We start from the raw sequence: 115,343 nt of genomic DNA, 5'->3' as shown, positions 1-115,343 counted from the left end.
TCGTTGTACAACATGGTCTGATGATTACAGTAATTATAACCCCATACCAAGCCGTCCAGAACGATCGGATAGACCGTGCCCACCATGGAATGATCACTTTGAACATGATAAACACTGCCATCCAAGATGCTGTTATGGGGCTACCGGTGCTACAGGCGCCACTGGTGCTACTGGTGCTACCGGCGCCACTGGTGCTACTGGTGCTACTGGCGCCACTGGTGCTACCGGTGCCACTGGTGCTACCGGTGCCACTGGTGCTACTGGTGCCACTGGTGCCACTGGACCAGCCGGAGGCCCTCAGGGACCTCAAGGTGAACAAGGTCCTCAAGGCCCTCAGGGTGATCAAGGTGTCCAGGGTACTGTAGGCCCGCAAGGTCCTCAGGGTAACCAGGGTGATCAGGGTGCAGTAGGCCCGCAAGGTCCTCAGGGTAACCAAGGTGATCAGGGTCCCGTAGGCCCGCAAGGTCCTCAGGGTAACCAGGGTGATCAGGGTGCAGTAGGTGCTCAAGGTCCTCAGGGTAACCAGGGTGATCAAGGTGTCCAGGGTACTGTAGGCCCGCAAGGTCCTCAGGGCAACCAGGGTGATCAGGGTGCAGTAGGTCCCCAAGGTCCCCAGGGCAACCAAGGTGATCAAGGTGTCCAGGGTACTGTAGGCCCGCAAGGTCCTCAGGGTAACCAGGGTGATCAGGGTGCAGTAGGTGCTCAAGGTCCTCAGGGTAACCAAGGCGATCAAGGTGCAGTAGGCCCCCAAGGTCCCCAGGGCAACCAAGGTGATCAGGGTCCCGTAGGCCCGCAAGGCCCTCAGGGTAACCAGGGTGATCAGGGTGCAGTAGGTGCTCAAGGTCCTCAGGGTAACCAAGGCGATCAAGGTGCAGTAGGCCCCCAAGGTCCCCAGGGCAACCAAGGTGATCAGGGTCCCGTAGGCCCGCAAGGCCCTCAGGGTAACCAGGGTGATCAGGGTGCAGTAGGTGCTCAAGGTCCTCAGGGTAACCAAGGCGATCAAGGTGCAGTAGGCCCCCAAGGTCCCCAGGGCAACCAAGGTGATCAAGGTGCAGTAGGTCCCCAAGGTCCCCAGGGTAACCAGGGTGATCAGGGTGCAGTAGGTGCTCAAGGTGCTCAGGGCCTTGCCGTTTCAGCTATATACTTTGCTACAATTGATACCATTACCCTTTCAGAATTCGTTGGTTTGGGTACCGCCTCTAACCTTTTTACAGACAATTGTGTAGTTATCCCCCGAAATGCAACTATTACAAATATAGCCTTAAATACAAAAAATAACACTCTAATGAATGGTCAGGTAGTTACCGCAACTGTCTTTACAAGTAATAATTGTGGTGCTACCGCTACTCCTTCAAATGTTATTGCCACATTAACCTTTGATGCTGCCAATCCAACTTGTTTCGCAACAGGAACCGGTTCAGTTTCCGTATCTCCCGGTGATCTTGTATCAGTACAAGTTAGCACGACAAACATGCTGAATAGTGGTATTGCAGTTACTATTTTTATGGTTTGTTCTTAATTATATAAAAGTTGTTTTGCTTCTATACCACTCAGAGTGCCGGCATATACGGCACTCTATTATGTGGGAGCATATCATCAGAAATTTATGTAGAAATCCCCCAGTATAATGTTGTAAATATTAATTACATTATGCTGAGGGATTTTCTATTAATATTATTTATCACGAGTATAAGAAATATCACTAGCGTTTAATCATTATAAATAATTCCCATTGACTTTTCCAATCTCATGCTACTAACGCAGCAAATTTTACAGAGTAAAATTGTTTCATGAAAAAAAATAGACTACACCAATTTTAAATAAAATACATTGGATATTATGGATAATCATATAATGCACCAGTAGGTTTAAATAGTATCTTCCATGAAAATGTGGCTTTATCATAAGTCTCCAAGAAGTTAGATCTAATTGCTCTTATCATTTAAATAAATCCATAACCCTTAGAAACTAATGGATCTATAATTTTTAACATTACATAAGTCATGATACCTGTAATTATTTGAATCATCACTGCATTCAAGGTATGACCTAGCATATCCTTGAATTTTAGTTTTTCCTTAATCCATTTGAAAAAGAGTTTAATTTCCCAGGTTTTTTTTATAAAGCCATGCTATTTCTTCACTAAGTAAGTCTTCAATATTTGTTATACAAAAACAAGTTCTTTTGGACCTATGTCAATATGGTAGACACAAAAACTCGAATTTTTTATGCTGATTTTTTAGCCCTATCCTCGCATTGCTGAGGGGTAATATACCCTATGCTGGTATGGATTCTCTTTCTGTTATACCATGATTCTATATATTCAAATATTGCCAGCCTTGCAGCATTAAAATCATAGTAGGTTACTAGGTTAACTTCTTCTTTTTTTAGGGCAGCATGAAAAGACTCAATACAGGCATTGTCATAGAAATTTCCCTTGGAACTGAATGAGTGAATGAATTTAATTTCTGATATATATTCTGCAAATTTAGAGCTTGTATACTGTGATCCTAAATCACTGTGTAATATAACCTGTTTACCTGGTTTGTGACATTCATAGGCGTTCTTTACAGCTCTAATTGCCAAATCAGTATCTATAACCTTATGAAAGGCCTAGCCTATAATTTTTCTACTATGAAGGCCCATCACAGAAGCAAGGTAGCACCATCCATCTTACAAAGTATGAATATATGTAATATCAGTAACGCATTTTTCATTTATTGTAGTTGTGGAAAAATCTCTTTTTAAGATGTTTTCCCTTTCTTCTACCTTGGTTTTAGATGGATAGGGTTTGTACTTATTACAAACTATTTACTTTATACCCAAATCATTCATGAACCTTTGAACTCTCTTTAGACTTAAAGATTCCCCTTTATTTATTGATATTTTATGGATCTTGGGAGCTCCATAACGTTTTTTATTATCATTATATATTTTAAGAATTTCTTCTTTTAATCTTTTATTCTGAAAACTTCTTTTACTTTCAACTTGGTTAAGGCCTTTGTAATAAAAGCTTCTTGAAACTTTTAGCAGTTCACACATTAGCTTAACATCATGTTTGTCCTTATTATCATATATGAATTTAAAAATAGAATCTACTTTTTCCCGAATATGGCCATGGCTTTTTTTTTAGTATTTCATTTTCCTCCTTAATTCTATCTATCTCCTGCTTTAATCCTTTATATTCTTTCATAGTTACAATTTCACCTTCATCAATAACAACATGCCTGGAGTTTTTTATCCAACCGTTAATAGTAGATTTTGAAATGCCATATTCGCTGCTTAACTCTGCTAAACTTTTTCCTGAATTATATAGCTCTACTATTATATTTTTAAATTCATCGGTATATTTTCTTTGATTTCTTGCCATTTTGTAGACACATTCTCTCTCTAATTTTATTTTAATTTGTTCGAGTTATTGTGTCTACAAAACTATACTAACACCAAATAGCATATATTAGTTTTTATAGACATACTGATAATACAACCTCTTTCTTCCTGTAAAAAGCACAATACATAGCATATCTTATACAGGTTTCCAGAGAATCATTTAACTCCATCGGCCACCATCTAACTGCCCACATAGGTGCCTTTGCAGCAAAAACTCCACATCCGTGGATATGCAGCAAACGATTACAGCCTCCATGTGCTTAAAGTTTATTTCAATCCCCTTTTGAAGAGTTTCATATAATTTGTTGTGCACTTTTATTGATCAAGAATAGGGAATAGGAATCAATATTGAGGTTCCTGAAATATCTTCATTAACTGTGTAAACAGTCTTTAGAGCCGGATCCACCACACTTCTATTCAATATGCTGCTATAAGCTTTTTGATAGCTTATTCCCAGTTATTTTATTCTGGCATCAATTCTCTAAAGTATATGAAAAGTCCGGAGTAACTACATATCTTGTTCAGAGGAAAGACCGAACCACATATCATAATCACTTGTCCCTTTAGATAAAATTCCATCAAAATAAAATACTGTAACAGTAGAGCAGCACAGTAACATATCCTGTGTATAATTAACACTCTACATAATATTAAATTTATAATTCGACTGCCCATATCATCATCCAACAAATCTGGTACCTATTATCAAATATCTTCATACTATAATATAGCAACTGATTATTTCTACTATAGATTAAATAAAGAGGTGATACTATGCCAAAATATTCTCATAATGACAGAGAAATTGACAGAAGACGTGACCAGTGTACGACATGGTCAGATGATAATAGTAATTGTGATCTTCCTGGAAGACATAGATGTGATGCCCACTGTGATCACGATAAATGCTGCTGTCCTAAGTGTCCAACTGGAGCTACTGGAGCTACTGGTGCCACTGGTGCTACTGGTGCTACCGGCGCTACTGGTGCTACTGGTGCTACAGGCGCCACAGGCGCCACTGGTGCTACCGGTGCCACTGGTGCTACTGGTGCCACTGGTGCCACTGGACCAGCCGGAGGCCCTCAGGGACCTCAAGGTGAACAAGGTCCTCAAGGCCCTCAGGGTAACCAAGGTGACCAAGGTGCTGTAGGTCCTCAAGGTCCTCAGGGTAACCAAGGCGATCAAGGTGCTGTAGGCCCTCAAGGCCCTCAGGGTAACCAGGGCGACCAGGGTGCTCAAGGCCCTCAAGGCCCTCAGGGTAACCAAGGCGACCAGGGTGCTGTAGGTACTCAAGGTCCTCAGGGTAACCAAGGCGACCAGGGTGCTCAAGGCCCTCAAGGCCCTCAGGGTAACCAAGGTGACCAGGGTGCTGTAGGTACTCAAGGTCCTCAGGGTAACCAAGGCGACCAGGGTGCTCAAGGCCCTCAAGGCCCTCAGGGTAACCAGGGTGACCAGGGTGCTGTAGGTCCTCAAGGTCCTCAGGGTAACCAAGGCGACCAGGGTGCTCAAGGCCCTCAGGGTAACCAGGGTGTCCAGGGTTCCGTAGGCCCTCAAGGTCCTCAGGGTAACCAGGGTGTCCAGGGTGCTGTAGGTACTCAAGGCCCTCAGGGCAACCAAGGTGATCAAGGTGCTCAAGGCGTACAGGGCGACCAGGGCGCTCAGGGTAACCAGGGTGTCCAGGGTTCCGTAGGCCCTCAAGGTCCTCAGGGCAACCAAGGTGATCAAGGTGCTCAAGGCGTACAGGGCGACCAGGGTGCTCAGGGTAACCAGGGTGTCCAGGGTTCCGTAGGTCCTCAAGGTCCTCAGGGTAACCAAGGTGACCAGGGTGCTCAAGGCCCTCAAGGAACACCTGGTGGAATATTAAACTTTGCAGATTTCTTTGCATTGATGCCTCCTGATAATGCATCTACAGTTGCTCCCAATACAGACGTAAGCTTTCCCCAGGATGGACCTACTAGCGGAGTTAATATTGCTCGTACTGGTCCTAGCTCATTCAACTTGTCTGCAATTGGAACTTATCAAGTCTTATTTCAGGTAAGTGTGTCTGAAGCAGGCCAACTGATTTTAACTCTCAATGGTAATGATCTAGCCTACACGGTGGCTGGTCGAGCAACAGGTACTTCTCAGATAATAGGAATGGCTCTTGTACAGACTACATCTGTCAATTCAATACTCACAGTAAGAAATCCTGCTGGCAATTCGACTGCCCTAACCATAACACCTTTGGCTGGCGGAACAAGGCCTGTTTCAGCACATCTTGTTATAATGCAAATTGCATAGAGGTAACGCAAACATGAAAACTGAAGCTTTCTAAAATATAGAAAAGAGATTTATGTATCTGAAATGGAAAGAGTATAAAATGTGAATTTACCCCAAAAAAATGCTAACAAAACGTGTTTGTTAGCAACTTTCCCTCAACCCATTATTTTTAGCAAAGGGTTGAGGTTTTTTCAATTCAATAAAAACCATTTTCCACTGAGACAATGGTTTAAGGCATCCTTTTACAAATATATCCCGTTGCAGTTACGTAAATCTAATCAAAATTATTCTTCTAAGGATTCTGGTAATACAACCTCTTTCTTTCTGTAAGAAGCACAGTACTTAGCATATCTTATGCAGGTTTCCAGAGAATCCTTGGGCTCCATTGGCCACCATCTAATTGCTCCCATAGGTGCCTTTGCAGCAAATAGCTCCACATCCGTGGGTATACGGCCAACAATTACTACCTCTATATGCTTAAAGTCTGTTTCAAGTCCCTTTTGAAGAGTCTCATATAATTTCGTGTACTCTTTTGTTGGACAGGAATAGGGGATAGGAAACAATATTGAGGTCCCTGTGGTATCTTCATTGACTATGTGGGCAGTCTTGCGGGCAGGGTCTGCCACACTTCTATCCCATATACGGCTATAAGCCTTTTGATAGCTTACCCCCAGTTCTCTTATCCTGGTATCAATTCTCTTGAAGTAATAATCGTATAGTTCCTTCACCAAGATCTGAATCTGCCTATTCCTGTGAAAGGTGGAATTATCTCCGTTCTGGTTTCTATATTGTATATACAGTAAATGTGGAATTGCTACATATCTGGTGTGAAGGAAAGACCTGACCAGCATATCGTAGTCATCTGCAACCAATAGTTCTTCCCGATGGCCGCCTATCAGATGATAAAAGTCCCTGGTCCATGCTCGGGGATGGTTTGGTAAACCAATCAGGTGCCTTATTGTATTACCATTCATAGTCGTATGTTTTTGAACATTCTGCCACCTGTTCATCTCATGAACCCACACTCTGTAATACAGGCTGTAACCATATCCAACGTCCCGTCCGTACCAATGGTCAGCGTTACTGCCTACATATACCTCCGCACAGTCTCCATAGACAAAACCACAGTCCGGGTTTTCCCGGAAGGCTTTGACGATTTTTTCTAAACAATCAGAAGTAAGTTCATCGTCATGGTCTAGTTCCACCAGGATCTGTCCGGTACATAAACCCGCTGCATATCTCTTGATGGCACCTATATAACCGTTGCAGCCATCCTGCCGGTATCTTCTCACCCTTGGGTCCTCCAGGGGCAGGAGATCCTGCTTATAGGTCATATCATCATCGCCGGAGTCGTCTACTATTACCCATTCCCAATTGGTATAAGTCTGCTTCAATAGTGACTTATAAGGTCGCAGAATCTTGTCCCTGCTCCTGTAGGCTGCAGTGAATACAGACACCAGAGGGGTGTCCGATATAAATCTTGTGTTTTGTATATCTTTATTCTCCGGAAGAGGCTCTGTACAGTGAAGCCAGCAGTAGAACAAGCTGGAGGGATTAATATCCCCTGCCGAATTGTAATGCAGCCACCTTTTCCTCTCATGCAGAGGTAAGGCATACAGGCTTTTGAATTCTTCCATTTGCGGCCCCAAAGAAACATAGATTCGGGGATATTTTGGCCCTGTATTTACCAGCGCATCTTCTGGCCCATACAGCCTTACTGTTATTCCTCCTTCCTCTAAGTTCTTGACAACTTCCTCTAGCCCCTGTCCGGAGCACTTTTTAGAAATAAATAAATGGGCTGTTAATAAGGGAGTAGTATATGCTGACATTTAATTCTCCTTTCAGATATACTTACCACTGATTTATAGTGTCCACCACATAGTTGATCTCTTCCTCGCTCATTCCATACCATATAGGGATACTTAATTCAGTGTTTGCTATCTCTTCTGCTATTGGAAAATCTCCTTGTTTATATCCTAAATCCTCATAGGCCTTTTGAAGATGCATAGGTACAGGATAGTGAATTAAAGTACCTATGCCCTTACTCTTCAGGTAACTCTCAAGTTCGGCCCTGTATTCTGTTCTTACTGCAAATACATGCCATATGGATTCTTCCGCTGAATCTATATAGGGTAGAATTATCTTAGGGTTATTAATCCTATCAAGATATTGTTTAGCAATTCTTCGCCTATCATTATTCCAGCTATCAAGATACTTTAACTTTACTCTCAGGAATTCTGCCTGGACCTCGTCCAGTCTTGAGTTAACTCCTTTGTATTCATGATAGTATTTCTTGGAGGACCCATAGTTTCGGATCATTCTTACCTTTTCTGCCAAGGCACTGTCATCGGTGACAATAGCTCCGCCATCCCCTAGGGCTCCTAGATTTTTACCGGGATAAAAACTAAAGCCTGCAGCCTCTCCCAGGCTTCCGGTCTTTTTATCCTTGTACTGGGCACCATGGGCTTGAGCCCCATCCTCTATGAGCTTTAAATTGTATTTTCTGCATAAGTCCCTTATTTTGTCCACTTCTGCCGGTCTCCCGTACAAATGAACGGCAATAATTGCTTTTGTATCTTTTGTAATTGCAGCTTCAATTTTGTCTGGGTCTATATTAAAAGTTCTAATATCTGGCTCCACAAACACTACCTTTGCCCCTACATAAGATACGGCTAAGGCTGTGGCTATATAGGTATTGGAAGGCACGATTACTTCGTCTCCCTCTCCTATATCGTAGCCTCTTAGAATAAGGCTTAAGGCATCTAGTCCGTTTCCACAGCCTATACAATATTTAACCCCACAATACTCAGCAAATTCCTTCTCAAAAGCCTCTAGGGATTGGCCCAAAATAAACCAATTTTCATCGTAAACCTTCTTAAAAGCCTCAATCATTCGTTCCCTAATAGCCATATGCATAGGGTCAAAATTTAAAAATGCTACTTTCATACAAATCATCACCTAATACCTTTTATCTGCTTCCTGGAGATAAAAGTCCATATTTCTTATATAATCTTTTTCGTCATAATAGTCTGATGCAAGTACTAAAAGTACAGCCCCCTGACTAAAATCGTACATTTCCCGCCAAACATAAGGTCCAAGGTACAAGCCCACAGCTGGATTGTCTAATACAAATTCTGCTTCCTCTTTTGGATTTTTAGTTCTTATTTTTACTGAGCCATTTAGACATATTAGAACTTGATGGATCTTTCTGTGGGCGTGAAAACCTCTTGATATCCCCTGGGGTACTTCCGTAATATAATATACCCGCTTAATATCAAAGGGAATGTCTATCATTTCTTCAATGGGCACCAAACTGCCATATTTATCTTTAATGTTGGTAAATTTAAGCAAGGAACAATTGTACATTTTGACCTCCCGTAAATAATGCTAAAAATAGTTATTTCCTTTATACCGTTAACAAATATACCCCTTCCTCATCAGCAAACACCAAAACAGGTCCTGGTCCTCTACATTATTACTTATTTTCAACCACCTATTTATCCTATGTCTGCCTAAAGCCTTGTATATATTATGAATTTTCTCTTTTGTGTCTGATATATGATTCTTTATAATACTGTCAGTTATATTTTGATACTTCTTCATATTATTTTTGAGTTTATAAAGCTCTTCAATTACTCCATTTATATTGTCAAAGCTGCAGACATAAAATTCCTCATCATACTCAGTAAGGATTGGACAATAGCTATTTCTAAATTTAATTATTGGAAGCCCATACTTGCTGGCATCCAATAGAGAGGTCAAGCTTCCTATCATAAAGCAATCCAAGTAAATATCTGCTATTTGATAATATTCTTCTATCTCCGACAGCCTTCCCAAGGCTTGTATCCTGCCTCCTGTAGCAATATTGACTTCATGCCATCTTCCAGCATTGCCGGGACCTACTACCAATACACGAAGATTGTCTACTTTATCAACAATTTGTTTTACTATATCGAGATAATTATTATCATTTATACTTCTGAACTTAAAGGCACTTGCTATTGTTAACATGACAATTTCATCATCTTTGATTCCGTATTTTTTTCTGACTTCCGCCCTGTCAAAGGCTTTTTTACTTTGTAAAGGTATGGGTAGAATATAAGATTTTATTCCGCCCCGTCGTGCCAGGGTAATCTCCTGTCCCGAAGGCCTTATGTCTATTACCATGTCTGCTATACTTGCCCCAAGCCAGAAGCTATGGTCTGCATGATTCATATAAACTACCGGCGGACCTCCCTCTACTCCAAAGGCCAGTACCGGTATCGGATCATACATGTGCATATGAAGTACTACAACATCTGCCCATTCATAAGCCAACTTCCTCAGCAAGGCTGCTCTCTCAAGGTGCTTATCAGAAGTATTTATAAGTGAAAGCTTCCAGCCGCCGCTTTTTTCAATTTCTTCAATAAGCCACCTGGGGGTACTGTTTATTTGCCAAGTTGTTACTAATGAATGTATGGAGTCCCCATCACTCTTTATGCAGTTCTTTACCAGCCTTGTATGGCCTCCGATGGCATAGCCTTCACTTAAGACATGAAGTACCCTTCTATTTCCATCCTTATTGCTTTTTAAAACATAATCTTTTTGGGGTAAATTTTCAGCACAGGTTAATAGCATGCTTTCTATTTCAGGGGAGACAAAAAAACCAGGATGATGAGTTGAGGCGCTGAGTGCAAAATCAAAAGCGTATCTTGATGTGGTTTCATAGTCACCATTTTTAACGCAGTTCTTCATATTCTCCATAATGTCCTGAAGCTTTATTCTATTACCCATGAGTATTTGCATAGCTTCATACTTGTTAAAGTTAAATAAGTCCTCAGGCAACTGTTGATTCCTGCTCTGTATATGAGGATATTCCCGGATAAATCTTTTTCTGTATATTTCATAGCTGCCATTGACTTCAGATGTCCCTTCATATAAGCACCATGGTTTTTCCTGCCTTGCTACAACTACCTGTAAGCCCTTTTGGAGATACTCCATACAGTGAGAAATATCATAAAAAGCTCTGCCATCAAATATATCATCTCTCCATCTTGTATCCGCCTGGGTTGCCATCAGCAGTCCATCTATTACTTCCACATTTTCGTACTTTTCCATAATATCGTTATATTTAAGTTCTTCCACAAAGCCTTTTTCAGTAACATATAACTTTCCTACTGTACCGGGATCCTGCTGCCACATTCCATTTGCAGGCAATCTCTTGGCTCCCACTACTCCGATTAGGCCTATCTCTTTAGACATAGAAAAGATGTTTAGTATATCCTTGATGAACTTTTTATTTATAATAAAGGTACCGCTGTGCAAGTAAACCTTATACTTGGCGTCAGTCATGTCCAGTCCCTTATTATAGGCTTCTGCCAAGCTTTTTTGGGGTCTCACCACAATAACTTCTGCTTCAAAATTAGAGGGTACATCTAAATTATTGATATATAACCGGCATTCACTGCATTGTCTTTCATCAAACACAGAAATAATAAAGGCAATTTTATTTTCATTCATGAAAATCACCTCAGATAGCTTGATAGTATAGCTTCTACCTCATCCTTATTAATGACATCAGAAGCTATAATCCTGTTTATATCGTCCATACTTATCTTTTCTCTTTCATAAAGTTCTTTTATAAGCCCTAGGCTGCTGAACATATCAATATTGTGTTCTACCCTTCTTAAGGCATATTTAACTTCCACCAATATCTCCTCATGAGATAAATTATTACAATTGCTTTCGTTCTGAAGCTTTACAATAAATTCACGGGGTACAAACCGGTCTTTGCTTCCACTACCCACTAGCTTGCATATATCCTCAATAAAACTCTCATCTTCCCGGGATAACTTTTCAACCTTGTAGGTTATATAGGGCTTAAGAAAACCACACTCAGCCGAAATACTCTCTATATCCTTTATGGTAAAAGTTCTTTTGAAACTTCGGTTAAAGATTGTCTTTTGGCTATAAACATAGCTTCCCCTAAGTAAGTCTTTAAGGGTTTGGTAGTACATGGCATTTGTCACCTTGGCTATTATATAGCCTCCGGGCTTTACATACCTTTTTAGGCTCCTTAGCATTTTCCAAGGGTTTATACTCTTTTGAAGTTTTTCGCCCAAGATTATATAATCAAAAAAATCCTCCATTGCTTCTTTAAATCCCAGTGTATAATTACTTTCAAAGTCTTCAGTACTGATTGAAAAAAATCTTTCACCTATCCTGGCCTCATTTTCATTTTCTTCCAGACCATACAGGTTGGCCTCGGGATAGGTGTATTTTAACTTAAGTAATGTGGCCCCAAGCTTACAATCAAGCTGAAGAATATTCATTTTTTGATTTGACCGTTCCTTAACTTCCTTTACCATATCAGTGTCTATGAGGCTGAGTAGGTCAGGCTTTATACCCCACTTTTCTTCAAAGCTCTGCAGGTTTACCTTCAGGTCATCTTTTGAGTCTACATAGTACTCATTAAGGGTCTCATTTCCGAAATTGTGAACAAAGCTATCGTGGCAATGCATTATTTTATAGCCCTCATTGAAAATCCTCATTGAGAAGTCCCTATTACTAAAATTTGCAAGGGTAAAGCCTTCGTCCAGCAGACCAACCTTGTTAATGACCTCTCTTTTTATCAGAGTGGAAAATCCTGATAAGTAGAGCCTTTGCTCCCATCTGAGGGGATTGGAAATATTATTCTCATAAGCAAAACTGATCATTTCATCAAGGTCACTATAGCTAGCTGCTATTTCTGAATTACTGCTGCCATCATTGGTGATAGAACTTACTGCACCAATTGTTTCATCACTATTCAGGCACTTTTTTAGATTACCTAGCCATCTTGGTGTAACCTTTACGTCACTTCTAAGCAGCAAAATATCATTTTCCTTATCTGCCAGCCCTATACCAAGATTGCAGCATTTTGAGTAATTCATCTTCTCATCAATTAAAAGGTTTTTGATATCCCATTGCTGGTTAAGCCATTCTCTGGTTCCATCCCTAGAGTTATTATCCACCACAATAACTTCATATTCCCCCAGAGGTGTATAATCCCTTATACTCTCAAGACAAATATTGGTGTCTTGAAGATTATTATTGGTTACAATTACTATGGAGGTTCTTCTATTTTCCGGCATAAGTCTGCTCCTTTTGTTTTCAATAGATTCAATTACATCTTATTCATTTAGTACAATAATGTTACTTACCGGATTTGCCTGATCATATGGAGGATTTCCTCATTATCATCATAAATTTGAAAGCCTGACTTTTGGTAAAGCTTGATAGCCCTTTCATTGTATTTACCAACCTTAAGATATAGGAAATTTAGCCCTAAATCCCGGGCTTTCCTAAGAATAAACTCCATCATCTCCCTGCCAATACCCTTGAACCAATAGTCCTTTTCTCCAATATAGCCAAAGTATTCTGCCTCTTTTCCTTCTCTTATATTTTTTATACCCACAGCCCCGATAGGCTTATTGTCGCATTCAATTCCCCATATTTGGTAGTCGGTCCTATCTTTCAGGCTGTGGAACCAGCCTTTTTGACTTTCTCTTGTAAAATAAGGAGTTAAAGTTAACTTTCTCAGCTCTTCATCATTGAGCCAAGCCCAAGACAAATCACAATATTGCTCATCATAATCCACAAACTTAATAACCATAGCTCCACCTCTCATTTTAAAGCAATCCTATCTTAAACCCACACTGCTATAGGTTTTTATAATAAGTCCTATTTATGGAATAACTTGTGCCAAAGCCTTCTTTGAATTCTGCCAGCCTATAGTTTAGGACCTTTCCATGATTCTCTGTGCTAATTCCAAAGGAAAAGCAGGTGAAACCTTGCTCCTTCGCTGTCATTATCAAATTAGTATCTAAAAAGTTCATAGGAAACAGATGCAATTTACTCTGCAATGCCGCTAAATACTGGGTATGAAAAACCTTGTTTTCAAATTTAAAAACCATGCTTCCGGCAATTAAGGTATCTTCCTCGAAAACACCATAAAATTCTGCAATGTCCTTTAATCTGTTCTCTTTAAAATCTATTAATTCCTGAAGAGTATGCACAGGCTTAGAGTTAAATTTCTTCAGGTTTTCGCAGATGATATCATAAAACCTTTGGATTTCTTTCACCGTAGTCAGTTTTCTAAACACCAAATTGTTTTTTAAGGAATATTTATAGTCCCTTCTTCTGCCTGCAGAAAAGTTTGATAATATATCTTCCTTGTAGTTTTTATAATCAACATAAAAACTCAGCTCATCGTAGCTCAGGTAATCATTCTTGAACAAAAAGTAATCTATCAGACTTGTGTTATCTCTTGAAAATAATTGACTTGAATTCTTAAGCACAACTTTCCTGTAGTTATTTTCTTTAAGATACCTATCCAGTTCAGGAATCAATGCATCCACATGCTTAATGTCATTAAAATATTTACTCAATACAATTCCCCCAAAGGTACTTCCCGGATGGGAATAAAGTACCTTTCCTTTCTCCTCATCTACAGTACATGCCGGTATTACCGCCACTATAGAAGTACCTTTGGAGACAATCAGAGAATTATCTATAAACCTATCTTTGGGATGATAGTTTAAAAAGTTTCTCGTTTGTAAGAAGGTACCGTTGATGGATTCTTGCAGAACAAATTTATCCCATTTTTCACTGAATGAATCCTGAAAGACTTCAATTTTAAGCCCTGTCATTTTCATTGCCCCCTGTATACAAATTTTTTAAAATTCCCCCTGCTTCATAGTCTTAAGCCTGAGTATTTTCCGGCGGCACAACAATCTTTTCCTTGCAGGAAGCAATATACATTGCATATTGAGTGCAGGTTTCCAGAGAATCATTTGGCTCCATCGGCCACCATCTAATTGCCCCCATTGGTGCCTTTGAAGCAAACTCTTCCACTTCAGGAGGTACTCGTCCTACAACCACAACTTCCAGGTCCTTAAAGTTTGTTTTCATTCCCTTATCTAGGATTTCAAGGAGCTTTTCATGCTTAATCATTGGACAGGAATAAGGAATTGGAAATATCATTGAAACCTTTGATGGATCTTCATTGATAATATGAGAAGTTTTCCTGCCGGGATCATCTATGCTTCTCTGCCATACCCTGCTGTAGGGTATAAACTCGGGTAGATCCAGTTCTCTAAGTCTAGATCCAATTCTGTGTCTGTAGTAATTATTTAATTCCCTCACCAGAACCTGTATCTGCCAGTTTCTGTGGAAGGTAGAGTTATCTCCGTTTTCATTGCGGTATTGAATATAGAGTAAATCCGGAATGGCCAGATATCTGGTATTAAGGAAAGACCGTACCAGCATATCGTAATCATCAGCTACCAGCAGTTCTTCCCGGTGGCCACCAATCAAGTGATAAAAGTCTCTCCGCCAGGCCCGGGGGTGATTGGGCAGGCCTACTAAGTGGCGGATAGTGCTCCCATTGATGGCTGTGTTTTTGTATACATTTTGCCAGCGGTTCATTTTGTGCACCCATACCCGGTAGTAAACGTAGTAGCCAAAACCGCTATCCCAGCCATACCAGTGGGCATTATTACTGCCAACGTAAACCTCTGTACAATCTCCATAGGCAAATCCACATTCCGGATGCCTTTTAAAGGCATCTACGATTTTCTCCAAGCAGTTGGGCATCAGCTCGTCATCATGATCCAGTTCCACCAGAATTTCTCCTGTACACAGGCCTGCTGCATACCGCTTAGTAGCTCCTATATACCCATTGCCTGAATCTTGGCGGTATCTTCTCACCCTTTTATCTTCCAGGGGCAAGAGGTCATGCTTATAGGTCTCATCCTCATCACCGGAGTCATCTACAATGATCCATTCCCAGTTAGTGTAGGTCTGATTTAATAGGGATTGGTAAGGCCGCAGGATTTTGTCCCTGGACTTATAGGCAGCTGTAAACACCGATACTAAGGGTGTATCAAGGGTATTACCGGTGTAACTTATCTCCTTACCCTTAGGCAGAGGGTCTGTGGCATGAAGCCAACAATAGAATAGGTGACTTGGCTGGATATCAGCGGCAGAATCATAATGAATCCACCTTTTTCTCTGATAAAGCGGTAGGGTATAAAGGGATACATAGTCCTCCTGCCTTCCTCCTATGGAAACATAAACCCGTGGACTTTTCGGATATATCCTCACCAATGGATCACAGGGATTATAGAGCTCTATGGTGATGCCGCCTTCGGAGAGCCTTTTTAGCATCTCATCAAAGCCCTGCTGTGAATTCCTATCTGCTACAAAGATATGTGCTGTCAATAGCGGAGTTTTATTCTGCTCCATTTTTGTCCTCCCTTTCCTTCAGAATCTTATCAAAATATCTTTTGTTGTGAAGCACTGCGGGACTATTGGGCTTATACTCCCCGGCCTTATTGTTATACTTAATGGCCTCTTCCGTCTTGCCAAGCCTGTCATAGCAGACGCAAAGCTGTATGCTGGGTATAAAGTCATAATAGTCATGGGATATAAAGCCCCAACTGTCCGAGGGCTTATCCAGCTTTGTGGCTAACTTATACCAGGATATTGCCCTTTCATAGTCCCCGTTCTCAAAATAATAGTCTCCTAACTGGCAGCATATTTCCGCCCTGGGAGCATCATACTCAAAACTTCTTATTAGGGACTTAAATACCTTGGCCCTCTCCTTTCTCACATCATAGCAATTAGCTAGCAGGTGACAGGCTGATATATTGTCTTCTGCCCATCCTAAGCCCGTGTCTAAAAATTCCTCAAAGTACTTAATGGCTTCATCATACCTCCCGTTGTAAAAAAGCTCTCTGGCATAGTAAAAAAGACCTCTTGGGCTCAGTTTCATTCCCCTGGCAATATTCTTTTCATAGATGGATAGGTTTCTGCCGGAAGATGAAGGGCCATCTTTTCTATGGGTTATGCAAATATCAGAATTTATGATGTTGCCGGACTTCTCTAGGTACTCATGTACAGGCTCTATCCATCTGTAATTATTAGCCCGCTTTGATAGGCGCTCTCTATAGTAGGACAGAGTTACCTTTCCCTCTTCATCAAAACCCACATTATACTTCATCATCACTGTGTCCACTGATGGGTCTAAGTTGGCCTTCAGGTCCTTGAACTTTGCCCGGTCCTCTTCAAGGATGATGTCATCCGCATCCAGCCAAAGTATATAATCCTTAGCTGCCTTGGAATATGAATAGTTTCTCGCTGCAGAGAAATCATCCATCCACTGAAAGTCAAATATCTTGTCCGTATATTTCTTACATATCTCTTTTGTCCTGTCCCTTGAGCCCGTATCAACTATTATTATCTCGTCAACTATATCTTTTACAGAGTCCAGGCATCTTGCTATAACCCTTTCTTCGTTCTTAACAATCATACATAGACTAATGGTTATCATTTAAGCACCCCCAAATAAAATAATTAAGAGAGTTTACCTACTTATTAAACTCTCCTTTGTCTGTGGAATGAAAAATTGTTATTCTATTCTTCCTCATCGTCTTCATGGTAACAGCCACAATCTTCAAAATCCTCATAATCGTCATGGCATTTTTCCTGCTTAGCTAAAATAAGCTTCTTCACCTTTGCCCCCTTATACCATACCTTTAAAGTATAATCTATGTCACTCCTTACTAAACCGAAGTCAAATTCTCCACAGTTATCGGTAAACACCTGGCGTATGAACTCCAGCCCGGGATTAAATTTTCCTTTGTATAGTCTTAGGACTGCATCAGGTGCGGGTTTTCCATTCCAATCCTTTACTCTTCCGCCTATTCTCTTCATTGGTGTACTAGGATATATATCAGGCATTCTGGCTGCTATTTCATCACGTGTTATAGCTGCATACTTCACCATTCGTGCTCCCATTATAGTTCCTCCTGCTAAATAGTTTTTAAAGGTTAAAAATACTCCATACTATAAAATATGCAGTTAACGCACATTAGGTTCAAGAATATGCCGGCTTATAAACTGGCACATTTAGTTTGAAACTTAGCAAAATATACTATATAATAAAAGACCTAAATGCATTTAGCGGATACTGCCAGGGGGAGTTGAACACTGATAAATATATACAAAAAAGAACATGAGAAAAGGGATAAGGCTCTTCAATATCTTATTTCAATACACTCTCATGCCTTGAAAATCAATACTTTAACCTTATCCCTCTAATTATTTTTCTATATAGATTCCAATATTTTGTAAGATAGTCAAAGATTATTTTGGGTGGCCACCTATTCTAATTCATGAATAAACAACCCGCTTCTAAGCTTGGGCTCGAACCAAGTGGACTTGGGAGGCATAACCTCTCCTGCATCGGCTATAGCCATTAGGTCTTCTATGGTTGTAGGATACATGGAGAAAGCCACTTTCATGTCCTTGCTAACCCTTTTTTCCAGTTCCTTTAGGCCTCTGATTCCGCCCACGAAATCAATTCTGTGGCTTCTACGGACGTCTTCTATGCCCAGTATTGGCCTTAGGAGGTTTTCCTGCAATATAGTTACATCTAGTCTGCCAACAGGATCGTTAGGATTATAAGTACCTTCCTTAGCGGTTAGCCTATACCATTTTCCTTCTAAATACATGCCGTAGGTGTGCTTTTGGCAGGGCTTATATGGTCCTTCACCTTCATACAGGCTTATTTCAAAATTCTCCGATACTCTAAGCATATATTCCTCGGTTGAAAGTCCATTTAGATCCTTAACAACCCTGTTGTAATCCATAATTTGAAGTTCCTTGTCCGGGAAGATAACAGACAGGAAGTAGTTGAACTCCTCTTCCCCGGTATAGTCCGTTTTCTGTTCCCGCCTCATCATTCCTACCCTGACCGCAGAAGCAGCTCTATGATGGCCGTCTGCAATATAGAGGCTTTTTACATCTTTGAAAAGCTCAGTGAGCCTCCTAATATCATCCTGGTTATCAATAATCCACACTACATGACCTATACCGTCTTCAGCAACAAAATCATAGATTGGTTCCTTTGTTGTGTATTTGCCTATAATTTCACTAATTTGATCCTGGTGTCTATAGGTCAAAAATATGGGGCCTGTATTTGCATTACAATAATCCACATGATTTATTCTGTCCTGTTCCTTGTCTGCCCTTGTATGCTCATGCTTCTTAATAACATTGTTTCTGTAGTCGTCTATGGAAGTGCAGGCCACAAGTCCAGTCTGGGCTCTTCCATTCATAATCTGCCTGTATATATATATATATGGCTTATCCTCTCTTACTAGTACTCCTTTTTTAATCATTCCATAGAGATTTTCTCTAGCTTTCTCATAAACCCTTTTATCATATATATCTATGGATGACTCCATATCAATCTCTGCCTTATCCACGTGAAGAAATGAATAGGGGTTTCCCTGCACCATCTCACGGGCTTCTTCGGTATTCATAACGTCATAAGGAAGTGCTGCAACCTTTGCCGCTAATTCCGCTACCGGCCTAACTGCTCTGAAAGGTCTAATTATTGCCATTTATAAATTCACCTCTGGTTCTATCATTAGTTACAGCTATCTATACAATTAACCACATTTTTGATTATATAACAGAGTTGCGAAAAAAGTCATCAATTATATTAACTATTTCTTCACCAATTCTGGTTTGAGCTTCTATAGTCTGGGCTCCTATATGTGGAGTTGCGGATACATTTCTATGACTTAATAGAGCTTCATTCTTAGTTGGTTCTTCTACAAATACATCTATACCTGCTCCTGCAAGCTTGCCACTATTCAGTGCTTCAAGAAGTGCCTCTTCGCATACAACTCCACCTCTGGCACAGTTTATGAGGTATGCCCCTTCCTTCATAATTGCTATCTCATCCTTGCCGATAATGGTCCCCTTCTGCTTGTCTAGCGGAATATGAAGGGATAGGAAGTCCGCTCTTTTTAGTACGTCCTCAAAGCTGCAGTATACACAGCAGTCATAACCTTCAATTTTACCCACAATATCGTAATAAACTACCTTCATTCCAAGAGCACTGGCCTTCTTGGCAAGCTCTCTTGCGATTCTTCCAAAGCCTATAAGTCCCAGGGTTTTTCCGGCAAGCTCAATTCCCTCGTACTTTTTCTTTTCCCATTTTCCGTCCCTCATTGTTACATTAGAGATATTAACAAATCTGGCCAGTGCAAACATGTGAGCAAGGGCCAACTCTGCCACAGATGCACTGCTGGCATTTGGAGTGTTTGTAACCTTTATACCTCTCTCCATAGCATAGGCAACATCAATGTTGTCCACTCCTACCCCACCTCTGATAATGAGCTTTAGCCTTGGCTTTTCTAACGCTTTATCAATTATATTCTTTCTAACCTTCGTTGCAGACCTGACAACTAACACGTCAAATTCCTGAAGCACTTCCCCAAGTACTTCAGGCTCATAGTATTGCTCCACAACCTCATAGCCCAAGGATCTAAGTTTCTCTACAGCCTTAGCCTCCATACCATCAGTAATTAATGCCCTATACATATTTTAACCCCCCATATTTAGATAATAAGTAATTGATTGTACTATAAAACAGCTTTGCAGGTACTTGCACCAATTCAATATACAAGTTATAAAATCAAATCCTGCATTTTGTAAAATTTTTATACATATTATACTACACTTTATATTAACTTGTCAAAGCATTATCAAATAATTTCTAAAACTTTTTATAAGCAATATATGCAAAAACTCCTTAAAAATTGCCTTGTCCGCCGGTCACAGACGATTTAACCCTATTGTCTTTCCAAAAATTTATGGTTAACTTTTTATACATAACATTTATCTGTTAAAACACTGTTTTGCAAGTCTTAAATTAAATTCCTTCATTTTTTATAAACCTTACTACCTTGTTGTCTATGACTGCTGAAATATGGATCAAAACTTATCAGTTTCTGCTTAACATATCCATAACTCCATCAAAATAGTCAATTACGCACTTACCTCGCTGCCAGTGCTTGCAATTTTCACAGCTGGCAGTTACTGCTGAACTGCTCAAGAGTCTTATATCTAGAGGGGGAGTATACCCCGGGCAATTTTCTGCTACTCTGCTTTTTAACTCTTCTGATACCATGTGTTATCGTCCTCCTCATATTTAAACATGATTATTATTTCCTAAAATAATCAAATTATTATAATTACAAATTCCTCAGCAATTACCTGACCTCTTCCCCTTGTTCAGCTTGCAAAAAATAAAGACTATCAAACCTATGCTTAGCACATAATTACGTGCTTTGTCATAGATTTGATAGCCCTAATGCTTTGCCTTATTTAAAAGTTGTATATCTTACTGTATTTATTATATAAATACTCTATGAAGTAGTCAGCCTTTAATTCTTCACCGGTTACCTTCTTTATGAGTTCTGCAGGCTCATAAACAGCGCCGTGCTTGTGAACATTTTCTATAAGCCATCGATGAATAGCTTTGAAATCTCCCGCTTCAATTTTGCCATAAAAATCAGGTATATCCTTAAGCATTTTATTTAAGAATTGAGCTCCGTAGAGATTACCTAAGGCATAGCTTGGGAAGTAGCCAAAGCTTCCATCAGACCAGTGAACATCCTGAAGCACACCCTCTGAATCGTTTGAAGGTTCAACTCCTAAATATTCCTTGTACTTTTCATTCCAAATCTCAGGAAGGTCTTTAACCTCAACTCTTCCATTTACCAGTTCCTTTTCAATCTCATATCTTATTATTACATGAAGACTATAGGTAAGCTCATCAGCTTCTGTTCTTATTAATGAAGGTTTTACCTTATTTATCCCCTTATAAAAGTCCTCCAGAGATACTCCTTCAAACTGGCTGAAGCTTTTTTGAGCCTCAGGATAGAAGTACTTCCAAAATTCCAGGCTTCTGCCAATAATATTTTCATAGAATCTTGATTGAGACTCATGTATACCCATAGAAGCACCGGTATCTAGAAGTGTTCCCTCTAACTCATCAGGTATATCCTGCTCATATATGCCGTGGCCACCTTCATGGATACAACTAAACAAGGCACTTCTAAATTCATTTTCATAATAGTGAGTTGTTATTCTTACATCCTTGTTGCCGAAATCAGTGGTAAAAGGATGTACGCTCTCATCCAGTCTTCCTGCATCAAAGTCATAGCCAAGCTTCTTCAGAATCATTACGCTAAAAGCTTCCTGCTGTTCTTTAGGAAAGTGCTTGTTGAAGAAGTCTGATTTTATCTCACCCTTACTTTCCTTAATCTTTTCCAATATATTTACTATACCGTCTCTTAGCTTTCCAAAAACTTCATCGAGCTTTTCTACGGTTATACCTGGTTCATAAAGGTCAAGTAGAGTATTGTACTTATCCCCCTTATATCCCCAGTAACCTATAAATTCTCTTTTGAAATCTACTACCTTTTCCAGGCAGGGCTGAAAGATTGAAAAGTCTCCCTTCTCCTTAGCTTCTTCCCAAGCCATTCCGGACTTAGAGGCCACTTTTACAAACTCCCTGTATCTTTCTTCCGGGATTTTTTTAGTCTGGTCATAATTCTTTCTGCAGTTCTTAACCATGGCCCTGGTTACTTCATCCAAGCCTTCTACCCCTTCAAAATACTCCAGATATTCTCTCATTTCATCTGAAGTCTGTAGCTTATATATCTCACCGGATATGTATGAAATCATTTCACTTCTGGAGTCAACACCCTTTTTAGGCATATATACTCTCATATCCCAGTCAGCCAATGCTAAAGCATTACCCAAGTATTCTATCTTTCTTAAGTAATTCTTAAATTCCTGTATCTTATTCTGTAGTTCCATATAGAAACCTCCCTCTATTTATAGTAATGCAGATTCTGTCTCAGTACAGTATCTGGTCATAAGACACTTACCTAAACTCCTGGGACATCTTCTGCACATACAGTTATCAGCCTTGCCATCGCATCTTTTCTCCTCGTACTCAGGACACTGTCTGCAGTTATCTCCTCCTACAGCCATTAATATCCCTCCTCCTATGTTATTACTTGATTATAACACTTATGTTATTCTTGATAAATACCTATATTTACGAATTTGACAATAGGCAGTTGACAATAGATATTACTCTTCCGATTCACTCTTGTAGATAGCTCTGTACTTGTTCATTAAATTGCTCATCACCTGCCCAGAAGTAGGTGGTGTATAGGTTATTGCATTTGCACCTGCAGCTATGGTTTCTGCAATACTTTCCTCAGTGGGGCCTCCGGTAGCTATTATAGGGAACTCCGGGAACTGATCTCTTATCTTTCTAACTATGTATGGTGTCCTTTTGGCAGCAGATACATTTAGTATGTTAACTCCGGCATCTATTCTGGCTTTTACGTCTTCGTATTCAGAAACCACTGTCACAATTATAGGAATGTCTATAGTATCCCGCATCAACCTTATTATCTCATTAGAAGTAGGACTATTCACAACAACTCCCATAGCCCCTTTAAATTCTGCATCTAAGGCTAAGTTTACTACTCTTTTTCCGGTAGTTGTTCCTCCCCCTACCCCACAGAATATGGGTACATCCGCTGACTCTACAAGAACCTGAGTTATAATGGGTTGTGGAGTAAAAGGATATACTGCAATTACAGCATCTGCATTGTTATTTCTGATTATGGCAACATCAGTAGTAAATATGAAGGATTTAAGCCTTTTGCCAAATACTTTTATACCGCTAGCCTCTCTTATAATCGAAGGTACCTCTATAATATGACTTCTTAAGTTTACCTTTACTTCAGGAACGTACTTTGGCATATTAACTCACCTCTTAATAACTTAATAAAAAAACCGATTAATTATATAATACGACTAATATTCTTGTTTGTAATCAATTTTATCATTTACTTTATGTAAATATTTTGTAACACCAGCCGTTGTTATAGAGGATGTTAACACTTCCAGAATTAATCAATTACATGCAATATATTTCTTTGTTGTAAAAAAGTGTTGGTGTTAAAATTAATTAAAGCTTGCTCAAAAATACTTAAAAATTTTCGAGCAAGCTTCTGCGATTAATTTTCAGCCACAATTATCCTTCATCTTGTAACAGCCACTTTTACCAGAATAAATGCTTCTTTCTATTGGCCTTTGACACAGCATAGCCAACAGCAGCTATGGCTCCCAGTAACCCTGCCGCTGCATACACATAATATTCAGACTTGCCTGGAAGTATGTGCTTATGTTCCTTGCAGCAATCAGACTTATTAACGGCAGTATACACACAGTTTTCATCGTCATTATACCTATATGTATAATAAGGTACCTTTTTATGCTTAGCCAGTTTATTCATTTGTTTTGCTAAATTAACACCAACATTTAGATTCAAGATCAAACACCTCCTAATTGTATTATGCTCATAATTGACATAATTAATCGAAGGGGTTTTAATTTTATATATATGAGTGTTTCTTAAATTACTCATCTATGCAGCATATATTATTTTCACATCTAAAGGCCCGCTCACCTTTGTAATTTAATTCCTTTAATACTTTTCTTACAACTCTTTTACCGATCTCATCCTCATTCATTTCACAGAGGGCGTCCTCTAAGCAGCTCCAGCTCACCCACTCAACCTCAGCAGATTTGTTGATATCACCTTCTACATACTTGGCCATAAAAGTGAGCATCAGTATTTCCTTGGAAGCCAGATATTCGCTGCCTAAATACTTTATAGAATCCACAGTGATACCTGTCTCCTCTTTTACTTCCCTGTATACAGTCTCTTCTACTGTCTCTCCATTACAAACATAACCTGATACCAGCACCTTTGAGTTTTCATATATGTAGCTTTGCTTTAACAGCAAAATATCCGTATCCTTAATTACTGCAACGATGACACAGGGCTTGGGAGTATCAAAATACATTATATTGTCAAAAGGACAGTATGGAACCCCGCCTTCATCCCAACTATACTTTTCCACCAATTCCCCACCACATTTAGGACAAAACTTGAATTTCATACATATCCCCCTAAACTATATAAGCATTCTTATCACATGTAGACCGTAAAGTTTCTTTATATTATTTTATCATAATCTGGATATCAAATCAAAAATGAAGTACAGATTATAGTATAACCTGCACTTCATTTTTTAATGTAATTGAATTTTCGGTAACTGTGCAATTATAGGCATATACATCAACACCATTTTGGTGAGCATATCTTAGGGCATCTCCAAAATGCTTATCCATCTCATCATTTGGTCTGAACTGCTTTATACCCTCTATTTGGATCACAAACAATACACCTGCCCCCTTACCTGCCTTTATCACCTCTACCAATTCCCTTAGATGCTTGGCCCCTCTTTCTGTAGGTGCATCAGGGAACATGGCCATACCATCTCTCTCTAAGGTGACTCCCTTAACCTCCAGATAATATTCTCTATTTTGGTGCGTATCAGTTAACTTAAAATCAAATCGACTGTTTCCAAAGGTTTTTTCTCTCTCAACTAAATCAAAGTCTTTAAAATTATCCACCTTTTTAAGTTTTAATGCCTCTTCCACAACTTTATTGGGAACTTGTGAATCAATACTTATCAACACATCTCCCTTATATCCGGCGATTAAGTCATAGGGTGTTTTTCTTAGGGGATTATTCTCTTCTCTCAGCAGTACAGTAGTTCCCACTGTTAATATCTCTCTACACCTGCCGGTATTAGGTACGTGCACCACTATTTCTTCATCATTTAAATACACATAGGCCTTAAATCTATTTGGTCTTCTTATAAACTTAGCTTTGACAACTTTTTTACTTATCAACATATATTTATCCCTCTTAAATCTTTAGTTTTACACATATTATAACATAGTTATCCACTTTATCCACAGGAACTTTCCACAAACTGTGGGTAACTTCGGTAATAATTTTGAAATCTGATCGATCATTGAAGGTTTCTTATAAACTCCCTAATTTTGTAGCACGCCATATAAAGACCATCGGTTATATTATTTTTATCTTCACTTAACAACCAGGCAGTAATGGCATCATCAATAGATTCACTGCCATATCTTTGTAGTTCTTCTCTATATATATTAACTTGGTCATCAGCATTGGATATCCCCAAATCTAAAACAGTTTCTTTCAGATCTTTAAGGTATTTTTTCGCGCTTAAAGCTTTTTCTTTGGCTATTTTAATGCTTTCGCTGCTGATCTCACGGTCACGGTGTATTAGGTCTATTATCTCTTCTAATATTATTATGAGTCTTTGAGCTACTTCCTTTACCTTTTCAATATGGCCCCGTTGAATTCCCTCGAAGGTATCTCCACTCATTAATATGGCTCTTGATGCATATTCTGCAAAAATAGAGCCTACCCTCCCATCATATAATATTATTATTCAATATATATGGGATATTTATAAAAATATTCATATTAGTTATCCACATATCCACAAAAGTTATCAACAATATAAACACTTTTCACACATATAAATGTGGAATGCTATAAGTGAGTGTTAAAAACTCTGTGTATACCTCTAGGCAGAGGCTTGAAGATAAAAAATGAAGGTTCCAGCTATTAAAACTAGAACCTTCATCTTTTCATATATGACCCCTAGGGGACTCGAACCCCTGTTACCACCGTGAGAGGGTGGTGTCTTAACCGCTTGACCAAGGGGCCAGGATTATCAAAACATATATTAAATAAGCAAATATAGCAAAATAACTGCTACATCTTTCAATGTAACATATATTTTTCAAATGACTCCTAGGGGAATTGAACCCCTGTTACCACCGTGAAAGGGTGGTGTCTTAACCGCTTGACCAAGGAGCCTTATATGGACCTGGCAACGACCTGCTCTTCCACTCAGTCTCCCGAGCAGTACCATCGGCGCTGTGAGTCTTAACCATCGTGTTCGGAATGGGAACGGGTGTAACCCTCACGCTATCATCACCAGATATCAGAGAAGTTTGTTCTCTGAAAATTGCACATAAGAATGTGTTTTAGGTCAAGTCCTCGACCTATTAGTACTAGTCAGCTGCACACATTACTGTGCTTACACCTCTAGCCTATCAACCTTGTGTTCTTCAAGGGGTCTTACTGACTTACGTCATGGGAAATCTTATCTTGAGGTGGGCTTCACGCTTAGATGCTTTCAGCGTTTATCCCGTCCCGACATAGCTACCCAGCGGTGCTCCTGGCAGAACAACTGGTACACCAGAGGTCAGTCCATCCCGGTCCTCTCGTACTAAGGACAGCTCCTCTCAAATTTCCTACGCCCGCGACGGATAGGGACCGAACTGTCTCACGACGTTCTGAACCCAGCTCGCGTGCCGCTTTAATGGGCGAACAGCCCAACCCTTGGGACCTACTTCAGCCCCAGGATGCGACGAGCCGACATCGAGGTGCCAAACCTCCCCGTCGATGTGGACTCTTGGGGGAGATCAGCCTGTTATCCCCGAGGTAGCTTTTATCCGTTGAGCGATGGCCCTCCCACGAGGTACCACCGGATCACTAAGTCCGACTTTCGTCCCTGCTCCACTTGTGGGTGTCGCAGTCAGGCTCCCTTCTGCCTTTACACTCTACGAACGATTTCCAACCGTTCTGAGGGAACCTTTGAGCGCCTCCGTTACTTTTTAGGAGGCGACCGCCCCAGTCAAACTGCCCACCTAACAATGTCCCGTCACCAGCTTCATGGTGTCCGGTTAGAATCTCAGTATCATCAGGGTGGTATCCCAAGGTCGACTCCACAAAGGCTGACGCCCTTGCTTCCAAGTCTCCCACCTATCCTGTACAGATAATACCGAAACTCAATGCTAAGCTACAGTAAAGCTCTACGGGGTCTTTCCGTCCAATCGCGGGTAGCAAGCATCTTCACTTGCACTACAATTTCGCCGGATTTGCAGTTGAGACAGTGCCCAAATCATTACGCCATTCGTGCGGGTCGGAACTTACCCGACAAGGAATTTCGCTACCTTAGGACCGTTATAGTTACGGCCGCCGTTTACTGGGGCTTAAGTTCATGCCTTCGCTTGCGCTAAGCAATCCCCTTAACCTTCCAGCACCGGGCAGGCGTCAGCCCCTATACATCAGCTTACGCTTTAGCAGAGACCTGTGTTTTTGCTAAACAGTTGCTTGGGCCTATTCTCTGCGGCCTACTCGCGTAGGCACCCCTTCTCCCGAAGTTACGGGGTCAATTTGCCGAGTTCCTTAACTGCAATTCTTCCGCTGGTCTTAGGATTCTCTCCTCACCTACCTGTGTCGGTTTGCGGTACGGGCACTACTTCACTCCCTAGAGGCTTTTCTTGGCAGCGTGGAATCAGATACTTCGCTACTAAATTTCGCTCCCCATCACACCTCAGCATTGAACAGACGGATTTGCCTATCTGTTCTGCCTAGATGCTTAGACCCACATCCAATAGTGGGCACATCCTATCCTCCTGCGTCACCCCATCGGTAATAACGCGTCATAGTGGTATCGGAATATCAACCGATTGTCCATCGCCTACGCCTCTCGGCCTCGGCTTAGGTCCCGACTAACCCTGGGAGGACGAGCCTTCCCCAGGAAACCTTAGGTTTTCGACCAAAGAGATTCTCACTCTTTTCTCGCTACTTATTCCAGCATTCTCTCTCCTGTACAGTCCACCACTCCTTTCGGTATGACTTCAGCCCGTACAGGATGCTCCTCTACCGCTGACGCGCAAGCGTCAACCCGTAGCTTCGGTGGTAAGTTTGAGCCCCGGACATCTTCGGCGCAGGATCTCTCGACTAGTGAGCTATTACGCACTCTTTAAATGAGTGGCTGCTTCTAAGCCAACATCCTAGTTGTCTTAGAAATCCCACATCCTTTTCCACTTAACTTACACTTAGGGACCTTAGCTGACGGTCTGGGCTTTTTCCCTTTTGACTACGGATCTTATCACTCGCAGTCTGACTGCCGGTATACAAGTATATGGCATTCGGAGTTTGATAGGGTTCAGTAAGCGCAATGCCCCCTAGCCCATTCAGTGCTCTACCTCCATTACTCAATTATCCGACGCTAGCCCTAAAGCTATTTCGAGGAGAACCAGCTATCTCCGAGTTCGATTGGAATTTCTCCGCTATCCACAGCTCATCCCATGGTTTTTCAACACCAACGTGGTTCGGGCCTCCACGGAATTTTACTTCCGCTTCACCCTGTCCATGGATAGGTCACCCGGTTTCGGGTCTACAGCATGCAACTATCCGCCCTGTTCAGACTCGGTTTCCCTTCGGCTCCGTACCTTAAGTACTTAACCTTGCTACATGCCGTAACTCGCTGGATCGTTCTACAAAAAGCACGTCATCACACAGATTAAGGACGGGGGACACACCTGAAGGTGAGTCCCGCCCAGAATATAGTGCTCTGACCGGTTGTAGGCACACGGTTTCAGGTTCTATTTCACTCCCCTCCCGGGGTTCTTTTCACCTTTCCCTCACGGTACTTCTTCGCTATCGGTCATCAGGTAGTATTTAGCCTTGGGAGGTGGTCCTCCCTGCTTCCCACAAGGTTTCACGTGTCTCGTGGTACTCTGGATCAGATCTTCACTTTGACAGTTTTCACTTACGTGGCTGTTACACTCTGCGGCTTAACTTTCCAGAAATATTCAGTTAACCATCTCAGTGAGTTATGATCTGTCCGCAACCCCAGAAACAAGTTTCTGGTTTGGGCTCTTCCGCTTTCGCTCGCCGCTACTGACGGAATCGATTTTTCTTTCTCTTCCTCCAGGTACTTAGATGTTTCAGTTCCCTGGGTTTACCTTCCTTAAGCTATGGATTCACTTAAGGATACATGGGGTTACCCATGTGAGTTTCCTCATTCGGAGATCTCCGGATCACAGGCTATTTGCGCCTACCCGAAGCTTATCGCAGCTTATCACGTCCTTCTTCGGCTCCTGATGCCAAGGCATTCACCATGCGCCCTTTATAACTTGACCTTACTCGTCTCACGATAAGCGGCGCACTGCGTTGTTGCCGTCGTCGCTCCGGTCCTCATTGGCCTATCCAGCCAACTCCGGTCCTCACTCCTAGGCGCCTAGCATTGCTTGCTTCTCCTGAGACTCGTTGTCAGTGAATGGCGAGTCCATTCAGCTGTACAACTTTGTTATAAAGAACAATAAAATTATTATTCTCAGCTTTACTCCAGATATCCTACGGAAACTTAATTTAAACTTGTTTGAAAATCCCGAATCTTCAACGGGTTTTCAGGCATGTTTAAATTATTAGCTGTAGTTGGATATCTGCTTAATTTCTTATGTGCAATTTTCAAAGAACAACGGAATACTATTTTACACCGCTGACGCGTTAGCGTCAACCTGTAATTTCTTCCACCTGAAAGACGTTGGTCTTTCAAAATTGAACAGAGATTGGTCAGACCTGCGCTCTAAGTATCTTAAGATATCTTTAGAGCAGGTTCTCCATAGAAAGGAGGTGATCCAGCCGCAGGTTCTCCTACGGCTACCTTGTTACGACTTCACCCCAATCGCTGACCCTACCTTCGGCCGCGTCCTCCTTGCGGTTAGACTACGGACTTCGGGTATTGCCAACTCTCATGGTGTGACGGGCGGTGTGTACAAGGCCCGGGAACGTATTCACCGCGACATGCTGATTCGCGATTACTAGCAACTCCGGCTTCATGCAGGCGAGTTTCAGCCTGCAATCCGAACTGGGACGAGTTTTATAGTTTTGCTCCGCCTCGCGGCTTTGCCTCTCGTTGTACTCGCCATTGTAGCACGTGTGTAGCCCTAGACATAAGGGGCATGATGATTTGACGTCATCCCCACCTTCCTCCGAGTTAACCCCGGCAGTCTTGCTAGAGTGCTCAACTTAATGGTAGCAACTAACAATAAGGGTTGCGCTCGTTGCGGGACTTAACCCAACATCTCACGACACGAGCTGACGACAACCATGCACCACCTGTCTTCCTGCCCCGAAGGGCTTCCCGCATTACCGGTAATTCAGGAGATGTCAAGTCTAGGTAAGGTTCTTCGCGTTGCTTCGAATTAAACCACATGCTCCGCTGCTTGTGCGGGCCCCCGTCAATTCCTTTGAGTTTTAATCTTGCGACCGTACTCCCCAGGCGGAATACTTAATGTGTTAACGGCGGCACAGAAGGTTGGACCCTCCTACACCTAGTATTCATCGTTTACGGCGTGGACTACCAGGGTATCTAATCCTGTTTGCTCCCCACGCTTTCATGCCTCAGCGTCAGTTACGGTCCAGAAAGTCGCCTTCGCCACTGGTGTTCTTCCTAATCTCTACGCATTTCACCGCTACACTAGGAATTCCACTTTCCTCTCCCGCACTCTAGATATCCAGTTTGAAATGCAGCACCCAAGTTAAGCCCGGGTATTTCACATCTCACTTAAATATCCGCCTACGCATCCTTTACGCCCAGTAAATCCGGACAACGCTCGCCACCTACGTATTACCGCGGCTGCTGGCACGTAGTTAGCCGTGGCTTCCTCCTCTGGTACCGTCATTATCGTCCCAGAAGACAAGAGTTTACAACCCGAAGGCCTTCATCCTCCACGCGGCGTTGCTGCATCAGGCTTTCGCCCATTGTGCAATATTCCCCACTGCTGCCTCCCGTAGGAGTCTGGACCGTGTCTCAGTTCCAATGTGGCCGATCACCCTCTCAGGTCGGCTACGCATCGTGGCCTTGGTGAGCCGTTACCTCACCAACTAGCTAATGCGCCGCGGGCCCATCTCATAGCGGATTGCTCCTTTAAAGTTGCCATCATGCGATAGCTGCTTATTATGCGGTATTAATCTCCCTTTCGGGAGGCTATCCCCCTCTATGAGGCAGGTTACCCACGTGTTACTCACCCGTCCGCCGCTGGGGACCGAAGTCCCCCGCTCGACTTGCATGTGTTAGGCACGCCGCCAGCGTTCGTCCTGAGCCAGGATCAAACTCTCAATTTAAAAGTTTGAACTCTAGCTTATCGCTAAATTTATTTTTCAGACTTCCGTCTGTCAAAGAAATCGCTGACCATGATTTATTCTTGTAAAAGAATTATCTTTATCTCTGTTCAATTTTCAAAGACCAACTTGTTTAAGTTTCGCTGTCGTCTGACAGCTTTTATATCTTATCACTTTAAAATCTTTTTGTCAATATCTTTTTTAAATTTATTGTTAAAGATTTTTTGTGATGTTTGCCACCGGCTTTCGGCGGCAAAAGCTATTCTATCAGAAACCAGAATTATAGCCTCACATTCTTATGTCATATTTTGAGTTTATTCTCCTCTTCCTTCTCTAAGCCAAGTATATCTCCAAATTCCTTACGCTGACACACCTGGCTTAGATGTGATTATATAAATGAAGGTATAATAAAAGATGATTTACCCCAGCATTATTAGAGCATAGCTTACTATCACTGACCCCAGTACAGCTATTATTACATTCTTCTTAAACCAGCTATAGAACAGTGCAAAGTTTATAATGGCACAGATACAGGCCAATATTCCTATGGTCCACTGCTGCCCCACTTCCGGTATTAATAGGGCCATAAACTCACTTGTCCCTGATATTATTTTAATGCTAATTTTACTGCTTGCTCTTCATGAAGATAGGTGGTGTCAAAAACAGGAACCATACAATTTTCTTCATTGATAAGCAGCGGAATCTCAGTACATCCAAGTATAACGCCTTGAGCCCCTCTGATCATAAGCTTGTCTATTATTCGTAAATAAGCTTTTTTAGACTCTTCTTTTATTGTGCCAAAAACCAGTTCCTTGAATATAATTTTATGTATTGTGTCTATATCATCCGGCTCAGGGATTATTGTCTCTATATTATGCTCCACCAATAATCTTTTCTTGTAAAAGTCCTGTTCCATTGTGAATTTTGTTCCCAGTAATCCTACTTTAGTTATGGACCTTGCCTTTTTATTAAGACCACTGATTAACACATATCAAGCTGTTAATCAGTGGTCTTTTCTTTCCCGTAAACTGCAGTGTCTTGCTATTATATCAATATGTCTTTCTTAGTAAATACCACATGAGATATGATGTAGCTACCAACTATCCATACAACAAACATAATCATGATATAGCTAAAGTTAACATTTGGATTGTTAAACCTTTCCGCAAACCGTCCAGTCAATATGTTTTCTACATTGCCGAACATTACAAACACAAAGCGGGCGAACTTCCTTAGTCCGCTGAAGGCCGAAAACACAATTAAAGAAGCTATTGAGGAAACAACGCTTATACCCATAGATACCATACTTGCCTTCACCAGGGTAGATATTAGGAATACAACCGAAGTACATACTATTACAAACAGTGCCTGCAGCAGTAAAAGTTTAACTACATACTGCCAAGCCGGTATTATATATTTTGAACCTGCTATAAGCATCAGTGGGTAGGTTCCATTTTCCACAAGCTGAGTAGTGTCAAACTTATATTGGGCTCCCACGAACATCGGATAACTTGTCTCACCAAAACCAAAGATAAGTCCAACTACTACGAAGGCTATTAGTTCCGCTCCTAAAATGCAGACAATTGAAGCTATGTTGATTGATAAGAATTTTGAAAATAGGACTTTTGCTCTTGAAATCGGCTGAGTAAGCAGCAATTTCATGGTTGGAGGAGTTGCCTCTCCGGATACAACATCTGCTGCAAATACTGCTATTCCAATAACTAAAAATACTTCTCCCAATATTTGTACTAACTGTATTATAAATTTTATGGCATTAAAATCATAGTCTTCCATGGGCTTTATATCATGCTGCTGCAGGTATTTAAGTTGATCAAGTTCCTCCTGTAGATATGTTATACTACTGCCACCCTTATCCGGTAAACTTTCAAGGTCTTTTATCTGATCTTCCAACTCCTTGATTCTGTTTTCATTTATTTCCCGCCAATTGGAATTATTTCTTTGTTCAATAGTAGTTTTTATCCTTGCCATTTCAGTTTTGACATCATTTATCTGCTGCTCATACATACTTTTATATTCTTGGATTTTAGCTTCGTCATCCTTATACTCTTCCGGTATTACATCTCTCTCGGATTCCAGGTACTTTAAGTGGTCTTCCAGATTAGCCAATCTAGCCTCCGGACTATTGTACCTCTTTGCATTTTGTGTATCCCTGTAGGATCCATAGGCTAATAATGCCGTCAGTAGTATGAATGCGATTATTACCACCCAGGTCTTAGTCCTTTTAAAAAGTTTAAAGGTTTCTATCTTAAATAATCTTATCATCCTCTTTTACCCCCTTCTACCAGCTCCATATATCTTTGTTCAAGCTGATTGTACTTCCTGTATACCTCATAAATATCAACCCCTTGAGTCACCAGTTCTCTTATAATATCACAGGCAGCTTCCTTCTCAGCTGTTACAGTAAATCCGGCTTCGTCCCGCTTTACTTCCCTTACAGACTTCATGTTCTTCATGATGCTTTGACTCTTATCCCGATCCTTTGTAACTATTACCAGGGTTTCTGTCTCATTTTTTGCCTGACCCCCTGTAATACTTTCTACGGACTTTATCTCTCCGTGATTAATAAAGGCTACTACATCACAAAGCTGCTGCACTTCACTTAAAATATGTGAAGATATAAATACTGATGTGTTTGTTGCTCTGGCAGCCTTCTTGACTATTTCTCTAAAGTCCAATATTCCTGTTGGATCCAGCCCATTTGTAGGTTCGTCCAGTATCAGCAGTTTGGGCTTTGACATAAGGGCTGCAGCAAGTCCCAATCTTTGTTTCATTCCTAAGGAATATTTTTTTACCTTATCGTCGATTCGTCCCTGTAAATTAACTACTTCAACTATTTCATCTACAACTTTTCTGTCCAAGCCCCTGAGATCTGCCACCATATTCAAATTTTCTCTCCCCGTAAGATATGTATACATTTCCGGGTTTTCAACTACAGCACCAATTTTACTTAAGGCCTTTTCAGTATTCTTTGTAATATCATGGCCGCAGATTTTTATGCTTCCTCTGTCGGGCCTTATTAGACCTACCAGCATTCTAATGGTAGTGGTCTTTCCGGCTCCGTTGGGACCTAGAAAGCCAAAGATTTCTCCTTCTTTAATAGAGAAACTGATACCCTTTATTATTTCTCTTCTGCCGAGTTTCTTGTGAACTCCATTAACCTCTAATACATTCATCAATTTCACTCCTTTTCTTTTCGAACAGCTTTGATTATAGCACACAATATCCATTTATATCCTTAACAAAATCTTAACTATTTCTTACATTTATAAAATATTTTCTTGTAACACCTTTTTCACCAATGCATATAATGATTCTATAGACGGCACAGTCTATCTGCTATTTCATCTCTTTGAAATTCTCTTCTCCCATCTATATATGTACAGGCCGCCCAAGGTTTTGAGTGGTCTGAATTTTTTATTAAGGCATTTCTAATTATATCCAAACTTTATAGAAACAAAGCATAAGAATTTTTTCAATTTCTTTCTAATAGCCTATTTTTCCCTATTTCTGCATGTGATAATATAAGAAGAGTACTTAGACTGGATCTTTATGAATATTTTTCCTATATGTCAAAGTTTTGGCAAACTAAAGATAAAGTTCTACGTATATATAAGAGGGGGTGATTTTTTTTGGCTCTAATAGAAGTAAAAAATGTTAGAAAAGTATATCGAATGGGTGATGAAAAAGTTGTAGCTTTAAACGATGTGAGCTTTGCTATAGAAAAGGGCGAGTTCTGTTGCTTGCTTGGAACTTCCGGTTCTGGTAAGTCTACTCTGCTGAATTTAATGGCAGGCTTAGAGAAACCTACAAGAGGAGAAGTCTTAATTAAAGGTAAGCACATAGAAAAGATGACAGAGAAACAGTTGGCAGTTTTCAGAAGAAACTATGTAGGCTTTGTATTTCAATCCTATAATCTTCTTCCTACCTTAACGGCTCTTGAGAATGTCAGTCTTCCTTTAGTATTTAAAGGTATACCCAAATCTATAAGGGATAAAAGGGCTTTCGAAATGTTAAAGGCCGTGGGACTTGAAAAAAGATTAAAACATAAGCCAAACCAAATGAGCGGCGGTCAGCAGCAAAGGGTGAGTATAGCCAGGGCCTTTATCAGCAAGCCGGAAATAGTTTTTGCCGATGAACCCACAGGGAACCTGGATTCTAAGACAACCATAGAGGTTATGAATCTTATAACCACCATATCTAGAAAAAATAATCAGACACTTATTATTGTTACTCACGATATAGAGATAGCAGAATACGCGGACAAAATTATACACGTCAAAGATGGAAACATTGAAAAAATAGTGGAAGTAAAAAAGAATAAAGGGGATGCAATTTAATGAAAAAATTACTTCACGGTCTATTAATAATTACATTTATCTGTTTCAGTGTTATTGGACAGCCTATAGCCCGTATAGCTATAGCGGCTCCTGAAGGAAATGATATTACTGTCGATCATTCTGTAGTACAGAATGGCTCAAATACAATTTATAAGGGTGAATTTAAGTTAAGACTAATACTTAATAATGAAAATAAGGCAATACTTAAAAACGTGAGTGTTCAAATAAATTCATCAGGAGACTCCTCTTTTAGCGTTACTAGAGGTAGTTCGATTATAAATATAGGGGATTTTGATCCGGAAAAAGTCTCTATATCATCTGATGAGATTACATTAATATATGATGGGCAAGATAACACAAGACTTCCAATAAAGGTTAGGTATACCAAGGTTACCCCTGCAGGGGGCTCTGAGGGTGAAGATTCAAGCACAGAGCTGGAAATCAATACATACTTAGCTATTAACGCTGTTCCCAATAGCAGCATAAAGGACCCTACTCCCACTGATACCTCCAAGTATGTGCCAAAGCTTTCTGTTGTTTCCTCTTCATTACCCACAGGAAAGCCGGGAGAAACCCTAACAATTCCTGTACAGATAAAGAATACAAGCTATTATCACGCAAGAAATATTTCGGTAACACCACAGTTTACAGAGGATTCTCCATTTGAGGTAAATGCATTAACCACTAGTCAGACTATAAGTTCTCTGTCACCGGATAGTACTTGGACCGCAAACTTCAACCTGAAGATAAGCTTTTCTGCGGCTAATAAGGTATATCCTTTGAAGCTTAAGTTTGAGTTCGAAAACTACTATAATGACTCCTATACCTCAGAAACAACAATATACGTGAAGGTGGCAGGTACAGCTTCAGACCCAACCAGTTCAAAGCTTATGGTAAAGAGCTTTTCCTGGTCTGCTGCTGCAGTGACACCGGGAAGCAGTACAGATCTTTCTATAGTCCTCGCTAACATTGGAAATGCTTCTTTAAAAGATATTAAACTCTCCCTGTTAGGTTTGAAGGAAGAAGGCTTTACTGTAACAGGTACATCCACCAGTACCTTCATTACAAGTTTGGATGCAGGCCGAGAAACCACAGTCCGCTTTACTCTTAATGCTTCCAAAAGCATGACTACAGGCAATTATCCCATAGCTGTAAAGCTGGAATATAAGGAAGGCTCCTCGAAAGAGGTAACTACCGATGAACAGCAATTTTTCATTCCAGTTGAAGCAGGAAACCTTTTGGAGACTAATTCAAAGCTAGTAATAAAAGACTTTTCCTTATCTACTACTCCGGTTTCAGCAGGTGGAAGTACAGTACTGACCATAGGTCTTGCTAATATAGGAAATACAAATCTAAGTGACGTTAAGATCTCTCTGCTTGGCTTAAAAGAAGATGGCTTTACTGTAGTAGGATCCTCTGCCAGCAGCTTCTTTACACGGTTGACTGCAGGACAAACAACCAAGGTCAATTTTAAGCTTACTGCTTCCAGTAAAATGACCAGCGGAAACTATGGTATAGGTATTAAGCTTGAGTGTAAGGATGGTTTTTCAAAAGAAGCTCTTACAGATGAACAGCAATTTTTTATCCCTGTTGTAGGAAAGGATGCTCCTGAGCAAACCGGTAAGACTGTTCCAAAGATAATATTGGATCAGTACAGCAGTAATCCTACCATTGTTAAGGCCGGTGAGAATTTTGAATTAAGTATGACCTTCTACAACACCAGCGAAACAAAAGCTGTGAGAAACATCAAGATATTTTTAACAGCTAATGAAAGCACTACAGAAGGTGGCAATATATTTACTCCGGTTAACAGCAGTAATACTTTCTACATAGATAGTATAGCCCCTAAGGGAAAAGTTAATAAAACACTTACTCTTTATACTATTCCCGATGCAAAACAAAAGACCTATACCCTCACTGCAAATCTTGAATATGAGGACGCCGAAGGTACTGAATATAAAGCAACTGACCTAATAGGTATACCTGTAGCTCAAGACACTAAGATTGAAACCAGTGAAATTACATTACCGCCGGAAGCATACGCCTATCAGCCTTTTTATGTTGCCTTCGACTTCTATAACACTGGAAAAACTATGCTTAGAAACCTTATGATTAAGACAGAAGGTGATTTTGATCTTCAAAATGCCAGCTACTTTGTGGGCAACTTTGATGTAGGCTCCAGTGATCACTATGAGGCTATGGTAACACCAAGAGCTGCAGGTCAGGTTCAAGGAGCTGTGGTAATAAGCTTTGAAGATCCAACAGGACAGAAGACAGAAATAAGAAAAGACTTCACCATGAATGTTATGGATATGCCTGTAATGCCTGAGCCGGGTATGGATCCTGGTATGGATCCTGGTGTGCCTGTAGAGGGCGAAAATAAGAGTATTCTTGCAAATCCCCTTGTATGGAGTGGGGCAGGTGTGGTTGTTCTTGCCATAATCGGCTTAATTGTTAAAAAGAGGATTACAAAGAAAAGGGAGGCAATGACTCTGGATGAATAGTTTAGACCTTATAAGAATGGGCCTTAAAAATCTTTTCAAAAGAAAAGTCAGGACTCTCTTAACAGTACTTGGGGTAATAATAGGAACTGCTTCCATTGTTATAATGGTATCACTTGGTTATGGAATGAATGAAAACTTTAAAAATGAAATTGAGAAAATGGGAAGCTTAACGATTATAAATGTCTCTCCACCCTATGGAATGCCTTCCGGTGGAAGTTCTACAGGAGGTAAGCCTCCTGTGCTTGATGATAAGAGCATTGACAGTATTGCTAAAATAGCTGATGTATCAGCGGTTACCCCTATAGTTGAAACCTCGGTAAAAATGGTATCCGGCAAATATGGAGCCTATGTTCAGATTATCGGAGTAGCACCAGAAACTATGGACGCCTTTGACTTTAAGATTGCCGAGGGACGTACATTACTGAAGGACGATGGACTTAATCTGGTTATGGGAAGTTCAGTAGCCATGACCTTTATGGATTTGAGGTCCAGAAACTACTATTATCCGGGCCCGGATGCAAAACCTAAGGTAGACGTTATGAAGGATAAGCTGGTCATGACCTTTGATATGTCCTATGGTGAAAAACAGCCTTCTAGCCCAGGCGGCCAACCTCAAAACGGCCAACAAAAACCACCTAAGCTCTATAAGGTGAAGGTGGTAGGTTTAATCCAAGAGGGCAGTCAAGAAAAAGACTACAGTGTGTACATGAATATAAATGAACTACAAAAACTTATAAAGGAAAACGAAAAAAATCAGAACGGCCAAAAGCTGCCCGGTATAATGACTCAACAAAACGGTTATCAAAGGGCTATGGTTAAAGTAAAGGATATGAATGATGTTCAAACCGTTCAAGCAAAGATTAAAGATATGGGCTTTGAGGCCTACAGTCTTACTGATTATCTTGAGTCCATGAAAAAAACCGCTGCTACCATACAGATGGTGCTGGGCGGTATAGGCGCTATATCACTGCTTGTTGCAGCCCTTGGTATAACAAATACCATGATAATGTCAATTTATGAAAGAACACGTGAAATAGGCGTTATGAAGGTTATCGGTGCTTCCTTGTCGGACATAAGGAGAATCTTTCTCTTTGAATCCGGTATGATAGGTCTTATGGGTGGACTCCTTGGACTAGGTTTCAGCGAACTTGCTTCGCTGGCCCTAAACACCTTTGCTTCAGGCTTTTTAAACTTTATGGGTCCCACGGGAGAAGGCAGCAAGGTTTCTATAATCCCCGTGTGGCTTGCCCTATCAGTTTTGGTCTTTGCTACCATTGTGGGCTTAATCTCAGGCTTTTATCCAGCCAGAAGGGCTATGAAGTTAAGTGCTCTTGAAGCTATAAAGACGGAGTAAAGCCGGAGTAAAGCCGGGGAAATCGGGTTGTTGCGAAAAAATGAAAATTGCAAATCAAAGTCTTAACTGAGCTTCTATCGATATGCAATGGTATCACTCATTGTTTTAGAGAACAGTTGATGTTCAAGTTTTTAATATAGAAATAACTTCAAACAAAATTAAAGCTTGCTCGAAAATCTTTGAAGCTTCAGGATTTCGAGCAAGCTTTAATTGTGTTTACGTAATATTTCCCTTCACCAACACTTTTCTATAACAGAGCAATATACCACAATTCTCAGTTATTTTAAATCGAATATGTGATAATTAAGTTATATTTAAGGAGTGCCCCTCTTCTATAAAACCCCTTCAGCGTCTTCTGTTGCCTTCTTCTAGCTAAATTAGGCCTACCACCGTCCTAATGAACTCCACAGACCTCTAGCTCATTCATAAAATATACTTTTCTGGAAGTTTAGCTTATGTTTCACCAGCTCCATTTATCCCACAGGAAAATCCTAAGTTATCCTTACAATTACTCATTAATTACCTAGTTTACTTGAAAGAAATCCTATTATCTAAATATTTACTCACCCTCCCGCCATCGTTTTAGATACAGTTTATATTACATACTTGTTTCTATAAAATGTAATCCGGCTACATTTAATAAATAATGTTCCAGAAAAGTAATTTTTACAAAGCACATATTGATATTTATTTGTATTATATGTAATATTATGGTACGAATCAATAAGGCTTGGGATGAAGAAGAGAATAATTGATGGTATTATAGTAAGCCTGTTCTTTATAATACCCTATTCACTAATCTTGCTTACCACATATAGTGCATTTTTCAGAGATGAGTTAAGAGATGCATTTAAATTGTTAGTCTGGACTGCATTTAGTCATCCCTTGAGAGTAATACCTCAGGAAATAGCTCATATTAATTCAATTACTTTTTCTGCCTTCGAGCCTTTAGGCATAATGGTATTGCTAGTTCTATTTAATATGATTACTGCAAAAATCCAACATAATAATCATACTAAATAGCACATCTATTTGCTGCATTTAGTAAGGATAAACTTTACAAGGTATATATTCAAGTGAATATATGAACAGGCTACCCAAGTTTTGAGTAGCCTGTATTTTTTTACTCTATGCAATTATATCTTCAACCAATTCCTTTACGTCATTATAAATCAAATCTATAGATATGCCTCCATAGTACCTTACGATGCCATCTATTATTACAAAAGGCGCTTCATAATCCATTTCTGTAAGTATTCTTATGTCATCATAGTCAAGCACGTTTATTTTTGTAAGGTCATAAAAGTTAAGCTCAGCAAAATCCCTTACGGCACTGCTGTCAATAAAGTTCTTTAATTCATTGAACTGCTGTCCGACAGATTTGGGGTCGGACTTCTTGGATCCACATCCGCTGCAGCCTCCGGAAGCTTCCTGTGATGCACCCTTTATAGCTATTCCGGAATTTCTTTTACTGCAGCCGCAGCCACCACTTCCATTAGATGAACTGCAGCCGCCGCAGTTTTTTTTATTTTCAAGGACTTGGTCCCATATGCCGAATATATCAACTTTTATTTTATTTATCATAATCACCATCCTTGTGTGCACATATCTTTTCCTACATTATACCATAAAAGGGTGTGAGTCACCCGTAAATTAATTACAGGTATCTCACACCCTCTTTGAATCGTACTTTAAAATATTGCTGAAGGGAGGCTTATAATACCATGACACCGCATCCATTATTTCCTGCTTGCGGTTTTCCTTTTCCCCATCTTCTTACTACTTCTTCATTGAATTCCAATCCTCTAAGAACTTCTTTATGCCTGCATCGGTGAGAGGATGTTTCAGCATTTGCTCGATTACCTTATAGGGCACAGTAGCAATATGAGACCCTGCTTTAGCAGCCTGAATAACATGAATAGGAGTTCTGACACTGGCACATATGATCTCTGTATTTATGCCGTGAATGTCAAATATAGCCGCTACATCTTCCACAAGGGTCACACCTTCATTTCCCACATCATCCAGCCTTCCCACAAAGGGACTTACATAGGTGGCTCCGGCCCTGGCTGCCAGTAAGGCCTGGACTGCTGAGAATATCAAGGTAACGTTTGTCTTTATGCCTTCAGAGGACAGCTGTTTAACAGCCTTTAGGCCCTCTTCTGTCATTGGTATCTTAATAACTATATTTTTGTGAATCTTAACTAACTCTCTGGCTTCCTTTATCATTTCTTCGGCATTCAGACTTATAACCTCTGCGCTGATTGGACCGTCAACGATTTCTGCTATTTCTCTTACCACCTGCATAAAGTCCCGGCCTTCTTTAGCTATCAGGGATGGGTTTGTAGTTACTCCGCAGATTACACCCATATCATTTGCTTTTCGTATTTCTTCTATATTAGCGGTATCAATAAATAATTTCATCTCTCCAACCTCCTTCTGATTCAGTTTTATATTGCCCTTATAAAAGCAATATATTACATCATTTTTATCTTTATGCTTGATCCTATTCATCTTCTTCGGTGTGCCCTCCAAGCTGCATCCATCTGTCCTGCTTATTATGATGTGTAAGCAATACCTTGCTTCTATCCTTGTTTACAATCCAGGCAGAGGCTGTTATGTGGCCCTTCTTATTACCTTTACCAAATATAATATTGTTGTCGTTTATAAAATTCAAAATACTTTCCTTGTACTGCCTTTCATCAGAGTCTACGGGCCTATATGACTGCAGCAGGCTGATCAAGTTTTCTCTGTTCATCTTATTTTATCCTCACTTTGTTTATAGTCAAAGCTGATAATCTTAGCATGTTTATAATCGTCCAAGCTCATTATTATTTTTATTTTATCACCGGTGCTGTAGTTGTAGGTCTTTCTGTTTACGTCAATCACTATGTTGGTTGCAACATAATCCATGCCTTGATACTTGTAACTGAATTTTATCCTTCTGGTACTTCTGAATGGCGCAAACATACTCATTTTTACTAAACGGCCTTGAAGAGTGGTATAGTTCTTAAACCTGCTTTCCACATATTTGACCTTGCAAACATAGATTATTATAAAAGCTATGGTTGCTATTAAAGCTAAGTACCATAGGGAATATCCTTTTAATTTTGCAGCAACTGCAGTTATTGCCATGGGGATAGCTGAAACCTTGGATATTTCTGCCGCTGCGTCTAGTCTCAGCCCTTGTTTTATTTCTTCTCTTTCTTTGTCCATGTTACACCTCACAAATTAATGTTCATTTTTCATAAGTATTACTTATAACTCTTATATTATAGGTAAATTATAGCATAATAATGTATTCCATGAAATTAAAAGACTGCATACAGTTTTGCCTTGTTATGCAAAATTGTTATGCAGCCTAGTTTAAGATTGCATGAAGTCAAAGACTATTAAACAGTCTTGGTAATTAACAGATCCTTTTGAATGATATGGTCAACCAACCAGCTTGCTATAAAATTAAGTATTTCCATGATGTATTCATCCTGGTTTTGATCAATTTTATCTAGGTCAAGGCTGTTAACTTTATTGATAAAATCATCATGATCAACCTTATGACTTAAATATCTTTTGTAATTTATGCTTTGCATATATTCTTCTTCAGCTTTAAAGTGTGTTACGGTGTACTCGCTAAGTTCATGAATCAGGGCCACAATCTTATCATACTTGTCAATGCTGTACTTATCTTTTAAAAGTTGATATGCAGCCTCTCCAATTTCAAATAGTCTAGCATGCTGTTCATCAATATGCGGCAACCCTAGTTTGTACTCTTCCTTCATTTCAAACATAAAAACTCCCCCTTTTAGATATCCAAACTTAATTTATTCGACTAAAATATCTAAATTCCTCTATTTTATGCTTGAAATAATAAAAATTTTTTCTTATTTTTATCTGAACTTAAGTACAAGACCACTAAGCAGTATTGTGATTATTCCAGCTATAGCTGCCAGCATTAAGAAATTGATACTCTTCTTCTCGGAATCTGAATCCTCCTCTGCCATCTCCTCTTGATCCTTATATATGAGAGTTCCCAGCCTTCTCTGCTTCATGTTGCCTCTGTTTTTTACATTACCCAGAAAGCTAAGCAGGCCTAAGCCTGAAACCATACCTCCCACTCCAAAAAGCATGTTGCTGTATTCTACAAGATTCACAGCACCCCTAATCAGACATATGATTAAGGCTAACACTAAGTTGACAGCAACTATGGGGACTATCAGTTTTAAATATCTTTTAATCACGTCTGTTATTTTATCTATCATCTTTTGCCACCTCTCGTATAAATTAAACTGTTTTCTTTACTAGTTATCCTTAAGCTTAACCACTAATTTATATGAATCCTTACTGCCTTCTAGGGATAGTATTCCAATTTCCTTGCCAAATAAGTTATCTGTAACTGTGGTACTGCCATTATGTTCTCTTACCAATATTGTATAGTAATCTTTCTTCTCAAGCAATAAATCCTTATTCGTATAAACAAAATCAGACACAATCTCTTTACTGGTTTCATCAAACATTAATGCAGCTACATGAGACCGGTGTAAGCCCGAGCCAAAGGAATAGGTATATACAAGCTCAAGTTGTCCATCCTTATTCAGATCTGCTGAACAGACACTTGTTACACCCATACCGCCAAAGCCCATTCCAATATGAGTTAACTCCTTGTCTCTGATTACATATGATTCATATTCTCTGTCCTTAAAGATCTGGCAGCCAAGGTACTCAAATATTTGGTTACCACCGACCTCCACTATAGGAAGCTGCAGACTTCCATTATTAGCCTTCAGATATTCCTCTATAAGCCTCTGAGCCTCCTCTGCTGATACCCTTTCATGAACATCCTTAGGCTCTGAGATTACCACACTTTCAGGTTTAGTACTTTTTACTATTATCAAAACCACTGCAACCACTAAAATAGTAGCCACTAACCCAGCCATATATTTCAGATACGGTCTTTCAGAATAACTATTCAAAACAAACACTACCTTCCATCAATATTTATCCCTTATATCTTTACAATATTTAATAGTTACTAATTCTATAACAACTTTATTTATCCTTTCACTGAATTTTTATTATAAAAAGTAAAATACTAAAAATGATAAAACCACAGAAGGAGAGATAACATATGAAACTTATGGATGATTGGAACAAGTGGAAGAGCACTTTGGGAAAGGCTGTAGATGCCGGCGAAACCATTGGTATCTCTGATAAAACAATTACCAACATGGCTGAAAAAGTAGGCACCTTCTTAGCAAATTATGTAGATCCACATAATGACGAAGAAAGACTTCTAAAAGAACTTTGGGATGCAGCGGATGAACGGGATAGAGAAGTTCTTGCAAAACTTGTAGTAAAAATTGCTGATAAGTAGCTTATTTGTGTTACTATTATAGTTAATTCCGCTAAATTGGGAATATTAGAAAATTGCGTATCAACGCAATTTTCTAAATGTATATTTTTGTAAGCTTACATTAAAGAAACACAAAAAAATAATTTAGTAGAAATTCAGTTCCGCTGAATTTCATCCTTAATTACTCATTAATCATCACTCATTACTAATTAAAAAAAATTCTACTTCTTCTTAGAAGAAAGTAGAATTGCTGCCAATAATACAAAAGGAAACAATAAGGTAAATACTACGAGAATAAAAAGCTTTAAAGCCACAGGTATATTCTCATCAGAAAAACTAATATTCATATTGTTTTGCGTGAGAAATATAAGCATAAATATAAAACATAATAGAATGTAATAAAATATATTCATAGAAAAAGAAATTTCCATATGAATCACACCTTCAGCTTTTTACTAGATTATATAATTATAATTTAGCTGCTGAAGGATTTCAAATCCAAAATGTGAGATATTTTACACTCACTTCTGAATAACTATCAACATAAAGGATACACTATAAATAATCTTTTCCATTAAAGGTGATTATATGAACGATACAAATGGACAAATTTCCAGCCAAAACATCGAGTCAGGGGGAATACCATCAGCAGTATCCGAGGTCAGGTCCCGCTTGTCCTTGATATTTTCTGAAAATGATGACCTGACCTTTCGTGAGATAAGAACTGTTGATAGTAACAGAATTAATATTCTGATCGTTTTTATATCAGGATTAGTTAATCAGAATTTAATAAATACGGATATCATAAAACCTATTCAATCAATGATTTATGATCCTAATGATAACAGCTTAAATGTTTCTATATTATCCCAGCTGAAGGAATCTATTATATCAAGTAATAATATTGTTGAAATACAAACTGAAAAGGATTGCATAAAAATGCTTCTTTCCGGGAGTGCTGTAATATTTATAGATGGAGAAACAACAGCTTTATCCACCAGTGTATCTGAGTTCCAAGGCAGAAATGTTGAAGAGCCTTCTGTAGATTCAGTATTAAGAGGGCCGAGAGAAGGTTTTACTGAAAGCTTGAGTACAAACAAAGCACTGCTGAGAAAAAAAATTAAAGATTCCAGTTTAAAGTTTGAAAATATAGTAATCGGAAATCGAACTAATACAGATATTTGCATTAGCTATATGAAAGGCATAGCCCATGAAGATATCATTGAAACTGTACGGAACCGATTAAAAAATATACAAACAGATGCTATTTTGGAGTCAGGATATCTTGAAGAATTTATCGGGGACTCCTCCTTCTCGTTTTTACCTCTTATTGGTAATACCGAGAAACCAGACATTGTTGCAGCAAAGATTTTAGAAGGGAGAGTAGCCATATTCTGTGACGGAACACCTTTTGTACTGACAGTGCCCTTTCTATTTATTGAGGGATTACAATCCAGTGAAGATTATTATTCAAAATTTTACCAAGGAAGCATATCAAGATTGCTTAGATTTTTGGCTTTATTTATATCCGCAGTATTACCTGCTTCTTATGTGGCATTAACAACATTTCATCAGGATATTATACCCTCACAGCTGCTTTTGACAATGGCTGCATCAAGAGAAGGGATTCCTTTCCCTCCATTCCTTGAATCTCTGCTGATAATTATTACCTTTGAATTACTGAGGGAAGCGGGTGTAAGAATGCCTAAAAGGATTGGTCAGGCAATTAGTATTGTAGGTGCACTGGTTATTGGGGAATCAGCAGTAAAGGCAGGGATTATGAGTAATCCTATGGTTATTGTCATAGCATTAACAGCTATATGTAGTTTTATAAATCCATTGTATACTAACGTAACTTTGATTTTAAGAGTTATATTGCTCATAGGCGCTAATATATTAGGCTTCATGGGAATTATGCTGATAATTTTTGCACTGTACATTCATATGTGCTCACTAAAGTCTTTCGGCATTCCTTATATGACACCTTTTTCACCGGTAAGTGGTATGGACTTGAAAGATAGTTTAATACGGATTCCTATATGGGCAATGCTAACAAGACCCAAACTTCTCACCTGGGAAAAGAATAAAAACACTAAATTCAAGACAAAAGCTAATATTAATAAGAAAGAGGAGTAATCTATGCTTCAGCATTACAAAAAATTAACCATTTTATCTCTTGTTTTGTTTTGCAGCTTTACCCTCGCCGGTTGCTGGAGCAATCGTGATTTGGCAGAATTTGCAATTATTTCTGCAATTGGTATAGATAAGGCAGATGATTACAATATTGAACTTACACTGCAAATTGTTAATAGTTCACAAATGAAGACGGGAGAGTCTTCAGGCGGTTCTTCGCCTATAAAGCCCGTGACTACAATCTCTTTAACCGGTAATACTATAGCTGATGCTCTGTCAAAAACCTCAAAAAACATTGACAAGATTCCATTTTTATCTGATGTAAATATTATTATTATCGGAGAAGAGCTTGCGAGAGATGGTATTGTAGACTACCTTGATTTTTTTGAAAGATATTCTTATTCAAAGAGGAGGGCTTACCTGCTCATTGCAAAGGACCTGAAAGCAAAGGAAGTACTAAAGTCAGTCAGTTCTATGGATAAGATACCCGCTAATCATATGGTTCATATAATGAAAAATAGCAAGTATTCCGGCAGAGTCCGTACCCAAACTGTAATTGAATTAATTCAGACTATTGAAAAACCCGGACAGGATGATGTTGTAGGAACCGTCAAACTCAGTAGGGAAGATGGAACTTTTGATGTGAACAATTTATGCTTTGAAGGCGGTTCTATAATAAAAGATGGCAAATTAATTGGTTGGCTGGACAGTGATGAAACCCTTGCACTGCTGATTATAAAAGAAAAACTTAAAAACTTTTTTTTTACAATACCTGATCCAGTATGGGATTCAAAGAAAGCCACAGTTGAAGTATTATCCGTGAAGACAAAGATAAAAACTGCCGCGGAAGAAGATCAGCCTAAATACACTGTTGATACAAGTATAATCGCCAATATGACGGAAATCCAGGCTAAGGTTTATGAAATAACGCCGGAGTATTGGACTGACCTGGAAAACCAACTGAGGAAAGCAGTGGGAACGCTGATTAAAGACACAATTAAAAAAGCTCAGAATCAATACCAAAGCGATATTTTCGGGTTTTGCGAGGACCTGCGCATAAAAAATCCAAAGCTTTGGAAAAAAACAATAGAAAACTGGGATGACGTTTTTAAAGATTGTCCTGTTGATGTAAATGTGAAAGTTATTCTAAAGCGTCCAAGTGTTATAAAACAGCCTTTGAAAATACGTGAAAAAGGTGACTAATTATGGAAATTATCGGATTAATAGTTGTGTATGTTTTGATTATAGTATATGATATACCTTCAATTTTAAAATTAAAAAGAGTTTTGGTCCATTTGATTGTATATATATGTATTCTCCTTTCCGGATTCGTCATAAGCCTGTTACAAATTATAGAGAAACCACCCATCAGCCCATCTGTAATAATTGAAAATATAGTTAAGTCAGTGTTTAGTATTTTTGTATGAATGACAATAATAAAATTTCAAGCTTGCAGTTAAAACTGCTGTTTATTGGATTTTGTCTTGGGAGTACTATAATAGCAAATCCAGCTGTAAAAGCTTATAAGGATGCCTGGATTGCTAATATTTTGGGTGGCCTTGCAGGATTATTATTAGTAATTATGTATTCGTATATATCAATGCTCAATCCTTCAAAAAATCTTGTTGCAATATTGAGAGATACCTTTGGCAGAAAATTGGGAGCGGTCATTTCTGCTGCCTACATATGGTATTTTACCCATTTATCAGCTTTGGTTTTAAGAAACTTTGGTGCCTTTATAGCATCAGTTACATACACTGAAACCCCAATGCTGTTCAGTATGTTTTGTTTTTTTGTTATTGTCCTTTATGCTTTGATAAAAGGTATAGAAAACTTGTCTAGAATAGCAGAATTCTTTGTGCCCATTCAGATTGCTACTATCATTATAGTAACAATCGCTTTAATTAGCATTTCAAATATAAGGAATCTGCTGCCGGTTTTTGAGAGAGGATTCAGACCTGTTATTACTACGGCTTTTTCAATTACAACCTTTCCCTATGGGGAAATAGTAGCTTTCCTGGTACTGTATCCAATGCTTAATGACCAAAAGATGATTTTAAAGAGTTCCATTACTTCAGTGATTTTTGTTTGTTTTATATTAACTTTCATAGCTATAAGAAACATATCAGTTCTCGGAGTTGAGATGACAATCAGAACTGTTTTTCCTTCTCATGTTGCTTATAGGCTAGTACCAAAAATCGATGCGGATCCCCTGCTTGATTTATCCCTTCAAATCGGAGGCGTTGTTAAATTAGGGGTATGTATGTATAGTGCACTATATTGTATCATGGAACTTTTCAGATTGGAGACATACAAGTTTCTGGTTCTCCCTCTCGGTGGATGTATACTGTCTTTATCCATGCTACTTTACGAAAATGCATTGGAGATGCTGGCATGGGCATCAGACATATGGCCTTATTACTCAATACCTTTTCAGATTGTAATTCCCATAGTAATACTAATTCGTTCTATTATCTTAAATAAGTCAAATAAAAACGTGCATCCTGATTCTTGATGCACGTTTTTCTGCTATTCATTTGCTCTCATAAGTGCACCTACAAGTCTTAATGTATTGCCCATTATCCCTAAAGCAAACCCAGATGTAGTATATATATTGGGAATAATAGAATTAACTTCCTCCCCTTTCATGAGTTGCTCCTGGTTTTCATATAATCTAACAAAAGCATTTCCGCCACGTATTATCAATGAAATTAAGAGAAACAGAGTGGCTATTGCTGCTGTCTGAGCAGCTGAGTTATTTAATATCCCCTCATTCCCATATTTTTCAGCAATCAGCTCTGACTCAGCCTGATCAGCTGCTATGAAAGCAAATATATATCCTATAATACCAATTACAGAACCAATTTTATCTTTCTGAATCAATTGAAAATCAGTATTCATATAGCACCTCTAAATAATATATCTTAACAGTTTTACAGTATAAGGCTTCTTTGTATCATAATATGAATTTATATATTTTATGTGTGATATACGGTGATGATTTCAAGGAGCCAATGTATCTGCTAAAAGAAACATCCATAGATTTGATTTACACAAATCTATGGATGCTCCCCCTTCTTATTTAAGTTCCTCATAATATTTTTCAAATTCCTTGGAAGTGCTTTTATCTGCAGCATAATCCCCATACCTTACCCTTATATAGATATTCCTCATCTTATCTAAAACATCGCCTTTAAATACCTTCTGGGTTTTCTGCTTTATTTCCAAGGTTGTATCTTTTGAGGTTATATCTACATTTTTCTCTATTGATAACAACAGATATTTTCTATAATAAAATCTAATATATTCACCTGGGTTCCTGGGCTTTAAAATGGTTGAAAACCTTTGAAAAACTCCCTGTCCTCCGTTGCCTCTGAGATCTAGTCTTTCCTTGCTCTCTATATAGTCCTCTTCAATCTTTGTAGACTTATATTTCGGTCTCAGCAGTCTGGTAACAAGGTAAAGAACAGCAGAGAATATTAACAGCTTAAGTATAAAGCCAATAACAGGGTTTTCCTCGAAAAAGTTGAGAATCATTTTACTCAGTTCTTTTCTGGTGATAACCTCATCTATTATAACTTCACCTTCTGAGCCTTGCTGCATCTCTACAGTGTTTTTCATGGATATAGAATTAATAAATTCAACGATAAGCTGTACTATATACCCTATTCCAAGAAGTAACCAGGAGAATAAGCTCAGGAATATATCTATAAAAACTTGGTATATCTTACTCAGTATCATTACCACAGTTTCTCTTACAACCCTAATTCCAGCAAGGAAGGCTGCTGCCGTTATTATGGCAGAGTATTTAAAGTTAATCCTTGTAATCCTTTTATCCATTCTATTGTACTCAGTATACCTTAAGGTTCTCAGCAATACCACAGCAGATACGAAGTAGGCTATAGAGTATGGCATTGAGACCTCTTCTATTAGGGCAATATCAGAGGAGGCCATTGCTGCAAACAGCATTATTACTGTAATGATAGTTCCCCGTTTAAATAGTTCTGTGGTATTCAAGTAAGTAGTATATTTTGCAGGCTTTAAAGCAGTATACACTGCAAAAATGCTTATAACAGAATAATACAGGACATCATTTAGGTTTCTTACCAAAAGAAAGGGTATTACCAGAAGGACCAGCAAAAACTTCGGCCACCTTTTATTCTTTAGCTTCATCATTTCATTTACAGAAACCACTAAGAGCACCAGGACAAAGGTTCCGTAACCTGGCTTAGGCTCATATATGAATACTGTGATAAAATTAATAATGGAGAAAAATAAAGCTAAACTGCTGATTTCTTTTATTAGTACTATCTCACTCATGTTTTTCACCTCTTTCAGTGAAAACTGCTATAGCTTCATCTATATTAGGAAGGAAATTTGTATCAAGAGCTATTACCATGGTTTTATTGGCAGCTCTATTCAGGCTGTTCATATATTGCCCATAAACATCCAGTATTCTGGGCGTAATAATGATATAGGTGTTAGCACTGTTTTCTCTCATTATTGCTTCATCCAGAACTTTTTCAAAATCTGTGCTTACGCTGTAATCCGCCCTTCCCAGCTCTTCCAGTATGGCATAAAAATGAGCAGAACCACAGCCCGGGTCGATTTGGGTCTTGCCGTTCACATATTGAAAACCTTGAATATTGCACATAAAGCCATAGGGAATGGCCTCTGCTTCAAACTGTTCCATCAGGGTTCTGGCAATAGAAATACACTTCTCCACCTTTTCTGTCTCTATGCCGGACCAAAAAGGCTTTTGACACTCCATATTCAAAATAATCATTATGGTATTGTCCGTAGTATGGTCAAACTTATTGACGTAGAGCTTGCCGGACCGCAGGGATACGGGCCAGTTTATATACTTTTGCGGCTCTCTTCCGGTATACTCGCTTACTCCTACCGTTAAAATAGGATCATCTATAATCCATCTCCTTACCGATATATTTCCCATGTAGTCTCCATAGGGTACTATTTCATTGTCTAAGTCTACAGTCTTTGGGTATACAACAATCTCCTGCCAATATTGTACTTCCTGATTCACTACCCCTAGACCCAGCAAATCTCCCGCAACCAGCTGAACGTCCTGAAATACATACCTTCCCCTTCTGGTCAATGCCACGTTATAGGTTCTCTTTACTCTCTGGCAGGGCATAAGAAACATTGTGGTTTTATGGTATAGGCTCCCGGTAACAGCCACAATATTAGCCCTACGGCTGTATTCCAGTTCTGCCGGGAACTTCTCATTTACCTGAAGAAAAGTAACCGGAAGCCTTTTGGCATTTTCCACCACTGTTGTGATTTCAAACTCTTCACCTGCCTCAACGGTAGTTTTAGACAGTTCTCTCTTGTAACCAATATTTTGCAGGGCATACTTTTGGGACAATACATTTAACCCTATGCCTGCAAATATTAGAAATATAATCACATATATCATTACAAGCACCTCATTTACAGGTCCTCAACAGGGGTATCCACTGAACTTATAATATTGTTAATATTCTCGTATATATTCTTACTCTTATTAACTCCCTTTGTGATTATTCTGTGATTCAGTACATAGGGAGCCATTTTCTTTATATCTTCAGGAATTATAAAGTCTCTGCCGTTTATTGCAGCATTAACCTGGCACGCCTTGAATAAGGCTATAGTTCCTCTTGGGCTTACCCCCAGCAATACCCTGTCTCCCTTTCTGGTGGCTTCAATAATGTCCATCATGTAGGCCATAACCTCCGGTGAGGCTTTTACCTCACTATAGCTGTTTTTTAGCTCTCTTAGCTCTTCTTTGTCCACAACACACTGCAGTGAATCTATGAGACTTGTATTGGAATTTCTATTGATGATCTCCAGCTCTTCTTCTCTAGTTGGATACCCCATACCTATTCTCATGAAAAATCTGTCCAGCTGTGCTTCCGGCAGGGGGAAGGTTCCGTAGGATTCCACAGGATTTTGAGTTGCCAGTACTATAAAGGGCTCCGGTAACTTTCTTGTAACTCCATCCACAGTAATCTGCCTTTCTTCCATAGCCTCTAAAAGGCTGGACTGAGTTCTTGGTGTGGCTCTGTTGATTTCATCAGCAAGCACCACACTGGTAAACAGGGGCCCTTCCTTGAACTGAAAGTCTCCGGTCTTTTGATTGTAAAAGTTTATTCCTGTTAAATCTGAAGGCAGGAGGTCAGGAGTAAACTGAATTCTCCTGAATTCTCCCCCAATAGTCTTTGAAAAGGCTTTAACCAGCACTGTCTTTCCGATACCGGGCACGTCCTCTAAAAGCACATGTCCTCCGCAAATAACGGATATTGTAATCAGTTCAATTACCTCATCCTTACCAACTATGACCTTGGATACATTATCGATAACTTTCTTTCTGAAGTTTATAAAATTGTTTATCTTCATAGTTTTATCCTCTTTTCTTTATGGTATAAATACTCTCAACAGAGTATTTTTATCTCTATCAGACAATTATACCATAATAATGGAGAAAAAAATAAAAATGAAATAATTCATATTCTATGACAGGCCGCATAAAACCTTCACAAAATCACGCCGAATTTGTATCTACTATATTGACATAAATCCACTGCACTTTTAGTGAGAAAATATATCGTTTAAGTTTATTTCAAGGGCTTCAAAAATTCCAACTTTTATTGTATCTTCCTCGGAATATACTTCCGGTCTTCCGTATTTATTAGTGTTATTCAATCTATATAATACTATAGTCTTCTCATCAGGATATACAATCCAATATTCTTTAACCCTTGCTTTTTCATATAAGTAAAACTTTTCTTTTAGGTCTTTCTTTAACGTAGAAGGAGCTACAATTTCAATTATTAAATCAGGACTTCCTTTACAGCCTCTATCGTCCAGTTTGGAAATATCACATATAACTGATATATCAGGCTGTACTACATTAGTTATTTCTTCATCCTCTTCATTATCTATTATTAACCTTACATCAAAGGGTGCACTGTAAACTTCACAAGTTTTTCCTTTTAAGTAATTATGTATAGCAGCAAACAGTTCTCCTGAAATTTTTTGATGTTTTCTAGTCGGTGCTGGACTCATATCATAAGGAATTCCATCAATAAGTTCCCATCTTTCAGCGTCAGGCCAATTTAAGTAGTCCTTATAAGTATATTTAACACAATCTCTTCGTTCTGGAATTGCCATACAGTCCCCTCCAATCATAAAAAATACCTATACACCCTATTATTATACCATTAATTTTATTTTCTATATAGGCCACTATATTTAACCATACAATAATTAACATATTTCCAGGATATATATTCTCTATATTTATTAGTATGTTTAAAGATACCCCTTCAAGCTCCTGACAAAAAAAGACCGGCATCTCTGTCGGTCTTCCACCATTCTTACTTCTCTCCGCAAAGGAACAACAACTGCTCCCATCTCTTATCAACTTCAGCTTGGATCTGAGCTATCAGTGCTAAGCCTTCTTCGTTCTTGAAGAGGTGTCTGAATCTTCCCTGTGGCTTTAACCATTCTTCAATTGGAAGCTTCTTAGCAGGCTTGTAGTTAAGCTTGTACTGTCCATCTACAACTTCATATAGTGGCCAGAAGCAGGTATCTACGGCAGCCTTAATTAGGTCTAACTCAGTAGCTGTATCACATCTCCAACCTCTTGGACATGGAGTCAATACGTTTATGAATTTAGCTCCCTTGAACTCATTTATAGCTCTGTCTGCCTTGTTGTAAAGGTCAAACATATACTTGGTTCCCGGTACCGGAGGAACGGTCTGGGCTACATATGGTAGGTGATGACCTGCCATAATTTGAGTAAGGTCCTTTCTTGATTGCTGTTTTCCTAGGGATGCCTTTCCGGCAGGAGTAGTTGTAGTATCTGCTCCTATTGGGGTCGCTGAGGACCTCTGAATACCGGTATTCATGTAGGCTCCGTTGTCATAGCAAACGTAAAGCATATCATGTCCTCTTTCCATTGCTCCGGAAAGTGACTGTAAGCCTATATCGTAGGTTCCACCGTCTCCTGCGAAGGATATGAACTTGTAGTTACCTTTAACTGTACCTTTTCTCTTCATAGCAGTGTAGGCTGCTTCTGCACCGCTTAAAGTAGCTGCGGCATTTTCAAAAGCAGAGTGGATATAGGAATCTGTCCATGCAGTATAGGGATATAAGCCTGTAGATACCTCCAGACATCCTGTTGCATTGGATACAACTGCCTTATCTTCTTCATGAACTGCCTTCATTACCCATTTAACAACCATTGGAGCGCCACATCCGGCACACATTCTATGGCCGCCGGTTATTCTATCTTCTATTTTTGATAATTCCTTTAAATTTGGCATGTAGTATTCCTCCTTCCTATTCCCTTACCGCCAGGTAATTGAATTTTTCGTATTTTCCGGTTTCTACTGCCTTTAATAGATCTTCAAATACCTTTTCTATATCATCAGTTCTGACATCTCTTCCACCAAGCCCATAAGTGTAGTTAGTTACGATCTTGCCGTCTACTCTTCCATACATTGCACTTACTACATCTGTATATAATGGGCCTCCGTTTAGTGAGAAGCTTTCAGCCTTATCAAGCACAGCTATAGCCTTAACGTTTTTCAACGCTTCTGCTATTTCTTCTCCTGGGAATGGTCTATATAATCTTATCTTTAATAATCCGGCTTTAATTCCCTTTTCTCTTAAGGAATCAACCACAGCCTTTGAAGTACCTGCTGTTGAGTTGATGGCAACTATAGCAACCTCAGCATCCTCCAATCTATATTCCTCAAATAAGCCATACTTTCTTCCGGTTAATTCTTCAAACTCTTTTGCAACTTCAAGGACAACTCTCTTGGCGTTTTTAATTCCTTCAAGCTGCTGTCTCTTTATTTCCATATAGAAGTTTGGCAGAACCAATGGTCCTATAGAAATTGGTCTGTCTCCAAGAAGCTTATATTCAGATATTCTGTTTTCACCAACGAAATTCTGAACATCTTCTTTTTCTAACATCATCAGATTTTCAACGGCATGACTTGTAATGAAACCATCATAGCAAACCATAATTGGAGTCATGACATCTTTATGCTCAGCAATCCTTACAGCTTGTATAAAGTTATCATAAGCTTCCTGGGTTGATTCGGCATAAACCTGAATCCATCCCGAATCCCTTGCTCCCATGGTATCTGAGTGGTCATTGTGTATATTTAAAGGAGCAGATAATGCTCTGTTTACTGCTGCTAAAACTATAGGAAGTCTATCTCCGGCAGCAATGTATAACATTTCCCACATCAAAGCCAGTCCATTAGCTGAAGTTGCTGTCATAACTCTTCCGCCTGCTGCAGAAGCACCTATACAAGCACTCATGGCACTATGCTCTGATTCAACGGGAACAAATTCTGTAGTACACATTCCATTAGCAACAAAAGATGAAAAATACTGAGGAACTTCAGTAGATGGAGTTATTGGAAATGCAGCTACTACATCAGGATTTATCTGCATCATAGCGGTTGCAACTGCTTCATTACCGCTTAAGCTCTTTCTAATTTGATTAGCCATTTATATCCGCCCTCCTACTCTTCCGGTACAAAGTCTAGTGCTTTAAATTTACATTGTTGCACACAAACTCCGCAGCCCTTGCAGTGATCATAATCAAAACCGGTCATCTTTCCGTTCTCCACTGTTATGGACATGTCAGGACAAACTACCCAGCAAAGCAGACAATGCTTACACCTTTCTTCATCCCATACCGGTCTCATGGATCTCCAGTCTCCGGTTTTAAAATCTGCAGCATTGCCTGCATCAACAATAATTCCTCCCAGCGGTATTTCATGCCACTTAGTTTCAGATGTAATTTTTACAAATATTTCCTTATTCAATTCCCTTCACCTCCTGGATAGATCTCTTTAGTGCTTCCATGTTTTTATCTATAACATGAGGTTTTGAAGCAAACTTATGCTTAAAGGAATCTTCCATATCCTCAACAAATCTATCAAGCGGTATAACCCCGCTTACCTTAACTACTGCAGCAAGCATTGGTGTATTAGGGAAATATGCACCAAGAGTTTCTTCGGAGATGGTTCTTGCATCTATTGTATAAACCCTTCCTAGGTAACCCTTTAACTCACCTCTTATTTCTTCCGGAGCCTTCTTTGTATTTATTACAATGGCCCCATCTTTCTTAAGCCCTGCTGTACAGTCAACAGTTTTCAGCAATGTTTCATCAACAACCACTACATAGTCTGGCTCATAAATATTGCTGTGAACAGTAAGGGGAGCTGTGCTTAATCTGTTATAAGCAGTTATAGGAGCCCCCATTCTTTCCGGGCCGTACTCCGGAAATCCTTGGATATACATTCCGGTATTAAAAGCAGCTTCAGCAAGTAACAGAGAAGCAGTTTTTGCACCTTGTCCACCTCTACCATGCCAGCGTATTTCTACTAACTTTCCCATTAAAATATCCTCCCTTCACATTACAATTAACTTCATATATACCTTTTTATTTATCTGTTCCATTAGAAAAATAAGTTGTCCATTTTTCTAATGTACTTATTAATACTTAAAGTGTTGTAGTATAACATTTAACAATGTTTTGTGTTATAGTACATTATCCGAAAGACACCCTAATACAGTAAAAATAACTAACAAATTCCACAAACTTCCACGTTATTACAGTTTCCAATAAAAATTGTAACAGAGCATGATAACGGTGTCAATATAATGACAGCGTTTACATTCAGTAAATTCTGACTATTCAATAATGATACTCCAGTGATAATAGTAATTTTCACAAACTTTAGCTTAGGTAAAGCAGCATCTCTGAAAACACCACTAACAAAATCTAAGCTTTCCGTAAAACCTATGAAGATTGGGGCGCTCCGGAAAGCTTAGATTAAATGAATTATATGTACTTGTTACAAAAATAGCTTTAATATTACCAGAAAGGCAAGGCCCGGAATACCGCACAGCCCGGACACTAAAACCGTCACTGCATTTATGCCTATAAAAAAATCCAGGTAGCTTCCTATAAAATTTACTACCACAAGCAGGAGTAATCCCAACAGGCAATTTAAAAGCAATGTTCTAAACGGTTTCCATGATCCTGAAAAGCTCCTTGCAATAAGGAAAAGTATTATCACTACCACTAAAAAGTACGCAGCATACTCCATTTAAAAACCTCCATCCAATATATTTCTTATAATATAATTAATATTACCGATGGATGATTTCTACTACTAAATCTTTAATAAAGAATTCATTGAATAACTATTGTTAAAAATTATACAAAACTTCTAGAGTGCCAATTTTGTTTCAGCAAAAATATTTTCGTGCTGAGTTTTTATTTTTAGTCTCTTTGCTTCTGCCAGCAAAAATTCATACCTTGACCTGGCCGCCTGTTCCATATAAATAGCATAGTCTACTAGCTTGGGCTCACTTACCGTTTCAAAAAAGTCTCTTGCCATTTGTATCTGCTTTACAGCATCATCTATAGCCATAAGCAGCTGCATTTCCTGTTTTGACCCTTCTATGCTATTAAATACATATTCCAGTATGTTGTCCTTATCCATGAAAAAACCTCCCATTTATATCATGTTTTGATTATTGACATAATCTGGGAGATTTATGCATGCCTTATTTATATTTTAAACTATGGTATCTTCCAATGATGCTCTCCGCTCTTGTATACAAACTATAATATCTTTAACTGTTTTTGCACCATGTTTTATTACAGCATCTATTACCTGTTCCTCTGTAACCTTGCTGCAGTAGCAGGCATATTTGGGATTGGCATCTTTTTTAAACCATACAGGTATTTTCACTTGCTGCTTATCAAACTTAACACCTGATTCTGGATTATAATAAACAATATCACATTCTTCATTCATGCATATATAATAATCCATATTTCCGACCATTTCTTCCAGTGTATCATCTACCAAATGCCTGACTGTAATATTTTTTACTTTGACTCCTGATGTTTTACACACAGGACATGTATTGTGATTTTCTATTTTATTAGGTGTCTCTTTTCCTCCACAGCAACAGCAGGTATTTATTTTTTCATTTATCATTCTATCATTACTTCCTTTATCACTTTATCTCCTTCATACAAAGTCTCATAAAATATATATGCTTTTACTTTATGATATTCAACATATTATTGATTTCTTCTATGCTGAATTCTTCAGGGTCAAAAGAACCTCCCACCCACTCAAGCATGAATTCATGCTCTGGATGCTGAGGGTCTTGTATTGCTTCAAGGAAATTTTCATATCCCCATGGCCCACCTACATCTTCAGGAGGACAGTTTCTTTTACCACCTATACATACTGGATATTCAACGCCTTCTTCCGGGTCAAACACCTTCTCTACAACAATGTCATGCCTCCAGTCATCGCCAAAATCATACACATATCTGAATTTATCCTTTGGTGCAAATTTCATGCTGCTTAACTTTACCCTTTTTGCACTTTTTACTTCATATCTGTCGTAAAAGTCCCAGTTATCCTCTTTTTCCCCAATAATCATTTCTCCCAGTCTGAACTCATAAAGGTGGGATTCAAACCATCCCATCGCATACTGGATTATCCTGTGGAGTTTATAAAACGTGATATCGTCTCTAACCAATACCCTCCTCCAGACAGGAGGCTTTACGTCTTTTAATGTTATTTTCAACTGAAGAATTTTCATGCTCTCACCGCTCCTCAAATAATTTCTTAATACAACTTTATTTTCAATAAATGCAAAATGCATCAGCAAACATTTTGTCGCAATTAAATGCTTCAAATATTTTTTATTGCGACAAAATAATGAGTCATATGTTTATTTATTAGTTTTACTCCTCTTTAGATAAACAATAATTAGGGGTTTGCGAAACGCAGCAAACCGCATAAATGCGGTATATTTTTTAATAAAAAGTAGACTAACTTCTCACTGATTTATGGTAAAATTGAATTGCCTACTTCTTCTACAAATCATTTTTACGCTTCTACTGGAAGACCGCGTAAATATATGCTCTACGATATGCATCGTGCTTTAATTCTACAGCGAATTTTTCTCTATTACTACAGATTCTCTTTTGATTATTTTTTCTTAAATATTCTCAAGAGTTAAGGGACTTCTGCGGGTTTAACAAAGTTCCTGATGCTTCTAAATTCACACGTTTCAAACAGGATTTTATTTTGGACTTATCTGCTATGCTTTTAAATTTGGTATTATAACTAACGGACTTGGCATTGTAAGATATAGTTCCTTTTACAATAAGGATTTTCTTAAATCACATCCAGATATTATAGTTGAGAAAAAAACTGATTCCCCCCTGCAGTCCAATGTTTTATATTTATCCCGAATTTTATTTTTAGTTATTTTAGATCTTAAAAGTCAGCATTGAAAAATGAAAGGAGTTTATTTAATGGAGATATAAACTCCTTTGTACCTAGATTTCTTTTCTTCCTTCCATAGCCTTTGACAAGGTTACTTCGTCGGCATATTCAAGATCTCCACCCACCGGGATACCGTGAGCAATTCTGGTTACTTTAACCCCTAAGGGTTTTAATATCTTTGACATATACATAGCAGTAGCCTCCCCTTCTATATTGGGGTTTGTAGCTGCAATAACCTCTTTTACTTCCCCATTCATTCTGGTAATAAGTTCTCTCAGCTTGATGTCTCCAGGACCTCTTCCGGCCATAGGCGATATGTTTCCATGAAGTACATGATAAACACCGTTATACTCCCTTATTCTCTCCATATATATTACATCCTTTGGTTGTTCCACAACACAAATAATAGACTTATCTCTGTTTGGATTGCTACATATTGCACACGGATCCTTGTCAGTGTAGTTTCCGCAAATGGAACAATACTTTATTGTTTCCCTGGCCTGTACAAGGACTTCCGCAAATTCGCGCACTTCTTCCTTTGTACGGTTCAAGGTATGAAGAGCAAGCCTTTGAGCAGTCTTATGGCCTATACCGGGAAGTTTGGCAAATTCTTCTATTAGTTTTTCTATTAACACTGGATAGAAATCCATGTCTATCACATCCTTCTATTTAGGTCTTCTTCCCATGAAAGAGTATAAACTTAAAGAAAGCTGCAATGCAGCTTTCTTTAAAACATTCCTGGTATGTTCATACCACCGGTTAATTTTCTCATCTCATCGGCAGTTTCTTCTTCTGCCTTCTTTAGCGCTTCGTTGCATGCTAGCATTATTAAGTCTTCAAGCATTTCAACATCATCGGGGTCAACAACCTCAGGCTTAATGCTTATCTCTAAAATCTGCTTTTTACCATTAGCTACAACTTTTACAGCTCCACCACCGGCAGTGGCTGAAAACTCTTTAGTTTCAAGCTCTTTCTGCATATTTTCCATCTGTTGTTGAAGTTTCTGAGCTTGCTTTATTAAGCTGCCCATATTGCCTCCCATTCCTGGGAATCCACCTTTTGCCATCAAAAAAACCTCCTTAAAGCTATCTCTAAGCATTTACGCTATATTTCTTCTTGGATATCTTTATTATTATATAACATTTGTAATTATATTACTATACAGAAATCTTTTATATTATATACTATTCTCTATACAGCATAAAGTTCTACAAATCAATCATCAATTATCTCCACAACTTCTTCCCCAAAAGTTTCTATCAGCATCTCTTCAGGAGATCTATCATTTCTTTCCGGAGCGTCTATTATATATCTCAGCCTGACCTTTTCTCTAAGCGCATCAGAAAAGATTTCCTCCACCACTCTGCGGTTCTCTTCCTTCTCCAACCTCTGCTTGTTAAAGGCATATTGTTGATCATATAACACTTCAATAATTCCATTGTTGCATTTCACGGGCTTTCCGGTCATTAAAGAAGCATAAAGTATCATTTGCCTTCGTGCCTTGAAGGTTTCCAATATATCCTTCCAAGCCTTTTTAACGGTATCCAAGGTTATCTGAGAATGGATATTCACCTCTTCTTCCCTATGCTGCTTTACTTCCATAACAGCCTTGTGTTCCTCTTTTAGCACAGGCAGCTTAGTAGCAGTGGCGGCTTTTTCAGCGGTAACTGTTATCCTGCCCTGTTTAATAGCCTCCTCCAATCTGTTAATCCTAGACAGCAGCACTTCCTTGGAAGTATCATACTCTATCTTGCAAAGCTTTATTATTGCAAGCTCCAGATATATTCTGCTCTGTTTACTCCATCTGGCTTGTTCTTCTGCCTCCTGAAGGATTCTGATATCCCTCATTATCTCCTCAACACGGATCTTCTGAGCCTGTTGGGTAATTTGAGCAATATTTTCCAAAGACATATCCAATATGTCCTCAGGAGAATTACTGACCTTTGCTATCATAAGATTTCTCAGATGGGTTATTAAATCCTTTATAAATGTATAGACATCCTTACCGCTTAACACTATGTCATCTATTAATCTCAAAGCATTCTCTATATTCTTTTCAATTATGGCATCGGTAAGTCTCAATAGATTTTCATTTGTAACAAGTCCCAGCATTCCTACAAGGTTATCGTACTCCACCTTGCCGCCACCCATTGATATGGCTTGATCCAGAACACTAAGTGAATCTCTCATGGCACCGTCGGAAATCCTGGCAACTAATTGCAGGCTTCTATCCTCAGCATAAACCCCTTGTTGGTCCACTATTTTTCTTAATCTTTGAAAGATCTCCTCACTTTTTATTCTCTTGAAATCAAACCTCTGACACCTTGACAGAATTGTTATTGGCAACTTTTGCGGGTCGGTGGTAGCCAGTATGAAAACCACATTTTTCGGCGGTTCCTCCAGGGTCTTTAAGAAGGCATTTACTGCTCCCGTTGAAAGCATATGGACCTCATCCATTATATAAACCTTGTATTTGGCTTCCTGTGGGGGATACTGAACATCCTCTATTATATCTCTTATATTTTCAATACCGTTATTTGAAGCAGCATCAAGTTCAGTAACGTCTATAGATAACCCTTCGTTAATTTTTCTGCACATTTCACAGCGGTTGCAGGGTTCGCCCTGTTCCAAGGAAAGACAGTTTAGTGCCTTCGCCATGATTTTTGCTGTGGAAGTTTTACCGGTTCCTCTTGTGCCGCAAAATAAATAGGCATGAGCAATTCTATTATTTTTTATTTGATTCTTCAGCGTTACAGTTATATGCTGTTGGCCAACTACATCGTCAAAGGTTCCAGGCCTCCACTCTCTATATAATGCCTTGTATGCCATACTTATTTCACCCCGTAATTCTTAATTGTTCAGCTACTTCTATTATACAGAAAAATGAAAAAGAAACCAAAATAAAATTACACATTTTGAAATCTTTTAATGAATAAACAAAAAGGATACTATAAAATAGTATCCTGTTATAATCTATATAGTATTAATTGAACCGTGCACCTCACTCTGACACTAACCTATAAGCGTTACCTGCACAGTTAACTCAAACCAGGCTGTTCCACGGCACACGAAAGTGTTCACTTACCGCTGCTTCCTTCCGGACCTGACGGGGTTCATGAATTTCCGTTGCGTGGGACCCAGTTCTCAGCGCCACTTTTGCAAGCCAGGCCTTACAAATTAGGGCCTCGGTGAGGAATTCAATCCTGCTGCAGCGGATTGCAGGTTACAGGGCACCGCTATCTCCCCATCTAGCACGGCAAAGTTTAAATGGCGGAGAGAGGGGGATTCGAACCCCCGGTAGAGTTTCCCCTACACACGCTTTCCAGGCGTGCTCCTTCAACCACTCAGACATCTCTCCACGTTCATATCAGTGAACAAACTTATTTATTTGCTGCGACAAAAGTTATTATACTATTTATTTTTTATTATTACAAGAGTTTTTTTGTTATTTCTTAATGGCAGCACTTGATTTTTTATCCAAACCTAAAATTGGTAAAAAAAAGTTTCTCCCTAAGGGCCCTTATTAAGTTCTAAATGTTGAGAACACCTGCTCTTCATGATATAATTAACACATGATTTGACAAAATACGTCATGGTTGGGGTGCTATATGGAATATAATCTTTCTGACCTTCTTAATATAGAAGAATTGCAAGACTTTTTTAATAGTTTTTATGATGCTACCAATATAAATTGTAAAATCATTGATACAAAAGGAACTGTACTTATTGACAGTGGAAGCAGAGCTATTTGTACTAACTTTCACGGAAATACTCCCTGCACCCTTAGTATATATAATCAGACTAATGACCAAGTAGCTGTGGAACTAAAAGAAGGTAAAGAGTATTTTTATGCAAGCTATGAAACAGGTCTCATGGAAGTGGGAGTGCCTATAAAAATAAAAGACCAGTATTTAGCTACTCTCTACTTTGGTCAATTTTTTTCTGAAGCCGCAGACAACGGCTTTTGGGGAGCTAAAGCTGAGGAATATGGCTTTGATAGGCATCAAAATATCAATTCTTCGGGATCGTTACCTGTAATACCGCATTCAAAGCTAGATGCAATAGTAAAATTGATGGTGCACTTATGTGGAGTAATTGAAAAATTAGCACATGATTCTCTTCAGGAAGTACAATTGAATAAGCGTCTGGATGCAAATTACCAAGAGCTTCAAGATACCTATCAAGAGCTTGTTGCAGCAGAGGAGGAATTGAGAGCTCAATTTGAAGAACTTCAACAGAGTAAACATAGACTAAAGCAAAGCGAAGAAAGATATAAACTTGCTTTACTTGGTTCTCATGACGGTATATGGGACTGGGATATAACAAATGATTCATATTATTACTCTGAAAAGTGGGCTAATATGTTAGGCTACACAAAGGCTACACTGCCGTTACGAGGGTCTTGGAAAGAATTCATACATCCATCGGATCTTGAAGTCTTTGAAAAAGAGATCTCAGACTACATAAATAAGAAGACAGACCGTTACAGGTGTGAATATAGACTTAAAAAAGCGGATAACACCTATATATGGGTGTCAGATGTAGGCTCTGCCACCTGGGATGACAACAATACTCCTGTGAGGATGGTGGGATCCCATACAGACATAACAGAACAAAAGAAATGGTCCGATCAGATTCACAAGCTTGCATACTATGACAGCTTAACGAGCCTTCCAAATAAATTTAACCTTTATCAGGAGCTTTCTGACTTGTGCCAGGGCCAAGAGGAGTTTGCAGTTATTTTTATGGATCTAGATAACTTTAAAGTTATTAATGATATGTATAGTCACACTTTTGGTGATAATCTGCTGAAAAAATTGGCCTTTGAATTATCTTTATTGGTTGAAAAGAATTGTACTATCTACCGCTGGGGTGGCGATGAGTTTGTACTTATTTTAAGAAATGTTAATAATGACATAGGCCTATCAGAGTTCCTGGATAGACTAATTCGCTTAATCAACACCCCCTTCATTGTAGATGATATTGAGGTTTATGTTTCAGCCAGTCTCGGCGCCTGCTTATATCCCAGAGACAGCCGTACTTCGGAGGATCTGATAAAACACTCCGATACAGCCATGTATCAGGCTAAGAGTTCAGGAAAAAACTCCTACCAAATATACAATCCGGATTTGTCCTTAATAGCAATGGAGCAAATTACTTTAGAGCGGGAACTTAGACTTGCTCTAAAGAACAATGAATTTAAGTTATATTATCAGCCGCGTATGGACGTTAAAACCAATACCCTGGTTGGAATGGAAGCCTTGGTCCGCTGGATAAAAGCAGATGGGACCATAGTTCCTCCACTGAAATTTATTCCTAAAGCAGAGGAAACAGGCCTTATTGTGCCTATTGGTGAATTTGTCATTAGGGAATCTTGCAGCCAATTAAGGAAGTGGATGGATAAGGGCTTTTCTAATCTAATAATTTCAATAAATCTATCAGCGAAGCAGATAGAGGATAGGAACCTGCTGCAGGTAGTAAAATCCTCAATAAAAGAAACGGGAATCAATCCCTCAAATATTGAATTAGAGATTACCGAGAGTGCTGCCATAAAAGATATGAATCAAACATTAACCTTGATCACTGCCCTAAAAGATATGGGCATAAATGTACTCTTAGATGACTTTGGAACGGGATATTCATCCTTAAACTTTTTAAGACTGCTTCCCGTAACCTCAATAAAAATAGACAAGTCCTTTATGGATAAGGTTGGTGAAGACACAGCCGAAAAGACTATAGTACGCTCACTGATATCCTTAGCCCATGATATAAAAATGAAGGTTATTGCAGAAGGCATAGAAACTCCTACCCAACTTTCATTTTTAAAGGACAACTCCTGTGATGAAGCACAAGGCTTCTACTTCAGCCGGCCTGTACCACCGGCGGAACTTGAAGCCCTGCTAGAAGCAGCGGCAGTAAGTAATGAGTAATTATGGTTGAAATTCATCAGAGATAAATTTCTTCTATTATGATAATTGCAATACCCCTGAAATTCAAGATTTCAGGGGTATTGCAATTATTATAACTGATAAGATAACTTTAAAGTTTTTCGGTAGCACAGCGGGGAAAATCCCTCCATAATTACTCATTATTCATTACTATTTGATAATACTTCCGTCGGTACCGATTGTAACTTCTGAATAAGGGACAATCACTTGAGCTTCAAGCATAGCACTCTTAACAGCATTTATAATGCCGCCGCAGCATGGCACCTCCATTCTGACTACAGTTATACTCTTAAGATTGTTGTTTCTAATTATTTCAGTAAGTTTTTCTTTATAATACTCTAGATCATCAAGCTTTGGGCATCCAATGAGAGTTATTCTGCCTTTAATAAAGTCACTGTGGAAGTTAGCATAGGCATAGGCAGTACAGTCAGCAGCAACCAGCAGGTCTGCCCCCTTTAAGTATGGAGCTTGAGGATGTATCAGCTTGATTTGGACAGGCCACTGGGTTAGCTCTGAAGTACTCTGACTTACTTCAGCCTTTACCGGTGTTTTTATTGAAATATTAGATTTTCTTTCTATTGTTCTTGCTGCACTTCCTGGGCAACCGCAAGGTAAGCTGTGCTCAGTTTTATTACTTTTACTTTTCTCCAGCTTCAGCCTTTGCACAGCCTCATCATCATACTCCAAGGCTTCTCTCTCAATTATTTGAATTGCTCCTGTAGGACACTCTGGCAAACAATCTCCTAAGCCGTCACAGTATATATCGCTTATTAGTCTTGCCTTTCCATCAACCATTTCTATAGCGCCTTCATGACAGGCTTTTATACACAGTCCACAACCATTACACTTAACCTCATCTATTTCAACAATTCTCCTCAGCATATTATTATTCCCTCCAATAATTTTTATAATGAAATTATATACTATTTGGGCTAAAGTATCAGTAACCTCTGTTACGAAATCTAATAATTTCCTTATATTATGCGGATTTATATGTAATTATCCCTTCGGCTATTAGTTTGAAAAGTTAGAATTTTTATGGTATTATTTATTATGTATATTCAAAATTACTATAACTTTTTGAGGAGGTATCATTAATGAATGACTCAGACCCTGATACAGTCAGTAGTATGTTACTGATTCTTGTATTGGTATTAGTCAATGCTTTTTTCGCTGCTGCCGAGATGGCTGTTGTTTCAGTGAATAAGAGCAAAATAAACATACTAGCAGAGGAAGGAAATAAAAAGGCTAAGGCCTTAAAAAAACTTACCGATGAACCTAGTAAATTTCTTGCAACTATACAGGTAGGGATAACCCTTTCCGGTTTCTTTGCCAGTGCATCTGCCGCTACCGGAATATCTGTTAAGCTAAACGAACTGTTAAGTAAGATTGGTATTCCATACGGTGAACAAATATCGGTAATACTAATTACAATTGTTCTTTCCTACATTACCTTAGTTTTTGGTGAACTTTATCCTAAGCGGATAGCACTTCAAAAATCCGAGACAATTGCTATGTTTGCTGTAACACCCATTATGTTTGTGTCCAAATTTGCTTCACCTTTTGTAAAGCTTCTTTCCAGATCTACAAATATCCTTGTAAGACTTTCCGGTATAAATACGGATAATCTTGAGGAACAATTCTCAAAGGAAGAAATAAAGTCCTTAATAGAAGTTGGACAAGAACATGGTGTTATCAATGAGACAGAAAAAGAAATGATTAACGGAATATTTGAATTTGATGACACTCTGGCCAAGGAGGTTATGACTCCGAGAACAGATGTCTTTATGATTAATATAGACTCACCTATAAATAAAATAAAAAATGATATTATGGAAGAAAACTTCTCAAGAATTCCGGTATACGAAGAAGATTCCGATAATATTATCGGTATTCTTTATATTAAGGATTTCTACGCAGAAGTTCTGGATAAAGGCTTAGAAAATATTGATATAAGAAAAATGCTTAGACCGGCATACTTTGTACCGGAAACTAAGAATATTGATGACTTGTTTAAAGAATTGCAGAGTACCAAGAATCACATGGCTATATTGATTGACGAATATGGCGGTTTCTCTGGTATTGTTACAATAGAAGACCTTATAGAAGAGGTTATGGGTAATATCTTTGATGAGTATGATGAAATCGAACCGGATATAAAAAAATTGGACAACAACAGTTACTTGATAAACGGTATGCTTGCAATAGATGAATTGAACGAGTACCTTGACCTTTCACTGGAATCAGAAAACACCGATACTATCGGGGGATTTATAATAAGCCTTATGGGAAGTATTCCCAAGGACAATGACAGCAGGACTATAAAGTACCAAAACTTGACCTTTAAAATAGAGAAGGTAAATGAGAAGAGAATAGAAAAATTAAAGCTGTCCATAGAAAATTAAGACTAAGTAAAGAGGCTCCGCTGAGAGCCTCTTTTTTCTATTTATAATTGTTCTGCCAAAATAATAGAGGCTCCCGTTAAGTCATGGGAGTCCCTAGTGGATATATCATCTTCAGGTTTAATTCTATTTAGTCTCACAGTACTGCTCTCTCAACTTGCGCATATATTCCAAGCTGTCTTCCAATCCTCCAATTCTGTTTCTCTTCAGCCATACCTCACCATGCTTCTTCATGATGGTGCTTATATCATCCTTTAGGTCTTGGAGGAAGTTCTCTTTGTTGTCAATTTCATTAACCATCAGCTTTACTCTTTTTACGCCATGAAGTACGTACTTTATACCATTTTTAAACTCCTCAATTATCAATGCTTCATCTTCACACTGCATATCCGTGCTATCCAGTTTTTCATACAAGTCAAGCAAATAGTCTTCAACCTTTTTATAGGCTTGAACATCTGATTCTTCAAACTTTTCCGGCTCCTTTATATCTCCATTCAGTACCCAAAAGAGCTTAGTTGCGTTGGATACTTTTGAAGGCTCCTGCAGATAGTAATTTCCAAGGTCCATTACAATACTTCCCATTAATTCATTCCTGTCTTTAAATATAAATCTATTCAAATAGGATTCCAGGTTAATATCCCTATTTTCCTCTAAGGACCAGCTTAAGGCTGCACCGTAGAAGTAGCCAGGATAGCTTACAGGAAGATACTGAATGTGTCCCCTATCGCCCCAATCTGTATTGAGGAAGCCTATGGCGCCATTTTTCAAGCCACTTTCCGCTGCATTTAGAATATTAGCCTTCATGTTGTCCGTTCTTCCAAGGATTGTACACCAGGAGCTTGTACCTGGGCATACGTAAAAGTCTATTCCCGCAGCCTTGTATTTTTCACAGTGGTCTGCGAAAGGATGCTCTGCCTCGTAGCCCCATTCCAAGGCAATTATATCCTTGGGTAATTCTAGGATTAATTCAGGTGAGTTTATGATAATGTCCCCCCAGAACATCATTCTCTTATTTCTTAGCTTCACTTCATTATATATTTTCATAAGGTAATCTAAGTATACACGTCCCACTCCAGATCTTTCTGTCTCAGCCTTGCTCTTTCCATGACCTAACTCAAAAGGCTCATCAAGGCCTACATTAAAATATTGTGAAGTGAAGGGCGGCAGTATATCATCATAAATTTTTCTCATTAATTCAACAGAGCCCTCATCCAGGGGATTAAGGGTAGTATTCCTGGTTAAGGTTCCCCAAGGGGTCAAGCAGCCTTCCGGACAATCGGCAAGATGTTCAAACTCTCTTCTGTTAAGCCATTGCTCCATATGACCGAAGCTGTTCTGATTTGGCACCAGATCTATGTACCTGTCCTTACAGTATCTGTCCAGCAGCATGATTTCTTCAGCTGTTACAGGAGTACCACTGCTCCATACCTGTGGAAAATTATCATAGGCATAAGAAAAGCCTTCTATATAAAGCTGCAGCTCATTAAGCTTCACATCAGCCATATAATCTATAATCTTATATAAGGTATCCATGGTAGGTATCTTATTCCTGCTTATATCTACCATTAGACCTCTCCTCTTATAATCCGGTCCGTCCTCTATGATCATACAGGGCAGGTCTCTTCCGCATTGAACTATTAGCTGTTTTAGTGTGCTCACAGCATGAAAGGCTCCTTGTAATTCACCATATTCAATATCTATGCATTCCTTGGTTATTGTGATTTTATAATTTTCTTCCAAAAGAATACTGCTATGCTTAAAATTTACGTCTCCCGCCTTACCCACCACAATCTGTGTCTTTATCGGTGTATGTTCTGATATGATATCCTTAAGTCTTTTGGCTATTGTGAAAAGCTTTTCTTTCTGAAGTAATAAAATAGATATTCTCTCTCCGTCTTTTAACAGTTTCTTCCCTTCCATAAATTGCACCTTCTTTGGATATGGCAGGAATATTATATCAGATGTTTTCATAGGGCACCTCCGTTCATACTTATAATTTTATTGTATCAAGAAAAATATACCAATTCAAATCTTGTGGTAGAATTTAGTATATACTCTAACATATAATACGGTTATTGAAATAAAGCACCCTAGTAAGTTTATGTTTCAATGTGATAAAACGAGGTTATTGCAGAAAAATGAACAAAGGATGTTGAGCCTATGCGCCAACAACTAAGACTGTTACTTGTTTTTAATTAAGAGGATTATATAAAAATCACTTAATTGTGATAAGCCCCAGCGCTACCTTTTCAGCCAGCCCTTACCCGCTGAGGACATTGAGCGGCTCTTGATCTTGATACATTCGTAGAAAGTAAATGCTCTATCAGCAGTATGGGAAATAAAATAAAAAGGGAAAGTTGTTACACTAAATGAAGTAAACAAACTCTCCCTTTTGTATTACTTAATTATTTCTGTTGGTATTACAGATTCTCCGCCAAGTATATATTTTTCTCTAATTATACTATCCTTGCTCTTTAGATACTCTCTGGTAGCTTCAGGAATAACATTATCAACTAGTACTACCGGCGCTCCTGTTAAAGCTGCAAGCACTGATCCTGAAAGGGCGTCTGCAAATACCTTTCCGGTTGCATAATATACCTTTGAGAAATCTAAATCTCCGGCAAACTTATTTAGTATTGCTAGATTTGTCTCATATCTGTCTGCTCCTGATACTCTCTCCAAGCCTGTTATACCTTTTACGACGCTGTCAGAAACTACTCCCGTTCCACCTATTACATATACCTTACTATTGTTATCCTTAATGAACTTAGCAGCTTCATCAGGCAACTTATCTATGCCAGCAAAAAGTATAGGACTACCTGATAATGCCACATAGGAAGATATTGAAAAGGCATCTGCAAAGCTAGTTCCAGAGCACAGGAATACCTGACTCTTCTTTGTAAGCCTATTAGCTATTTTCAATGAGGTTGAATATCTATCGGCACCCCCTATTCTTTCTACACTTATCCCCATCACATTAAGAATATTTTCTACTTCTGTGGATACAGCACCAGTTCCACCGATTATATATACCTTCTTCACTTTAAGTCTCTGTAATTCTGATTTTACACTGTTATCAAGAGACTTGGGAATTGTTAGAAGTATTGGAGCATTTAACTGCTTTGCAAAAGGTATTGCGCATAGTGCATCTGCAAAAACATCGCCTCTAGCCAAAACTGCTGACTCAGCAGTTTTCCATCCAGCTTGAGAAATCTTAACCGCTGTCTCATATCTGTTTGCTCCACCTAATCTTACAATGGTTGCTTCTGCTGTAAGCATCTTATCGGTTATAATATAGTCGCTGTTATGAGTTATTTCGAACTCCACATAACCATCAGAATCTGCCTTTAGTCCCGTAGCTATGCTTTCCATAGTTTTTGTAGCCTCATTGTAATAGTAAAGGCATAAATTGTTTCTATCCTTATCAGAAATCCAAGTAGAATCAAGCTTAACCCTTATCTTAGCCTTTCCAGGTAGTTGTCCATTATTTGTAAAGGATAAAACCAAAACATTTTTATTTTTAACTATATCTGATATAGCTGACTTATTAGCAGTTTCTGCCCTATTAATTGGAGCAATTTTTACTGTCATATCGATGTTCTTTGTGTCTCCGGTAATATCTTTACCCTTGAAGGACCATTCAATGCCACCCTGCTTAAATGTTACAGTCTTATCTGTTCCTTTAATTTTATCAAATATTACCTTTTCAACGAGCTTATTATCGGCAACATCTACTATTACAGTTCCATTACTTGTTACACCGTTTATAGCTGCTATAACAGCTTGTGCATTTGTATTAACAACCGTTGCTGATTCAGGTATTGATGGTTCTGCAGTTGATGTTTCCGGTGTCGATGGCCCTGTTTTAGAAGTTACTACAAGTGTTAAGGTAATTTTCTTGTCATATCCATCTACAGTACCATTAAAAGTAAAAGTTCCTGCTTTACTTGTATCTACAGTTTCATCATCCCAAGTTATATTCAGTATTTGTGATGAACCGTCATCAAGATTTGCGTATACCTTTGAAGGTAAAGAATAAGCTTGTCCTTCAATAACAGTTGCAGTTATATTATCTATACCAACTATTTCTGCCTTTTTAACTGCTTTAATATCATCATAGTATATTACAGAATCTACTGTCCATGTTCCTGTATGACCTTCTGGTATAATTGTATTACACCACAGCCCCACTTGTGAAACATTTGCTGGATCAAAAGTACCATTTTTCTTTCCTTTAAACTGACTGAAAGGAATGGTCAACAGCTTAGCTTCCGTGGTTGCAGCAAATTCAGGAAGATGAACTTCAAAATCTTCACCGTTAGAGGTTATTTGAATTACTAACTTTTGTGCATTTCCGTCAGGTTTAATCCAAAGTTGATAAGCGTCAAATTCTGACCAATCTGTACCTACCGGCAATGACTTTGTAATACCAGCCCAGCCTTCAGATGACTTTTCTGTTGATATTTTGTATTTAAAGGCAAGACCATAGTCTCCATTGTTATAAGTACCGGCCTTATCTGTATTCATAGGTTTTACACTGCATCCGGCAGCAGCATTAGTTGCCCATTTAATTGCTATCATTTCATCGTTTCCATAATAGGATTCGAAAGTATCTACTACAGCAGGGTTAACCGGTTCTTCAGGTAGATTAAAGAATACCCTTATTTTATCATATACTTTTCCATCAATAACCAGTTCGATGGACCCATAATTTGGCTCTATATTAGTTAATATATCCTTTGTTAAGTCGGAAGTATATACAATACCGTTGCCTACTGCTTCTAAAACCTTAAGTTCATTACCTTTACCATCCTTCAATACAAAGTTAACCGCTTTGTCAGTATTCAATACACTTGCCTTAATTGTTGTAGCTTCAAGTAAACGGTATCCTGAATGTGGAGCAGTGATAAAACCTGTCACATCAGCTGGAAGCTTTGTTACTCTTATGCTGCTATAATCACCTATACCATCGGCAAATACTGATCTTTCATCATTGTAGAACTTGACGAACTCGTCAACCATTTCATGCCCTCTTGTTTCGTCCACCATGTAAGGTTGAAACATGTTAGATTCATCAAAGTTTGCCCAAGTTAGGTAGTAAGCCATATTTGTAGTAGAACATACTTCTAGCACTTTGCTAAACCAATCAGGTACTTTATTATCTGTTACTTTAAAAGGAATCATTCCTGTCTCGGATACCGCTGTAAGCTTATTATGCTTCTTAGCTAAACCCTCTACTACAGTAATGATATCTTTTAGGTTTTCTATAAAGGAATCATTAACATCAGGATCGTTATTATAGTAGTCAAAAGCCATTACATCAACATAGTCATCACCTGGATAGCGTTCTAAATAGTACTCTTCAGTTGGTATTGGCCCATTTGGCGAATATACATAAAGGAAGTTATGAACATCTTTAACATCACGTAAGTATTCTACAGTATATCTCCATAAGTTCTTAAATGCTGCTTGATCACAGTGAGCAGCTCCCCACCAGAACCAGCTTCCACTGTTTTCATGGAAAGGTCTGAAGAGCACAGGAATCCCCTTCTCCTCCAGTTGATTACCAAGGTCAGCAATCAAATCAAGATAAGCTAAAAATACTTCGTTTAAATCTCCCTCAGGCATTATTCGAGTAACTATGTTGCCGTTAGTTACTCCAGGAGTATAGCCTGAGAAGTCCCATGTACCATCAGCTTGCTTACCTTTATTCTTAACAATTTCAAAGTTAGGCATATGAGCTGATAGGCTTATTATTGCCCCTTCCTCGGCCGCTGCTGCCAAAAGGTCTGCTGCAGCTGTAACGAAATCTCTATCATCGCCATCCTCTAGATGTAATTCAGCACCTGTAAGGGATAGAGTGTCTATAGCTACAATTCCTGCAATGGAGCCTGTAACATCTTTTGTATCGGAATTACTGCCGCCGTCTTTAAGTACAGCCTTATGATGAGTATCATTCTGATGTCCATATATTACATAGTCTGAAGCACCAACACCAAGCAAATAAGCATATAATGAAGCAATCTCATCTATAGCCTTTTCATCTACCAACTTTACACTGTCAGGAATATTTAATTTACTTGGATCAAGCTTTGTTTGGGCAACAGGTACTTCTATCTTAGTTACATACTTATCTGTAGCACCGATAACCATTGTAAGCTTTACATTATCTAAATAAATGTCTCCCTTGTAATCACTGTTATTCCCTACAACTTGGAACACAATAGACTTTATATTTGAAATTTGATTGCTAAAAATAAATTCAAAGGTTTTAACCAAATAGTCACCTGATTCAGTAAAATCATCAAGTTTTACCTGTACTAAACTGCCGACTTCTGTCCAAGACCATTTGTCACCTACTTTTACAACACCTTTAACGGTTATTGTACCACTAAAACTAGCAGTTTTAGGTAATATTAGATCTGCTTTTAGCACTGTGTCCGATTCTACTGGTCCTGCAACATCAGCGGGCATCTCTATATTTTCTTTATCCCAGCTTGTTTGATCCCATCCGTTATCCGGACTAAATTCAACAGCATAGCGTACTGCCTTACCTGTTACAACATCTACAAGATCATTTTCGTCCTTATTAAAGGGCAAGTTTGATGCATCTTCGAAATCATTTATAAAAATAACTTCTTCGCCGCCTGTAGATGGATCTGATGTCCCATCTATTAAACTAACATTATCCAAATAAACTTTTCCTTTGTAATTGCACTCATAGCCTACTATCTTTATTGTAATTTGATTTAGTTCTGTATTGTTATTAATTGTTTTGAAAGGCACTTCAACAGTTGCTAAATTATAACCTTCAACTTTTGTAAAATCCGATACTGCAATAGGCCCAACATCATTTTGATTCCAATCCCAACCAGCAGTTTGAAGAACGCCAGCCACCTTGAAGCCTCCATCAAAAGTAGCTTCCTCAGGCAAAAGCAAGTCCATCTTTAACTTAGCGCCAAGATTTATGGCTTGAGAATACTTAGGGCTTAGGACTAACTTAATTTCTGCCAACTCATCCCATTGAGAACTTGGATCAGCAGCAACGTCTACATCCAAGGCTTTGCTACCGTTTACATTCTCAGCAGCATTAAACCCTGATGGTAGTTTTGAAGAGTCCTCAAAATCGTTGCTGTAAATGACAGTTGCATCTGTATCCTGAGAACTAGCTTGTACTATTGATGCCGGCACAGTAGTTAGGGACATTGCAAAAGCTACAACCATAGAAATTAGGCTTTTGCTTTTTCTTTGTTTCATACAATGCACTCCTTTCCAAAATGTTGTTTTAAGTCTACAGATTTACGAAATCTACAGAAATGATTAAGCTTATATTACCATCACCTCCACTATCTCACTATACATGGATAATTTAAAAAACGTTTTCAAATAGATTATAACATTTAACTTAAATAAAGTATATAGATTAACGTAAAATATTACTTAAATATTATATATTTAACCTAAATAAATATATAACCTTTAAGTGTTGTAAACAAAAATGTATAGAACATTCCTATAAATATCCTCATATAATCTACTGTAATAACAAAATGGTTAGTCACTTTTTTTATTGTATAGTGTATAAAATAGTATAAAAACAGAATATCTGGACAAATTTTTATCAATACAACTTAAGTAGCACTAAGTTATCGTTAAGGTAATTTATGTTAGATGTTAGTTTTAAAAAAAGAAGTGAGGTGGCATGCCACTTCACTTCTATACACGTATATAGTGATATAATTTACCTGTAAAATCTCCCCATAGTCCCTTTATCAGAATACCTGCATTCATTAAAGCAGCCCCAGAATACACTTCATTTGTTTCTTCATTCCTATAATAAGCATCTTTCTGAAGGCCCTTTAACCGAATTCTTCTACTGTGATAATTAGGTCTACTTAAAACTTGAATATATACTACAAGAACTTCGCTTTTATCTTTGGCAACATACTCAACGCAGTCAAATTGAGGTTTTTCAAAAATATTCCCTATGCGGTATAGGTCTCCTTTACGAATTAAATCATTGTATTTATGATACATTTCAATTTGTTTTGGTATCACATCTCTGTCCTCTTGCGAAATTCTTGTAACATCCAGTTCATAGCCAAAGGTTCCTGAAAGGGCAACTAGGCCCCTAGTTTCAAAAGGCGTCACTCTTCCTACAGTATGATTTGGACAATCACTTACATGTGATCCAATAGCTGATACCGGATACACCATGGAAGTGCCATGTTGAATCTTCAATCTCTCAATGGCATCTGTGTCATCAGAAGCCCAAATTTGAGGACTATAATATAACATACCAGGGTCAAATCTAGCTCCTCCGCCGGAACAGTTTTCTAATAATATATGTGGAAACTCAGAAGTTAGTCTATCCATTAACTCGTATACACCCAAAACATATCTATGCCAAATCTCCCTCTGGCACCCTGCTGGTAAAATATTGTTTCCCACATCACTCAACTGACGGTTCATATCCCACTTTACATACTCAATGTTTGCGCTGAGGAGTATTTCTCTAAGGCTTTCATATATATAATCTCTAACTTCTTTCCTGGACAGGTCAAGTACATATTGATTGCGGCATAGTGTTCCTACTCTTCCTTCAATATGTATACACCAATCAGGATGTGCCCTATATAAATCTGAGCCAGGCGAGATCATTTCTGGCTCAAACCAGATTCCAAATTTCATACCCAGCTTATTTACTTCATCCACAAGGTATTTTAGTCCACCCTTAATCTTTTCCTCGTTAACTACCCAGTCTCCTAAAGCACAGTTGTCACTGTTTCTGTTGCCAAACCAGCCGTCGTCCATAACCAGCATTTCTATACCCAGCTTAGAGGCCTCTCTGGCAATGTCTAGGAGCTTTTCGGTGTTGAAATCAAAGTAGGTTGCCTCCCAATTGTTGATAAGTATAGGTCTCTTTTTATCCTTGTATTCTCCCCGGATAAGGTGATTTCTGTACAAGTCGTGGAAGGTCCTTGACATCTTGCCTATACCTTCATTGGAATATACCATGACAACCTCCGGGGCTGTAAATTCCTCCCCGGGCTGAAGCCTCCAGGCAAAGTCCTCCGGATTTATTCCCATTACCACACGGGTTGTGTCAAATTGGCATCCTTCTGCCTGGGCCAGGAAATTTCCCGAATACACAAAGTTAAAGCCGTATACCTCGCCGTCATCCTCAGTAGAAGTTTTGTCCATTACTGCCAGGAAGGGGTTCATCTGATGGCTGGATTCTCCCCTTGTAGAGCCTATAGCCTGCTTACCATATGTCACACTCCTGCGGTTAAGGTGGCGTTCTCTAGCCCAAGATCCGTGAAGGGTAAGAACATCCATATCCATCCTGTCAAAATCTACACAGGCTGATAAAACTCTTGTGAGCTGTATATCTTCATCAGAGTTATTCTTTATTCTGACGCTTCTTGTAATAGCATCCAAGTTTTCAAATACTGTGTAAATAAGTACAACTTCCAGCTTCAAGTGTTTGTCCACGCAAGTTATCTCTAAAGTTGTACACTCCTCTTCGCTGCCAAAAGTTGCGGGCAAACCTTGCAACTTTGGCTTTCCCTTATAAATCTTGTGGGAGACATAATTAATTCCTATAGCCGTCATCCCTGACTTTGTGTTTACCTTAAGACAGGATTCTCTAAAATCTCCTAAGCCAAAGGTAGGGTACTCTGTCGGAAAGCTGTCTAAGAAAGACATTCTGTCCCTGTTATTCTTGGATGGCACAAAAGGTGGCTCTTCCAACCTCATCAAGTAATTTACATCTTCATCAGGAATCCTTTCCCCGAAATAGACGTGTCCCAAAAAGTTCTCTTCATCCACTACTGCGATAATGTAACTAGTGTCTTTTGCATCAAGCTTAAATGACCTTGACTTTTCACTATAACTAATTCCCATAGTTCTCTCTCATCTCCTTCATGCAAGAACCCTTGCTATTTATTCCAGTTAAATTCTACCGCACTTAAAAAAGCTTTTGCAATTATCATATGACCTGTTGTATTTGGATGGATTCTATCCAAGCTTAAAGCTGCAGAATAGTAGACCTTGCAAAAGTCATCAAAGCCCTTCTGGGTATCTACAAAAATCGCGCCGTTCTTGTCTGCAACTTCCTTAGCTATTTGACCATAGCGGTCAATATGTGCTCTCATTACATCTGATTTATTGGGTTCAATAATATAGGGACTCATTATAACTAATCCTTTTAGTTGAGGCCTTATAGAAGAAACTATCTCTTCATAGTTTTCTCTAAACTCATCTTCACCAACCCGGTTTTCCAATATAAGTGGTGTATTATAGTGCCTCCATACATCGTTTATACCTATCATTATACTAAGCCAATCCGGTTTTAAATCTAAAACATCCTCTTTCCAACGTGCCTTTAAATCCCGTATAGTATTGCCACTTATGCCTTTATTAACTATTCTGATCTTCTTCTCAGGATAAGTTGACAGTATCATTCCATTAACTAAATTTACATATCCATATCCAAAGGAATCTTGCCAACCTTCACCCACATTATAATTTCTTCCTGCATCGGTAATAGAATCACCGATCATCACCAGTTTAGAGTTTTCTTGAATAAGCATATGGCCACATCCTGACTACTTTATTGAGGAATAAAAGCTATAAATTACTTCACAGGCCGGCTTTCCGTAAACTGCATAACCATTATCACTAGCCCCATCCTTCTCCTCATATAAGTGAGAAGGCCAGTCCCAAAGCCCAAAACCTCTTATCCAGTTTTCTTCAGTCAATCTTTCAAACATAGTCTTATAGTAGTTTTCCTGCTCTTTTAAGTTTACAGCACCTATTAGAGTCCAGTCATTAGGTATCATGGAAGATCCGGTTCTGCTTGGACATCCGCTTTCTGCAAAAAAGAAAGGCTTGTTATACGGCTCTATAGCTTTCTTTATCCTCTGCAACTGCTTATCCCAATCATTTATTGGATAATAGCCGCTGGAGGATATTACATCTACTGCATCCCACCAGTCAACATGTTCTTCCTGGTACTTATCAGTATTATAAGAAATCAAACCTCTGTATTTTTCACGGACCTTTTTTATCAATCCCCTCCAATAATCAGACTTCCTTTGTGCCTGTACCATCTCACAGCCTATAATGAGCATTTCACAGCCCGTTTCCTCTGCAATTTCAGCATAATGAAGCTGATAGTCTGTATAGCTTTCAAACCAATTACTCCATTTTGGTTCACAGGGAACGTCCACATCAAAGAAATTTATATGTGCCCTCCATACACCATTTTTACAGTTCACAAGAGGTTTTAAAAATACTCTTAGCCCCAATTCTTGTGCATAGCTAATGATTCCACGTACTTCATCATCCGTAGGCATATGGCTGCCTTTATAATCTACATACTCCGAGTGAGCAGTATCTTGAAGAGCACTTAATGCTAATATTACTGTATCTGATGCTGTTTTTTCCTTCATTAATTTTAAGGATCGTTTTGACGCTTCATCTGCATATTTGCCTGCACCGGTCATAAATCCAAATGTAAAACCTTTTACATATTCCATACTATACCTCTTCTTTATTTTTTCTTAAGTATTCTAAATTTCTTGTAATTAACTCACATCTCTGTTTTACACAGTCAGTAGATCTGAGAGGATCTGATGGAGTGTTAAAAGTATAATCAATTAACATATCTATTGTAGTTGTAGCCACATGGACTCTAGTATCAGAAGATGCATAATAGATGTAAACATCGCCATTTTCTCTTGCAATTGCACCATTTGTAAATACAACATTTGACACGTCCCCAACTCTCTCTTCTCCAAGGGGTGCAATAAATACACCGGATGGACTTGCAATTAACTTTGAAGGATCCTTTAAGTCTGTGGCAAAAACATAGATTACATAACGCAGGCCTGCAGCAGTATTTCTAACACCATGGGCAATATGAATCCATCCCTTCGGTGTTTTGATTGGAACCGCTCCCGCTCCATTTTTAACCTCTGTAATGGTATGGTAAATTCTAGGACTTATAACCACTTCATCCGTCGTAATCACCGGATTATTTATATCATCGCAAAGTCCAAAGCATATGCCACCACCGGATCCGGTTTGAATAAAATCATCCTGTGGTCTGGTATAGAAGGCATACTTACCATCTACAAACTCCGGATGAAGCACTACATTTCTCTGTTGAGGGGATTTTGTCTTTAAGTTAGGAAGTCTATCCCAGGTCTTTAGATCCTTAGTTCTCACAATACCAGCCTGAGCAGTAGCTGCAGACAAGTCAGGATTGGACTTATCCTTGCTTTCTGAGCAAAATACTCCATATATATATCCATCTTCATGCTTGGTTAAGCGCATATCATACACATTTGTTTCCTCAGGACATGTATCTGGAAGTACTACAGGATAATCCCAGAATCTAAAGTTATCAATTCCATTATCACTCTCCGCTACAGCAAAGAATGACTTTCTATCGTTTCCTTCAACCCTGGCAACAAGATAGAACTTTCCATCTAGTTCTATAGCCCCGGAGTTCATTACAGCATTAATGCCCAGACGCTCCATAAAGTAGGGATTTGTCTCAGGGTTAAAGTCATATCTCCAGATTAAAGGAGCATGATCCCGAGTTAAAACAGGATATTTATATCTGTCGTATATGCCATTGTATCGCTCTGCTTTTTCATTTTTCCTTGTTATTAAGGCCTCATACTTTTCTTGTTCTTGTCTAACTAATTCATCAAAGCTTTTCATATCTTTTAATTACCTCCATACACATTCTTCCATTGTGATAAGGGCACTTCCAAGGCTCTACAATAGGTTTTCCTACTACAGGGTTATTGCTGTAGTCTAAAAGCCAAAACCATTCTGACCCCTCTCTTTTATCTATAAGATACTTTTTAATGTAATTCCATATATTTATAGCAACTTGCAAATACTCCTCATTTCTTGTTTTTTCATAAGCATTTAGAAATCCCACAACACTCTCTGCCTGTACCCACCATACCCTGTTCTTATCAATATTTCCACGGCAATACTGGTTGTTCATAGCACCCTTATCATAAGCAGTCTTCAGCACCATATCTACAATTTCAGCAGTCATTGGTGCTATCTCCTTTGTGAGCTTATCATCAGCTAATACCTCACAAGCTCTATCTATAAGCCAGCTAGCCTCAATGTCATGTCCATAGGAGTATATATCAGCTATTGAATTCATCTTAGTATCAAAAAACACTCCTAAAATTTTTGTATCTGCATTATAAACTTTGTTTTTGCAAGTAAGCACAGCCTCTTTCAGCTTTTCTCTTACTCTTTCATTTTTATCCACGCGGTAAAGCTCCGTATATGCTTCTATAATATGGAGCAAGGTATTCATGGTCTTATCCGCATGGTATCCGTCTTCGGAAAGCTGTTCATTATCTATTAAATTCCACTTTCTGTCGAAAGCTTCTGTATATCCATATTCATCCCTGCATTTTGTCTCTATAACTTCAAATAGTTCATAGGCTAACCTAAGGGCCTCCTCATCTTTTGTAGCATCATAGAAAGAGGTCAAGCCATATATGGCAAAAGCAATATTGTAAGTATGTTTCATATCGTCAAAAGGTGTTCCATCATGGTTTAGGGACCAGTATACGCCCCCCATTTCTTTATCAACACAATAATTCTTTAAAAATTCATAGGCATGCTTTGCATAAGCTAAAGCTCCTTCATTTTTGCAGGTTAGATGAACATTTGAATAAAACCACAGAATACGGCTGTTTAGTATAACACCCTTTATCGCCTTTTTATCAACTGCCAAATTATAATCCATATATCCATAGAAGCCTCCCAATGGGTCCTTTAGCCCATTCCAAAAAGGCATAATATGTTTTAACAACTCATCCTTTGTTTCTTTATATAATGAAGCTATTTTCACTTTGCTCACGCCTCCTTTATTTTAGAAAAAGCGCACATAATGGTGCGCTTTTATTCAGCTTCTAATCTTTCAATAAAATATTTTAAAATTATGTCTCCCGAGTTTAGTAAGTACTCATGCTCATATTCAGGAAAAAATATAATATTCTTTTCCGAAGAAATATTGTTATAGGCTGCCATCTGGGAAAAAGGAGGACACACTTTATCCATCAAAGCTGTCATCCATAAGACATTACACTTGATGTCTTTGGTACGATTTTTTAGATCTATATATCCTAAACGTTCAAAGAAAAAGTCTTCTGTTAAATGATTTGGATCTCGTTGTCTAAAATACCAAGTAATCTCTTCATAGCTAGGGCAGATAAAATTATTTTGATAAATGCCTCTGAAGTCACAAAGAAAAGGATATATAGCCACTGCACCTTTTAAGTCATCAACTAATGATGCACACGCAATTGCTAATGCTCCACCTTGTGAAGCCCCGGTTGCAAATACATTCTTCTTGTCGACGAATTCCATACTTTGTAAAATTCTTACGCATTGAGCAGTATCTAAATATACATTCCTATAAAACATATCATCAGGACTATCACCTTCTAGCCCACGGATAATATGTCCACTTTGAGTATTACCTTTGTAAGTACCGTTATCAATACTTGTACCGCCCTGACCCCTGACATCCATTGCTAAAACGCAGAAGCCTTCTGCAATGTACTGTAACTTTCCACTCCATTCACCGCAGTTGCTCCAATATCCATGGAACATTGCAATAGCTGGTGCTTTCCCTTTAACATTTTTGGGCTTTAAAAATTGACAGTGAATTCTTGCTCCTCCTACACCTGTAAAATACAAGTCATAGGCTTCACAGCTTCGGGCAACAAAGTCGCTATTTACCAGTTCATAATCCAAGGAAGCTTTTTCTAAATCTCTCTTGGCTCTTTCCCAATATTCATCATAATCTTCCGGTGCTTCACCAATGCCTCTATAATCCTTTAAATGTTCAATTTGGCACTCATATAGCTTGTTCATAATATAACTCCCTCTACATCCTTCCGTCTGTACCATCTAAGCCCACCAGCTCATTGTGTTCTTTAATAAACTTAACGGTTTCTTCTACAGTTGTATAAGCTACAGCAACATAGGTATCTGCTGCACCATAGTAAACAGCTATTCTACCAGTTTCCGCATCACATAAGGCAGCACATGGGAATACCACATTTGGAACAAAACCTCTTTCTTCATACCACTCTTCAGGAGTTAACATAAAGCTTCCAGCACGGTATATCACTTTTGATGGATTATCTTTATCTAATATTGCAGCGCTCATAGAGTAAACTAGTCCATTGCAAGTACCGGTAACACCATGGTAGAATATTAACCATCCATCGTCCAATTCAATTGGTGCAGCACCACATCCAATCTTAACGGTCTGCCACCATCCTGAACCTCCTCTTTGCATAACAATTCTGTGCTCTCCCCAATATTTTAAATCTGGGCTTTGGCTTAACATAATATCACCAAAAGGAGTATGTCCACTATCACTTGGCCTTGATAACATTAAATACTTACCATTTACCTTACGCGGGAATAGCACTCCATTTCTATTGAAAGGTAAAAATGGATTTTCTAAACGTACAAAAGTCTTAAAATCAGTTGTCTTTGCAAGACCGATTGAAGCACCGTTAAAGTCTCCGCACCAGATTATATAGTATGCGTCTTCTACTTTAACCAGTCTTGGATCATAGGCATATAAAGGTTGATATGGCTTTCCTTCTTCATCTACAAACTGAACTTTCTCTTCTTCAAAGTTCCAGTGTATGGCATCCTTACTTCTCCCCAAATATATATGAGGTCTTCCGTTAATTGTTTCTCCACGGAATACTCCAATAAATTCTCCTTCATAAGGAACAACGGCACTATTGAAAATTCTGGCTACCCCCTTTACCGGGTTACGTCCAATTATCGGGTTTTCTGTATGACGCCACATTGGTCCGGTAAAGCCCTTTGGCTTGTCCTGCCATGGTATATTGGATAAACTTTCTCCTATAATTCTACTCATTGTATACTCTCCTTTTACCTAAAATTAAAGTTATTCTTTTACTGAACCAGCTGCTAATCCGTTGTAAATACGACTTTGCAATAATAAGAAGGTTATTAAGGTAGGAATTATTATAATAACTATACCAGCGCATATAATATCCCAGCGTGAACCAAAAGGTCCTTTGAAATTATATAAAGTAGTAGATATTGTCAATAACTCCTGCTTTGGCGTATAAAGGAACGGAGTATAGAAATCATTGTATATACCTATTCCCTTGATTACTACTACTGTTATGACCGCAGGCTTCAGTAGTGGCATAATAATTTTAAAGAATATTTGAAAATAGTTAGCACCATCTATAATAGCTGATTCATCTAATGAAACCGAAATATTTTCAAGGAACTGCAAGAAAATATAAATCGACATAACATCTGTACCAAAGTATAAAACTATAGGTGCCAATCTGGTATTGAACATACCTAACTTTGATACTATCTGGAAGGTGGCAACTGTGGTAGTTATACCGGGAATAATTGCCGCCAATAAGAATAAGTTATTAGCAAAGTTGCTGACCTTGGATTTAAACCTACTGAAAATGAAAGCACTCATTGAACCCGTCATTACTGAACCAAACAGAGAAAAAACCATTATAATAAATGTATTTTTAAATCCTCTGAGCAAGTTTGCCTTCTTTATATATTCAGCAAAGTTATCGAAATTTAAGAAACTGCTTGGCATAGTTAGTACGCCTGTAGTAGCAAATTCTTCTCTGGTTTTGAAAGCTGCAAAAAAAACTACTAATATAGGTATGATAAATATAAACAGCATAAATACTAATACAGCATACTTAAGTGCCCTATGAATCTTCTCTTTTGGAGTTAACTTTCTTGCCATAAAATTATGCCTCCTTTCTTCCAAAAATAAGTTTTCGTATTACGGCTAATATAATACAAATAAAAAGCAAAATAAGTGCTAGTGCTGATGCAAGTCCAACTCTGTGATTTTGGAACGCTATATTAACAACCTGAATTACATAAGTCATACTTCCATTTCCACCACCGGTCATTATATACGGTGTTTCAAATGCCTGGAGAGAACCAGAAATGGACAAAAATAAAAGTAATCCCATAATCTTTGATATTCCAGGAATTATTATATGGATAAGCTTTTGAAATTCGTTAGCCCCATCTACTTCTGCTGCTTCTAAAATATCAGGCGAAATAGACTGCATAGCAGCTGAGAACATAACTATGTTTTGTCCAACATATCTCCATACGGAAACAGAAGCCAAGGATATATTTATAATCTTAGGATCTCTTAACCAGAATCTTATAGCGCCTTCTAAACCCAGCAACTTCAAAATACTATCAAAGGTACCGTTGGGCTGGAAGAAAAATATAAATATAAAGCTTATGGCAACACTGTTTATTAAAGAGGGAAAAAAGTATACTCCTTTAAAAATGTTAGAAAACTTTGTTTTAAAGCTTATTAAGTAAGCTAAAATAACAGCCAATGCAATTTGGACAAAAGAAGCTATAAAATAATATATGCTAACTCTCATAGGTTCAAAGTATTTCTTTGGGTCCGCAAATATAGTGTTAAAATTCTTTAATCCTACGTAGTTATAAGTCTTACTAATACCATCCCAGTCTGTTAAGGCATACTTAAACATGGTGGTGGCCGGCAGATAAGTGAAGGTTAACAGTAATAGCATTGGTACAAATAAAAAAACTACTGATATTACAATCTTTTGCTTCTTATACGGTAATGACGAAAACGAAAACTTTCTTCTACTTCTATTCCCTTCCATAAAATCATCCTCTCTTTTTATAAAAAATACGGTATGAATACCATACCGTATTTCCATTTTCTAGCTTTACATCAGTGGCGTAAACTATTTGCCTAATGACTCAATCCCTTTAACCCAGGCAGCATTTAGTTCAGTCATGTATTCATCGAAAGTTTTATCTGAGTTTCCTAAGCCTATTTCAACAACAGTCTTTACCCACTTACCATCCCAAAGAGCTATTAAAGATTCTTTCTGTACTTGGTCTAAATCCTTAGTTGTTTGAGAGTCTCCAGGTTTATTTTCAAACAACACAACACCGTCAACATCCTTTAAGAAATCAGGTAGTTCAGCACCTTTAACCGCAGAAATCATATCAGAATTATTTGGATATTCATTAACAAAGAATTCAAGGAAGGCTTTTGCCAACTCAGGGTTTTTTGTATTTATATTTATACCCATACCATAGTCTGGACCAAGAGACATATATGCCTTTCCATCCTTACGTGCTGGATATGGCATAAACTTAACATTTTCAGGAGTACTTGATAGAGCTTTCATCTGCCCAACAGCCCATGATCCCAATACCATGAAACCGATCTTATTATCAGCCATTGCTTGTTTTGACCATTCCCAATCAGAAGTCATTGGGTCATCCTCTACATATCCTCCCTTAACAGCATCATGTAACCACTTTAAAGCAGTATAAGTAGCTGAACCTGGTAAAAACTCGCTCTTACTGTAAATCATTTTGTTCATGTAATCATCATCACCAGAAATACCTGTCTGTGATCCGTTAACATAGTTTCCGAATGACCAGTCTGCAACATAGTTAGTATATAGAGGGATTACACCAGGAGTCTTTTCCTTTATGGCCTTAAGCGCAGCCATAAATTCATCATGGTTTGTAGGAATACTAGTTACACCTGCATCCTTCAAAACCTTATCGTTGTAAACAACTCCCATAGCATTTGCACCAGTTGCTATACCGTAAACTGTTCCTTCATATTCAAAGTTATCAAGATAGTTATATTTCTGGGATAGCTCTTCTTTTGTTCCCAGTGGAAGATAGAAATCTTTGAACTTGTCCTTTGTTATGTTAGCTGGCATCATAAGAACATCACCATAGTCCTTGGTAGACATTCTTGTTGAAAGAGTGTTCTGATAGTCAGTTACAGCCTCAAAATTAATGGTTGTTCCAGGATGCTGCGACTCAAATTTTTCTTTGTATTGCTGGAATATTTCTGTCATATCTGTTCTGTGAGTAAGTACAGTAATAGTTCCTTCTAATTTTGTTCCTTCTTCTGGAGAACTAGTTTCAACCGGAGTATTTGTGTCAGTAACTTGTCCCCCATCATCTTTTTTACAACCTATAAATCCGACTGACACAACCATTAGTACCATTACCAATGACATAAGTTTTTTTGTTCTCATGTTAAATCCCCCTTAACAATTTAATTTATTTTTAAGTTATCGTTTATCTTAATTATATTATACGTTTTCAATATGTGGTTGTCAAGTGTATTTTTTAAATATTTCCTCTCACGTCATTGGATATATTTAAAGTTCTAAACTTCCTTTATAATACAGTATAACCGCTTAATCAGCAGTTATTAAAAGAAATATTACAAAACCATTTTAAGAACACAATTAATATTTTTTGTATATTTATATTAAGTAATTACATTTCATTATAACTTTCCTTTTCTTAACCGCGTTTCCATTACAAACAATATAAATGTGATATTAACGTTTACACAAGTCTATTATTATGATATTATATATATAATTTAAGTTATCTATTAGCTAATTTTACTTAGATATTTGTTTTGTATTACTGTAGTTATTTAGCCGGACTGATATTAACTATTTTAATAGGTGGTGTTTTTATGTTTTTGAAAAAAAGCAAAACTTACTCTCTCCTTTCATCTTACTTTTTTAATAACAAAAAGGAGTCACGTAAGGGGCAACTAAATCAATCTTCACCAGGAGTAAAGTTAAGTGATAGCTTTAAAAGTACTAAACATAGCATATTTAAAAAGATAGTATACTCCTGCAGTTCCATTTTAATAATCTCCCTGTTGTCATCCAGTATAATTACCTTTGGAATGATTAAGAACAAAGTAGAAGAAGACTTTAAATCTACTGCCAAGCAATTATTGGTTCAAAATATGAACTATGTTGACTTACTTAGCTCTAATATAGAAACCACGTCTAAGCAAATAATGGGTGATAGCAACCTTCTAAAGCTCTTATCAAAAAAAGAAAAAATTAGCTTTAATGAAATGAAACAAATAAAGGATAGGATAGATTTTCTAACTCCAAGAGATCAAGGTAATCACACTAATTCAGTAACCATATATAATGAGCATGGAAACTCTTTCTCCACTATAGGCAACACTGCCATAACAGACGAGAAGCTTGAATTAGCTAAAAAAGAACCTTGGTACGAAGAGGCAAAAAATGCAAAAGGAAAGTCCATTTGGCTTCCCCTACATAATGAAACAATATTAACTAAAGGGGACTCCACTATCTATATTAGTAATGTACGGATGCTGTACTACAATCTAACTCATGAGGTCGGTATATTAAAAATAAATGTACCGGTTAATAAGTTACAAGATACTATAAACAGCATAGTTCTTGGAAAAACCGGTTATGTTAAAGTTGTGGACAATGACGGCTATATTATTGCCGATAAAAATGAACCTAAACCCAAGGATAAAGAAACAGAAAAATATTTCCAAACTGTCAGCAATAATCCCAGCGGTAACTTTACCACCAAAATCGGAGGCAAGGAAATGTTTGTTGTATATGAAACTTCAGAAAGTACAGGCTGGAAATTCATAGCCTTGGTTCCAAAGGCTGAACTCTCCTCCAGTGCAATAAAAATAGGGTTGATAAATCTAGTCATAATATTTGTAGTGTTATTTGTTTCTGTTTTCACCATTACTATTTTGAGTAAGAACATAACAAAACCTCTAAGGGAAATGATAAATACAACAAGAGAACTTGCCTGCGGTAACTTTACTGCTACTTTGAATGAATCTAACATCTACGAAGTAAATGAGCTTTCAGATAACTTTAACTTAATGATCTCTGAGTTAAAAACCATACTTAGAGCAACCAAAAGTTTATCTTCAGATTCAACCAACGCTGCTGTTCAATTACTCGAAATTTCTCAGACCCTAAAAGACACATCAGAAGTAACCTCTAAAACCGTTAACTGTATAGCAGAGGGTTCTTCAAAGCAAACTGAAGAGGTATCGGATTGTGTAGATTTTACCAAGCAATTTAACAAAGAGATCGGATTGACAATAAATAATATAAGCAACATACAGACCACAACAAATAATACCCTTTCATTAATTAATGAAAAAACCGAAGTAGTAAATGCTTTGAAAAATTCTTCACTGGAAAATAAAAATACCATAGAATTGCTATCTTCAACAATTAACAAATTAGGTCACAGTACCAAGAGTATACTGTTAATACTACAGAATATAAATGAAATTACTGATAGAACCAATCTGTTGGCTTTAAATGCTGCTATAGAAGCTGCCAGAGCTGGCGCTGCCGGAAAAGGCTTTTCAGTGGTTGCGGATGAGGTAAGAAAACTTGCTGAGCAAAGTAAAAAATCTGCAGATGAAATTCAAAAAATTATTAATACAGTACAAAATACCATTCAGGAGTCTATTTCTATATCTAATAAAGCTACAAGGAATTTCGAAGACGAATTTAAACAAGTTGATAATACTATTGATGCATTTAACATAATTAAGGATTCTTTCTCCACTATACTCTCAATGGTTCAATTAACCAATGAATGTATAAATAAGCTGGAAAGAGATAAGGATATTTTAATAAAGAGCATTGATAAGATCGCTTCAATTTCACACGACAATTCTGCAGCTACAGAAGAAGTATCCGCTACCATGGAAGAACAGTCTGCTTCCAACAGCGAAATGTTTATACTAGCTTCTAAGCTTACCGATAAATCAAAGGAATTGAACGAAATTATAAAGAAATTCCAGCTTTAGTTAATCTGTAAATAAGTCTAGTGTAGCAAACTTGCTTTGCTACACTAGACTTATTGAGTTACTTTAACCTTTTAACAGAATCTCTTATTATAATTTTACAGCTTACCTGCTTGATCCCTCTTTTGGCCTTTACATTATTTATTCTTTTCATTAAAACATCTATCGCAGTATGTGCCATTGCTTTCATGTCAACCTCTGCAGTAGTAAGCCTAACACTTTCATTGGCTGTAACAGAATAATTATCAAAACCAACTACAGAAATATCATCTGGAACCCTATAGCCCTTTTCAGATAACTTTCTGATTAAATCATAGGCTACATTATCACAATTGCATACAAAAGCCGTAGGGAGATTTGCTTTAAGCTCAAAATCTACATGTCCGCTTTCATCATCTCGATCACTTATATACCATTGTTTGCATCTATCAAGGTCTATATCATTCTCTATCAAGGATTTTAAATACCCTAAGTATCTATCTTGAATACTGCTAGTTGCCCTTATATTTCCGACAAACCCAATATCTCTATGTCCCATTTCAATAAGATAATTTGTCAGCATATACATGCTGTAAAAGTTGTCTGTAATAATAAAATCTTGCGTACTGTCATTCTCATAAAAATCTATGAATACAGCTGGTACAGAAGCAGCCTTAATCATATTGAAGTATTCCTTCCCTACCTGTCCTAAAACAATGATTCCATCAACCTTTTTATCGATAACCATTTTGGGTTCTGTAGCAGTCTGCTCTTCTGACGGCTTTAATATTTCAAATACTGCATAATAGTTTATTTTCATTAATTCATCCGCCAACCTCTTATAGAGCTGCCAGTAAAATGATACTCCTACTTCAATAAATCGTTCTGCAATAATAATTCCAACATTATAAGTAAGTCCGTCTTTTAAGGATTTTGCAGCAACATTATACCTATACCCCATTTCATTGGCCACTTGTTTTATTTTAGCTCTTATTTCATCGCTTACTCCCTCTTTATCAGCTAAAGCTTTTGAAACCGTTACTGTACTTACTCCTAAAGTTTTAGCTATGTCAGACATCGTTACAATTTTTTTCATATAATTCCCCCAATAATACAATTATAAGTCCAAATAACATAAAAAAAACAAAACTTCTTTATTACATACTTTAATACTACTATATTTAAGTAAAAAGTCAATTAACTTTAATTAAAATTTCAGCAAACTTCTTAAACTATAGTTATATGCACTGGAGTTAATACAAATAGCAAAAGGAATATGACATTAGCAGTTATACGCCGCTAAGGCCATATCCCTTTTTCCGATACCCCACATCTCACATATGATATCTGTTCTGGCGGAGAGAGAGGGATTTGAACCCTCGGAACGGAGTTACCCGTTCACCTGTTTTCGAGGCAGGCACCTTCGACCACTCGGACATCTCTCCATAGTATTAATTAATCTCTTCTCACATATACTAGCATAAAACCAGACCATGTTCAATAGGGATTATTAGTAATAAAACACACGTTATAGTAATTCATAACGTGTGTTATTATACTACTTAGTCAGGTTCTCAAGGTTCTCACAGGATTTTTGAATTTCCTGCATTGCCTTAAATACTCTCACTATATTGTTATCTTGTTCTTCAATGGTAGCCAGCATCTCCTCGGCAGCAGCTGCTTGCTCCTCTGAAATGCTCGCAATATTTTCTACCTCATTCTGTATTTCACTTATTATATTCTTCAGATCCTTTACCATGCTGTGCTCATTGTTGATATATTCATCTATTTCTTTAAAGGACAAAAGAATTTGCTCAAAGCCCTTGTTCATGTCAGTGGAAATAACCGTACCAGTCTCAACTGCTGCAGTTCCTTGATGAACAGTTTCATAAACCTGCTTTGTCTTATCCTTTATCTTGTTGATGATTTCTGATATTATGACAACAGTACTAGCACTCTGCTCCGCCAGCTTTCTTACTTCTTCTGCTACAACAGCAAAACCTCTTCCCGATTCTCCAGCTCTTGCTGCCTCGATAGCCGCATTAAGAGCTAATAAATTGGTTTGTTCTGCGATACTGGTTATACTTGACAGGAAGTTGTTTACCTCATCCATATTCTCCTGCAGTTCTTCTACTGTACTCAGTGACTGGGTTACCACAGTATTGATTATTCCCATCTGCTTGTCCATTTCTGTAACTTTCTGAGCACCTTCTGCTGCAACATCATTAGCCTTCTTTGATGCCTCTGACATAAGGTCTGAGAAAGTCTGAGTTTCTGCAGCTTTCTTTTCTACCAAGGCCATCCTGTCACTGATGTGACCTGCCATTTTTGCTTCTTCACTTATCCCTGCTGAAACCTCTTGAACAGTTGCAGTGATGGAATTACTTGATTCCCTTATAGTTGACAAATTGCTATTTGATTTTTCTATCTCATCAGTCAGCACAGCTGTTTCCTTCTTAATCTTTTCCATAGTACTCTCTAACTTTTGAATCAGCGCAGAACCTTCTTCGCCCTTCTGAGTAATAGTTTTAATTAACCCATGCCTACTTTTTGTAGAGTATAATATAGCTGTCAAGCATATATTAACAATAATTAAACTTGGAATATCTATCTTGTATCCTGCTATTAGGAGCCCTATCATGCTTATATTTGCAACAGCACTATAAATAAGTACAAACCTTGTGTTACTATATATTGCCAGGACACAGACACCTATCAGAAGTACTTGTATAGCACTGGTGGTACTGTTACCTTTTGCACCAGCAGAGAATATAAAGTACAAGGATAATTCCAAAGGATAGAGTGAAAGAGCCACTGCCGTAATTGCTTCGAAGCCTTTTATAAAGTAGAGAACTGTCGGTATAATAGCAGCCCCACTGATAATAGCTACCTGAGCTAAAGTAGTCTTCCCATTGCTTGGCCCAAAAATATATAAGCCTAAGCCAGCAATACTTATTATCCAAGGAATTGATAAAATAACCTTATTTGATTTTTTTGTGTACATTCTTAAATCCATTGCTTCCATAAATTCAACCCCCTGTAACATCTTTGACCCATTTCATAATTGAGAAAGCCCCCTGAAATTCCTGTCAACTTTCAACGCTACTTCTTCATTTTATCTGATTTTTAGTGGATTTTCAAGTTATAAAAAAACCTCTAATTAAAAGAACTCCTTATTATAAATAATAAGAAGTTCCTGCATCCCCTACACTTATTTAATACTTGTATAAATATTTTCCAGGTTTTCCCTCATACTCTGAAGATAGTCCTTACCGTCCTGTTTGCTTTCAATGGTATATATGGTTTGAACCTTTGCACCCACTTCATTGGCCAGAGTCTCAGAAACCTTTGGGCTGGCTAATTCTTCCATAAATACTACCTTAATGTTGTTTTGCTTACAGTATTCAGTAAGCTCCTGAAGCCTTTTGGGCGTAGGTTCTCCCTCAGCAAAAACGTCCTCTACACTATTTTGCTCAAGTCCGAAATCCCTGCAAAGATAGGCAAAGGCTGCGTGGCCGGTTACAAAATGCTTGTTTTGAACCTCCTGAAACTTTTCAGCATACTCATTATAAAGCTCATCTAACTTTCCTGCGAATTCTTCGTAATTCTTTTGATAGAAGCCCTCATTAGCTTGATCTGCCTGCACAAGAGCATCTTTTATGTTCAAAGCCTGTACTTTAGCTTCCTTGAGGCTTAACCATATATGCGGATCAAATTCACCATGCTCATGTTCATCATCTTCTTCATCTTCCTCATGATCATCTTCCTGCATCTTTATAGCATTAACATTCTTAGAAGAATCTACTATAATCAAGTCCCTGTTATCAATAACCTGCAGAGTGTCTTCTACCCAACTCTCCATTCCAAGACCATTATAGACAAAAATCTTAGCCTCCCTTATCTTTTCCATATCCTTGGCCTTGAGCTCAAAATCATGGGCTTCCATGCCATCAGGAACAATACTTATGACGTTAACTTTATCTTTACCTACGGCCTCAGTGAATTCCTTTAGGGGGTTAAAGGAAACTACTACCTGTACTTTACCCTTATCACTACTATTTTCAGTTTTGTTATCTTTACCGCTGCAGCCTGCCAGAGTGCCAATAAACAATACACAGACAAGAGCTAACACTAATTTTCTAAACATTCTTTCCTCCAAATCTATAACTTTTATATGTTGCAAATCATTTGCATCTAGGTATATAATATACATATGACATAACATTGTCAATACACAACTATTTTATTATATGGAGGCAAAGATGCTTGTAATTAATAACCTATCCTTTTCCTATAACGGAGATTCCTCCCTCATCCTTAAAGACATAAATTTTAAGGCAGAACGGGGAGACTATATATCAATTTTGGGCGATAATGGCAGCGGTAAAAGTACACTTCTAAAACTTATACTAAACTTCTTAAAGCCCAATAAAGGCACTATAAGCATATATTCAGATAAAATCGGTTATGTTCCTCAAAGATTTGAAAGCTTCAACTCTGGGTTTCCTATTACGGTACAGGAGGTTCTGAATATACATAGAAAGGCTCTAAGGATTAAGGACGCTAGGGTTATTGATGAGGTGCTTTCTACCGTTAACATGATGAAGTTTAAGAAACATTTAATAGGCCAGTTATCCGGAGGGCAAAGACAAAAGATTTTTATCGCCAGAGCTCTAATGGGATTACCTGAACTTTTAATATTAGATGAGCCCTCTACAGGGATTGATGTGGAAAGTCAAATAGATATTTATGACATATTAAAACATCTGAACAAACACCATAAAATAACCATCATATCAGTAGAACATAATTTGCAGGCAGCCTACAAAAACTCAAATAAAATCTTTTATATGAGTAATGGCAGAGGTAAGTTAAGCAGTTCTCAGGAGTTTTTCATTGATCATGACAGAGGTGACTTACATGCTACAATATAGCTTTATGCAAAATGCGTTAATAATTGCCCTTTTAATCTCAATCTTATGCCCCAGCATAGGAATTTTTCTTGTTGTGCGCAGACATTCAATGATTGGAGACACTATGGCTCACAGCTCCCTTGCAGGAGTAGCCCTAGGCTTGATTATAGGTACAAACCCCATAATGGGAGCCTTTGTCTTCACTTCTCTATCCGGGGTAGTAATTGAGCTCTTTAAGAATTATTATAAGAAATATTCGGAATTAATTTTAACTATTATTATGTCCTTAAGCATTGGTATTGCTCTGACCCTGATAAGTTCAGGCAAGGCTAAGGCCAATGTGAACTCCTATCTCTTTGGGAGTATACTTACAGTAAGCACAAAGGACTTAATTACAGTACTAATACTCTGTGCCATTGCACTGATAATGTTTATATTCCTATTTAACAAGCTGCTTTATATCACCTTTGACGAAGAAGGTGCTTCCGTTGCAGGACTTAAGGTGAAACTTATAAACTACTTCTTCTCCATTTTGGTAGCAGCCTCTGTATCCGTTTCTATCAGAATAGTTGGAGTTTTAGTCATAACCTCTATGATTTCTTTACCGGTGGCTACGGCTCTTCAATTTGAGAAAGGCTTTAAAACTACATTACTCATTGCAGTTCTTGTAAGTATTATCGACACTGTTGGTGGCCTTGTTTTATCCTATTACATCGATGCCGCTGCCGGCGGAGTTATTGCCCTGACCTCTGTGATAACCCTGATTATAGTTTTGATGTTTAGGGCTGTTATGGTAGCTGCAAAACGAGTTAAAGTCCAGTAAAAAAACTGCGTTAAGACGCAGTTTTTTTGTCGTTCACCTTCAGCAATACAAAGCTCAAGGGTGGTATCTTTGTTTTAATATGATAGGGCTGGCCGTTCCATTCTTCATCAAAGGCCTGCAAGGTGTCTTCTACTGTTTGGCCTGAACCACCAAATTCCGTGCTGTCGCTGTTGAAGATTTCTTTGTATTCTTTTAGCTCAGGCACACCAATTCTGTAATCATAGCGCACAATTGGAGTGAAGTTGTATATTGCTATGGCATAATCTCCGTCTTCAGCCTTTCTCATAAAGGCTATTATACTCTGTTCATAGTTTTGGTAATCTATCCAGGCAAAGCCCTGGGGACTATGATCCAGCTCCCAAAGTGACTTTTCAGACTTATATAAATGATTAAGCTTTTTTACATAGTTTTGCATGTCTCTGTGAGCAGGATACTCCAACAGCATCCAATCCAATTCCTGTTTACAGTTCCACTCTATGAACTGTCCAAACTCTCCCCCCATAAAGAGGAGCTTTTTACCGGGATGGCCCATCATATAACCTAGTAAGGTTCTAAGCCCTGCAAACTTTTGCCAATAATCTCCGCTTATTTTATTAAGTAGAGACTTTTTTCCGTGAACAACCTCATCATGAGAAAGGGGCAGAACAAAATTTTCTGAATAAGCATAAGTAATTGTATATGTAATACTGTTATGGTGCCACTTCCTATGTATTGGGTCCTTTTCCGCATACTTTAGCAGCTCGTTCATCCAGCCCATGTTCCACTTATAATTAAAGCCTACTCCACCAAGATAAGTTGGTGCAGTGACCATAGCCTTAATTGAGGAATCTTCGGCCATCATAAGAGGATTGGGTATTTCCTTAAACACAGCCTCATTAAGACTTCTGAGGAAATCCAATGCCCCTAAGTTCTCATCTCCCCCATATTTGTTTTTCAGGTCCATCCCCTGCTTCTTTCCATAGGTCAAGTACATCATGTTTGCTACAGCATCTACTCTTATTCCGTCGATATGATACTTCTTAAACCAAAATAAGGCGTTTGATATTAAAAAACTATGTACATGGGACTTATCAAAGTCAAAATTAGCAGTACCCCAATCGTAATTCTCTCTTCTTACTTCTTCTTCGCTTTCATATAGGAAAGTGCCATCAAATTTATATAACCCGTGAGCATCCTTGCAGAAATGCCCCGGTACCCAGTCAATTATTACCCCTATGCCCTTTTGATGACATCTATCAACAAAACACATAAAATCCTCCGGACTGCCATAACGGCTGGTAAAGGCATAGTAGCCAATGGTCTGATAGCCCCAGGATTCATCCAGAGGGTGCTCCGTAAGTGGCATTAATTCTATATGTGTATAACCCATGTCCACCACATAATCCACTAGGGTCTCTGCCAACTCTCTAAAGTTGCAGAACTTCTCATAACCATGAGTTTTCCAAGAGCCTGCATGAACCTCATAGATATTTACAGGGCTCTTATATAAATTTTTATTGCTTCTTTCCTCAATCCAGTCACTGTCTGACCACATATAATTATCTAATTTTACTACCACAGAAGCATTTCCGGGACGAAGCTGGCTATAGAAACCATAGGGGTCTGACTTTAAAACTCTTTGGCCGTCTTTGCCCAATACGTCATACATATAGTAATCCCCTTCGTTTACCCCCTCAACGAAAATGCTCCATACCCCATTGCCATCCTTATACATAAGAGAATCGCTGCCATTCCAATGGTTAAAGCTCCCCACCACTCTAACCTCTTTGGCAGCCGGTGCCCAAACTATAAATTCTGCTCCCTTGACGCCATTTCTACTTACAAGGTGGCATCCAAAATAGTCATAACTTTGGTAGTTCTCACCTCTCATGAAAGCCTCAAAGTCAAAGGACTTCAGAGACTTCTTTATATGTTTGCTCATATTTCATCTCCTACCTCTAAAAAAGTTACTTAAAATATCACTACACTCTTGGTTGTAGACCCAATGTACGTTTAAATAATTATTTATATGATGATTTTGAACAATATTTATGACTGACCCGCAAGCACCACCATCAATATCTGGCGCCCCGATGTATAGGTTTCTTATCCTGCTTTGAGCAATAGCAGAAGCGCACATCGGACAAGGCTCTAGGGTCACATACATGCTGCACCCGGTAAGCCTCCAATTATCAAGCACTTCACATGCCTTCCTTATGGCAAGTATTTCAGCATGAGCAGTTGGATCCTTCAGGCTTTCCTTCAAATTATGCGCCTCTGCAATAATTTGGTCATCCTTAACTATAACAGCTCCCACAGGGACCTCATTTTTCCCTAATGCAATTCTGGCCTGCTCCAATGCAGCCTTCATGTAATCCATGCTTTACGCCACCCTTCATAGCCTTACTTCTTTATAACAAAAGCTGATGGTAAGTCTCTTGGCCCATATTTACTGCTGGGGCTATTTACAATATTATTCTGATATACCATAGTGGTGGAAGATCCTCCATCAAGATTAGCCGCATTATAGGCACCATACTGAAGCATTATATCCTGTACATCCTTTAGGGTAGCACCTATGCTATCCAGTTGTCTTCCATCTATAACAAGCATAATTACTGTTCCATCCTGTCTTTGACCTATAGCAGTTCTTGGAGCCAATCCCCATCCGCCGTTGCCGTTCCCCTTTATCATAGGTTCTCCATTAACTATCAAATAAGGTCCAAAGCTTACCGCATCCCTAATCTTCTTTTCCTTGGCTTCGGCAATAGTATACCATCCAAGCACCAGCACGGAATCTTCATTAAATCCAATGATGGAATACCGCTCCTTCTCGTTACCATATATCACCTTGCCATCCTGCATCAAAAGGCCCATAGGGATTCCGCCGGTTCCAACTCCACCTTCGTCACCAAAGCCGCCGGCATTAATACCGCCTATAGCATTTTCTTGCTTCACTATGTCCAACAGCTTCATACCCTGAACTCCAATTTTACTGGTGGTAGCTACCCTAACCATAGAAGGATTTTTCACAAGTAAAATGTACCCCTTTACCTTTTCATTACTTATATTTATAAACTCAACCTGACTTTCTTTCTTTTCCACATCAGAATCAAATACAGCCACAGCCTCAACATCACTCCTCTTGTCTTCATCCTGAATTTTATGCTTCTCCATAATCCTGTTAATTTCTTCGTCACTTAAAAACCATGTAGCTATATATTGATGACTAAGGGTTGTCATTGCTGTGTTTACCAATTCTTCTCTTATTACCTTAAATGGACCATAATATACCATTGGAATACTAAAAAAAATGCCAACAAGTATTTGTGCAACTATAAGCAGTACCACATTTTTTATAAAGGCTTTAAACTTTATCATTTTAGTAGACTTCTTATATCTCTTTCCCCCCACTAGCATCCCTCCGATAATTTTTTTATGATACTAAATATTTTATCATATTAATTATAGTACCGCCTAGCTTAAATTTAGTACACAATTACTTTCACTATGATATAATTTTGGTAATGATATAATTGTGAAGACGGAGGGATAAAAATGATTGAAAGGATTAATGTAGGACTTATAGGCTTTGGTATGTCCGGCAGGGTTTTTCATGCACCGATCCTTGAAGCAGTTCATGGTCTAAGGCTGCGTAAAATATTTGAAAGAAAAGAAGAAAATATTAATATTATTAGAGAAAAGTACCCTCAAACAATAATTGTAGACAATGTTGATAGCCTATTTAATGATGAAAATATACATCTGGTGGTGGTAGCATCCCCTAACACCTTGCACTATGATCTTGCCCGCAGAGCATTGGAAAGCGGAAAACATGTAGTAGTAGAAAAGCCCTTCACCGTTACAGCTTACGAAGCTGAGGCTCTTATAGACCTTGCCAAAAGAAAGGGAAAGCTTTTAACTGTATATCAAAACAGGAGATGGGACAGTGATTTTTTAACTGTCAAGAAGATCATTGAGGATGGTTTATTGGGCAGCATAGTGGAGTATGAAGCTCACTTTGATAGATTTAGAGACTACTTTAAAAACAACTGGAGGGAAAAGGACATTCCCGGTTCCGGCATCCTTTACGATTTAGGTTCACATCTTATCGATCAGGCCCTCAGCCTTTTCGGAGAACCTTCAGAAGTCTTTGGAAATACCCTGATTCAAAGGCAAGGCGGAGAAACAGTGGACAACTTTGAAATAATTCTAAAATATCCGGACAAGAAAGTAACCCTAAAATCCGGAATGCTTGTACGGGAACCACTTCCCCATTTCATTGTACTTGGTACCAAGGGGTCTTTTATAAAATACGGCATGGATGTTCAGGAGGAGGACTTGAAAAAGGGATTAAGCCCAAAGGACTCCGATGACTGGGGCAGGGAACCGGAAAATCTCTGGGGAACCATAAATACAGATATCAACGGCATTCATTTTGTCGGTAAAATTGAAAGCTTATTAGGTGACTATCGTCGTTTCTATGAAAATGTGTATAATGCCCTTCTTGGCAAAGAAGATTTAGCTGTAAAGCCAAAGCAGGCTTTGAATACTATAAAAGTCATTGAAATGGCTATGCGAAGTAATAGGGAAAAACGTTGGATTGAGTTTGTATAGTTATCTTTTGGGCGTCCCTGGAGCATGCTTGGCTAATGTGTTATACATGGTGCCATATATTTCTCCACCATATTGCTCTGTTATAAAAAAGTGTTGATAATACCTGGCTGCACTAATTTTGTGCAGCCTCATTATTTATAAGGCTGTGTTATAAAAAAGTGTTGATATTATATCTTTTACTTACAAGTATCAAGAATTCTTATGGCAAATTCTTTAGAACTGTTAATTACATCATTTGTTTGAAAATCTGTAACTCCATTAATATCTCTAACTGCCAAAATCCCTATATAATTAAGCTGTGAATGTATTGATAATCTCTTTATTGCTTCTTCAAATAAATCTGCACCATTATCAAGCTCATATCCACAAGTTGATATAACTGCACAATACTTATCGTATATCCATATGTACTGAACTGTTGCTTTCTCTTTCATTAATTCTTCTATAAATGGATCTAGTAAGGTTTTTGTATTACCGTTCTTCCTCATACTCCCCATAAGAATACATATATTCATTATTACCCCACCTCTAAATAAAAGAAAATCTACACATTTATTCCACAATTTAATATAATTATACCATTTTAATAGTATTCCCTTGTAGATATGTTATCCATGATTATGTTCAGTAAAGAAACACTTAGAATATATCAGTTTAAAACTATTCGTTCATTACCATTGAGCTTATAAAAATAACATTATAAGTTGGATTTTAATTAATTCAATAGTAAACCTGGTAATTCAAAGCGTACATTACCAACACGTTTCTATAACACAGCCTTATGGTCAAAAATCATGATTACCCGATACCATCAAAAAACATTAAAAGGACCGGCTCCTAATGCCAGTCCCATTATAACTAAAGTTATCGTTCTTCTCTAAAGTAAGCTATGCCAAGGGCCTTTGGAGGTGAATTCTTCTTTGATTTCTTCATAGATACCATTACAAGTATAACTATAGTTACCAGATAAGGCAGCATATCCACAAGAGATTGAGAAATGCCATGCATGCCTGCACTTTGAAGTCTGAAGCCTAGTATTCCGAGGCCTCCGAAGAGGTATGCCCCTATTAGTGCCTTATAAGGATTCCAGGCTGCGAATATTACCAGGGCAATAGCAATCCAGCCCCTGCCCATTACCACATTTTCCTGATAGGTGTCGATGTATACCAGTGAAAGGTATGCTCCGCCAATAGCGCATAGTGCACAGCCAGCAAGAATATGAACATATTTATATAGGGAGATATTGACGCTGGCAGCATCAGCACAGCCTGGATTTTCTCCTATAGCCCTTAAATTTAGGCCTTTGCTGGTTTTGTATAGATATATTCCTACTGCAATGGCTGTTAAATATCCGGCATAGACAAAGATGTCATGATTGAAAAATACCCTTCCTAACACCGGTATTTTGCTTAGCAGAGGAATAGGATATTCGTTAAAGAAGGTTTTAATAACTTCCGGTGTGGTTTGACCCACAAGCTTTTTTCCCATGAAGCTTGAAAGACCGGTTCCAAAGGTTGTCAGGGTAAGACCGGTTACAGTATGATTTGCTCTCAGGGTAACCGTTAAAAAAGCGTAGATTAAGCCCCCAACGGCTCCTATTACCATCGCTGCCAAAACTGCAAGCACTGGGCTTGAGGTATTTAGTCCAACGGTAAAGCCTACTACAGCACCCATAAGCATTAAGCCCTCTACCCCTAGGTTAAGATGTCCTACCTTTTCAATGATAATTTCTCCTAAGGTGGCAAATAGAATTGGTGTTCCGGAAACAACCGCTGCGGCAAGTAGTGCCACCATCCAATCTATCCAATTCATACTGCCTCACCTACTTTCTCCACAGCCTTACTGCTTTTCTTTTCAACTTTAAACCTTATAAAAAATTCGCTACCAAGGACAAAGAATAATATCATGGATTGAAGTACCTGGGCTACTGCCTCTGGTATTCCAAAGGTGGTTTGTATATAAGATCCCCCTCTTATTAGTGCAGCGAACAACACCGACACTACAGCTATTATTGGTGCACTTAATGCACCAAGCCAAGACACTATTATGGCAGTGAATCCGTACCCCCCGGAAACATTATCTGCCAAAGTGCCACTGACACCTGAAGCCTGAATCATACCCACAAGGCCACAGAGTCCTCCACTTAATAATATTGATATTACTATAGTTTTCTTTATATTAACACCGGAATATAGTGCGGTGTTTTCGCTTTCTCCAAGTACGGAAATTTCATACCCCTTCTTGGTGTAGTTCATAAAAACATATATAAGTACTACCAGGACTATTGCTATAATCCATCCTATATTGATTTTAAACACCTTGGGAAGAAGAGCATTGTCTGTAAAGGATGCTATTCTGGCAAAGCCCATGGCCTTTGGATCCTTCCAAGGACCATATTGCAGGTAGTTTACCCACTTTAAGGCTATATAGTTCATCATCAAGGTGATAATCGTTTCATTGGTACCCCATTTAGATTTAAAAATTGCCGGCAGCAGAGCCCACAGACTTCCACCAATAACACCGGCTGCAGCCATTATTAGCAACAGTACTGTTTTGGGAATGTTCGGTGTCCATAAGGCAAAGATAGAAGCACAGAAGGCACCCATCATGATCTGGCCTTCAGCCCCGATGTTCCAGAACTGCATCTTAAAGGCCACAGCTATTCCTAATGCGGTAATGCACAGAGGAATTGCCTTTGTTATTGTCTCCCTAAGATAGTATGCAGAACCAAAAGACCCCTTCACCATGGCAGTATAAATCTGCACAGGATTTAAATCAATAAAGAATAAGTATATTCCTGAAACTACAAGTGCAAGAATCACCGCTGCAATTCTTATGGCAATACTTTGCCTTTTGCCTATTTCATCTCTCTTTACAAATCTAAGCAATTACGTATCCCTCCTGCACTGTATTTTTGTGTCCCATCATCAATAAGCCTAATTGTTCTTTTGTGGTGTCTTCCGCATCCACAATACCGGTAACTTCACCGCGATTAACAACCATAATCCTGTCACTTAGCGCAATAAGTACATCTAAGTCTTCTCCAATAAGCAGTACCGCTGCTCCTTTAGCCTTTTGTTCATTTATAAGGTTATAGATAGTGTGACAGGTGTTAACATCCAAGCCCCTAACCGGATAGGCCATAATGAGAACCTTAGGCTGTGATGCCAGCTCTCTTCCCAGGAGTATCTTCTGAATATTTCCACCGGATAAGTTTTTTACTGGATAATGGATTCCCGGAGTTTTTATTTTTAACTGCTTTACTATTTCCTTAGCCTTTAGAACTGCAGGCTTTTTATTTATAAATAAGCCCTTTTGAGAATGATATTCCTTAAGCATTATATTGTCCACCATATCCATGGAACCAACCAGTCCCATTCCTAATCTGTCTTCCGGTATAAAGCTCATGCTTATACCTTTTTTTATTATCTCTCTGGTAGTTTTCCCTACCAGGTTTTCGCCCTCAAATAGAATTTGTCCGGATTTTATAGGCTGCATTCCAAAGATTGCTTCACATAATTCCTTTTGACCGCTGTTTACTATGCCTGCAACCCCAAGGATTTCTCCGGCTTTGATATCAAAGGTCATGTCCTTAATAACCTCTACTCCATCCTTATCATAGACCTTAAGTTCTTTAACCTCTAAGGTCTTTTCCCCTTTTTCAATGTCCAGTCGTTTAATTGATAAATCCACAGAATGTCCTACCATAAGTTCTGCCAGGTGTTTAGGATTAGTGTCTTTCTTGTTAACGGTGGTTATGGTTTCGCCTTTTCTCAAAACAGTGATTCTATCCGCAATTTCCATAACCTCGTCCATTTTGTGGCTTATGAAAATTACAGCACAGCCCTGCTGCCTCATTTTATTCATAATCCTAAACAGCTTTTTGGTCTCTTGGGGAGTAAATACGGTTGTAGGTTCATCCAGTACAAGAATCTTCGCTCCCCTATACAGCACCTTTATTATTTCAAGTATCTGCTTTTCCCCAACGGACATGTCGTATACTCTCTTATTTACGTCAATGTCCAGAGAGTACTTTTCAATAATTTCTTTTACCTTGTTTTCAATTCTATTCTTATTCATAAAAAGGCCTAACTTTTGGCCTAACATTATGTTCTCCAAGCCAGTCATGACATCTACCAGCTTAAAATGCTGATGTATCATACCGATCTTTGCCTTTATTGCATCTTTAGGAGATGAAAAGCTTACTTCCTTTCCATCAATAAAAATAGAACCTCTGTCAGGGAGGTAAATCCCTGACAGAATGTTCATGAGTGTACTCTTGCCTGCTCCATTTTCTCCTAATAGTGCATGAACTTCTCCGCTATTAACTTCAAGATTTATATTATTGTTTGCCGTAACCTTACCAAAAACCTTTGTTATTCCCTTCATGGATATACATGGAACATTACTCATAGTACCACCCTTTATAATTTACTTTAATTTACTTTTCCTTCAACGCCTTCTACAAACCAATCAAAGCTCAGCATTTCCTCGTCTGTCATTTCAACCCCCTCAGCAACCTTTAAGGCTCCGGTGTTGTCCTTTAATGGTCCTACAAATACCTTATTCTTTCCGGAAATTATATCAGCCTTAGCTTTATCTACAGCTTCCTGAGCGCCTTCAGGAGCATTCTTTGTAAGTGGTGCAAGATATATTATGCTCTTGCTGTCATCTGCATCAATTGCTCCCCAGTAACTTTCTGCCTTCCAAGTTCCATCAAGTATCTTCTGAACCTGATCAACATAGTATGGACCCCAGTTCCAGATTGGTGCTGTCATATAAGCATTTGGTGCAGCAGCGCTCATGTCTGAGTTGTAACCTATAGACCAGACTCCCTTTTCTTCAGCAGCCTGCTGTGGACCTGTTGTATCCTGATGTTGTGCTATTATATCAACACCATCGTCTAACAGAGCCTTGGCAGCTTCCTTTTCCTTAACCGGATCATACCAAGTATTTGTCCAAGTAACCTTTACTACAGCATCTGGATTTACAGATCTAACACCTAAAGTGAAAGCATTTATACCTCTAACACATTCAGGAATTGGGAAGGCCGCAACATAACCAATCTTGTTAGCCTTAGTCTTCATTCCTGCAACAATACCGGATAAATATCTTACCTGATAGTCTCTTCCGAAGTAGTTGGACATGTTTTCTGCCATTTCATAACCTGAGCAGTGAAGGAACTTTACATCAGGATGATTTTCTGCAGCTTTTTTCATACCATTCATAAAGCCATAGCTTGTACCAAATATAACCTTAACACCATTGTTTATCATTTCTTCGCAAACCTGAAGAACTTCAGCATCATCTTCTTTAACACTTTCTTTTATTATAGTTGCATCTACCTTATCTCCAAGTTTTTCCTGCAAGTACAATCTTCCTTGATCATGGGCATATGTATAGCCACCATCCCCTACAGGTCCAACATAAAGGAATCCAACCTTTAATTTTTCGTTGTTATTTTCGCCTGAAGAATTTGATTTTTCTACTCCATCACTTTTTGCACAACCGGTGAATGCTACTCCCATTGCAACTACTAAAATGAGCATTAATCTTGCTATTTTTTTCATGTAATAGCCCCTCCTAAAATTTTAGTTTTATTATTTAAAGCTATTTGTATAGCCTTAATCCTTAAAAATTACCTTTCCGCTTTCCATAGATTCTATTATTGCAAGAGATTCAACTCTCACACCGGCCTCTTCTACGAGCTTTCTTCCTCCCTGGAAAGCTTTTTCAATTACTATTCCTGCTCCCACTACTTCTGCACCCGCTTGTCTAACGATATCGCTTAGTCCAAGAAGAGCTCTTCCATTAGCTAAAAAGTCATCAATTATCAGTACCTTGTCAGAAACATCTATATATTTCTTTGAAACTCTAACCTTGTAAGACTGCTGCTTTGTAAAGGAATAAACTTCGCTTTCATAGGTTTCACTATCCATATTTCTCCCAGCGTACTTTTTTGCAAAAACTACCGGCACATTGAAGTACTGTGCTGCAATACTGGCAATTGCAATACCGGAAGCTTCTATAGTGAGTATCTTTGTAACCCTATCCCGGTTAAATATCCTTCTAAATTCCTTTCCCATCTCATTGAACAGTGGTATATCCAGTTGATGATTGAGGAAGTTGTCTACTTTTAAAACGGTATTTCCTATAACCTTGCCTTCTGACAATATCTTGTTCTTCAATAGCTCCATAGCTGTATCTCCTCTAATTCATTAATAATGAAAAAAGCTTTCTAAGTTGATGTTTCAACCTAGAAAGCTTATATAAAGACTTCAAAACAATAATAACAACACCCTACGTATACGAACATAGAGCACGCCTCTATATAAACTCCCATAGTCAGACCATTTACGGTAGTCCGGTAGAAACATTTAGTCCATATCACTAAACATATACAGGAATTCACGAACATTATTTAATTTTGCTTAAATTTCATTCGTCATTTCTCTTTGTTATAATCATAATACAATAACTTAGTTAAAAAATCAACAGCATTTTTTCAAAAAACTAAAAAGCCTGTAATCCAAATCAGATTACAGGCTTTTATCAGTGTTCCCGGCGGGAATCGAACCCACGGCCTTTCGCTTAGGAGGCGAACGCTCTATCCTACTGAGCTACGGAAACTCACGATACCTATTTATTTTAGTATAAACTTACTTTAAAGTCAACAGGGTGCTTGTTCAAAATTTTATTTATCACTTCTTACCCCCTTTATGCTAGAATATTAATGTAATATACTAGTAAATTGAGGTGAGCTAATGAAAAATATACATATAACCGAAACAGTTTTGAGAGATGCAAACCAATCCTTGATAGCAACAAGAATGGCTTTCGAGCAGTTTGCTCCTATTCTGAGAGACCTGGACGATGCAGGATATCATTCTTTGGAATGTTGGGGTGGAGCCACCTTTGATTCATGCATAAGATATCTTAATGAAGACCCTTGGGATAGATTAAGGAATATTAAGAGAATAGTTACAAAGACTCCTCTTCAGATGCTTTTAAGAGGTCAAAACCTCCTGGGCTATAAACATTATCCTGATGATGTGGTAAGAAACTTTATCAAATTAGCAGTATATAACGGAATAGATATCTTAAGAATTTTCGATGCCTTAAATGACTATAGAAATATAGAGGTTGCCATTGATGAAACCAAGAAACAGGGTGCCCATGCACAAGGGTGTATCGTATATACTGTAAGCCCTATTCACAACATTGAGAACTATATTAAATTGTCAAAAGAATTAGAAAATATGGGGGCAGATTCTATATGCATAAAAGACATGGCTGGGCTTATAATGCCTCAGACCGCTTATGAGTTGGTTAAATCCATAAAGGAGGCTGTAAAACTACCGATATATCTCCACTCTCATTCCACTAACGGCTTGGCAGAGATGGCCTACCTGAAAGCAGCAGAAGCCGGTGTGGACGGAATAGACTGTGCAATTTCAGCCTTTTCAAGTGGAACATCACAGCCTCCCACAGAATCAATGCATTACTCTTTAGAAGCAGCTGGTTTCTCTACAGGTGTGAACGGTAAGCTATTGAAGAAAATTAACGACTTCTTTAAGCCTGTCAGAGAACATTTTACCAAGACTGGTGAATTGGATTCCAAAGTATTGACCCCACAGCCAGAAGCCTTAACTTACCAGATCCCCGGCGGTATGCTGTCCAATATGATCTCACAACTTAAAGCTCAAAACTCTATAGATAAGTTGGATGAAGTGCTTGCTGAAGTTCCAAGGGTAAGAGAGGACCTTGGCTATCCACCCCTGGTAACTCCTATGAGCCAAATGGTGGGAACTCAAGCTACAGTAAATATCCTTACCGGTGAGAGATATAAGATGATTCTCAAGGAAGTAAAGGCTTACTGCAGAGGTGAATATGGAAAGGCCCCAGGTCAGATAAATCCTGACTTAATGGAAAAGGCCTTAGGTGAAGATAAGCCAATTACAGGCAGATTTGCCGATACCCTAGAGCCTATATTTAATAAAACCAAGGAAGAACTAAAGGATATCACAAGCAGTAATGAAGACGTGCTTTCTTATATCCTGTTCCCACAGATTGCAGAGAACTTTATTAAGGAGAAGAAAAAAAATCCTACTACCGATGAACTTCGAAGAGAAGTAAAGGCCATTGTAGTGTAATTTTTTGAAGGTGATATTATGGTGTATAAAAATTCCGGCCAACGTTTTAGAGAAATAGTAAAGATAATGGCCTCTTATGGCTTTGGGTATCTTGTAGATACAAAACTCAATAAGGGGGAAAAATCCCCCGCAAATTTAAGAAAAGCTTTTGAGGCCCTGGGTCCTACCTTTATTAAAATTGGTCAGATTTTAAGTACACGTCCTGATATTTTACCTTTGGCGTATATAGAGGAGCTTTCAAAGCTTCAAGACTCTGTACCGCCAGAAAACTTTGATGCCATAGATAAAGTCTTTATAGAGGAGTTCTCTCAAGATGTGAAGTCCCTATTTCTACATTTTGATGAGAATCCCCTCGCCTCTGCCTCTATAGCTCAAGTACATAGGGCTGTATTAAAGGATGGTAGGGAAGTAATCGTAAAAGTACAGCGACCCCATATTCAAGAGAAGATGCGTATGGATCTTGCAATTCTCAGCAGAATACTTAACATGACAAAGGCAAGATTTAAAGATTTTCTAATAGATCCCAAGGAGGCTCTTGATGAAATTCTTGCTTCAACGGAAAGAGAACTTAACTTTGAGCTGGAGGCTAAAAACATAGAGAAATTCTGCAACCTCAATAAGGATGTAAGCTTTATGTACACCCCCTTTGTTGTAAAGGAGATGTGCTCAAAGAAAATAGTGACCATGGAAAAGATAGAAGGTATTAAAATCTCAGATATCGGCAAGCTGCGGTCAGAGAAAATAAACTTAAATGAGCTTGGTAAAAATCTTGCACTATCCTTTTTCAAGCAAGTCTTTGAGGATGGCTTTTTCCATGGTGATCCTCATCCGGGAAATATACTCATCAAAGGCAACAAGCTTTGCTTTATTGATTTCGGTATAATGGGTGAACTATCCGATTCCCTTAGAAGTGCTCTTAATGAGATTATGATATCCATTGTATTCGAAGACATAAATAAACTCATTTCTGTATTGTTGTCTATAGGTACAAGAACGGGATATGTTGACAGAAACCAATTATACGATGATATAGAGTATTTACTTTCAAGTTATCTTTCAACTTCCCTGCGGAATATAAAGGTTTCCTTGGTTCTGCAGGAGGTATTTGACCTGTCCATCAGAAACAATATAAGAATGCCCAAGGAACTTACTCTATTAGCTAAGACAATGGTTATAGCTGAGGGAGTTGTGGCAAAAATTGCTCCTGATATAAGTCTTCTTGATGTGGCCATTCCCTATGTAAAAGCCAATACCCGAAAAAGCTGGCTTAAAGATATCAGCTTTGAAGACTTCGCTATAAAGGCACTCCGTTTTTCCAACGATTCTTCAAAATTGCCTTCCAAGCTGCTGGAACTATCGGACAGTATCCTCAGGGGAAGGTCCAAGATACAATTTGAACATAGAAACCTTGAAAAGCCCATAAGCTCCTTAAACAGAATGGTAAACCGCTTAGCCTCTACTATACTTGTTTCCTCTTTAATAATTGGGTCCTCACTTATTATTGATTCAAGTGTAGGGGGCAAATACCGCGGAATGTCTATAATCGGAGTTTCCGGTTTTATCATATCCGGATTGATGTCTTTGTGGATATTAATAAGTATTCTTAGGTCAGGAAAGATGTGAATTATAAAAGGTCCGGAACCAAATTATGCCCCGGACCTTTGTGTTTATTTATTACAGTGCAGCTTCTAATCTCTTCTTAATTTCATAGAGAAATTCTTCTGTGTTTACTAATGTTTTGTTTTCAACTTCTGAAAGAAGAGCTAATTCTTTTGTCATTACGCCTTCTTCTATGGTTCTTATAGCTGCTGCCTCCAGCTTATCTGCAAAAGCTACCAAATCAGTAATACTATCCAGCTCACCTCTTTTTCTTAGAGCTCCTGTCCAAGCAAAAAGGGTTGCCATGGAGTTTGTTGAGGTAGTCTTACCTTCAAGGTGCTGATAGTAGTGTCTTTGAACCGTTCCATGAGCTGCTTCATACTCGTAGTAGCCTTCAGGAGAAACAAGCACTGAAGTCATCATTGCAAGGCTGCCGAAAGCTGTTGCAACCAAGTCTGACATTACATCACCATCGTAGTTTTTGCAAGCCCATATAAATCCGCCTTCAGATTTTACAACCCTAGCTACTGCATCATCGATCAGTGTATAGAAATATTCAATGCCTGCAGCTTCAAACTTTTCCTTGTATTCTGCATCATATATTTCCTGGAATATATCCTTGAATCTATGATCATATATCTTTGAAATTGTATCCTTGGAAGCGAACCATAAATCCTGCTTTAAATCAAGGGCATAGTTGAAGCAGGCCCTTGCAAAGCTTTCTATGGAAGCGTCAAGGTTGTGCATTCCCATAACAACCCCAGGTCCCTTAAAGTCGTGAACCAGCTGCTTTGTAACAGTACCATCCTCGGCAGTATATACCAATTCTACCTTTCCCGGTCCTTCAACCTTATATTCTGTATTTTTATATACATCACCATAAGCGTGTCTTGCTACTGTAATAGGCTTAGTCCAAGTTTTAACGAAAGGCTTTATGCTGTCCACGATAATAGGAGTTCTGAAAACTGTACCGTCAAGGATTGCTCTAATAGTTCCGTTTGGACTCTTCCACATCTCCTTTAGGTTGTATTCCTTCACTCTGGCAGCATTAGGAGTTATGGTTGCACACTTTACCCCAACCCCATACTTCTTAATAGCATTTGCAGCATCAATGGTTACCTGATCATTGGTTTCATCTCTGTGCTGAAGTCCTAAGTCATAGTACTCTGTCTTAAGCTCTATATACGGCTCTAGCAGTACATCCTTAATCATCTTCCAGATGATTCTGGTCATTTCATCTCCGTCCATTTCTACCAATGGCACGTTCATTTTAATCTTTTCCATTACCTAGCCCCACCTTTAATTTTAATTTTTGAAACCCCAATATCTTTCAAATTTCAAAATATACTAATAAATATATTTTATTATAAATTAATACAGGTTTTTATGCAAGATTATAACTCAACTTATTCAATAATCATACCTTCCACATGCCTTCTCCCGGTGGCAGAGCTGTCAAGAATAATTAAAAAAGGGTATAAAAAAATCCGCGCAATGCACGGACTTCAACTTTTCAATATTTGAAGGATTTAATACCCTTTATAATCAATTACTTCTGAACTATCTCATTAGTTGTATTCATGGTAGCTACTGCAGCAGACATCTTATCAAGGACTTTATTTATCTCCATGTTTCCGCCATCAGGCTTTATAAACTTTATTCTATGATTTGTAAACAGTCCAACTGCAACTCCAGCTATAGTCACCGGTGCAGCAAATATTGTAGTTAAAACCACCACATTAACCGGTACATTGATTACTATCTTATCCTGTTTAGTCATAAGAAACCTGGTCTCCTGTCCCTTCTTTATTAGGCGCTTAACGGAATTAATAAAGCCACATTCTGGGCTATTATAGTTAGTGGTTTTTATCTTATTGTTTCTTTCAAGATATACCAGGGCTTCTACCATATCTCCACCACAAGCTTCCAAGGCAGTTTTTGCTTCCTCATAGCTAACATTTGCTCTCTGTCTTAACATATCGATCATTTCTAAAGTTACATTCATTTTTATTCCTCCCATATTTCAATACTGTGTTTGTTTCCTTTGATGTTTTTATTATATAGACGGAAAATTAAATCCCATTTAGAGTAACATTAGAAATACATTAGAAAAACATTAATTCATTTTAAGTTTATAAAACTTAGTACCAACACTTTTCTATAACAGATTTTATGAGGGAAAAATAAGCAACCTTCCTCTTTACCATATTACATCAAACTTTCTTTCTATTTTCTCAGTATTATATTATAATGTTTATATTCAATAAACCTAAGAGACAAGGAGAAGATTCTATGATTCAATACTACAATAGAAAAACCGGTAAATATGAGACTGAGAAAGTTGCAGGTGATAGGTATCTTAATTGGATTTATTCTTCTCCAATAGGCATGACTATCTTAGAACTGCTTGTAAAGAAGAAATTTCTTTCTGCTTTGTTTGGCAGATATTGTGATAGCAGACTAAGCGCCAGAAAGGTTCCAAAATTTATAAGTCAATTTGATATTGATATGTCTGTTTGTGAAAATAAGGATGGTAATTTTAAGAACTTTAATGACTTCTTTATAAGGAAGATCACAAAAGAGGGACGCCCAATTGACTTAAATGAAAGTTCCTTTATATCTGCCGGAGATGGCAGACTTACAGTGTATGATAACATTGATTTAGATAACCTCGTTCAGGTAAAAGGCCTTACTTATAGCTTTAAAGAACTGCTGGGAACCTCTGAACTATATGATACCTTTGATAAAGGCATTTGCATGATATTAAGGTTGTGTCCTACAGACTATCACCGTTTTCATTTTGTAGACAGCGGTACTTGCAGCCATACAAAAAAATTAAAGGGCAGCTATTATTCTGTTAATCCGGTAGCTCTTAACAAAAAAGAAAAACTCTTTTGCGAAAACAAAAGAGAATGGAGTGTCTTTAAATCTGATAATTTTGGGGATATCTTATATCTGGAGGTAGGTGCTACCTTCGTTGGATCCATCATTCAAACCTATGAGCCTGGGGTTAGGGTCTCTAAGGGTGATGAAAAGGGATATTTTAAATTTGGCGGCTCCACTGTAATTATGTTTCTTCAGAAGGATAAGATCAAAATTGATGAAGATATTTTGCAGCAGTCAAAGCTTGGTTTTGAAACTAAAGTAAACTTTGGCGAAAAAATAGGTAAAAGAATATAAGATAACTGTTAAATTCTTTTTCATTAATAAATTTATTAAAACCCCATAAAAAACCAGAGGTGATAAATTAATTTGATAATTTATCACCTTTAAATTTAACATTTTATCAATTTTATTTCTATGAAAAGCCGGAAATGGCTTCTCCTCTTATATAATTTAGTTTGCCCGAATTTCTTAAAATTAGAACCCCTTTATATTCACCAACAACTTCACCGCTGACAGTCTGACCATTTGTCAGTGCCAAGGTTACATTATCGCCATGAAAAATATCCTTTATAATCTTTGTTATATCATAATCTGCCAAGTTTACAGAATCATCTTCAGCAACATAAGATCCTTTTTCAGAGTTCACAACCTTTTTTCCTTCTTCAGCGGATTGTGAACTATCCTCTTGTTGGTCTCTATTTATAGAATCATCATAACCTTGATCAGATTCATAATTATCCTCTTCGTAATTTGTGTTTTGCTGCTGATTATTTTTGTTCAAACAATTTGTTATTAACAGCTCTAACACCTGTGTTACGATGGGAAGGTAATCTTGAATCTTCTCAAAAGTACTCTCTCTTCTCCTGTCTATCTCAGCTTCCCTTGCAGCCAATATCCTCCTAGCGCGTCTACCTCGTGCCCTTCTTATACGCCTTGGAGCCTTATTTTTATTTAGTAATATAGCTAAAATTATACCTATTATCAGTATTGTCTTAATATCCTTGTTATCATTTCCGGAAAGCAGTGCCATCAATAGTGCATAACTCAACATAAGTATACACCTCCACTTTGTAGATTCCAGCAGTATCTGCAGAATCGTAAATGTTCATCATTTTTTACATGTAAACTAAAAACTATAAAATCGTCCTACTATATAATATAGTAATTCGACATATTTGTTCTAATGTTAAAAAATTTTTTTACAGCACTAGCTTCTCAACAACCAAGTCCTTATGTTGTTTTAAATCTATAAAACCGGTGTCATCCAACAAAAGTGGTCTAGCTAAATCATTTACATCAACTTGGATTATTTTACAAATCTTTTTAGTATTCAGCATTACATTTTCTCCCATGTAGTAGTTAACCACATGGTTTAGGAAAACATTGCAGTACTCATAATCCAACCTTCCTAAGCTTTCTTTCTTTATTATTTCAAGAGCTTCAAAGGGACCTTTACTTTTTTTATACCCTCTATCAGAATTTACAGCATCAAAAACATCAGCTATGGCAATGATTTTTGCAAACTGATGTATTTTGTCACCGGTAAGTCCTAGAGGATAACCCGACCCATCACATCTCTCGTGATGCATTAATACTCCATAGCATACAGAAATATCTAAGAAAGGTACTTCTTTTATTAAATTATATCCTATTGTAGGATGCATCTTTACTTCATTATATTCTTTGCTGGTCAATCTATCAGGCTTATCTAAAATATTTTTATCTATTTTTGTCTTACCAATATCATGTAAAATTGCAGCATAGGTCAGAAGGTTTAGCTGGGATCCGCTTA

At 38.2% G+C, this 115,343-nt stretch carries 98 protein-coding genes, 5 tRNA genes, 3 rRNA genes, 1 other RNA gene, 2 pseudogenes and 1 riboswitch (1 of these 110 cut by a window edge); of the genes and pseudogenes, 20 read left to right on the top strand and 89 right to left on the bottom strand.

Annotated features, from left to right (window positions below):
* Nucleotides 1-132: 132 nt before the first annotated feature.
* Complete coding sequence (locus FHY60_RS18175) at nucleotides 133-270, bottom strand: hypothetical protein (protein WP_243122303.1); 138 nt, start codon at nucleotides 268-270, stop codon at nucleotides 133-135.
* 1,015 nt (nucleotides 271-1,285) lie between these two features.
* Between FHY60_RS18175 and FHY60_RS18170 the strand changes: the two genes are divergently transcribed.
* On the top strand, nucleotides 1,286-1,519 hold the full coding sequence (locus tag FHY60_RS18170) for a hypothetical protein (RefSeq protein WP_243122302.1): 234 nt from the start codon (nucleotides 1,286-1,288) through the stop codon (nucleotides 1,517-1,519).
* A 707-nt stretch (nucleotides 1,520-2,226) separates the two neighbouring features.
* Here the strand turns inward: FHY60_RS18170 and FHY60_RS00820 are convergent.
* Nucleotides 2,227-3,370, bottom strand: a pseudogene (locus FHY60_RS00820) (IS3 family transposase).
* Nucleotides 3,371-3,464: 94 nt separating this feature from the next.
* Entirely contained in the window at nucleotides 3,465-3,629 is a 165-nt protein-coding gene (locus tag FHY60_RS17655; protein WP_163216097.1) for a hypothetical protein, read from the bottom strand.
* A gap of 535 nt (nucleotides 3,630-4,164) precedes the next feature.
* Between FHY60_RS17655 and FHY60_RS18385 the strand changes: the two genes are divergently transcribed.
* A complete protein-coding gene (locus FHY60_RS18385) occupies nucleotides 4,165-5,670 on the top strand; it encodes a hypothetical protein (protein WP_139902255.1) in 1,506 nt (501 codons plus the stop codon).
* A 263-nt stretch (nucleotides 5,671-5,933) separates the two neighbouring features.
* On the opposite strand, the gene FHY60_RS00810 is transcribed toward FHY60_RS18385, so the two are convergent.
* The 30 genes from FHY60_RS00810 to FHY60_RS18380 all read right to left on the bottom strand — a co-directional run bounded on the left by FHY60_RS00810 (nucleotide 5,934) and on the right by FHY60_RS18380 (nucleotide 34,901).
* Nucleotides 5,934-7,478, bottom strand: coding sequence for a glycosyltransferase (locus FHY60_RS00810; protein ID WP_139902253.1), 1,545 nt, complete (start codon nucleotides 7,476-7,478; stop codon nucleotides 5,934-5,936).
* Nucleotides 7,479-7,500: 22 nt separating this feature from the next.
* The gene (locus tag FHY60_RS00805; protein WP_139902251.1) at nucleotides 7,501-8,595 is read right to left on the bottom strand and encodes a DegT/DnrJ/EryC1/StrS family aminotransferase; all 1,095 of its coding nucleotides are present in this window, start codon (nucleotides 8,593-8,595) and stop codon (nucleotides 7,501-7,503) included.
* 12 nt (nucleotides 8,596-8,607) lie between these two features.
* A complete protein-coding gene (locus tag FHY60_RS00800; protein WP_139902249.1) occupies nucleotides 8,608-9,015 on the bottom strand; it encodes a sugar 3,4-ketoisomerase in 408 nt (135 codons plus the stop codon).
* A 48-nt stretch (nucleotides 9,016-9,063) separates the two neighbouring features.
* Nucleotides 9,064-11,148 carry a glycosyltransferase gene (locus tag FHY60_RS00795; RefSeq protein ID WP_139902247.1) on the bottom strand — a complete coding sequence of 695 codons (2,085 nt, stop codon included), beginning with the start codon at nucleotides 11,146-11,148 and terminating at the stop codon, nucleotides 9,064-9,066.
* A gap of 5 nt (nucleotides 11,149-11,153) precedes the next feature.
* On the bottom strand, nucleotides 11,154-12,761 hold the full coding sequence (locus FHY60_RS00790) for a glycosyltransferase family 2 protein (RefSeq protein ID WP_139902246.1): 1,608 nt from the start codon (nucleotides 12,759-12,761) through the stop codon (nucleotides 11,154-11,156).
* A 65-nt stretch (nucleotides 12,762-12,826) separates the two neighbouring features.
* On the bottom strand, nucleotides 12,827-13,282 hold the full coding sequence (locus tag FHY60_RS00785; RefSeq protein ID WP_139902244.1) for a GNAT family N-acetyltransferase: 456 nt from the start codon (nucleotides 13,280-13,282) through the stop codon (nucleotides 12,827-12,829).
* Nucleotides 13,283-13,328: 46 nt separating this feature from the next.
* Nucleotides 13,329-14,318 carry a GNAT family N-acetyltransferase gene (locus FHY60_RS00780; RefSeq protein WP_139902242.1) on the bottom strand — a complete coding sequence of 330 codons (990 nt, stop codon included), beginning with the start codon at nucleotides 14,316-14,318 and terminating at the stop codon, nucleotides 13,329-13,331.
* Nucleotides 14,319-14,370: 52 nt separating this feature from the next.
* Nucleotides 14,371-15,915 (bottom strand): glycosyltransferase, encoded by a 1,545-nt coding sequence (locus FHY60_RS00775; RefSeq protein ID WP_139902240.1) that lies wholly within the window; start codon nucleotides 15,913-15,915, stop codon nucleotides 14,371-14,373.
* A complete protein-coding gene (locus FHY60_RS00770) occupies nucleotides 15,902-17,002 on the bottom strand; it encodes a tetratricopeptide repeat-containing glycosyltransferase family 2 protein (protein ID WP_139902238.1) in 1,101 nt (366 codons plus the stop codon). The genes FHY60_RS00775 and FHY60_RS00770 overlap by 14 nt, the downstream gene beginning before the upstream one ends.
* A gap of 83 nt (nucleotides 17,003-17,085) precedes the next feature.
* Entirely contained in the window at nucleotides 17,086-17,469 is a 384-nt protein-coding gene (locus tag FHY60_RS00765) for a carboxypeptidase-like regulatory domain-containing protein (protein ID WP_139902237.1), read from the bottom strand.
* A 365-nt stretch (nucleotides 17,470-17,834) separates the two neighbouring features.
* Nucleotides 17,835-19,079 (bottom strand): DUF1015 domain-containing protein, encoded by a 1,245-nt coding sequence (locus FHY60_RS00760; protein ID WP_139902235.1) that lies wholly within the window; start codon nucleotides 19,077-19,079, stop codon nucleotides 17,835-17,837.
* 64 nt (nucleotides 19,080-19,143) lie between these two features.
* Nucleotides 19,144-20,067, bottom strand: a complete 924-nt coding sequence (locus tag FHY60_RS00755; protein WP_139902234.1) for a D-2-hydroxyacid dehydrogenase — start codon at nucleotides 20,065-20,067, stop codon at nucleotides 19,144-19,146.
* 403 nt (nucleotides 20,068-20,470) lie between these two features.
* Entirely contained in the window at nucleotides 20,471-20,656 is a 186-nt protein-coding gene (locus FHY60_RS00750; RefSeq protein ID WP_139902233.1) for a hypothetical protein, read from the bottom strand.
* Nucleotides 20,657-20,853: 197 nt separating this feature from the next.
* A complete protein-coding gene (locus tag FHY60_RS00745; protein ID WP_139902231.1) occupies nucleotides 20,854-22,353 on the bottom strand; it encodes a carboxypeptidase M32 in 1,500 nt (499 codons plus the stop codon).
* A gap of 18 nt (nucleotides 22,354-22,371) precedes the next feature.
* Nucleotides 22,372-22,530 (bottom strand): hypothetical protein, encoded by a 159-nt coding sequence (locus tag FHY60_RS17650; protein WP_180375443.1) that lies wholly within the window; start codon nucleotides 22,528-22,530, stop codon nucleotides 22,372-22,374.
* A gap of 102 nt (nucleotides 22,531-22,632) precedes the next feature.
* Nucleotides 22,633-23,316 (bottom strand): beta/alpha barrel domain-containing protein, encoded by a 684-nt coding sequence (locus tag FHY60_RS00740; protein WP_139902229.1) that lies wholly within the window; start codon nucleotides 23,314-23,316, stop codon nucleotides 22,633-22,635.
* A 301-nt stretch (nucleotides 23,317-23,617) separates the two neighbouring features.
* Nucleotides 23,618-23,887, bottom strand: a complete 270-nt coding sequence (locus tag FHY60_RS00735) for a hypothetical protein (protein ID WP_139902227.1) — start codon at nucleotides 23,885-23,887, stop codon at nucleotides 23,618-23,620.
* Nucleotides 23,888-23,975: 88 nt separating this feature from the next.
* Nucleotides 23,976-24,521 (bottom strand): NAD(+) diphosphatase, encoded by a 546-nt coding sequence (locus FHY60_RS00730; protein WP_139902225.1) that lies wholly within the window; start codon nucleotides 24,519-24,521, stop codon nucleotides 23,976-23,978.
* Nucleotides 24,522-24,627: 106 nt separating this feature from the next.
* Nucleotides 24,628-25,323, bottom strand: coding sequence for a DNA/RNA nuclease SfsA (gene sfsA / locus FHY60_RS00725; protein ID WP_139902223.1), 696 nt, complete (start codon nucleotides 25,321-25,323; stop codon nucleotides 24,628-24,630).
* A gap of 119 nt (nucleotides 25,324-25,442) precedes the next feature.
* Entirely contained in the window at nucleotides 25,443-25,832 is a 390-nt protein-coding gene (locus FHY60_RS00720; protein WP_139902221.1) for a hypothetical protein, read from the bottom strand.
* Nucleotides 25,833-26,107: 275 nt separating this feature from the next.
* A tRNA-Glu gene (locus FHY60_RS00715) sits at nucleotides 26,108-26,179 on the bottom strand.
* An 81-nt stretch (nucleotides 26,180-26,260) separates the two neighbouring features.
* Nucleotides 26,261-26,332: transfer RNA gene (locus FHY60_RS00710), tRNA-Glu, on the bottom strand.
* A gap of 8 nt (nucleotides 26,333-26,340) precedes the next feature.
* Nucleotides 26,341-26,457, bottom strand: a 5S ribosomal RNA gene (gene rrf / locus FHY60_RS00705).
* Nucleotides 26,458-26,503: 46 nt separating this feature from the next.
* A 23S ribosomal RNA gene (locus FHY60_RS00700) occupies nucleotides 26,504-29,454 on the bottom strand.
* A 486-nt stretch (nucleotides 29,455-29,940) separates the two neighbouring features.
* Nucleotides 29,941-31,441: ribosomal RNA gene (locus FHY60_RS00695) — 16S ribosomal RNA — on the bottom strand.
* The 16S, 23S and 5S rRNA genes sit together here with 2 tRNA genes alongside, the layout of an rRNA operon.
* A 416-nt stretch (nucleotides 31,442-31,857) precedes the next feature.
* Nucleotides 31,858-32,025 (bottom strand): hypothetical protein, encoded by a 168-nt coding sequence (locus FHY60_RS17645; protein WP_163215916.1) that lies wholly within the window; start codon nucleotides 32,023-32,025, stop codon nucleotides 31,858-31,860.
* A gap of 20 nt (nucleotides 32,026-32,045) precedes the next feature.
* Complete coding sequence (locus tag FHY60_RS00690) at nucleotides 32,046-32,426, bottom strand: aspartate/glutamate racemase family protein (protein WP_139902219.1); 381 nt, start codon at nucleotides 32,424-32,426, stop codon at nucleotides 32,046-32,048.
* A gap of 56 nt (nucleotides 32,427-32,482) precedes the next feature.
* Entirely contained in the window at nucleotides 32,483-33,721 is a 1,239-nt protein-coding gene (locus FHY60_RS00685; protein ID WP_139902217.1) for an ABC transporter permease subunit, read from the bottom strand.
* A complete protein-coding gene (locus FHY60_RS00680; protein WP_139902215.1) occupies nucleotides 33,718-34,632 on the bottom strand; it encodes an ABC transporter ATP-binding protein in 915 nt (304 codons plus the stop codon). Before FHY60_RS00680 ends, FHY60_RS00685 begins: the two co-directional genes overlap by 4 nt.
* A gap of 140 nt (nucleotides 34,633-34,772) precedes the next feature.
* Nucleotides 34,773-34,901 (bottom strand): hypothetical protein, encoded by a 129-nt coding sequence (locus FHY60_RS18380; RefSeq protein ID WP_279230422.1) that lies wholly within the window; start codon nucleotides 34,899-34,901, stop codon nucleotides 34,773-34,775.
* Between the two features lie 187 nt (nucleotides 34,902-35,088).
* Between FHY60_RS18380 and FHY60_RS00675 the strand changes: the two genes are divergently transcribed.
* The 4 genes from FHY60_RS00675 (at nucleotide 35,089) to FHY60_RS00660 (ending at nucleotide 40,677) form a co-directional block, all read left to right on the top strand.
* Nucleotides 35,089-35,796, top strand: coding sequence for an ABC transporter ATP-binding protein (locus FHY60_RS00675; RefSeq protein ID WP_479723575.1), 708 nt, complete (start codon nucleotides 35,089-35,091; stop codon nucleotides 35,794-35,796).
* Nucleotides 35,796-38,300: a COG1361 S-layer family protein gene (locus FHY60_RS00670; protein WP_139902214.1), complete on the top strand. Its 2,505-nt coding sequence runs from the start codon at nucleotides 35,796-35,798 to the stop codon at nucleotides 38,298-38,300. The genes FHY60_RS00675 and FHY60_RS00670 overlap by 1 nt, the downstream gene beginning before the upstream one ends.
* Nucleotides 38,293-39,654 (top strand): ABC transporter permease, encoded by a 1,362-nt coding sequence (locus FHY60_RS00665; RefSeq protein WP_139902212.1) that lies wholly within the window; start codon nucleotides 38,293-38,295, stop codon nucleotides 39,652-39,654. The genes FHY60_RS00670 and FHY60_RS00665 overlap by 8 nt, the downstream gene beginning before the upstream one ends.
* 735 nt (nucleotides 39,655-40,389) lie before the next feature.
* A complete protein-coding gene (locus tag FHY60_RS00660; RefSeq protein ID WP_139902210.1) occupies nucleotides 40,390-40,677 on the top strand; it encodes a hypothetical protein in 288 nt (95 codons plus the stop codon).
* Nucleotides 40,678-40,782: 105 nt separating this feature from the next.
* Here FHY60_RS00660 and FHY60_RS00655 read toward each other — a convergent pair whose 3' ends face one another.
* The 7 genes from FHY60_RS00655 to FHY60_RS00625 all read right to left on the bottom strand — a co-directional run bounded on the left by FHY60_RS00655 (nucleotide 40,783) and on the right by FHY60_RS00625 (nucleotide 44,588).
* On the bottom strand, nucleotides 40,783-41,238 hold the full coding sequence (locus tag FHY60_RS00655; RefSeq protein ID WP_139902208.1) for a hypothetical protein: 456 nt from the start codon (nucleotides 41,236-41,238) through the stop codon (nucleotides 40,783-40,785).
* Nucleotides 41,239-41,433: 195 nt separating this feature from the next.
* Nucleotides 41,434-42,078, bottom strand: a complete 645-nt coding sequence (gene fsa / locus FHY60_RS00650) for a fructose-6-phosphate aldolase (protein ID WP_139902206.1) — start codon at nucleotides 42,076-42,078, stop codon at nucleotides 41,434-41,436.
* An 82-nt stretch (nucleotides 42,079-42,160) separates the two neighbouring features.
* Nucleotides 42,161-42,412: an NUDIX hydrolase gene (locus FHY60_RS00645; RefSeq protein ID WP_139902204.1), complete on the bottom strand. Its 252-nt coding sequence runs from the start codon at nucleotides 42,410-42,412 to the stop codon at nucleotides 42,161-42,163.
* Nucleotides 42,409-42,870 carry a hypothetical protein gene (locus FHY60_RS00640; protein ID WP_139902202.1) on the bottom strand — a complete coding sequence of 154 codons (462 nt, stop codon included), beginning with the start codon at nucleotides 42,868-42,870 and terminating at the stop codon, nucleotides 42,409-42,411. Before FHY60_RS00640 ends, FHY60_RS00645 begins: the two co-directional genes overlap by 4 nt.
* A gap of 176 nt (nucleotides 42,871-43,046) precedes the next feature.
* Nucleotides 43,047-43,442, bottom strand: a complete 396-nt coding sequence (locus FHY60_RS00635; RefSeq protein WP_139902200.1) for a bacteriohemerythrin — start codon at nucleotides 43,440-43,442, stop codon at nucleotides 43,047-43,049.
* Nucleotides 43,443-43,541: 99 nt separating this feature from the next.
* Nucleotides 43,542-43,913, bottom strand: coding sequence for a hypothetical protein (locus FHY60_RS00630; RefSeq protein WP_139902199.1), 372 nt, complete (start codon nucleotides 43,911-43,913; stop codon nucleotides 43,542-43,544).
* 39 nt (nucleotides 43,914-43,952) lie between these two features.
* Nucleotides 43,953-44,588 (bottom strand): hypothetical protein, encoded by a 636-nt coding sequence (locus FHY60_RS00625; protein ID WP_207671434.1) that lies wholly within the window; start codon nucleotides 44,586-44,588, stop codon nucleotides 43,953-43,955.
* A 191-nt stretch (nucleotides 44,589-44,779) separates the two neighbouring features.
* On the opposite strand from FHY60_RS00625, the gene FHY60_RS00620 reads away from it, so the two are divergent.
* The 4 genes from FHY60_RS00620 (at nucleotide 44,780) to FHY60_RS00605 (ending at nucleotide 49,652) form a co-directional block, all read left to right on the top strand.
* The gene (locus FHY60_RS00620) at nucleotides 44,780-45,025 is read left to right on the top strand and encodes a DUF3243 domain-containing protein (RefSeq protein ID WP_139902195.1); all 246 of its coding nucleotides are present in this window, start codon (nucleotides 44,780-44,782) and stop codon (nucleotides 45,023-45,025) included.
* 567 nt (nucleotides 45,026-45,592) lie between these two features.
* Nucleotides 45,593-47,140 carry a spore germination protein gene (locus FHY60_RS00615; protein WP_139902193.1) on the top strand — a complete coding sequence of 516 codons (1,548 nt, stop codon included), beginning with the start codon at nucleotides 45,593-45,595 and terminating at the stop codon, nucleotides 47,138-47,140.
* A gap of 3 nt (nucleotides 47,141-47,143) precedes the next feature.
* On the top strand, nucleotides 47,144-48,340 hold the full coding sequence (locus FHY60_RS00610) for a Ger(x)C family spore germination protein (protein WP_139902191.1): 1,197 nt from the start codon (nucleotides 47,144-47,146) through the stop codon (nucleotides 48,338-48,340).
* Between the two features lie 220 nt (nucleotides 48,341-48,560).
* Entirely contained in the window at nucleotides 48,561-49,652 is a 1,092-nt protein-coding gene (locus FHY60_RS00605) for a GerAB/ArcD/ProY family transporter (protein WP_139902189.1), read from the top strand.
* A 14-nt stretch (nucleotides 49,653-49,666) separates the two neighbouring features.
* On the opposite strand, the gene FHY60_RS00600 is transcribed toward FHY60_RS00605, so the two are convergent.
* From FHY60_RS00600 to FHY60_RS00540, 13 genes are all read right to left on the bottom strand, one after another.
* Nucleotides 49,667-50,038, bottom strand: a complete 372-nt coding sequence (locus FHY60_RS00600; RefSeq protein WP_139902188.1) for a CvpA family protein — start codon at nucleotides 50,036-50,038, stop codon at nucleotides 49,667-49,669.
* 177 nt (nucleotides 50,039-50,215) lie between these two features.
* Nucleotides 50,216-51,457, bottom strand: a complete 1,242-nt coding sequence (locus FHY60_RS00595; RefSeq protein WP_139902186.1) for a hypothetical protein — start codon at nucleotides 51,455-51,457, stop codon at nucleotides 50,216-50,218.
* Nucleotides 51,450-52,574, bottom strand: a complete 1,125-nt coding sequence (locus FHY60_RS00590) for a DUF58 domain-containing protein (RefSeq protein WP_139902184.1) — start codon at nucleotides 52,572-52,574, stop codon at nucleotides 51,450-51,452. The genes FHY60_RS00595 and FHY60_RS00590 overlap by 8 nt, the downstream gene beginning before the upstream one ends.
* Before the next feature lie 14 nt (nucleotides 52,575-52,588).
* A complete protein-coding gene (locus tag FHY60_RS00585) occupies nucleotides 52,589-53,533 on the bottom strand; it encodes an AAA family ATPase (protein WP_139902183.1) in 945 nt (314 codons plus the stop codon).
* A gap of 192 nt (nucleotides 53,534-53,725) precedes the next feature.
* On the bottom strand, nucleotides 53,726-54,307 hold the full coding sequence (locus FHY60_RS00580; RefSeq protein WP_139902181.1) for a Uma2 family endonuclease: 582 nt from the start codon (nucleotides 54,305-54,307) through the stop codon (nucleotides 53,726-53,728).
* A gap of 206 nt (nucleotides 54,308-54,513) precedes the next feature.
* Nucleotides 54,514-55,464, bottom strand: coding sequence for a thiamine pyrophosphate-dependent enzyme (locus FHY60_RS00575; protein ID WP_139902179.1), 951 nt, complete (start codon nucleotides 55,462-55,464; stop codon nucleotides 54,514-54,516).
* 16 nt (nucleotides 55,465-55,480) lie between these two features.
* Nucleotides 55,481-56,665, bottom strand: coding sequence for a pyruvate ferredoxin oxidoreductase (gene porA / locus FHY60_RS00570; protein WP_139902178.1), 1,185 nt, complete (start codon nucleotides 56,663-56,665; stop codon nucleotides 55,481-55,483).
* Between the two features lie 14 nt (nucleotides 56,666-56,679).
* Nucleotides 56,680-56,985: a 4Fe-4S binding protein gene (locus FHY60_RS00565; RefSeq protein ID WP_139902176.1), complete on the bottom strand. Its 306-nt coding sequence runs from the start codon at nucleotides 56,983-56,985 to the stop codon at nucleotides 56,680-56,682.
* Nucleotides 56,978-57,559: a 2-oxoacid:acceptor oxidoreductase family protein gene (locus tag FHY60_RS00560; RefSeq protein WP_139902174.1), complete on the bottom strand. Its 582-nt coding sequence runs from the start codon at nucleotides 57,557-57,559 to the stop codon at nucleotides 56,978-56,980. The genes FHY60_RS00565 and FHY60_RS00560 overlap by 8 nt, the downstream gene beginning before the upstream one ends.
* Before the next feature lie 461 nt (nucleotides 57,560-58,020).
* Nucleotides 58,021-58,275, bottom strand: coding sequence for a pro-sigmaK processing inhibitor BofA family protein (locus tag FHY60_RS00555; RefSeq protein WP_139902172.1), 255 nt, complete (start codon nucleotides 58,273-58,275; stop codon nucleotides 58,021-58,023).
* Between the two features lie 123 nt (nucleotides 58,276-58,398).
* Entirely contained in the window at nucleotides 58,399-58,674 is a 276-nt protein-coding gene (locus tag FHY60_RS00550; protein ID WP_243122189.1) for a DUF2508 family protein, read from the bottom strand.
* A 75-nt stretch (nucleotides 58,675-58,749) separates the two neighbouring features.
* On the bottom strand, nucleotides 58,750-59,178 hold the full coding sequence (locus FHY60_RS00545) for a Csac_0668 family 2Fe-2S cluster-binding (seleno)protein (RefSeq protein ID WP_163215914.1): 429 nt from the start codon (nucleotides 59,176-59,178) through the stop codon (nucleotides 58,750-58,752).
* A gap of 64 nt (nucleotides 59,179-59,242) precedes the next feature.
* A complete protein-coding gene (locus FHY60_RS00540; RefSeq protein WP_139902171.1) occupies nucleotides 59,243-59,860 on the bottom strand; it encodes a plasmid pRiA4b ORF-3 family protein in 618 nt (205 codons plus the stop codon).
* A gap of 177 nt (nucleotides 59,861-60,037) precedes the next feature.
* Between FHY60_RS00540 and FHY60_RS00535 the strand changes: the two are divergent.
* Nucleotides 60,038-60,494: pseudogene (locus FHY60_RS00535) on the top strand (transposase); the annotation flags it as partial.
* A 48-nt stretch (nucleotides 60,495-60,542) separates the two neighbouring features.
* Here the strand turns inward: FHY60_RS00535 and recR are convergent.
* The 5 genes from recR to FHY60_RS00510 form a co-directional block, all read right to left on the bottom strand.
* A complete protein-coding gene (gene recR / locus FHY60_RS00530) occupies nucleotides 60,543-61,139 on the bottom strand; it encodes a recombination mediator RecR (RefSeq protein WP_139902169.1) in 597 nt (198 codons plus the stop codon).
* 77 nt (nucleotides 61,140-61,216) lie between these two features.
* Complete coding sequence (locus tag FHY60_RS00525) at nucleotides 61,217-61,555, bottom strand: YbaB/EbfC family nucleoid-associated protein (protein ID WP_139902167.1); 339 nt, start codon at nucleotides 61,553-61,555, stop codon at nucleotides 61,217-61,219.
* Nucleotides 61,556-61,704: 149 nt separating this feature from the next.
* Nucleotides 61,705-63,318, bottom strand: coding sequence for a DNA polymerase III subunit gamma/tau (gene dnaX, locus FHY60_RS00520; protein WP_139902165.1), 1,614 nt, complete (start codon nucleotides 63,316-63,318; stop codon nucleotides 61,705-61,707).
* Between the two features lie 163 nt (nucleotides 63,319-63,481).
* An RNA gene (ffs, locus tag FHY60_RS00515) (signal recognition particle sRNA large type) lies at nucleotides 63,482-63,746 on the bottom strand.
* Nucleotides 63,747-63,757: 11 nt separating this feature from the next.
* Nucleotides 63,758-63,847, bottom strand: a tRNA-Ser gene (locus tag FHY60_RS00510).
* Nucleotides 63,848-64,097: 250 nt separating this feature from the next.
* Here FHY60_RS00510 and FHY60_RS00505 point away from each other — a divergent pair.
* Nucleotides 64,098-66,419, top strand: coding sequence for an EAL domain-containing protein (locus FHY60_RS00505; protein ID WP_139902163.1), 2,322 nt, complete (start codon nucleotides 64,098-64,100; stop codon nucleotides 66,417-66,419).
* A 168-nt stretch (nucleotides 66,420-66,587) separates the two neighbouring features.
* On the opposite strand, the gene FHY60_RS00500 is transcribed toward FHY60_RS00505, so the two are convergent.
* Nucleotides 66,588-67,319, bottom strand: a complete 732-nt coding sequence (locus FHY60_RS00500) for a 4Fe-4S dicluster domain-containing protein (protein WP_139902161.1) — start codon at nucleotides 67,317-67,319, stop codon at nucleotides 66,588-66,590.
* A gap of 215 nt (nucleotides 67,320-67,534) precedes the next feature.
* Between FHY60_RS00500 and FHY60_RS00495 the strand changes: the two genes are divergently transcribed.
* Nucleotides 67,535-68,842 (top strand): hemolysin family protein, encoded by a 1,308-nt coding sequence (locus FHY60_RS00495; RefSeq protein ID WP_139902159.1) that lies wholly within the window; start codon nucleotides 67,535-67,537, stop codon nucleotides 68,840-68,842.
* A 123-nt stretch (nucleotides 68,843-68,965) separates the two neighbouring features.
* On the opposite strand, the gene FHY60_RS00490 is transcribed toward FHY60_RS00495, so the two are convergent.
* From FHY60_RS00490 to FHY60_RS00435, 12 genes are all read right to left on the bottom strand, one after another.
* Nucleotides 68,966-70,810, bottom strand: coding sequence for a beta-N-acetylhexosaminidase (locus FHY60_RS00490; protein ID WP_139902158.1), 1,845 nt, complete (start codon nucleotides 70,808-70,810; stop codon nucleotides 68,966-68,968).
* Between the two features lie 426 nt (nucleotides 70,811-71,236).
* The gene (locus tag FHY60_RS00485) at nucleotides 71,237-76,096 is read right to left on the bottom strand and encodes a cell wall-binding repeat-containing protein (RefSeq protein ID WP_139902156.1); all 4,860 of its coding nucleotides are present in this window, start codon (nucleotides 76,094-76,096) and stop codon (nucleotides 71,237-71,239) included.
* Nucleotides 76,097-76,555: 459 nt separating this feature from the next.
* The gene (locus tag FHY60_RS00480) at nucleotides 76,556-78,745 is read right to left on the bottom strand and encodes an alpha-galactosidase (protein WP_139902154.1); all 2,190 of its coding nucleotides are present in this window, start codon (nucleotides 78,743-78,745) and stop codon (nucleotides 76,556-76,558) included.
* A gap of 35 nt (nucleotides 78,746-78,780) precedes the next feature.
* Nucleotides 78,781-79,434 carry an SGNH/GDSL hydrolase family protein gene (locus tag FHY60_RS00475; protein ID WP_139902152.1) on the bottom strand — a complete coding sequence of 218 codons (654 nt, stop codon included), beginning with the start codon at nucleotides 79,432-79,434 and terminating at the stop codon, nucleotides 78,781-78,783.
* 15 nt (nucleotides 79,435-79,449) lie between these two features.
* Nucleotides 79,450-80,382: a glycoside hydrolase family 113 gene (locus tag FHY60_RS00470; protein ID WP_139902150.1), complete on the bottom strand. Its 933-nt coding sequence runs from the start codon at nucleotides 80,380-80,382 to the stop codon at nucleotides 79,450-79,452.
* Nucleotide 80,383: 1 nt separating this feature from the next.
* Complete coding sequence (locus FHY60_RS00465) at nucleotides 80,384-81,574, bottom strand: glycoside hydrolase family 130 protein (protein ID WP_139902148.1); 1,191 nt, start codon at nucleotides 81,572-81,574, stop codon at nucleotides 80,384-80,386.
* A complete protein-coding gene (locus FHY60_RS00460) occupies nucleotides 81,561-82,739 on the bottom strand; it encodes an AGE family epimerase/isomerase (RefSeq protein WP_341472539.1) in 1,179 nt (392 codons plus the stop codon). The genes FHY60_RS00465 and FHY60_RS00460 overlap by 14 nt, the downstream gene beginning before the upstream one ends.
* A gap of 50 nt (nucleotides 82,740-82,789) precedes the next feature.
* Nucleotides 82,790-83,767, bottom strand: a complete 978-nt coding sequence (locus FHY60_RS00455; RefSeq protein ID WP_139902146.1) for an alpha/beta fold hydrolase — start codon at nucleotides 83,765-83,767, stop codon at nucleotides 82,790-82,792.
* Between the two features lie 13 nt (nucleotides 83,768-83,780).
* Nucleotides 83,781-84,797 carry a glycoside hydrolase family 130 protein gene (locus tag FHY60_RS00450; protein WP_139902144.1) on the bottom strand — a complete coding sequence of 339 codons (1,017 nt, stop codon included), beginning with the start codon at nucleotides 84,795-84,797 and terminating at the stop codon, nucleotides 83,781-83,783.
* Between the two features lie 30 nt (nucleotides 84,798-84,827).
* Nucleotides 84,828-85,673: a carbohydrate ABC transporter permease gene (locus FHY60_RS00445; protein WP_139902142.1), complete on the bottom strand. Its 846-nt coding sequence runs from the start codon at nucleotides 85,671-85,673 to the stop codon at nucleotides 84,828-84,830.
* Nucleotides 85,674-85,677: 4 nt separating this feature from the next.
* Complete coding sequence (locus FHY60_RS00440) at nucleotides 85,678-86,589, bottom strand: carbohydrate ABC transporter permease (protein WP_139902140.1); 912 nt, start codon at nucleotides 86,587-86,589, stop codon at nucleotides 85,678-85,680.
* 84 nt (nucleotides 86,590-86,673) lie between these two features.
* Nucleotides 86,674-87,999, bottom strand: a complete 1,326-nt coding sequence (locus FHY60_RS00435) for an ABC transporter substrate-binding protein (RefSeq protein WP_139902139.1) — start codon at nucleotides 87,997-87,999, stop codon at nucleotides 86,674-86,676.
* Between the two features lie 455 nt (nucleotides 88,000-88,454).
* On the opposite strand from FHY60_RS00435, the gene FHY60_RS00430 reads away from it, so the two are divergent.
* Nucleotides 88,455-90,605, top strand: coding sequence for a methyl-accepting chemotaxis protein (locus FHY60_RS00430; RefSeq protein ID WP_139902137.1), 2,151 nt, complete (start codon nucleotides 88,455-88,457; stop codon nucleotides 90,603-90,605).
* A 58-nt stretch (nucleotides 90,606-90,663) separates the two neighbouring features.
* Here FHY60_RS00430 and FHY60_RS00425 read toward each other — a convergent pair whose 3' ends face one another.
* The 4 genes from FHY60_RS00425 to FHY60_RS00410 all read right to left on the bottom strand — a co-directional run bounded on the left by FHY60_RS00425 (nucleotide 90,664) and on the right by FHY60_RS00410 (nucleotide 94,728).
* A complete protein-coding gene (locus tag FHY60_RS00425; protein WP_139902135.1) occupies nucleotides 90,664-91,677 on the bottom strand; it encodes a LacI family DNA-binding transcriptional regulator in 1,014 nt (337 codons plus the stop codon).
* A gap of 257 nt (nucleotides 91,678-91,934) precedes the next feature.
* A tRNA-Ser gene (locus tag FHY60_RS00420) sits at nucleotides 91,935-92,026 on the bottom strand.
* Between the two features lie 113 nt (nucleotides 92,027-92,139).
* The gene (locus tag FHY60_RS00415; protein ID WP_163215912.1) at nucleotides 92,140-93,606 is read right to left on the bottom strand and encodes a methyl-accepting chemotaxis protein; all 1,467 of its coding nucleotides are present in this window, start codon (nucleotides 93,604-93,606) and stop codon (nucleotides 92,140-92,142) included.
* Nucleotides 93,607-93,792: 186 nt separating this feature from the next.
* Entirely contained in the window at nucleotides 93,793-94,728 is a 936-nt protein-coding gene (locus FHY60_RS00410; protein WP_139902132.1) for a metal ABC transporter substrate-binding protein, read from the bottom strand.
* Between the two features lie 115 nt (nucleotides 94,729-94,843).
* Between FHY60_RS00410 and FHY60_RS00405 the strand changes: the two genes are divergently transcribed.
* Together FHY60_RS00405 and FHY60_RS00400 are read left to right on the top strand one after the other, a co-directional pair.
* Nucleotides 94,844-95,515 carry a metal ABC transporter ATP-binding protein gene (locus tag FHY60_RS00405; protein WP_139902130.1) on the top strand — a complete coding sequence of 224 codons (672 nt, stop codon included), beginning with the start codon at nucleotides 94,844-94,846 and terminating at the stop codon, nucleotides 95,513-95,515.
* The gene (locus FHY60_RS00400; RefSeq protein ID WP_139902128.1) at nucleotides 95,502-96,317 is read left to right on the top strand and encodes a metal ABC transporter permease; all 816 of its coding nucleotides are present in this window, start codon (nucleotides 95,502-95,504) and stop codon (nucleotides 96,315-96,317) included. The genes FHY60_RS00405 and FHY60_RS00400 overlap by 14 nt, the downstream gene beginning before the upstream one ends.
* Nucleotides 96,318-96,327: 10 nt before the next feature.
* On the opposite strand, the gene glgB is transcribed toward FHY60_RS00400, so the two are convergent.
* Genes glgB through FHY60_RS00385 form a run of 3 tightly spaced genes read right to left on the bottom strand, consistent with a single transcriptional unit; the run spans nucleotide 96,328 to nucleotide 99,710 of the window.
* Nucleotides 96,328-98,238, bottom strand: a complete 1,911-nt coding sequence (gene glgB, locus FHY60_RS00395; protein WP_139902126.1) for a 1,4-alpha-glucan branching protein GlgB — start codon at nucleotides 98,236-98,238, stop codon at nucleotides 96,328-96,330.
* A gap of 3 nt (nucleotides 98,239-98,241) precedes the next feature.
* Nucleotides 98,242-98,676 carry a tRNA adenosine(34) deaminase TadA gene (tadA, locus tag FHY60_RS00390; RefSeq protein ID WP_139902124.1) on the bottom strand — a complete coding sequence of 145 codons (435 nt, stop codon included), beginning with the start codon at nucleotides 98,674-98,676 and terminating at the stop codon, nucleotides 98,242-98,244.
* Between the two features lie 23 nt (nucleotides 98,677-98,699).
* Entirely contained in the window at nucleotides 98,700-99,710 is a 1,011-nt protein-coding gene (locus FHY60_RS00385) for a phosphodiester glycosidase family protein (RefSeq protein ID WP_243122188.1), read from the bottom strand.
* Between the two features lie 144 nt (nucleotides 99,711-99,854).
* Here FHY60_RS00385 and FHY60_RS00380 point away from each other — a divergent pair, with 144 nt between their 5' ends.
* A complete protein-coding gene (locus FHY60_RS00380) occupies nucleotides 99,855-100,913 on the top strand; it encodes an oxidoreductase (RefSeq protein WP_139902123.1) in 1,059 nt (352 codons plus the stop codon).
* Nucleotides 100,914-101,089: 176 nt separating this feature from the next.
* On the opposite strand, the gene FHY60_RS00375 is transcribed toward FHY60_RS00380, so the two are convergent.
* From FHY60_RS00375 to FHY60_RS00345, 7 genes are all read right to left on the bottom strand, one after another.
* Nucleotides 101,090-101,428 (bottom strand): NAD(P)H-dependent oxidoreductase, encoded by a 339-nt coding sequence (locus FHY60_RS00375; RefSeq protein ID WP_139902121.1) that lies wholly within the window; start codon nucleotides 101,426-101,428, stop codon nucleotides 101,090-101,092.
* Nucleotides 101,429-101,777: 349 nt separating this feature from the next.
* The gene (locus tag FHY60_RS00370; RefSeq protein ID WP_423243573.1) at nucleotides 101,778-102,725 is read right to left on the bottom strand and encodes an ABC transporter permease; all 948 of its coding nucleotides are present in this window, start codon (nucleotides 102,723-102,725) and stop codon (nucleotides 101,778-101,780) included.
* Entirely contained in the window at nucleotides 102,722-103,801 is a 1,080-nt protein-coding gene (locus FHY60_RS00365; protein ID WP_139902119.1) for an ABC transporter permease, read from the bottom strand. The genes FHY60_RS00370 and FHY60_RS00365 overlap by 4 nt, the downstream gene beginning before the upstream one ends.
* Entirely contained in the window at nucleotides 103,794-105,326 is a 1,533-nt protein-coding gene (locus FHY60_RS00360; protein ID WP_139902117.1) for an ABC transporter ATP-binding protein, read from the bottom strand. Before FHY60_RS00360 ends, FHY60_RS00365 begins: the two co-directional genes overlap by 8 nt.
* Nucleotides 105,327-105,349: 23 nt before the next feature.
* Nucleotides 105,350-106,483 (bottom strand): BMP family ABC transporter substrate-binding protein, encoded by a 1,134-nt coding sequence (locus FHY60_RS00355; RefSeq protein WP_139902115.1) that lies wholly within the window; start codon nucleotides 106,481-106,483, stop codon nucleotides 105,350-105,352.
* 54 nt (nucleotides 106,484-106,537) lie between these two features.
* Entirely contained in the window at nucleotides 106,538-107,110 is a 573-nt protein-coding gene (locus tag FHY60_RS00350; protein WP_139902114.1) for a xanthine phosphoribosyltransferase, read from the bottom strand.
* A gap of 125 nt (nucleotides 107,111-107,235) precedes the next feature.
* A riboswitch (purine riboswitch) is annotated at nucleotides 107,236-107,337 on the bottom strand.
* A gap of 132 nt (nucleotides 107,338-107,469) precedes the next feature.
* Nucleotides 107,470-107,543 (bottom strand) — tRNA-Arg (locus FHY60_RS00345).
* 134 nt (nucleotides 107,544-107,677) lie between these two features.
* On the opposite strand from FHY60_RS00345, the gene FHY60_RS00340 reads away from it, so the two are divergent.
* Both FHY60_RS00340 and FHY60_RS00335 read left to right on the top strand, forming a co-directional pair.
* On the top strand, nucleotides 107,678-109,066 hold the full coding sequence (locus FHY60_RS00340) for an oxaloacetate decarboxylase subunit alpha (protein ID WP_139902112.1): 1,389 nt from the start codon (nucleotides 107,678-107,680) through the stop codon (nucleotides 109,064-109,066).
* 21 nt (nucleotides 109,067-109,087) lie between these two features.
* Nucleotides 109,088-110,689 (top strand): ABC1 kinase family protein, encoded by a 1,602-nt coding sequence (locus FHY60_RS00335; protein WP_139906246.1) that lies wholly within the window; start codon nucleotides 109,088-109,090, stop codon nucleotides 110,687-110,689.
* Nucleotides 110,690-110,740: 51 nt separating this feature from the next.
* Here FHY60_RS00335 and FHY60_RS00330 read toward each other — a convergent pair whose 3' ends face one another.
* Nucleotides 110,741-111,949 carry an NADP-dependent isocitrate dehydrogenase gene (locus tag FHY60_RS00330; RefSeq protein WP_139902110.1) on the bottom strand — a complete coding sequence of 403 codons (1,209 nt, stop codon included), beginning with the start codon at nucleotides 111,947-111,949 and terminating at the stop codon, nucleotides 110,741-110,743.
* A gap of 265 nt (nucleotides 111,950-112,214) precedes the next feature.
* Complete coding sequence (locus FHY60_RS00325; RefSeq protein WP_139902108.1) at nucleotides 112,215-112,670, bottom strand: DUF4342 domain-containing protein; 456 nt, start codon at nucleotides 112,668-112,670, stop codon at nucleotides 112,215-112,217.
* 287 nt (nucleotides 112,671-112,957) lie between these two features.
* Here FHY60_RS00325 and FHY60_RS00320 point away from each other — a divergent pair, with 287 nt between their 5' ends.
* On the top strand, nucleotides 112,958-113,845 hold the full coding sequence (locus FHY60_RS00320) for a phosphatidylserine decarboxylase (RefSeq protein WP_139902106.1): 888 nt from the start codon (nucleotides 112,958-112,960) through the stop codon (nucleotides 113,843-113,845).
* Between the two features lie 118 nt (nucleotides 113,846-113,963).
* Here the strand turns inward: FHY60_RS00320 and FHY60_RS00315 are convergent, their stop codons facing one another.
* Entirely contained in the window at nucleotides 113,964-114,602 is a 639-nt protein-coding gene (locus tag FHY60_RS00315) for a hypothetical protein (RefSeq protein WP_139902105.1), read from the bottom strand.
* Between the two features lie 148 nt (nucleotides 114,603-114,750).
* A protein-coding gene (locus tag FHY60_RS00310; protein ID WP_139902103.1) for an HD-GYP domain-containing protein crosses the window boundary here: on the bottom strand, nucleotides 114,751-115,343 show its 3' portion. Its footprint extends 475 nt past the window's final position; only the last 593 of its 1,068 coding nucleotides appear in the window; its start codon lies beyond the right edge, outside the window; the stop codon is at nucleotides 114,751-114,753.

The sequence above is a fragment of the Clostridium thermarum genome (assembly GCF_006351925.1).
In the GTDB taxonomy this organism is placed as follows: domain Bacteria; phylum Bacillota; class Clostridia; order Clostridiales; family Clostridiaceae; genus Clostridium_AU; species Clostridium_AU thermarum.
The sequence above is the reverse complement of the archived record's forward strand: the minus strand, read 5'-3'. Positions and strand labels throughout refer to the sequence as shown.

Coding starts and splice junctions, on each gene's coding strand:
- FHY60_RS18170 (WP_243122302.1), top strand. CDS start 1,286: ATGAATGGTCAGGTAGTTACCGCAACTGTCTTTACAAGTAATAATTGT.
- FHY60_RS18385 (WP_139902255.1), top strand. CDS start 4,165: ATGCCAAAATATTCTCATAATGACAGAGAAATTGACAGAAGACGTGAC.
- FHY60_RS00810 (WP_139902253.1), bottom strand. CDS start 7,478: ATGTCAGCATATACTACTCCCTTATTAACAGCCCATTTATTTATTTCT.
- FHY60_RS00805 (WP_139902251.1), bottom strand. CDS start 8,595: ATGAAAGTAGCATTTTTAAATTTTGACCCTATGCATATGGCTATTAGG.
- FHY60_RS00800 (WP_139902249.1), bottom strand. CDS start 9,015: ATGTACAATTGTTCCTTGCTTAAATTTACCAACATTAAAGATAAATAT.
- FHY60_RS00795 (WP_139902247.1), bottom strand. CDS start 11,148: ATGAATGAAAATAAAATTGCCTTTATTATTTCTGTGTTTGATGAAAGA.
- FHY60_RS00790 (WP_139902246.1), bottom strand. CDS start 12,761: ATGCCGGAAAATAGAAGAACCTCCATAGTAATTGTAACCAATAATAAT.
- FHY60_RS00785 (WP_139902244.1), bottom strand. CDS start 13,282: ATGGTTATTAAGTTTGTGGATTATGATGAGCAATATTGTGATTTGTCT.
- FHY60_RS00780 (WP_139902242.1), bottom strand. CDS start 14,318: ATGACAGGGCTTAAAATTGAAGTCTTTCAGGATTCATTCAGTGAAAAA.
- FHY60_RS00775 (WP_139902240.1), bottom strand. CDS start 15,915: ATGGAGCAGAATAAAACTCCGCTATTGACAGCACATATCTTTGTAGCA.
- FHY60_RS00770 (WP_139902238.1), bottom strand. CDS start 17,002: ATGATAACCATTAGTCTATGTATGATTGTTAAGAACGAAGAAAGGGTT.
- FHY60_RS00765 (WP_139902237.1), bottom strand. CDS start 17,469: ATGGGAGCACGAATGGTGAAGTATGCAGCTATAACACGTGATGAAATA.
- FHY60_RS00760 (WP_139902235.1), bottom strand. CDS start 19,079: ATGGCAATAATTAGACCTTTCAGAGCAGTTAGGCCGGTAGCGGAATTA.
- FHY60_RS00755 (WP_139902234.1), bottom strand. CDS start 20,067: ATGTATAGGGCATTAATTACTGATGGTATGGAGGCTAAGGCTGTAGAG.
- FHY60_RS00750 (WP_139902233.1), bottom strand. CDS start 20,656: ATGGTATCAGAAGAGTTAAAAAGCAGAGTAGCAGAAAATTGCCCGGGG.
- FHY60_RS00745 (WP_139902231.1), bottom strand. CDS start 22,353: ATGGAACTACAGAATAAGATACAGGAATTTAAGAATTACTTAAGAAAG.
- FHY60_RS17650 (WP_180375443.1), bottom strand. CDS start 22,530: ATGGCTGTAGGAGGAGATAACTGCAGACAGTGTCCTGAGTACGAGGAG.
- FHY60_RS00740 (WP_139902229.1), bottom strand. CDS start 23,316: ATGCCAAAGTACGTTCCTGAAGTAAAGGTAAACTTAAGAAGTCATATT.
- FHY60_RS00730 (WP_139902225.1), bottom strand. CDS start 24,521: ATGAAATTCAAGTTTTGTCCTAAATGTGGTGGGGAATTGGTGGAAAAG.
- sfsA (WP_139902223.1), bottom strand. CDS start 25,323: ATGTTGATAAGTAAAAAAGTTGTCAAAGCTAAGTTTATAAGAAGACCA.
- FHY60_RS00720 (WP_139902221.1), bottom strand. CDS start 25,832: ATGAGTGGAGATACCTTCGAGGGAATTCAACGGGGCCATATTGAAAAG.
- FHY60_RS17645 (WP_163215916.1), bottom strand. CDS start 32,025: ATGGCCCTATTAATACCGGAAGTGGGGCAGCAGTGGACCATAGGAATA.
- FHY60_RS00685 (WP_139902217.1), bottom strand. CDS start 33,721: ATGATAAGATTATTTAAGATAGAAACCTTTAAACTTTTTAAAAGGACT.
- FHY60_RS00680 (WP_139902215.1), bottom strand. CDS start 34,632: ATGAATGTATTAGAGGTTAATGGAGTTCACAAGAAACTCGGCAGAAGA.
- FHY60_RS00670 (WP_139902214.1), top strand. CDS start 35,796: ATGAAAAAATTACTTCACGGTCTATTAATAATTACATTTATCTGTTTC.
- FHY60_RS00665 (WP_139902212.1), top strand. CDS start 38,293: ATGAATAGTTTAGACCTTATAAGAATGGGCCTTAAAAATCTTTTCAAA.
- FHY60_RS00660 (WP_139902210.1), top strand. CDS start 40,390: ATGAAGAAGAGAATAATTGATGGTATTATAGTAAGCCTGTTCTTTATA.
- FHY60_RS00655 (WP_139902208.1), bottom strand. CDS start 41,238: ATGATAAATAAAATAAAAGTTGATATATTCGGCATATGGGACCAAGTC.
- fsa (WP_139902206.1), bottom strand. CDS start 42,078: ATGAAATTATTTATTGATACCGCTAATATAGAAGAAATACGAAAAGCA.
- FHY60_RS00645 (WP_139902204.1), bottom strand. CDS start 42,412: ATGAACAGAGAAAACTTGATCAGCCTGCTGCAGTCATATAGGCCCGTA.
- FHY60_RS00640 (WP_139902202.1), bottom strand. CDS start 42,870: ATGGACAAAGAAAGAGAAGAAATAAAACAAGGGCTGAGACTAGACGCA.
- FHY60_RS00635 (WP_139902200.1), bottom strand. CDS start 43,442: ATGTTTGAAATGAAGGAAGAGTACAAACTAGGGTTGCCGCATATTGAT.
- FHY60_RS00630 (WP_139902199.1), bottom strand. CDS start 43,913: ATGATAGATAAAATAACAGACGTGATTAAAAGATATTTAAAACTGATA.
- FHY60_RS00625 (WP_207671434.1), bottom strand. CDS start 44,588: ATGGCTGGGTTAGTGGCTACTATTTTAGTGGTTGCAGTGGTTTTGATA.
- FHY60_RS00620 (WP_139902195.1), top strand. CDS start 44,780: ATGAAACTTATGGATGATTGGAACAAGTGGAAGAGCACTTTGGGAAAG.
- FHY60_RS00615 (WP_139902193.1), top strand. CDS start 45,593: ATGAACGATACAAATGGACAAATTTCCAGCCAAAACATCGAGTCAGGG.
- FHY60_RS00610 (WP_139902191.1), top strand. CDS start 47,144: ATGCTTCAGCATTACAAAAAATTAACCATTTTATCTCTTGTTTTGTTT.
- FHY60_RS00605 (WP_139902189.1), top strand. CDS start 48,561: ATGAATGACAATAATAAAATTTCAAGCTTGCAGTTAAAACTGCTGTTT.
- FHY60_RS00600 (WP_139902188.1), bottom strand. CDS start 50,038: ATGAATACTGATTTTCAATTGATTCAGAAAGATAAAATTGGTTCTGTA.
- FHY60_RS00595 (WP_139902186.1), bottom strand. CDS start 51,457: ATGAGTGAGATAGTACTAATAAAAGAAATCAGCAGTTTAGCTTTATTT.
- FHY60_RS00590 (WP_139902184.1), bottom strand. CDS start 52,574: ATGATATATGTGATTATATTTCTAATATTTGCAGGCATAGGGTTAAAT.
- FHY60_RS00585 (WP_139902183.1), bottom strand. CDS start 53,533: ATGAAGATAAACAATTTTATAAACTTCAGAAAGAAAGTTATCGATAAT.
- FHY60_RS00580 (WP_139902181.1), bottom strand. CDS start 54,307: ATGGCAATTCCAGAACGAAGAGATTGTGTTAAATATACTTATAAGGAC.
- FHY60_RS00575 (WP_139902179.1), bottom strand. CDS start 55,464: ATGCCAAATTTAAAGGAATTATCAAAAATAGAAGATAGAATAACCGGC.
- porA (WP_139902178.1), bottom strand. CDS start 56,665: ATGGCTAATCAAATTAGAAAGAGCTTAAGCGGTAATGAAGCAGTTGCA.
- FHY60_RS00560 (WP_139902174.1), bottom strand. CDS start 57,559: ATGGGAAAGTTAGTAGAAATACGCTGGCATGGTAGAGGTGGACAAGGT.
- FHY60_RS00555 (WP_139902172.1), bottom strand. CDS start 58,275: ATGGAGTATGCTGCGTACTTTTTAGTGGTAGTGATAATACTTTTCCTT.
- FHY60_RS00550 (WP_243122189.1), bottom strand. CDS start 58,674: ATGGATAAGGACAACATACTGGAATATGTATTTAATAGCATAGAAGGG.
- FHY60_RS00545 (WP_163215914.1), bottom strand. CDS start 59,178: ATGATAAATGAAAAAATAAATACCTGCTGTTGCTGTGGAGGAAAAGAG.
- FHY60_RS00540 (WP_139902171.1), bottom strand. CDS start 59,860: ATGCATTTTGCATTTATTGAAAATAAAGTTGTATTAAGAAATTATTTG.
- recR (WP_139902169.1), bottom strand. CDS start 61,139: ATGGATTTCTATCCAGTGTTAATAGAAAAACTAATAGAAGAATTTGCC.
- FHY60_RS00525 (WP_139902167.1), bottom strand. CDS start 61,555: ATGGCAAAAGGTGGATTCCCAGGAATGGGAGGCAATATGGGCAGCTTA.
- dnaX (WP_139902165.1), bottom strand. CDS start 63,318: ATGGCATACAAGGCATTATATAGAGAGTGGAGGCCTGGAACCTTTGAC.
- FHY60_RS00505 (WP_139902163.1), top strand. CDS start 64,098: ATGGAATATAATCTTTCTGACCTTCTTAATATAGAAGAATTGCAAGAC.
- FHY60_RS00500 (WP_139902161.1), bottom strand. CDS start 67,319: ATGCTGAGGAGAATTGTTGAAATAGATGAGGTTAAGTGTAATGGTTGT.
- FHY60_RS00495 (WP_139902159.1), top strand. CDS start 67,535: ATGAATGACTCAGACCCTGATACAGTCAGTAGTATGTTACTGATTCTT.
- FHY60_RS00490 (WP_139902158.1), bottom strand. CDS start 70,810: ATGAAAACATCTGATATAATATTCCTGCCATATCCAAAGAAGGTGCAA.
- FHY60_RS00485 (WP_139902156.1), bottom strand. CDS start 76,096: ATGAAACAAAGAAAAAGCAAAAGCCTAATTTCTATGGTTGTAGCTTTT.
- FHY60_RS00480 (WP_139902154.1), bottom strand. CDS start 78,745: ATGGGAATTAGTTATAGTGAAAAGTCAAGGTCATTTAAGCTTGATGCA.
- FHY60_RS00475 (WP_139902152.1), bottom strand. CDS start 79,434: ATGCTTATTCAAGAAAACTCTAAACTGGTGATGATCGGTGATTCTATT.
- FHY60_RS00470 (WP_139902150.1), bottom strand. CDS start 80,382: ATGGAATATGTAAAAGGTTTTACATTTGGATTTATGACCGGTGCAGGC.
- FHY60_RS00465 (WP_139902148.1), bottom strand. CDS start 81,574: ATGAAAAGCTTTGATGAATTAGTTAGACAAGAACAAGAAAAGTATGAG.
- FHY60_RS00455 (WP_139902146.1), bottom strand. CDS start 83,767: ATGAACAAGCTATATGAGTGCCAAATTGAACATTTAAAGGATTATAGA.
- FHY60_RS00450 (WP_139902144.1), bottom strand. CDS start 84,797: ATGAGTAGAATTATAGGAGAAAGTTTATCCAATATACCATGGCAGGAC.
- FHY60_RS00445 (WP_139902142.1), bottom strand. CDS start 85,673: ATGGCAAGAAAGTTAACTCCAAAAGAGAAGATTCATAGGGCACTTAAG.
- FHY60_RS00440 (WP_139902140.1), bottom strand. CDS start 86,589: ATGGAAGGGAATAGAAGTAGAAGAAAGTTTTCGTTTTCGTCATTACCG.
- FHY60_RS00435 (WP_139902139.1), bottom strand. CDS start 87,999: ATGAGAACAAAAAAACTTATGTCATTGGTAATGGTACTAATGGTTGTG.
- FHY60_RS00430 (WP_139902137.1), top strand. CDS start 88,455: ATGTTTTTGAAAAAAAGCAAAACTTACTCTCTCCTTTCATCTTACTTT.
- FHY60_RS00425 (WP_139902135.1), bottom strand. CDS start 91,677: ATGAAAAAAATTGTAACGATGTCTGACATAGCTAAAACTTTAGGAGTA.
- FHY60_RS00415 (WP_163215912.1), bottom strand. CDS start 93,606: ATGGAAGCAATGGATTTAAGAATGTACACAAAAAAATCAAATAAGGTT.
- FHY60_RS00410 (WP_139902132.1), bottom strand. CDS start 94,728: ATGTTTAGAAAATTAGTGTTAGCTCTTGTCTGTGTATTGTTTATTGGC.
- FHY60_RS00405 (WP_139902130.1), top strand. CDS start 94,844: ATGCTTGTAATTAATAACCTATCCTTTTCCTATAACGGAGATTCCTCC.
- FHY60_RS00400 (WP_139902128.1), top strand. CDS start 95,502: ATGCTACAATATAGCTTTATGCAAAATGCGTTAATAATTGCCCTTTTA.
- glgB (WP_139902126.1), bottom strand. CDS start 98,238: ATGAGCAAACATATAAAGAAGTCTCTGAAGTCCTTTGACTTTGAGGCT.
- tadA (WP_139902124.1), bottom strand. CDS start 98,676: ATGGATTACATGAAGGCTGCATTGGAGCAGGCCAGAATTGCATTAGGG.
- FHY60_RS00380 (WP_139902123.1), top strand. CDS start 99,855: ATGATTGAAAGGATTAATGTAGGACTTATAGGCTTTGGTATGTCCGGC.
- FHY60_RS00375 (WP_139902121.1), bottom strand. CDS start 101,428: ATGAATATATGTATTCTTATGGGGAGTATGAGGAAGAACGGTAATACA.
- FHY60_RS00370 (WP_423243573.1), bottom strand. CDS start 102,725: ATGAATTGGATAGATTGGATGGTGGCACTACTTGCCGCAGCGGTTGTT.
- FHY60_RS00360 (WP_139902117.1), bottom strand. CDS start 105,326: ATGAGTAATGTTCCATGTATATCCATGAAGGGAATAACAAAGGTTTTT.
- FHY60_RS00355 (WP_139902115.1), bottom strand. CDS start 106,483: ATGAAAAAAATAGCAAGATTAATGCTCATTTTAGTAGTTGCAATGGGA.
- FHY60_RS00350 (WP_139902114.1), bottom strand. CDS start 107,110: ATGGAGCTATTGAAGAACAAGATATTGTCAGAAGGCAAGGTTATAGGA.
- FHY60_RS00340 (WP_139902112.1), top strand. CDS start 107,678: ATGAAAAATATACATATAACCGAAACAGTTTTGAGAGATGCAAACCAA.
- FHY60_RS00330 (WP_139902110.1), bottom strand. CDS start 111,949: ATGGAAAAGATTAAAATGAACGTGCCATTGGTAGAAATGGACGGAGAT.
- FHY60_RS00325 (WP_139902108.1), bottom strand. CDS start 112,670: ATGAATGTAACTTTAGAAATGATCGATATGTTAAGACAGAGAGCAAAT.
- FHY60_RS00320 (WP_139902106.1), top strand. CDS start 112,958: ATGATTCAATACTACAATAGAAAAACCGGTAAATATGAGACTGAGAAA.
- FHY60_RS00315 (WP_139902105.1), bottom strand. CDS start 114,602: ATGTTGAGTTATGCACTATTGATGGCACTGCTTTCCGGAAATGATAAC.